87 protein-coding genes, 2 tRNA genes and 11 pseudogenes are annotated in these 108,615 nt (G+C 72.1%); 42 read left to right on the plus strand and 58 right to left on the minus strand.

The genetic code is table 11. The features are described 5' to 3' along the window. Window positions 1-253: 253 nt before the first annotated feature. The 19 genes and pseudogenes from FF36_RS14500 to FF36_RS37940 all read right to left on the minus strand — a co-directional run. Window positions 254-1,336 (minus strand): 2-oxoacid:ferredoxin oxidoreductase subunit beta, encoded by a 1,083-nt coding sequence (locus tag FF36_RS14500; RefSeq protein ID WP_044885599.1) that lies wholly within the window; start codon window positions 1,334-1,336, stop codon window positions 254-256. Continuing rightward, window positions 1,333-3,384 (minus strand): 2-oxoacid:acceptor oxidoreductase subunit alpha, encoded by a 2,052-nt coding sequence (locus tag FF36_RS14505; protein ID WP_044885600.1) that lies wholly within the window; start codon window positions 3,382-3,384, stop codon window positions 1,333-1,335. Before FF36_RS14505 ends, FF36_RS14500 begins: the two co-directional genes overlap by 4 nt. A gap of 84 nt (window positions 3,385-3,468) precedes the next feature. Continuing rightward, window positions 3,469-4,914, minus strand: coding sequence for a cysteine desulfurase family protein (locus FF36_RS14510; RefSeq protein WP_044885667.1), 1,446 nt, complete (start codon window positions 4,912-4,914; stop codon window positions 3,469-3,471). After that, window positions 4,911-5,744 (minus strand): HesA/MoeB/ThiF family protein, encoded by an 834-nt coding sequence (locus FF36_RS14515; RefSeq protein WP_044885601.1) that lies wholly within the window; start codon window positions 5,742-5,744, stop codon window positions 4,911-4,913. The genes FF36_RS14510 and FF36_RS14515 overlap by 4 nt, the downstream gene beginning before the upstream one ends. A gap of 260 nt (window positions 5,745-6,004) precedes the next feature. Next, on the minus strand, window positions 6,005-6,327 hold a 323-nt coding region (locus FF36_RS39985; RefSeq protein ID WP_277912935.1), incomplete at its 5' end, for a NifU family protein. A gap of 1 nt (window position 6,328) precedes the next feature. Beyond that, window positions 6,329-6,625, minus strand: a pseudogene (locus tag FF36_RS37935) (iron-sulfur cluster assembly accessory protein); the annotation flags it as partial. After that, on the minus strand, window positions 6,622-8,154 hold the full coding sequence (gene nifB, locus FF36_RS14525) for a nitrogenase cofactor biosynthesis protein NifB (RefSeq protein ID WP_044885603.1): 1,533 nt from the start codon (window positions 8,152-8,154) through the stop codon (window positions 6,622-6,624). The pseudogene FF36_RS37935 and the gene nifB, both read right to left, overlap by 4 nt. After that, on the minus strand, window positions 8,151-8,729 hold the full coding sequence (locus tag FF36_RS14530) for a nitrogen fixation protein NifZ (RefSeq protein WP_044885604.1): 579 nt from the start codon (window positions 8,727-8,729) through the stop codon (window positions 8,151-8,153). Before FF36_RS14530 ends, nifB begins: the two co-directional genes overlap by 4 nt. After that, a complete protein-coding gene (gene nifW / locus FF36_RS14535) occupies window positions 8,726-9,124 on the minus strand; it encodes a nitrogenase-stabilizing/protective protein NifW (RefSeq protein WP_044885605.1) in 399 nt (132 codons plus the stop codon). Before nifW ends, FF36_RS14530 begins: the two co-directional genes overlap by 4 nt. Next, window positions 9,121-9,369, minus strand: a complete 249-nt coding sequence (locus FF36_RS14540) for a CCE_0567 family metalloprotein (protein ID WP_044885606.1) — start codon at window positions 9,367-9,369, stop codon at window positions 9,121-9,123. The genes nifW and FF36_RS14540 overlap by 4 nt, the downstream gene beginning before the upstream one ends. Beyond that, window positions 9,359-9,802 (minus strand): NifX-associated nitrogen fixation protein, encoded by a 444-nt coding sequence (locus tag FF36_RS14545; protein WP_044885607.1) that lies wholly within the window; start codon window positions 9,800-9,802, stop codon window positions 9,359-9,361. The genes FF36_RS14540 and FF36_RS14545 overlap by 11 nt, the downstream gene beginning before the upstream one ends. After that, window positions 9,799-10,230, minus strand: coding sequence for a nitrogen fixation protein NifX (gene nifX, locus FF36_RS14550; protein ID WP_044885608.1), 432 nt, complete (start codon window positions 10,228-10,230; stop codon window positions 9,799-9,801). The genes FF36_RS14545 and nifX overlap by 4 nt, the downstream gene beginning before the upstream one ends. Next, a complete protein-coding gene (locus FF36_RS14555; protein ID WP_044885609.1) occupies window positions 10,224-11,888 on the minus strand; it encodes a nitrogenase component 1 in 1,665 nt (554 codons plus the stop codon). The genes nifX and FF36_RS14555 overlap by 7 nt, the downstream gene beginning before the upstream one ends. Continuing rightward, window positions 11,888-13,258 (minus strand): nitrogenase iron-molybdenum cofactor biosynthesis protein NifE, encoded by a 1,371-nt coding sequence (gene nifE, locus FF36_RS14560; protein WP_044885610.1) that lies wholly within the window; start codon window positions 13,256-13,258, stop codon window positions 11,888-11,890. The genes FF36_RS14555 and nifE overlap by 1 nt, the downstream gene beginning before the upstream one ends. 211 nt (window positions 13,259-13,469) lie before the next feature. Then, entirely contained in the window at window positions 13,470-15,032 is a 1,563-nt protein-coding gene (nifK, locus tag FF36_RS14565; protein WP_044885611.1) for a nitrogenase molybdenum-iron protein subunit beta, read from the minus strand. A gap of 269 nt (window positions 15,033-15,301) precedes the next feature. Further along, window positions 15,302-16,762 carry a nitrogenase molybdenum-iron protein alpha chain gene (nifD, locus tag FF36_RS14570; protein WP_044885612.1) on the minus strand — a complete coding sequence of 487 codons (1,461 nt, stop codon included), beginning with the start codon at window positions 16,760-16,762 and terminating at the stop codon, window positions 15,302-15,304. A 49-nt stretch (window positions 16,763-16,811) separates the two neighbouring features. Further along, the gene (gene nifH / locus FF36_RS14575) at window positions 16,812-17,675 is read right to left on the minus strand and encodes a nitrogenase iron protein (protein WP_044885613.1); all 864 of its coding nucleotides are present in this window, start codon (window positions 17,673-17,675) and stop codon (window positions 16,812-16,814) included. A gap of 179 nt (window positions 17,676-17,854) precedes the next feature. Beyond that, window positions 17,855-18,928, minus strand: a 1,074-nt coding sequence (nifV, locus tag FF36_RS14580) for a homocitrate synthase (protein ID WP_242422507.1), incomplete at its 5' end; no start/stop codon positions are given. 1 nt (window position 18,929) lies between these two features. Next, window positions 18,930-19,069 (minus strand): annotated as a pseudogene (locus FF36_RS37940) (homocitrate synthase); the annotation flags it as partial. Between the two features lie 758 nt (window positions 19,070-19,827). Between FF36_RS37940 and FF36_RS14585 the strand changes: the two are divergent. From FF36_RS14585 to FF36_RS14600, 4 genes are all read left to right on the plus strand, one after another. Continuing rightward, on the plus strand, window positions 19,828-20,265 hold the full coding sequence (locus tag FF36_RS14585) for a hypothetical protein (protein ID WP_044885615.1): 438 nt from the start codon (window positions 19,828-19,830) through the stop codon (window positions 20,263-20,265). Window positions 20,266-20,779: 514 nt separating this feature from the next. Further along, on the plus strand, window positions 20,780-21,547 hold the full coding sequence (locus FF36_RS14590; RefSeq protein WP_242422508.1) for an alpha/beta fold hydrolase: 768 nt from the start codon (window positions 20,780-20,782) through the stop codon (window positions 21,545-21,547). A 59-nt stretch (window positions 21,548-21,606) separates the two neighbouring features. Then, window positions 21,607-22,158 (plus strand): TetR/AcrR family transcriptional regulator, encoded by a 552-nt coding sequence (locus FF36_RS14595; protein WP_236705310.1) that lies wholly within the window; start codon window positions 21,607-21,609, stop codon window positions 22,156-22,158. Between the two features lie 138 nt (window positions 22,159-22,296). Then, window positions 22,297-22,884: a class I SAM-dependent methyltransferase gene (locus FF36_RS14600; RefSeq protein WP_044885617.1), complete on the plus strand. Its 588-nt coding sequence runs from the start codon at window positions 22,297-22,299 to the stop codon at window positions 22,882-22,884. 96 nt (window positions 22,885-22,980) lie between these two features. On the opposite strand, the gene FF36_RS14605 is transcribed toward FF36_RS14600, so the two are convergent. Then, window positions 22,981-23,637 (minus strand): nucleoside/nucleotide kinase family protein, encoded by a 657-nt coding sequence (locus FF36_RS14605; protein ID WP_044885669.1) that lies wholly within the window; start codon window positions 23,635-23,637, stop codon window positions 22,981-22,983. A gap of 487 nt (window positions 23,638-24,124) precedes the next feature. On the opposite strand from FF36_RS14605, the gene FF36_RS14610 reads away from it, so the two are divergent. Further along, window positions 24,125-25,093, plus strand: a complete 969-nt coding sequence (locus FF36_RS14610) for an MFS transporter (RefSeq protein WP_236705311.1) — start codon at window positions 24,125-24,127, stop codon at window positions 25,091-25,093. On the opposite strand, the gene FF36_RS14615 is transcribed toward FF36_RS14610, so the two are convergent. The 3 genes from FF36_RS14615 to FF36_RS14625 all read right to left on the minus strand — a co-directional run bounded on the left by FF36_RS14615 (window position 25,055) and on the right by FF36_RS14625 (window position 26,552). After that, the gene (locus FF36_RS14615) at window positions 25,055-25,459 is read right to left on the minus strand and encodes a MerR family transcriptional regulator (protein ID WP_044885618.1); all 405 of its coding nucleotides are present in this window, start codon (window positions 25,457-25,459) and stop codon (window positions 25,055-25,057) included. The two genes, FF36_RS14610 and FF36_RS14615, sit on opposite strands and share 39 nt — an antisense overlap. A 449-nt stretch (window positions 25,460-25,908) precedes the next feature. After that, window positions 25,909-26,322, minus strand: coding sequence for a PIN domain-containing protein (locus tag FF36_RS14620; protein ID WP_044885619.1), 414 nt, complete (start codon window positions 26,320-26,322; stop codon window positions 25,909-25,911). After that, a complete protein-coding gene (locus FF36_RS14625; protein ID WP_044885620.1) occupies window positions 26,319-26,552 on the minus strand; it encodes a hypothetical protein in 234 nt (77 codons plus the stop codon). The genes FF36_RS14620 and FF36_RS14625 overlap by 4 nt, the downstream gene beginning before the upstream one ends. An 837-nt stretch (window positions 26,553-27,389) precedes the next feature. Here FF36_RS14625 and FF36_RS14630 point away from each other — a divergent pair. Then, window positions 27,390-28,733 carry a Dyp-type peroxidase gene (locus tag FF36_RS14630; protein WP_044885670.1) on the plus strand — a complete coding sequence of 448 codons (1,344 nt, stop codon included), beginning with the start codon at window positions 27,390-27,392 and terminating at the stop codon, window positions 28,731-28,733. 57 nt (window positions 28,734-28,790) lie between these two features. Here the strand turns inward: FF36_RS14630 and FF36_RS40835 are convergent, their stop codons facing one another. Next, entirely contained in the window at window positions 28,791-29,273 is a 483-nt protein-coding gene (locus tag FF36_RS40835) for an HIT family protein (RefSeq protein WP_422615090.1), read from the minus strand. Window positions 29,274-29,317: 44 nt separating this feature from the next. Here FF36_RS40835 and FF36_RS14635 point away from each other — a divergent pair, with 44 nt between their 5' ends. The 3 genes from FF36_RS14635 to acpP form a co-directional block, all read left to right on the plus strand. Next, window positions 29,318-29,557, plus strand: coding sequence for a DUF433 domain-containing protein (locus tag FF36_RS14635; RefSeq protein WP_044885621.1), 240 nt, complete (start codon window positions 29,318-29,320; stop codon window positions 29,555-29,557). Continuing rightward, on the plus strand, window positions 29,554-29,964 hold the full coding sequence (locus tag FF36_RS32795) for a DUF5615 family PIN-like protein (RefSeq protein WP_082121917.1): 411 nt from the start codon (window positions 29,554-29,556) through the stop codon (window positions 29,962-29,964). Before FF36_RS14635 ends, FF36_RS32795 begins: the two co-directional genes overlap by 4 nt. A gap of 685 nt (window positions 29,965-30,649) precedes the next feature. Continuing rightward, on the plus strand, window positions 30,650-30,877 hold a 228-nt coding region (gene acpP, locus FF36_RS14645; RefSeq protein WP_242422509.1), incomplete at its 3' end, for an acyl carrier protein. Window positions 30,878-31,225: 348 nt separating this feature from the next. On the opposite strand, the gene FF36_RS14650 is transcribed toward acpP, so the two are convergent. The 3 genes and pseudogenes from FF36_RS14650 to FF36_RS14660 all read right to left on the minus strand — a co-directional run bounded on the left by FF36_RS14650 (window position 31,226) and on the right by FF36_RS14660 (window position 33,868). Continuing rightward, a tRNA-Ala gene (locus FF36_RS14650) sits at window positions 31,226-31,298 on the minus strand. Window positions 31,299-31,754: 456 nt separating this feature from the next. Next, window positions 31,755-32,798 (minus strand): annotated as a pseudogene (locus tag FF36_RS14655) (ParA family protein); the annotation flags it as partial. Window positions 32,799-32,965: 167 nt separating this feature from the next. After that, entirely contained in the window at window positions 32,966-33,868 is a 903-nt protein-coding gene (locus FF36_RS14660) for a maleylpyruvate isomerase family mycothiol-dependent enzyme (RefSeq protein ID WP_052681129.1), read from the minus strand. A 277-nt stretch (window positions 33,869-34,145) separates the two neighbouring features. Here FF36_RS14660 and FF36_RS14665 point away from each other — a divergent pair, with 277 nt between their 5' ends. The 5 genes from FF36_RS14665 (at window position 34,146) to FF36_RS14685 (ending at window position 39,048) form a co-directional block, all read left to right on the plus strand. Then, complete coding sequence (locus FF36_RS14665; RefSeq protein WP_044885625.1) at window positions 34,146-35,492, plus strand: ABC transporter ATP-binding protein; 1,347 nt, start codon at window positions 34,146-34,148, stop codon at window positions 35,490-35,492. A 71-nt stretch (window positions 35,493-35,563) separates the two neighbouring features. After that, complete coding sequence (locus FF36_RS14670) at window positions 35,564-36,835, plus strand: ABC transporter substrate-binding protein (protein WP_044885626.1); 1,272 nt, start codon at window positions 35,564-35,566, stop codon at window positions 36,833-36,835. Window positions 36,836-36,860: 25 nt separating this feature from the next. Then, entirely contained in the window at window positions 36,861-37,724 is an 864-nt protein-coding gene (locus tag FF36_RS14675) for an ABC transporter permease (protein ID WP_044885627.1), read from the plus strand. Further along, on the plus strand, window positions 37,721-38,575 hold the full coding sequence (locus tag FF36_RS14680) for an ABC transporter permease (protein ID WP_082121918.1): 855 nt from the start codon (window positions 37,721-37,723) through the stop codon (window positions 38,573-38,575). The genes FF36_RS14675 and FF36_RS14680 overlap by 4 nt, the downstream gene beginning before the upstream one ends. Before the next feature lie 125 nt (window positions 38,576-38,700). After that, complete coding sequence (locus tag FF36_RS14685; RefSeq protein WP_044885628.1) at window positions 38,701-39,048, plus strand: hypothetical protein; 348 nt, start codon at window positions 38,701-38,703, stop codon at window positions 39,046-39,048. A gap of 19 nt (window positions 39,049-39,067) precedes the next feature. Here FF36_RS14685 and arfB read toward each other — a convergent pair whose 3' ends face one another. The 3 genes from arfB to FF36_RS14700 form a co-directional block, all read right to left on the minus strand. Further along, the gene (gene arfB / locus FF36_RS14690; RefSeq protein ID WP_044885673.1) at window positions 39,068-39,502 is read right to left on the minus strand and encodes an alternative ribosome rescue aminoacyl-tRNA hydrolase ArfB; all 435 of its coding nucleotides are present in this window, start codon (window positions 39,500-39,502) and stop codon (window positions 39,068-39,070) included. Between the two features lie 88 nt (window positions 39,503-39,590). Further along, window positions 39,591-39,737, minus strand: a complete 147-nt coding sequence (locus tag FF36_RS14695) for a DLW-39 family protein (protein WP_009741505.1) — start codon at window positions 39,735-39,737, stop codon at window positions 39,591-39,593. Window positions 39,738-39,822: 85 nt separating this feature from the next. Beyond that, a complete protein-coding gene (locus FF36_RS14700) occupies window positions 39,823-40,614 on the minus strand; it encodes a nuclease-related domain-containing protein (RefSeq protein WP_044885629.1) in 792 nt (263 codons plus the stop codon). Between the two features lie 670 nt (window positions 40,615-41,284). On the opposite strand from FF36_RS14700, the gene egtA reads away from it, so the two are divergent. From egtA to egtD, 5 genes and pseudogenes are all read left to right on the plus strand, one after another. Next, entirely contained in the window at window positions 41,285-42,538 is a 1,254-nt protein-coding gene (gene egtA, locus FF36_RS14705) for an ergothioneine biosynthesis glutamate--cysteine ligase EgtA (protein ID WP_242418983.1), read from the plus strand. Next, window positions 42,520-43,956 carry an ergothioneine biosynthesis protein EgtB gene (gene egtB, locus FF36_RS14710; RefSeq protein ID WP_044885631.1) on the plus strand — a complete coding sequence of 479 codons (1,437 nt, stop codon included), beginning with the start codon at window positions 42,520-42,522 and terminating at the stop codon, window positions 43,954-43,956. Before egtA ends, egtB begins: the two co-directional genes overlap by 19 nt. 4 nt (window positions 43,957-43,960) lie before the next feature. Then, window positions 43,961-44,502 (plus strand): ergothioneine biosynthesis protein EgtC (gene egtC, locus FF36_RS37945; RefSeq protein WP_242422510.1); only part of this gene is annotated, 542 nt, incomplete at its 3' end. A gap of 1 nt (window position 44,503) precedes the next feature. Further along, window positions 44,504-44,794: pseudogene (locus tag FF36_RS37950) on the plus strand (ergothioneine biosynthesis protein EgtC); the annotation flags it as partial. A 43-nt stretch (window positions 44,795-44,837) separates the two neighbouring features. Then, window positions 44,838-45,935: an L-histidine N(alpha)-methyltransferase gene (gene egtD, locus FF36_RS14720; protein ID WP_063870433.1), complete on the plus strand. Its 1,098-nt coding sequence runs from the start codon at window positions 44,838-44,840 to the stop codon at window positions 45,933-45,935. A 45-nt stretch (window positions 45,936-45,980) separates the two neighbouring features. Here the strand turns inward: egtD and ilvD are convergent, their stop codons facing one another. The 15 genes and pseudogenes from ilvD to FF36_RS14785 form a co-directional block, all read right to left on the minus strand. Beyond that, window positions 45,981-47,834 carry a dihydroxy-acid dehydratase gene (gene ilvD, locus FF36_RS14725; RefSeq protein WP_044885674.1) on the minus strand — a complete coding sequence of 618 codons (1,854 nt, stop codon included), beginning with the start codon at window positions 47,832-47,834 and terminating at the stop codon, window positions 45,981-45,983. A gap of 111 nt (window positions 47,835-47,945) precedes the next feature. Next, window positions 47,946-49,121: a collagen-like triple helix repeat-containing protein gene (locus tag FF36_RS14730; RefSeq protein ID WP_044885634.1), complete on the minus strand. Its 1,176-nt coding sequence runs from the start codon at window positions 49,119-49,121 to the stop codon at window positions 47,946-47,948. 30 nt (window positions 49,122-49,151) lie between these two features. Next, window positions 49,152-49,496, minus strand: coding sequence for an antibiotic biosynthesis monooxygenase family protein (locus tag FF36_RS14735; RefSeq protein WP_044885635.1), 345 nt, complete (start codon window positions 49,494-49,496; stop codon window positions 49,152-49,154). 143 nt (window positions 49,497-49,639) lie between these two features. Beyond that, the coding region (locus FF36_RS14740) for a DnaB-like helicase C-terminal domain-containing protein (protein ID WP_242422511.1) at window positions 49,640-51,634 on the minus strand (1,995 nt) is incomplete at its 5' end. Window position 51,635: 1 nt separating this feature from the next. After that, a pseudogene (locus tag FF36_RS37955) lies at window positions 51,636-52,234 on the minus strand (DnaB-like helicase N-terminal domain-containing protein); the annotation flags it as partial. Window positions 52,235-52,959: 725 nt separating this feature from the next. Continuing rightward, a complete protein-coding gene (gene rplI / locus FF36_RS14745; RefSeq protein ID WP_044885636.1) occupies window positions 52,960-53,406 on the minus strand; it encodes a 50S ribosomal protein L9 in 447 nt (148 codons plus the stop codon). Between the two features lie 11 nt (window positions 53,407-53,417). Continuing rightward, on the minus strand, window positions 53,418-53,654 hold the full coding sequence (gene rpsR, locus FF36_RS14750; protein WP_009741495.1) for a 30S ribosomal protein S18: 237 nt from the start codon (window positions 53,652-53,654) through the stop codon (window positions 53,418-53,420). 50 nt (window positions 53,655-53,704) lie between these two features. Continuing rightward, window positions 53,705-54,238, minus strand: coding sequence for a single-stranded DNA-binding protein (locus FF36_RS14755; protein WP_044885637.1), 534 nt, complete (start codon window positions 54,236-54,238; stop codon window positions 53,705-53,707). Between the two features lie 63 nt (window positions 54,239-54,301). Beyond that, entirely contained in the window at window positions 54,302-54,628 is a 327-nt protein-coding gene (rpsF, locus tag FF36_RS14760) for a 30S ribosomal protein S6 (RefSeq protein WP_255354222.1), read from the minus strand. 243 nt (window positions 54,629-54,871) lie between these two features. Further along, entirely contained in the window at window positions 54,872-55,177 is a 306-nt protein-coding gene (locus tag FF36_RS14765) for a hypothetical protein (RefSeq protein ID WP_236705315.1), read from the minus strand. Window positions 55,178-55,350: 173 nt separating this feature from the next. After that, window positions 55,351-56,520 (minus strand): hypothetical protein, encoded by a 1,170-nt coding sequence (locus FF36_RS14770; RefSeq protein ID WP_044885640.1) that lies wholly within the window; start codon window positions 56,518-56,520, stop codon window positions 55,351-55,353. Window positions 56,521-56,653: 133 nt separating this feature from the next. Further along, window positions 56,654-58,663 (minus strand): glycosyltransferase 87 family protein, encoded by a 2,010-nt coding sequence (locus tag FF36_RS14775; protein WP_044885641.1) that lies wholly within the window; start codon window positions 58,661-58,663, stop codon window positions 56,654-56,656. A gap of 171 nt (window positions 58,664-58,834) precedes the next feature. Next, the gene (locus tag FF36_RS37960) at window positions 58,835-59,944 is read right to left on the minus strand and encodes a transglycosylase domain-containing protein (RefSeq protein ID WP_422615091.1); all 1,110 of its coding nucleotides are present in this window, start codon (window positions 59,942-59,944) and stop codon (window positions 58,835-58,837) included. Between the two features lie 17 nt (window positions 59,945-59,961). Then, window positions 59,962-62,542 (minus strand): annotated as a pseudogene (locus FF36_RS14780) (transglycosylase domain-containing protein); the annotation flags it as partial. 380 nt (window positions 62,543-62,922) lie between these two features. Continuing rightward, window positions 62,923-63,327 carry a DUF5318 family protein gene (locus FF36_RS14785; RefSeq protein WP_011607893.1) on the minus strand — a complete coding sequence of 135 codons (405 nt, stop codon included), beginning with the start codon at window positions 63,325-63,327 and terminating at the stop codon, window positions 62,923-62,925. Window positions 63,328-63,911: 584 nt separating this feature from the next. On the opposite strand from FF36_RS14785, the gene FF36_RS14790 reads away from it, so the two are divergent. The 3 genes from FF36_RS14790 (at window position 63,912) to FF36_RS14800 (ending at window position 67,567) form a co-directional block, all read left to right on the plus strand. Next, window positions 63,912-64,742: a PadR family transcriptional regulator gene (locus FF36_RS14790; RefSeq protein ID WP_044885643.1), complete on the plus strand. Its 831-nt coding sequence runs from the start codon at window positions 63,912-63,914 to the stop codon at window positions 64,740-64,742. A gap of 116 nt (window positions 64,743-64,858) precedes the next feature. After that, window positions 64,859-65,932, plus strand: coding sequence for an inositol-3-phosphate synthase (locus FF36_RS14795; protein WP_044885644.1), 1,074 nt, complete (start codon window positions 64,859-64,861; stop codon window positions 65,930-65,932). Window positions 65,933-66,148: 216 nt separating this feature from the next. Continuing rightward, entirely contained in the window at window positions 66,149-67,567 is a 1,419-nt protein-coding gene (locus FF36_RS14800) for an MFS transporter (protein WP_044885645.1), read from the plus strand. Window positions 67,568-67,612: 45 nt separating this feature from the next. Here the strand turns inward: FF36_RS14800 and FF36_RS14805 are convergent, their stop codons facing one another. After that, window positions 67,613-69,082 carry a CCA tRNA nucleotidyltransferase gene (locus FF36_RS14805; protein ID WP_044885646.1) on the minus strand — a complete coding sequence of 490 codons (1,470 nt, stop codon included), beginning with the start codon at window positions 69,080-69,082 and terminating at the stop codon, window positions 67,613-67,615. Between the two features lie 174 nt (window positions 69,083-69,256). On the opposite strand from FF36_RS14805, the gene FF36_RS14810 reads away from it, so the two are divergent. The 11 genes and pseudogenes from FF36_RS14810 to FF36_RS37970 all read left to right on the plus strand — a co-directional run. After that, window positions 69,257-69,727: an NUDIX hydrolase gene (locus FF36_RS14810; RefSeq protein ID WP_044885647.1), complete on the plus strand. Its 471-nt coding sequence runs from the start codon at window positions 69,257-69,259 to the stop codon at window positions 69,725-69,727. Further along, complete coding sequence (locus FF36_RS14815; protein ID WP_044885648.1) at window positions 69,724-72,552, plus strand: DUF6049 family protein; 2,829 nt, start codon at window positions 69,724-69,726, stop codon at window positions 72,550-72,552. Before FF36_RS14810 ends, FF36_RS14815 begins: the two co-directional genes overlap by 4 nt. Window positions 72,553-73,625: 1,073 nt before the next feature. Further along, window positions 73,626-76,016 (plus strand): murein biosynthesis integral membrane protein MurJ, encoded by a 2,391-nt coding sequence (gene murJ, locus FF36_RS14820; protein ID WP_044885676.1) that lies wholly within the window; start codon window positions 73,626-73,628, stop codon window positions 76,014-76,016. Window positions 76,017-76,711: 695 nt separating this feature from the next. Then, entirely contained in the window at window positions 76,712-78,715 is a 2,004-nt protein-coding gene (locus FF36_RS14825) for a protein kinase family protein (RefSeq protein ID WP_044885649.1), read from the plus strand. 167 nt (window positions 78,716-78,882) lie between these two features. Beyond that, window positions 78,883-79,470, plus strand: coding sequence for a sigma factor-like helix-turn-helix DNA-binding protein (locus tag FF36_RS32800; RefSeq protein ID WP_082121919.1), 588 nt, complete (start codon window positions 78,883-78,885; stop codon window positions 79,468-79,470). Beyond that, window positions 79,458-80,441, plus strand: coding sequence for a hypothetical protein (locus tag FF36_RS14830; protein ID WP_236705358.1), 984 nt, complete (start codon window positions 79,458-79,460; stop codon window positions 80,439-80,441). Before FF36_RS32800 ends, FF36_RS14830 begins: the two co-directional genes overlap by 13 nt. A gap of 209 nt (window positions 80,442-80,650) precedes the next feature. Continuing rightward, window positions 80,651-81,691 carry a thioredoxin-disulfide reductase gene (gene trxB / locus FF36_RS14835; RefSeq protein WP_044885651.1) on the plus strand — a complete coding sequence of 347 codons (1,041 nt, stop codon included), beginning with the start codon at window positions 80,651-80,653 and terminating at the stop codon, window positions 81,689-81,691. A 92-nt stretch (window positions 81,692-81,783) separates the two neighbouring features. Next, window positions 81,784-82,107 carry a thioredoxin gene (gene trxA / locus FF36_RS14840; RefSeq protein ID WP_044885652.1) on the plus strand — a complete coding sequence of 108 codons (324 nt, stop codon included), beginning with the start codon at window positions 81,784-81,786 and terminating at the stop codon, window positions 82,105-82,107. A gap of 375 nt (window positions 82,108-82,482) precedes the next feature. After that, complete coding sequence (locus FF36_RS14845) at window positions 82,483-83,763, plus strand: N-acetylmuramoyl-L-alanine amidase (protein ID WP_044885653.1); 1,281 nt, start codon at window positions 82,483-82,485, stop codon at window positions 83,761-83,763. A gap of 221 nt (window positions 83,764-83,984) precedes the next feature. Then, window positions 83,985-84,374, plus strand: a pseudogene (locus FF36_RS37965) (GNAT family N-acetyltransferase); the annotation flags it as partial. Window position 84,375: 1 nt separating this feature from the next. Next, window positions 84,376-84,623: pseudogene (locus FF36_RS37970) on the plus strand (GNAT family N-acetyltransferase); the annotation flags it as partial. Window positions 84,624-84,941: 318 nt separating this feature from the next. Here the strand turns inward: FF36_RS37970 and FF36_RS14855 are convergent. The 10 genes and pseudogenes from FF36_RS14855 to FF36_RS37980 form a co-directional block, all read right to left on the minus strand. Next, window positions 84,942-85,943, minus strand: coding sequence for a ParB/RepB/Spo0J family partition protein (locus tag FF36_RS14855; protein ID WP_044885654.1), 1,002 nt, complete (start codon window positions 85,941-85,943; stop codon window positions 84,942-84,944). Beyond that, window positions 85,940-86,710: a ParA family protein gene (locus tag FF36_RS14860; protein ID WP_082121920.1), complete on the minus strand. Its 771-nt coding sequence runs from the start codon at window positions 86,708-86,710 to the stop codon at window positions 85,940-85,942. Before FF36_RS14860 ends, FF36_RS14855 begins: the two co-directional genes overlap by 4 nt. Before the next feature lie 187 nt (window positions 86,711-86,897). Next, entirely contained in the window at window positions 86,898-87,722 is an 825-nt protein-coding gene (gene rsmG / locus FF36_RS14865) for a 16S rRNA (guanine(527)-N(7))-methyltransferase RsmG (protein ID WP_044885655.1), read from the minus strand. 350 nt (window positions 87,723-88,072) lie between these two features. After that, window positions 88,073-90,280: a hypothetical protein gene (locus FF36_RS14870; RefSeq protein ID WP_044885656.1), complete on the minus strand. Its 2,208-nt coding sequence runs from the start codon at window positions 90,278-90,280 to the stop codon at window positions 88,073-88,075. Window positions 90,281-90,459: 179 nt separating this feature from the next. Then, window positions 90,460-91,017, minus strand: a complete 558-nt coding sequence (locus FF36_RS14875; RefSeq protein WP_044885657.1) for a Jag family protein — start codon at window positions 91,015-91,017, stop codon at window positions 90,460-90,462. A 118-nt stretch (window positions 91,018-91,135) separates the two neighbouring features. After that, window positions 91,136-92,572, minus strand: a complete 1,437-nt coding sequence (yidC, locus tag FF36_RS14880; RefSeq protein ID WP_044885658.1) for a membrane protein insertase YidC — start codon at window positions 92,570-92,572, stop codon at window positions 91,136-91,138. Beyond that, complete coding sequence (yidD, locus tag FF36_RS14885; protein ID WP_082121921.1) at window positions 92,566-93,189, minus strand: membrane protein insertion efficiency factor YidD; 624 nt, start codon at window positions 93,187-93,189, stop codon at window positions 92,566-92,568. The genes yidC and yidD overlap by 7 nt, the downstream gene beginning before the upstream one ends. After that, window positions 93,186-93,605 carry a ribonuclease P protein component gene (rnpA, locus tag FF36_RS14890; RefSeq protein ID WP_044885659.1) on the minus strand — a complete coding sequence of 140 codons (420 nt, stop codon included), beginning with the start codon at window positions 93,603-93,605 and terminating at the stop codon, window positions 93,186-93,188. Before rnpA ends, yidD begins: the two co-directional genes overlap by 4 nt. 29 nt (window positions 93,606-93,634) lie before the next feature. Next, window positions 93,635-93,704: 50S ribosomal protein L34 (locus tag FF36_RS37975; protein WP_242422516.1), on the minus strand; the 70-nt coding region annotated here is incomplete at its 5' end. 1 nt (window position 93,705) lies between these two features. After that, window positions 93,706-93,772, minus strand: a pseudogene (locus FF36_RS37980) (50S ribosomal protein L34); the annotation flags it as partial. Between the two features lie 791 nt (window positions 93,773-94,563). On the opposite strand from FF36_RS37980, the gene dnaA reads away from it, so the two are divergent. From dnaA to gyrA, 6 genes are all read left to right on the plus strand, one after another. Next, window positions 94,564-96,171: a chromosomal replication initiator protein DnaA gene (gene dnaA, locus FF36_RS14895; protein ID WP_044885660.1), complete on the plus strand. Its 1,608-nt coding sequence runs from the start codon at window positions 94,564-94,566 to the stop codon at window positions 96,169-96,171. A gap of 952 nt (window positions 96,172-97,123) precedes the next feature. Then, complete coding sequence (gene dnaN / locus FF36_RS14900) at window positions 97,124-98,302, plus strand: DNA polymerase III subunit beta (RefSeq protein WP_044885661.1); 1,179 nt, start codon at window positions 97,124-97,126, stop codon at window positions 98,300-98,302. A gap of 1 nt (window position 98,303) precedes the next feature. After that, a complete protein-coding gene (gene recF, locus FF36_RS14905; protein ID WP_044885662.1) occupies window positions 98,304-99,440 on the plus strand; it encodes a DNA replication/repair protein RecF in 1,137 nt (378 codons plus the stop codon). Further along, window positions 99,430-100,110, plus strand: coding sequence for a DciA family protein (locus FF36_RS14910; RefSeq protein WP_044885663.1), 681 nt, complete (start codon window positions 99,430-99,432; stop codon window positions 100,108-100,110). The genes recF and FF36_RS14910 overlap by 11 nt, the downstream gene beginning before the upstream one ends. 415 nt (window positions 100,111-100,525) lie before the next feature. Next, window positions 100,526-102,460, plus strand: a complete 1,935-nt coding sequence (gene gyrB, locus FF36_RS14915) for a DNA topoisomerase (ATP-hydrolyzing) subunit B (protein ID WP_044885664.1) — start codon at window positions 100,526-100,528, stop codon at window positions 102,458-102,460. A gap of 169 nt (window positions 102,461-102,629) precedes the next feature. Beyond that, window positions 102,630-105,134, plus strand: coding sequence for a DNA gyrase subunit A (gene gyrA, locus FF36_RS14920; RefSeq protein ID WP_044885665.1), 2,505 nt, complete (start codon window positions 102,630-102,632; stop codon window positions 105,132-105,134). Window positions 105,135-105,289: 155 nt separating this feature from the next. Here gyrA and FF36_RS14925 read toward each other — a convergent pair whose 3' ends face one another. Beyond that, window positions 105,290-106,138: a hypothetical protein gene (locus FF36_RS14925; protein WP_128423317.1), complete on the minus strand. Its 849-nt coding sequence runs from the start codon at window positions 106,136-106,138 to the stop codon at window positions 105,290-105,292. Between the two features lie 157 nt (window positions 106,139-106,295). On the opposite strand from FF36_RS14925, the gene FF36_RS14930 reads away from it, so the two are divergent. The 3 genes and pseudogenes from FF36_RS14930 to FF36_RS14935 form a co-directional block, all read left to right on the plus strand. Further along, window positions 106,296-106,800: DUF3566 domain-containing protein (locus FF36_RS14930; protein WP_242422512.1), on the plus strand; the 505-nt coding region annotated here is incomplete at its 3' end. Between the two features lies 1 nt (window position 106,801). Next, window positions 106,802-106,967, plus strand: a pseudogene (locus FF36_RS37985) (DUF3566 domain-containing protein); the annotation flags it as partial. Between the two features lie 64 nt (window positions 106,968-107,031). Next, window positions 107,032-107,105, plus strand: a tRNA-Ile gene (locus FF36_RS14935). 700 nt (window positions 107,106-107,805) lie between these two features. Here the strand turns inward: FF36_RS14935 and FF36_RS40840 are convergent. Further along, window positions 107,806-108,603, minus strand: a pseudogene (locus FF36_RS40840) (recombinase family protein); the annotation flags it as partial. Window positions 108,604-108,615 lie beyond the last annotated feature (12 nt).

Genomic DNA, 108,615 nt, shown 5'->3' on the forward strand with positions numbered 1-108,615 from the left:
GGCATGACTTGTCCTGACCGGCAGAGGGGACGAGGAAGATCTGCCAACACCAGCCTGCCACACCCCAGAACTAAACAGCGACGGTCTACTAGGGCACACCTGGAGCCAGCGCACACCAGAGGGCGGGCACGCACACGAGGGGACCAGGCCGACCGGAGTCGGCCTGGTCCCCTCACATCGCGGGACGGGCGGTCCGCCCGGCCGCCCGTCCGCCCCGACCGGGGGCGCAGCTCCCCGGCCGGCGATCTGGGTGCTAGCCGGCGTGCGTCCAGGAGTCGGTGCCCTTGAGCAGCGTCCGCAGATCACCACGGCCGCCGGGGCGAGCCGTCGCCAGCCGCTCCTGGTAGAGCTGGTCGAAGCTCGGCTGGGAGACCGACCGGTACACCCCGATCGGCGGCTCGGCGAGCGACGTCTCCGCCAGGCGGGCCAACGCGTAGGCGTAGGTCGAGTTCTGGGTGCCCGGGTCGTGGACGACGACGCGGGAGTCGCCGCCGTGACCGATGCCCAGCTCACCGGTGCTCGGGTCGCGGATCACGCCCCACTGCTCGTTGGTGCCGAAGACGATCGGCAGGCCGGGCGAGAGCCGGATCGGGCCGTGCTCGGGCGCACCCGGGTTGTCCGGCTCCGCGGGGGCCGCCTGGGCGGCGCCCCGGCCGCCCTGGCGGGGAATCGCGCTGAACGTCGGGCAGCCCTGGCGGATCTCCACCAGCGCCGCGCCCTTGTGCGCCGCGGCGGCGGTCAGCGTCGCCGTGAGGTGGCGACGGTCGGAGTCGAGCGTGCGGGCCACGAACGTCGCCCCGGCGCCGAGCGCGAGCGCGACCGGGTTGAACGGGTTGTCGAGCGAGCCGAACGGGCTCGACGGGCCGATCGTGCCGACCTTGGACGTCGGCGAGGCCTGCCCCTTGGTGAGGCCGTAGATCTCGTTGTTGAGCAACAGGATCTTGAGGTTCACGTTGCGCCGCAGCGCGTGGATCAGGTGGTTGCCGCCGATGGCCAGCGCGTCGCCGTCACCGGTGACGACCCAGACCGACAGGTCCGGGCGGTTGATCGAGATGCCGGTTGCGAACGACGGCGCCCGACCGTGGATGGAGTGGATGCCGTAGGTGTCGAGGTAGTACGGCAGCCGCGAGGAGCAGCCGATGCCCGACACCACCACGGTGTTCTCGGGCGGGACGCCGAGGGCCGGCAGCAGCCCGCGCATCGTCGACAGGATCGCGTGGTCCCCGCAGCCGGGGCACCAACGGACCTCCTGGCCGGTGGTGAAGTCCGCCACCGTGGGCGCCCGCCGGCCGCTCGCGCCGGCCGGCTCCTCGGCCTTTCCGTTGACCGTGCTCATCGTCCCGCCTCCCGGGTTGCGTCGTGCTGGGTACCAGTGGGGGTGCCGGTGTGGGCCGCGGACTTCGTCGACGCCGCCTCCGACCGGGCCGCGAGGCGCGCGCCGACGTCGCCGACCGGCTTCGTGGCCGCGTCCGGCGCGGTGTCGGAGTCGGCGTCGATTCCCTGGATGACCCGGGTGATGACGGAGGCGAGCTCCGCCGTCCGGAACGGCATCCCGCGGGTCTGGTTGTAACCGACGGTGTCGATCAGGGTTTCGCGGCGCAGGTGGCCGGCGAGCTGCCCGAGGTTCATCTCGGGCACGAGCACGGTGTGGTACTCGGAGAGCACCGAGGCGACGTTCGCCGGCAGCGGCGCGATGTGGCGCAGGTGCGCCTGGGCGACCTTCATGCCCTGCGCCCGCACCTCCCGGCAGGCCTCCCCGATCGGGCCCCACGTGGAACCCCAGCCGATCACGAGCACGTCCGCACCGGATCCGGGCGGACCGCTCGGGTCGTCGACCTCCAGCGGCGGCACGTCGATGTTGTCGATCTTCGACTGCCGAGTCCGGATCATGAGGTCGTGGTTGTCCGGGTCGTAGGACACCGCGCCGGTGAGGTCGGCCTTCTCCAGGCCGCCGATCCGGTGGGTCAGCCCCGGGGTGCCCGGGATCGCCAGCGGCCGGGCGAGGGTGATCGGGTCACGCGCGTAGGGCAGGAAGACCGGGTTGCCCTCCGCGTCGACCGCGTTCGGCTCGGTCGCCAGGTCGATCCCGATGAACGGCAGCTCCTCGACCTCGGGGACCCGCCAGGGCTCGCTGCCGTTGGCGATGTAGGCGTCGGAGAGCAGGATGACCGGCGTGCGGTAGGCCAGCGCGATCCGCGCGGCTTCCATCGCGGCGTCGAAGCCGTCCGCCGCCGAGCGCACGGCGATCACCGGCATCGGCGCCTCGCCGTGCCGGCCGTAGAGCGCCTGCAGCAGGTCGGACTGCTCGGTCTTGGTCGGCAGGCCGGTGGACGGCCCACCGCGCTGCACGTTGACGATGACGAGCGGGAGCTCCATGATCACCGCGAGGCCGAGCGCCTCGGCCTTGAGCGCCATCCCGGGCCCGGAGGTGACGGTCACGCCGAGCATGCCGGCGAAGGACGCGCCGATCGCCGCGCCGATGGCCGCGATCTCGTCCTCGGCCTGGAAGGACCGCACGTCGAACGAGGCCAGCGCGGACAGCTCGTGCAGGATCTCCGACGCCGGGGTGATCGGGTAGGCGCCGAGGAACAGCGGCATCGCGGCCTGATGCGCCGCAGCCACCAGGCCGTACGCGACGGCCTTGTTGCCCTTCATGTGCCGGTAGGTGCCAGCCGGGAGCGGGGCCGGCTTCACCTCGTAGACGTTCGCGAAGGCCTCGGTCGACTCGCCGTAGATCCAGCCGGCGCGCAGCGCGGAGACGTTCGCGGCCTGCACATCGGGCTTCGAGGCGAAGCGCTTGTGCAGGTAGGCGATCGTGTCCTCGATCGGCTGGCTGAACATCCAGGACACCAGGCCGAGGGCGAACATATTCTTCGTCCGCGCGGCGTCCTTGCGCTTGAGGTTGTGATCGGCGACGGCGGCCGCGGCGAACCCGGTCAGGTTGACGGCGTGCACCTGGAAGGCGTCCAGCGAGCCGTCGGTCAGCGGGTCGACGTCGTAGCCGGCCTTTTCGAGGCCCAGCACCGTGAACGCGTCGGTGTCCAGGATGATGACGCCGCCGGGGCGCAGCTCGGCGACGTTGGCCTTGAGCGCCGCGGGGTTCATGGCGACGAGGACGTCAGGCTGGTCACCGGGGGTCCGGATGTCGTGGTCGGCGATGTGGAGCTGGTAGCTCGACACGCCGGCCACGGTGCCCGCTGGGGCGCGGATCTCCGCCGGGTAGTTCGGCAGCGTCGCCACGTCGTTACCGATCGCGGCCGCCTGGGCGCCGAACCGGTCACCGGTGAGCTGCATCCCGTCGCCGGAGTCGCCGGCGAAGCGGATCACCACGTTCTCCAGCCGTCTGGCCCCTTCGGGCCGTTCGGACAACTGCTCGGTGGGCATGAGGGACCTCATCTCAACGTCGCGATCCCGCGCCGGGAGTGCCAGGACCACGACGTGGCGAGACTGGCAGCGCGGGCCGGTCATTCAGGGCAGGGCAGATCGGGGAACGGGTAGTTCCGGGGTCCGCCCCGGGGGCGGGGTGACCGGGTCGGACCAGCCGGCGGGGGGCCGGCCGCTCGCACCCGGCCGCTCGGACCCGGCGGGCTCGGCGGGCTGGGGGACCTCGCCGGACCCGACCGCCCGCAGGGACTGCACGCGCAGCACGGCGCGGGCCACCGTCGCGGCGGCGGCGTGGATCTGGTCGACGGTGGTGAACCGGCCCACGCTGAACCGCAGGCTCTCCCGCGCGGCGGTCGCCGAGCGGCCCATCGCCAGCAGCACCGGGGACGGTTCGTTCCCGCCGCCGTGGCAGGCGGAGCCCGCGGACACCGCCACGTCCGGCAGGCAGGACTGGACGGCGTCGGCATCGGCGTCGACGAAGCGCAGGTTCAGCGTGTTCGGCAGCCGGATCGGGCCAGGCCGGCCGGTGCCGTCCTCGACCGGCCCGTTGACCTCCAGGGCACTCAGGCCGAGCCAGCCGACGAGCAGGTCGAACAGCAACTCCGTCTGGGCCCGGTGCCGGGTGGCCTCGTCGTCCATCATCGCCGCGGCGATGCGGGCCGCGGCGCCGAAGCCGACAATGCCGGGAGTGTTGAGGGTGCCCGCGCGCAGGCCGCGTTCCTGCCCGCCGCCGTGGATCAGCGGCACGAGGCGTGCCCGCGCCGACCGGCCGGCGATCAGCGCGCCGGTGCCCTTGGGACCGTAGATCTTGTGCGCGGACGCGGTGGCGAAGTCGATCCCCGTCTCTGTCACCGAGACCGGGATGCGGCCGAACGCCTGGGTGACGTCGCACAGGAACAGGGCTCCGGCCTCGTGGGCGAGGGCGGCGACCGGTCGGGGATCGTTGAGCGTCCCCGTCTCGTTGTTGGCCGCCATGACCGCGACCAGCGCGACCTCGTCGGCCTCGCCGGCCTCGCCGCGGCCCCGGGAGCCCCCTGAGCCCTCGGGATCCGCGGCCGGCCCGGCAGTGGGCGGCGGCACGGCAGTGGGCGGCGGCCCGGCAGTGGGCGGCGGCACGGGGTGCAGCAGCGCGCGCAGATGGGCCAGGTCGATGGCGCCGCTCGGATGCACCCGGACGGTCTGCACGCTGCCCCCGTGCAGGTCGGCGGCGGCGTGCGCCGCGGCGAGGACGGCCGGGTGCTCGGTGGCCCCGACCAGGACGCGCCGCCGGTTCGCCGGCGCCGTGGCGAGCACCCCGGCGATCGCCAGGTTGGCCGCCTCGGTCGCACCGCTGGTGAACACCACGTCGCGCGGGCGCGCGCCGGCCAGGATGGCGACGTCGCGACGGGCCCGTTCGACGAGCCGGGCGACGGCCTGACCGGCCGAGTGCGGGCTCGCCGGGTTGGCGAAATGCTCCCGCAGCAGCGGCAGCATGGCGTTGAGGACCTCGGGGTCGACCGGCGTCGTCGCGTTGTGGTCGAGGTAGATCACGGCGTGCCCCCCGGGCCGCAGTCCGGGCAGGCCGGGTCGCGCCGGGTCCGCGGGGTGCGCAGGTCGACGTCCCACAGGTCGAGATGGACGAGGCGGCCGACCGCCGGCTCGGCGAATCCGCCGGCGACCTTGAGCGCCTCCGTCGCGGCCAGGCAGCCCACCGTGCCCGCGACGGCGCCGAGCACCGGGAAGCCGAGCGGTTCCCAGGCCGGGTCGCCCTCGCCGAACACGCAGCGCAGGCACGGCTCCCCCGGCCGGACCACCATCAGGTACGCCTCGGTGGCGTTCATCGCGGCGACGACCAGCGGCACCTCCGCCCGCACGCACAGCCGGTTGATCAGATACCGCTCGGGGAAGTTGTGCCGGGCGTCGACGACGACGTCCGCCTCGGCGATCAGGCCGGGCACGGCCGGGTCCGCGAGGTCGCGGTCCACCGCCACGATCTCGACGCCCGGGTGGTGGGCGCGCAGGGTGTCCGCCGCGCAGAAGACCCGAGGCTCGCCGACCCGCTCCGGCCGCATGAGCGTCTGCCGGTTCAGGTCGGGCTCCTCCAGGTCGCCCGGGTGGATCAGGATGAGGCGTCCGACCCCCGCGGCGGCCAGGTAGGTCGCGGCCGCCCCGCCGACGCCGCCGACGCCGGCCACCAGCACCGTCGCCCGACTCAACCGCCGCTGGGCCGCCACCCCGAAGCCGGGGATGGTCAACTGCCGGTCGAAGCGCCGGGACGTCTCGGCCGCGGGCGGGGCCGCCTGGACGGGCAGGATCCGCGCAGGCGGGCCGGGGCACATCGACCGCAGGCGCGGGTGAGAGTGAGACCGAGCAGTGACCATCGAGCTCTCCGCGGATTCGGCAGGACGGGTGGAAAGGCGCACTGGTCAGGCGGGTCAGGGCCAGGGGCGGAACAGGGTCAGAGGTGGAACAGGACCATCGGCGGGGTCAGGGCCGTGGTCAGGGCCAGAGCCAGGGGCGGGATCAGGGCCAGGGCGGCCCGGTCGGGCGGGGTGTCCGCCGGGGGGGGCGGCTCCGGATGGCCGGCAGGTCCGCGGACCCGCGGCCATCCGATGCCGTCACCCCCGTCCGGGCGGGGCGGTCAGGCGACCAGCGCGACCCGGCCGATCTCCGGCAGCTGCTGCCTGAGTCGGGCCTCGATCACGCCGGTCAGCGTCGCGTTCGCGCTGGAGCAGCCGCCGCAGGCGCCGGTCAGGCGCAGGTGCACCTCGGCGGAGCCGGGCTGACCGCCCCCGGCGAGGACGGCGACGACCTCGGCGTCCCCGCCGTCCCCGCGCAGCATCGGGCGGATCTCCTCCATGATCTCCTCGACCTGTTCGCGCAGCTTCGCGTCGGCCGCGGTGCGCTCGGGATCGTCGGACGAGCCGAACGACGACCCACAGCCGCAGGAGCTCTTCGCGTTCGNGTTGGCGAAGGTGAAGCCGGAGGAGGTCAGCGTCTCGGTGTAGTCGACCCGCATCCCGCGCAGCAGGTCGACGCTCGTCGTGTGCACGACGACGTCGAAGCCGTCCTGCGGCAGCACGACGTCGCCGGTCTCGGCGCCGGGCACGAGCGCCAGCTTGTAGGTGTAGCCGGAGCAGCCGCCCGGGTCGACGCCGATGCGCAGGGCGAAGCCCTCGGTGCCCGGGGTCGAGCCGAGCAGGTGACGCACCTGCGCCACGGCCTTGTCGGTCAGTTCGATGACGGTGGCGGTCGCGGTCATGGGGTGCCTACCTCCGCTGGGGCGCGGTCCGTGACGAGGCGGGCGCCGATTTCGGCCACCGCCTTGTCGATCAGGTCATAGATCTCGACCGGTTCGATGCCGGCCTCCTCGAGCGCCTCGCGCGGCCCGAGGCCGATCTTGCTGCACAGCACAGCGGCGCAGTCGGACAACATCTCGATGGTGCGGTCGAGCTTGGAGGCGTCCTCGTCGCAGTCCGACGGGCCGTTGCAGTAGCGGTCGACGTCGCGGGTCTGCACGAGACGGGCCCAGCCGGGGCCGGCCTCGTAGATCCAGAACTCGCCGGCGTGGCCGAAGTGCTGGTTGACGACGCCGCTGCCCTTGGTGGCGACCGCGACGAGGACGACCTCGGCCGGCCGCACGGGCTCGGCCGCCGGCACGTCGGGGGTGCGCGCGCCGGTGGCGATGTTGAGGGTCTGCCGGGTCGCGGCGACCTCGGTGCGCCAGCGCTCGATCTCCTCGTGCGCCTGCTGGCGGCCGGCGAGGTCGTAGACGATCTCGCGGCCCTGGAACGTCTCGGGCAGGAACTCGTCGCCGCGGTCCTCGCCGAGCAGGCCGACCGCGTCGGCGCGGCACTGCCGGCAGTGGCGCATCATGTTCATCTCGGCGCCGTCGTCCTGCTCGCACCGGTCCTGCAGGGCCTTGAGCTCCTGCGGGGTCGGGCCGCGCTGGCCGGTCAGGCCGAAGACGGTGCCGTGTTCGGGCGCCGAGACCAGCGGCATCACGTTGTGCAGGAAGGCCCCGAGCCCCTTGACGGTCCGGGAGACCTCGACGAGATGCTCGTCGTTGATCCCGGGGATCATCACCGAGTTGACCTTGCAGAGGATCTTCCGCTCGGTCAGCGCCGCGAGCCCCGCGAGCTGCTGCTCGGAGAGGATCTTCGAGGCCTCCCGGCCGGTGTACCGCTTGCCCCGCCAGGCGACCCACGGGTAGATCCGCTCGCCGACCTCAGGGTCGATCATGTTGATCGTGATCGTCACGTGGTCGACGTTGAGGTCGGCGATCCGGTCGACGAACTCCGGCAGGCGCAGGCCGTTGGTCGACAGGCACAGCTTGATGTCCGGGCAGTCCCGGGCCACCAGCTCCATCGTGCGGAACGTCGGCTTCGGGTTCGCCAGCGGGTCACCGGGCCCGGCGATCCCCAGCACGCTCATCTGCTTGATCTCGCTGGCGACCAGCTTGACCTTGGCGAGCGCGTCCTCGGGAGTCAGCAGGGTGCTCGTGACGCCCGGCCGGCTCTCGTTGGCGCAGTCGAACTTCCGGTTGCAGAAGTTGCACTGGATGTTGCAGCCGGGCGCGACCGCGACGTGCATGCGGGCGTAGTACTGGTGCGCCTCGGCGCTGTAGCACGGGTGGTTGGCGATCTTCTCGGCGATCTCCGGGTCCTGCACGGGAGCGCTGGTGCCGCAGCTCGTCGTGGTCTTGCAGCCGCCGGCGGAGGCGGGCGCCTGCGCACTGCGCCGGGGGAGCCCGCCGGCGGGGGCGGCGGCGAACGCCGGCTCCCCCGTCACCGTCGACCGTCCTTCGCGCCGGGCGTGCCGGCGCCGACGGTCTTGCCCGCGGGCTTGGCCGGCGGCGCGGGCTTGGCCGGGGTGGCGGGCTTGGCCGGGGTGGCGGCCTTGGCGGGCTCGGCGGGCGTGCTCGGTACCGCGGGCTCGGCGTCCGCTGCGGCGGACTTGCAGTTCGCGGACCCGTGCTTGCAGGTCTTCGCCGCGTGCCCGCCGGCACCGTGCGCCGCGGGCTCGGCCGGCACCTTCTCGGCCACCAGGACGGCGGCCGGGGCCGAGCCCTCCGCCGCCGCGGCGGCGGTGGGCGTGGCCGCGGGCTCCGCCTGCGTCGCGTCCTCGGCGTCCTCGGCGGCCTCAAGCTCGCGCTCCAGCGCGCCGACGATGCGGCCGTTTTCGAACGCGATCGCGTAGACGATGTGCTCCTGCAGGTACAGGCCGACGTTGATGACCTGACCGCGGGTGCCGGCCTCGACCAGGATCTCGCCGATGGAGATCGCCGGGTCCGGGTAGGTGCCGTCGTTGCGCAGCGCCTTGGCGGCCATGACGACGTCGCCGACGTCGTAGGTGTTGGTGGTCATCGGGCCTCCTCCGTCCGCTCGGACGTTTCCGATGGCTGGGTCGAGCCCGGCCGCTGCACAGTGATCTCGGATGTCGGCACGAAGTCCGCCGCCTGCGGCGCGCGATCCTTCAGCACCTTGAACAGGCGGTGGTCCAGCGCGCCGGCGTTGGTGAACGCCTCGTAGGAGCGGACGAGCGCGTCGCGGTAGTCACGCAGGAGATGCCGCGGGTTCTCCGTGTCGGCGCCGGCGTCCTGCAGCTTGGCCAGTTCGCCGGCGAAGTGCTTGAGGATGTGCAGCCGGTTGACCGCCACGACCCGCGGGTCGTAGTCGACCTCCAGCAGGTCGAAGTACTGCTCCGCGGTGGAGCAGCGGTTGAACTCGGCCAGTTGGCCGGCGTCGGTGGTCGCGCTCATCGCGACGTCTCCTTCTCGGCCAGGCCCTCCAACAGGGCGATCTCGGCATAGGCGTCATAGGTCCGGCGGGCGACGTCGAGCAGGCCCTCCCAGCCGATCGGGAGGTCCTCGGCGAGGTCGTGAAGATCAAGCTTGAGTCGGGTGGCCTTGCTGTGGAGCTTGCGCAGCCGCTGCTGGGCGGCGGCGGCGTCGAGGTTCTCGGCGTCGCGGCTCGCGGTGTCCGGGGCTGGCGGCTCAGGAGTCATCGCGGGCGACCTCGCTCCAGCGCTCGATCAGCTTGCTCGCGCCGAGCACCAGGGCCTCGCCACGGGCGGCGAGCTCCTCGGACGAGTTGAAGCCGAACCGCTGCACGTCGCGCAGCGCGTTGTCGAGCACGACGAGTCGACCCGCAAAAATGATCACCCGACCGAAGCCCTCGCTGTTGAGGTCGAGAATCGTCGTGGTGAACGCGCCGGTCGCCTTCTCGGTGGCGGCGGCGACGGCCTGGTAGAACGACCGCAGCCGGGCCGCGGTGGCGATATCGAGGTCGCAGTTGGTCGCGATCGTGCGGCGCTGCTCCTTGGTCACCACGAACGGGGCGAGCAGCTGGGAGTCGGAGAACCGATCGAGCTGGCCGTAGGAGTCGCCGGCCCGGACCTGATCGAGCAGGTCACGCAGGAAGTCCTTCGCCTCGCTCATGCCGCGTCTCCCTTCAGCACCGCGGCGACGCTGCGGGTCCAGCTCTGCGCGGCCGGCTGCGGCTCGCGGGCCTTGAGGACCTTGCGCAGCCAGGGCGGCGGGGTCCCGGCCAGCGTCGCGACGTAGCGGGTGAGCAGGTCCTCCACGCTGGTGCCCTTGGCCACCTTCACCGGGTGGATCTTGGCCTTGACAACCTTCGCCGCGGCGGTCCCGCCGATGTCGGCGATGTTGAGGATCACGCAGTCCGTGACCGCGGCGAGCCTGGATTCGATCTTGTCCTGCTCGTCGTCCGACGCCGCCTCGAGCAGCCGGGTCTCGAACAGGTGTGACCCCTCGGGGCCGACCTCGTACACGTCGAACCGTCGGCACCAGCCGAAGTGCTGGTCCACGGCGGTGCCGTCGCCGGTCGCGAAGGCGATCTTCAACACGGGGACTCCTGGAACAGGTTGTCGAGTTCGTCGGGTTCTGCCGTCGCGCGCCCCTGCTGGGGAATCTCGGTGGCGGCCCGGTGGCCGGCCGCGGCGGATCCCGGCGAGGCGGGCAGCGGCGGCCGACCCGGCCGGGCGTGTGCGTGCCCGTGGTCGAGGACCCGGTTCGCCGCGTCGAGCAGCAGCCGCAGGCTGCCGGCGTAGCCGGCGGTGCCGGCCAACGCCGTCCCAAGCCGGTCGAAGATCGGAAATCCGATCGGCAGGAAAGCGGCGCCGATCCGCTCCGCGATTCCCCGGGCGTGGCTGGAACCGAGGACGAGCTCGGCACCGGCCGCCTGCGCCCGTTCGGCGAATTCGGTCAGGTCGCCGATGACGACCTCGGCCCACGGCGCGTCGGCCAGGGCCGGCGCCGGAGTCGGCGACACCGCGGTCACGATCTCGGCGCCAACGTCGCGCAGCAGCGAACCGGCGGCCAGCAGGGTCTCGGGCTCGCCGGCGATCGCCACCCGGACGCCGCCGAGGACGAAGTGCGCGTCGAGCAGGCCGTCGGCAAGGCGCGCGCGGGCCCGGCGGACCTGCTCCGGGGCCGTCCGGCCGGTGTGCGCCATCAGCTCCGCGACCAGGGCGTCCGTCTCGGTCAGGCCGGACAGGTGCCGGTGGTGCAGCAGTCGGGCGCCGGTGCGGGCGGCGAGCAGCTCGCCCGCGGGGGCGGCGGTGGCGCCCGCGACAAGCACGGCGCCGGCGCGGCGCAGCGAGCGCAGCTCGGCGAGGCCCGCGCCGCCGGTCGTCGTCGGCTGCCAGGCCGGGGCGAGGTGGCCGTCGACCGAGGCCGACAGGTCCGGCACCAGCACGGGGTCGAGCCCGAACGCCCGGACCAGCCCGGCGACCTCGTCGAGGTCGGCCGCGGTGAGGGCGGGACCGGCGAGGACGGCGACCAGATTCCGGTCGGCGACGTCCTCGTCGGTCGTACCGGCCCGCCGGGACAGGGGCGAGGCCGGGACGGTGGTGGTGACCGGCGCCGCGGCGGGGATCGCGCGGGCGGCGCCGGCCAGCATGGTGGCGGCCGACGAGGCGGCGGCCGGCGGGGCGGCGGGGAGGGTGGCGGCCGGCGGGGCGGAGGCCGCGATGAGCGCGGTCGGCGCGTCCGAGCCGGCCTCGGCCGTCATCGGCGCGGGCACCACCGCCCGGATCAGCGCCTCCAGCGCGGCCGACCAGCCGTCGGACAGCCCGCCGAGGAAGTCCGGGGTGGACACCCCAATGATCAGCGGCGCGGTGTCGGCGTCGGCGTCGGCCCAGGTGGCCAGGTAGGTGCGCAACTGGCCGCCGATGTCCTCCCCGGAGACCTCGGTGACGCCCGTGGTGAGCAGGCCGATGATCGCCGGACGCTGCTTCTTGCGGATGGCGTCGAGGGTGGCCACCATGGCCTCCCCGCTGCCCATGACCGCGGTCACCTCGCTGATCGCCGTGGTCTGCAGCGGGATCGGCTCGTTGAAGTGCCGCGTCAACAGGGCCTTGGCGAACGACGCGCAGCCCTGCGACCCATGCATGATCGGCAGCGAGTCGGCGAGGCCGAGGAAGACGAGTGCGGCACCGAGCGGCTGGCTGAACTTGAGCGGGTCGATCGCGGCGCGCCGCTCCCCGGTGATGATCTCGGCCATCAGTGGGCCCCGACCAGGTCCCAGGGGGCGGGCCGGCGGACCTGCTCCCAGACCGGGCTCGCGATCGCCATGTCCAGGCGGCGGGCGAACTCGACCATGCCGGTGTAGCCCGCGTAGGGGATGTGCCGCTCCTGGTTGATGTCGAGGAACGGCAACCGGCCCTTGAGCGCGGTGTACTGGTTGCGGCCGCCGGCGACGAGGATGTCGGCGCCGGTCTCCTCGGCCACCCGCAGCAGTTCCCGCGGGCTCCCCTCGGAGATCATCTTGGCGTCGCCGAGCAGCTCGCGGATCTTGTCGACGTCGCCGTCGGAGCTTTTGGTGATGCCGCTGCCGACGACCTCGATGCCGAGGTCCTGCAACGCGGAGACGATCGACCAGCTCTTGACGCCGCCGGTGTAGAGCACGGCCTTGCGGCCGGTCAGTCGGGCGCGGTACGGCGCGATCGCGGCCTCGACGGCCGCCTCCTCGACGGCGATGAGTTCCTCCGTGCGGCGGGAGAGCTCGTCGTCATCGAGCAGACGGGCGAAGCCCCGCAAGGTGTCGCCCATCGCGCTGACGCCGTAGAAGCTGCCCTCGAACCACGGGATGCCGTAGCGCTCCTCCAGGCCGCGGGCGAGGCCCAGCAGCGCCCGGGAGCAGACGACCATGGTCGCCTTCGCCCGGTGGGCGGCGGCGATGTCGCGGTAGCGGGCGTCCCCGCTGATGCAGGACCGGACCCGGATCCCCAGCCGGGTCAGCAGCGGCACGACGTCCCACAGCTCGCCGGCGATGTTGTACTCGCCGATGAGGTTGACGTCGAGGTCGGTGACGTCACCCGGCTCGACGGTGCCGATCACGTGGTCCAGCAGGGTCTGACCGGCGATCTTGTTGCCGAGGTTCTTGTTCCCGACGAAGCCCGGGGCCTCGACCGGGATCACCGGCACCCCGGTCTGCTCCGCGGCGGCCGCGCAGACCGCGCCGAGATCGTCGCCGATCATCGCGGTGACGCAGGTCGAGTAGACGAAGACCGCGGGCGGCGCGTACCGCTCGACGACCTCACAGATCGAGTCGAACAGGCGCTGCTCGCCCCCGAGCACCACGTCGTTCTCGGACATGTCGGTGGTGAAACCGTGGCGGAACAGCGTCGGCCCGGACGACAGGCTGCCCCGGCCGTCCCAGGAGTTGCCGGCGCAGGAGATCGGGCCGTGCACGAGGTGGGCGCTGTCGGTGATCGGGACGAGGGTGATCATCGCCCCGTCGAAGGTGCAGCCGCCGGAGGTACCACCCGGCTTGGGCTTGGGGCAGCCCGCCTTGCGAGCCTTGGCGCTCTTGGCGTTGTTGTGGTCGCAGGCCGTCTCGGTGAACAATGCGGCACGTTCAGTAGCAGCCATGGGCCATCCTCGGGAGGGGGCGGTCCTCGGGAGAGGCTGGACAGGGGGTCGATCGGCCCGGGAGGGAGCCGATCGACCCGGCGCGGGGAAGATGTCGCCATCGGTCGACCCGCGAGAGGTGGTCGACCGGCCGCAGGGAGCGCGGTGGGCGCGGCCGGCCGACCACGTTCGGACCCGGCTGGGGGCCGGACCGGCTACAGCGCGGCGCCGATCAGCGAACGGCGTCGAAGCTGTGGTCGGGGGCGTTGCGGTCCATCTCGTCGAGGATCGTGTTGACGAGCTGGGTGAGCAGGTGCAGACCACCCGTGTACCCGATGATCGGGAACCGGTGCAGGTGGTGCCGGTCGAAGATCGGGAATCCGACCCGGACCAGCGGCACGTTCGCCTCGCGGGAGATGTACTTGAGCTGCATGCTGCCGATGAGCAGGTCGACCGGCTCGGTGAAGACCAGCGACCGCAGGTGCCAGAGGTCCTTCTCCGGCCACACGGTCGCCTCTTCACCGAACTTGCTGGCGGAGAGCACCTTCTCCATGCGGGCCTTGAAGGTGGTGTCGGCGTTCGTGCTCACGATGTGCACCGGGATCATCCCGAGCTCGAGCACGAAGCGGGTCAGCGCGATGACGAGGTCGGGGTCGCCGGCGATGGCCACCCGCTTGCCGTGCACGTAGGCGTGCGAGTCGGTGATCGCGTCGACCAGGCGGCCACGCTCGGCGGTCAGCTCCGCCGGGACCTCGACCTCCGCGACCTTGGCGACCGCGGTCAGGAAGGCGTCCGTGCCCTTGACCCCGAGCGGGGTCTCGAGCAGGACCGTCTCCTGCTTCCAGTCCTTCTCGATGTACTCGGCCGTCCTGCGCAGCGTGGATTCCTGCAGCACCAGGCTCGCGCGGCTGAACTTCGCCAGCGCCCCCTCCGCGAGCGGGGTGCCGCCCGGGTAGAGGTCGTACTCGCCGTCCGCCGGGGAGTCCAGCGAGCTGGAGTGGTCGCCCAGGATCAGCGGGTCGACGCCCATCAGCTCGAGGATGCGCTTGTACTCGCGGTGGTTGCCGATGTACGTGTCGAACCCGGGGATGACGTTCAGCCGGACCTTGTCGGACTTCGCCACCTTCGACGCGTCCGCGTCGGGCGACTTCGCCAGCATCTCGAGGATGCCCTTGAGCATCACGTCGTAGCCGGTGATGTGCGAGCCCACGAAGGACGGGGTGTGGGCGTACGACACCGGGAAGTCCTGGGTGATCGCTTCCTGCTCGCGCGCCGCGCCGATGTAGGCGAACAGGTCCTCACCGATGACCTCGGCCATGCACGTGGTGCTGACCGCGATGTGCTTCGGCTTGTAGAGGGCGGTGATGTTCTCCATCGCCTCGACGAGGTTGTTGATCCCGCCGAACACGGCGGCGTCCTCGGTCATCGAGGTGGAGGCGGCGGGCACCGGCTCCTTGAAGTGCCGGGCGAAGTGGCTGCGGAAGTACGCCACGCAGCCCTGCGACCCGTGCACCAGCGGCATGGTGCCCTCGAACCCGAGCGCGGCGAGCACCGCGCCGAGCGGCTGGCAGGCCTTGGCCGGGTTGACGGTCAGGGCCTCCCGGGCGAAGTTCTTCTCCCGGTACTCCCACCCGCGGGTCCAGTCGAGGACCCGCTGGACCTCTTCCTTCGGGGCCGCGTTCTCGAACTCGCGCTTGCCCTCGAACTGCTTCTGGTAGACCTCGTCGCGGAAGATGTCGTTGTGGTCAAGGACCCGCAGCGGGACCGCGCTGGTGTGCTCGGGGGTCGTCGTCACCGGACGTCCCTCCTCTCCCCTGTGGGGCTTGTCCCCAGGTGGGGCTTGAGGCCTGCCGCGGCAGCCGCCAGCGACCGTTTCTCCGGTCACGGGGTCGCTGGCGGCTGCGTTCGGCCAGGCCTGGATGAACTACTGGTCAGCTACTGCAAGTGGCCGTCTACTGCGAGTGGCCGTCTACGGCGAGTGGCCGTCTACTGCGAGTGGCCGTCTACGGCAAGTGGCCGTCTACTGCTGGGCGCCTCGCGCCCGGGTGCCCGGAGGGCGGTGGATCAGGCGACCTCGCCGGCCTTCGACCAGGGGGCCTCGAGGAGGTCCCAGGCCGGGCTGTTGATGGCGATGTCCATGTCCCGGGCGAAGACCGCGAAGCCGTCGACGCCGTGGTAGGGCCCGGAGTAGTCCCAGGAGTGCATCTGCCGGAAGGGGATGCCCATCTTGTGGAAGACGTACTTCTCCTTGACGCCCGCACCCATCAGGTCCGGCTTGAGGAACTTGGCGAACTCCTCGAGCTCGAACGCGGTCGGGTCGTCGTAGAGGACGGTGCCTTCCTTGAGCATGCTGTAGGTCCGGGTGTAGTCGTCCTTGTGGGCGAACTCGTAGCCGGTGCCGACGACCTCCATGCCGAGGTCCTCGTACGCGCCGATGGTGTGCCGGGGGCGCAGGCCACCGACGGCGAGCATGACGCGCTTGCCCTCGAGCCGCGGCCGGAACGCCTTGGTGATCTCGTCGAAGCGCACCTGGTACCGGGCGATCGCCGCCTCGGTCTTCGCCTTGATCTCATCGTCGAAGAACTCGGCGATCTTGCGCATGGAGGAGATGATCTTCGTGGGGCCGAAGAAGTTGAACTCGGTCCACGGGGTGCCGAAGCGCTCCTCCATGGTGGTGCAGATGTAGTTCATCGAGCGGTAGCAGTGGATCAGGTTGAGCTTCGACAGGTGCGTCGAGGCCATCTCGTTGATCGTGCCGTCGCCGGACCACTGGGCGATGACCCGCAGGCCCATCTCCTCGAGGATGCGCCGGGAGGCCCAGGCGTCACCGCCGATGTTGTAGTCACCGATCAGCGCGACGTCGTAGTCGGTCTGCTCGAAGGAGTCGCCACCGGTGCCAAGCACGTGGTCGCGAACAGCGTCGTTCGCGATGTGGTGACCCAGCGACTGACTGACGCCACGGAAGCCCTCGCAGCGGACCGGGATGACCGGGATGTCGAGCTTCTTGGAGGACTTCTTGGCCACGGCCTCGATGTCGTCACCGATCAGACCGATCGGGCACTCGGACTGCACGGAGATGCCCTTGGCCAGCGGGAACAGCTCGACGATCTCGTCGCAGACCTGCTCCAGCTTGGGGTCACCGCCGAAGACGATGTCCTTCTCCTGGAAGTCCGTCGTGATCTGCATTGCCGTGAAGTTGTCGACGCCAAGGTGACCGTGGGCGTAGTTGCGCCGGGTCGCCCAGGAGTACTGACCGCAGCCGACCGGGCCGTGGCTGATGGTGACCATGTCCTTCACCGGGCCCCACACCACGCCCTTGGAACCGGCGTAGGCGCAGCCGCGGATCGTCATGACCCCGGGCCGGGACTTGATGTTGGACTTGACCTCGCACTCCTTCGACCCCTCGGGGTCGTTGGCCTTGAGGTGCTTGGCCCGGAACTTGGCTGCCTTCTTGGGGTACTGAGACAGAACCTCGGCGATCATCGCCTCGGTCTCGGCCCGCTCGGGTGCCGGTGTCGTCGTCATGGTCGGGACCTCATCCTCGACGGTGTCGGTGCAGGTGGGCGTGGGATCGTCAGGCGACCGCGGCGGCCTTGCCGATCACGCTCTCGTCCTCCTGCGCCATGATCCCGAAGTCGATGAGGAGCTCCTCGAGCTCGTCCATCGTGATCGGGGTCGGGATCGTCTTCATGTCGTTGTTGACGATCTTGTTGGCGAGCTGGCGGTACTCGTCGGCCTGGCTGTTCTTCGGGTCGTACTCGATGACCGTCATCCGGCGCAGCTCGGCGTGCTGCACGACGTTGTTACGCGGGATGAAGTGGATCATCTGGGTGTTGAGGCGGCGGGCGAGCTCCATGATCAGCTCGTCCTCGCGGTCGGTCTTGCGGCTGTTGCAGATGAGCCCGCCGAGCCGGACGCCGCCGGAGTGCGCGTACTTCAGGATGCCTCGGGCGATGTTGTTCGCCGCGTACATCGCCATCATCTCGCCGGAGGTGACGATGTAGATCTCCTGCGCCTTGCCCTGGCGGATCGGCATCGCGAAGCCACCACACACAACGTCACCGAGGACGTCGTAGGTCACGAAGTCGAGGTTCTCGTACGCGCCGGCCTCCTCCAGGTAGGTGATGGAGGTGATGACGCCACGGCCGGCGCAGCCGACGCCCGGCTCCGGGCCACCGGACTCGACGCACTTGATGCCCCACTGGCCCTCGACGAGCACCTCGTCGAGCTCCAGGTCCTCGACCGAACCCTTCTCGGCCGCGAGCTGGATGACGGAGGTCTGCGCCTTCGAGTGCAGGATCAGGCGGGTCGAGTCAGCCTTCGGGTCACACCCGACGATCATGACCCGCTGGCCCATCTCGGCCATGGCCGCCATGGTGTTCTGCTGGGTGGTGGACTTGCCAATACCACCCTTGCCGTAGAAGGCGATCTGGCGCATGCGGTGCTCCTCCTTGGGACGGTTGCCCGGCGCGCGGTCACCGGGGCTCGGCCATGCCGATCGGGCTGGCCGGGCCGGTCGGCCCGCGAGCTGCCGGACGTGCCGCCGGTCGGATTGGACCGGGACGTCGGCACTACCGTGGTGCTGGTCGTACGAGCCCGCTGGCGCGGGCAGGTCGGTCAGACCTGCTCTTCGCGCCGGGGGGCCTCCGCTCGGGGGGTCGGCATCTCTACCCGCCCGAGAAGCTCTTGGAAGTCGCGGCCGTGAAGGCCGCGCTTGTGCTGGGTGGCGGCGGCACGGACCCGCTCCAGCAGGGGTTCGATCTCGTCGTCCTCGGCGGTCAGCCCGTACTGCTCGAGCGCGTAGCGCACCGAGGCCCGCCCGCTGTGCTTGCCGATCGCCAGCCGCCGGCGCCCGCCGACCTCGGCGGGGTCGAACGGCTCGTACGTCGCCGGGTGGCGCAGGATGCCGTGCACATGGATGCCCGACTCATGCGCGAACACCGACTCGCCGACCACCGCCTTGCCCGCCGGCAGGGGCCGGCGTGCGGCCCGCGACACCAGCCGGGCGAGGCTGCGAAACGACGTCGTGTCCAGGTCGACGGGCAGCTTCAGCAGGTGCCGAAGCGCCATCGCGACCTCTTCGATCGGGGCGTTCCCGGCGCGTTCGCCCAGGCCGAGCACGGTGGTGCTGACCCAGGTGAACCCCGCCTGGACGGCGGCGATGGTGTTGGCCGTCGCCAGGCCGAAGTCGTCGTGGGCGTGGATCTCCCACGGCCCCGGGACCGCCCTGACCAGTCGCCCCAGCCGATCGTGCGCGCTCACCGGGTCGAGCAGGCCGACGGTGTCGGCCCAGCGCAGCCTGGTGACGCCCAGTTCCCGCAGTTCGCCCGCCAGGTCCGTGACGAACGCGTCGTCGGCGCGGGAGGCGTCCTCGAAACCGACGCTCACCCGCATCCCGCGGTCCGTCGCATCCGCGACACAGTCGCGGACCCGCAGCCGCGCCCAGGCCCGATCCCGCCCCAACTTGCTCTTCAGGTGCAAGTCGGAGACCGGGATGGTCAGGTGCGCGGTGACGAGGCCGCAGCTTGCCGCGGCCTCGACGTCGCGGTGGTCGGCCCGGCACCAGCCCACGATCTCCGCGTGCGGATCGGTTGCGAGGATCTCCCGCAGCACGTCCCGCTCGGTGACACCCATCGCCGGGATTCCGGCCTCGATCTGGTGTACCCCGATGGCGTCCAGGGCAGCGGCGATNGCGAGTTTCTCGGCCGCGGTGAATGCGACGCCAGGCGCCTGCTCGCCGTCGCGGAGCGTGGTGTCGCAGAATTTGATCGCCGCGTCCGACTGTATCGCCGTGGTAGATGAGCTGGGAAAACGGGGGTCTCGCACTGTCATCACCAGCCGTTGCTCCGGGACTGAAGACCATGGGCTGCGCCGCGAACTGTGGTTCTGTGTTTGTCCGGCGGCGACATGAATCAGACTAGGAGGCGATTATTTCGAGGCTGCAAGCGCCGGTAACTTCCGGGTTAACAGGTATTCTCGGCGGATGAGTGCAAGCTTTTCCGCCGGGATATCTCGAAGGATATCTGCCAGGAAAAACTTATCCTTGGATTTTTCTTTGGGGGACTTCGTGCGGGCCGGAGGTGGCCCAGCTCACCCGGCGAGGGTGGGCCGCCCAGGGCGGCCGGGGGCCCTCCTGGTCACGCACCTCACCGAGGGCGCGGGCCCGTCCTGGACGAAAAGGAGCACCGGCCGATGCGTCCGACCGTGCATACGCCAGGTTATCCGACCGGACCGCCCGGTCGATTCCTTTCCGTAGCGCAAATGTCACGGACGGGAATCCAGGGCGGTCGCGAGGGGGTCGCGAGGGAGGCACGGCGGCGGTGCGGAGTACGCACTAATCGGCACGTCCCGATGGCATCACCATCGGCCTGTGCAGCAAGGGTTAACGTTATCGAAACCCTTGAACTTCTTCCCGGGTTGGACCTCGCCGAGCGGGTCGGATATCTTATGGATAACAAAAAGACGCCGGGCGAAGCCGGGCGAGGCCGGCCCGGCAGCACGCAGTGCTTTCCCCCGGGGAAGCGGAAGGAGCTGGGCGTGTCGGTACACGTATACGCGGGGTACTTCGGTTGCCAGCCGGGATGGTAGAGATGTCGGAGGCGCAGATGATCGGTGTGCCGACCGACGCCCCCGGGAGCTGGGAGGACCTGCGGTCAGCCGTGGTGGGGAACAACGGAGTCTTCAGGACCACCATGGGCATGCTGCGGGAGATCGGTGGCTACGGCCGGCTCGGGACGAACGTGCGGCAGATCCTCAGCCGCAACCTCGCGGGCATCGGCCTCGGTCACCTACCCATGGAGCTGCCGGCATACCAGGACAAGGAGATCCTGCTCTTCCAGTACGGCACCCCCGCGGCCGAGATCGTGGAAGCCGTCCGCGAAGGCGCCTCGGACGGGGCCGAGACCGCCCTGATCCGGCTGAACTCGTCGCAGGACATCGCCAAGGTGCGTGACGCCTCGCTGAAGGCGGTCGAGCTCCTGTCGATCCTGAACGACCGATGCCGGGACTGCATGCGTCCACTGCCGTAAACGACCGGTAGGCGGCACCCTCAGCGATTCTCGCCGATCGCCGAGGCACCGCCTGCCCGTCGACTCGGCCCGGAGATCGCAGCCACCGGCGCGGGCCTGGGGACGGCGGCTACCACGGGCTTTCTCTCGGAGTGGCGACCTCGTGCGCCGCTGCGAGAGAAAGCCTGGGTCACCGTCCGACCACGAGCCCTACCCGCCCGCGGGATCCGGGCCGAACACCGCCCATAGATCACCGATCGTGTCGATCCGACGCCTCGCCCGGCACGGATCCGACGGTCGGTTGACCCCTGCCCTGCGTCGGCCGCCGCCACAGGCGTCATTCCTGCGCGCCTCCCTCCCGACCCGGTCCCCGGCCTGCCCGGTGCAGCCCTGCCCGCTGCTGTCCCGTCCCGCCCTGCCCTGCGCCGCCGTGCCCGGCGGTGCGTGGCTTGCGATCCGCTCGGTCGTAGGAGTAGACCCTTCCTCAGGCTCCTGGCGGGAGGCAATGATGACGGGTACCGGCCGAGCAGGCGCCGTGGCCGCGGCGCGTGTGACCTGGGTGCTCATCCCCGGTGCGGGGGGCGCGTCCTGGTACTGGCACCTCGTGGCGCGCGGGCTGTGCGAGACGGGCGGGACCGTCGTCGCCGTCGACCTCCCCGCCGCGGACGAGAGTGCCGGCCTGCCCGAGTACGCTGACGCGACGGTCGCCGCGGTGACCGCGGCCGCGGTCCGGCCGGGCGTCGACGGGGCCGGCCACGCCCCGTCCGGCAGCGGCGAGGTGGTGGTGGTCGCGGCCTCCCTGGGCGCCTTCGTCGCGCCGCTGGTGTGCGAGCGGCTGCCGGTGTCGCTGATCGCCCTGGTCAACGGCATGATCCCGCTGCCCGGCGAGACACCAGGCGAATGGTGGGAGGCGACCGGCCAGCCGGCGGCCCGGCGCGCGTCGGACACCCGTGCCGGCCGGCCGCCGGACGCGGACTTCGACGCCAGGACGTACTTCTTCCACGACCTGCCGGCCCCGCTGGCCGCGGAGGCGATGGCGGGCGAGCCCGCCCAGTCGGAGGCGGTCTTCGGGTCGCGCCTGCCGATCGACGCCTGGCCCGCGGTGCCGACCCGGGTTCTCGTCGGCCGGGACGACCGCTTCTTCCCGGCGGCCTTCCAGCGCCGCGTCGCCCGCGAACGCCTGGGCCTCGAGGCCGACGAGATCACTGGCGGCCACATCGTCGCGCTGGCCAACCCGGCCGACGTCACCGCCCGGCTGCTTTCCTACGCCGACACGGTCCTTGGCCCGTCCGGGCCCCACTGATCAGCGGTTTCCCTTCGTTCCACCCGCTTACTGATCAATAGGCAAGTAGCCTGGGGGCCGTGAGCCAGACCAGGGACCGGATTCTCGCGATCGCCCGCGAGCTGTTCGCCCGTCATGGCTACACCGGCACGACCAACGCCGACATCGCCCGCGAGCTGGGCACCACGACAGCCGCGCTGTACTACCACTTCCCGTCCAAGGCGGCGATCCTCTACGGCCTGCTCACCGAACCGCTGGCGGCCTACCAGCGGATCATCGAGTACCTCGACACCGGGCCGCCCGCCCCGGCGGAGCTGCTCTGCGCGTTCATCGACCTCGCCGCGGACTCCCGCGAGCTGGCCGCGCTCATCGACCGGGATCCGAGCGTGCTGGCGGTCGTCGACAAGCGGCTGCCCCGCACCATCGAGCGGATGACCAAGCAGGTGATCGCCGCGCTGGCCGGCCCCGACGCCGACCGCGGCGCCGTCCTGCGCGCGCACGCCGCCTTCGCCGCGGTCAAGCACGCCACCATGGCCGCGCTCGCCCTCAACGACGGCGTCCTCGATCCCGCGGACCGCGCCGAGATCCTCCACACCGCCCTGCGCATCCTTCAGCCTCCCGCCGCGGGCTGAGGCGCCCGCGGCCGTCCGCCGCCGGCTTCGGCCTGGTTCTCGGCCTCGTTCTCGGCCTCGGCCTCGCCGTCGCCATCGTCTCGTCGCGGGGTGGGCAATCCGGCTGTCTCGTCGCGCCCGACGGCGTACAAGGGAGGGATGTCGCAGTATCACTTCGACCCCGGGACCTACCGAGCCATGGTGGTCGCCGAGGTGCCGCACTACGAACGGCTCCAGGACGAGGTGGCGGCGGCGACGGCGGGCCGGCGGGTGACGCGCCTGCTCGATCTCGGGGTGGGCACGGGCGAGACCAGCGGGCGCGTGCTCGGCGTCCATCCGGACGCCGCTCTCGTCGCGCTCGACGAGAGCCCGGCGATGCTCGACGCCGCCCGCCCCCGTCTGCCACCCGCGGACCTACGCGTCGGCCGGCTCGAGGAGCCGCTCCCCGCCGGCCCGTTCGACCTGGTGATCTCGGCGCTGGCCGTCCATCATCTCGACGGGCCCGGAAAGGCCGACCTGTTCCGCCGGATCGCCGCGATCCTGCCGCCGAGCGGCCGCTTCGTGCTCGCGGATGTGGTCGTACCGGACGACCCCGGGGACGTCGTCACTCCCATCGACGGCGTCCACGACAAACCGAGCCCGTTGCCCGACCAGCTCGACTGGCTTCACCAGGCCGGTTTCGACACCGCGGTCACCTGGCAGCACCGCGACCTGGTGGTCATTACCGCCGATCGCCCCGCTCGCTGAGCAGCAATCCCCTTCGGTCGCGGGCGAGGCGCGTCCTGATGGCAGGAGCGTCCGGTAGACAGATGTCGCGCCCGGTCGCGGTGAGCTGTTCGGGATTCAGGCCGGCGAGCGCAGGATGCGCGGGTTGGCGGGGTCGGTGTTGTCGAGCAGAAAGTGCGCGCGCTCGTGCGGGGCGGCATTCCGGCGGTACATCTCCTGAGCCGGCAGATAGCGGGCCTCGTAACGCTCCCGGACCGCGGCCGGGGAGCCGAAGAGGTCGACGTCGCGCAGCAGCGCCCGGCGCAGCGATTCGCCGGGGCTGATGCCGAAAAAGATGCTCACGTCCCAGTGCTCGCGCAGCTCCCGGCGCAGCAGGAAGACCCCGTCGACGAGCAGCACCGCATCGGCCGGTGCCAGGTCGGCGGGCGTGTCGACCGCCGACTCCGCCCGCAGGTCAAACGCTGCGGTCCGATACCACCGGTCGCCGCCCGGGCCGAGCGGATCGAGTAGCAGGCGCCGCAGCGCGCCGTAGTCGAAGGCATCCAGAAAATACCCGTGGGGTGAAAGTTCACCGCGCCGACGACGTTCCGCCCGCGGCCGGTGAAACGCATCCACGCCGGCGCGGATGACGGGCCGCCCTCGGCCGCCGATCCGCTCGGCCAGCTCGTCGGCCAGAGTCGTCTTGCCGGCCGCGTCCGGACCGTCGACGGCGACCCGCACGACCCACTCTCGGCACCGGGCGACAATCCACTCGGCAAGGGTGTGTACAACCATGACCCGGGCCGCCGCGATCTCGGCATCCCGGCCGACGGAAAAACCATTGCCGCCCATACCCGCAGGCTACTCAGGCCGCCCCGACCGGAACGTTTCGACGGACTTTGACGGCGGCTATCGGGGAGGTGCCGCTCGTCACTCTTCGTCGGAATTCCGAGACAATGATCGATCCGTACCCGGACCATGGCCCTGGTGACCATCACACCGCCGACCAGTCCGACCGTGGAGCCGGCCGAGGATGGCGACGTCGCTCGGGCGGGATGGCTCTCGCCCGGGGTGCGGGGCATCGGCGCGGCCAGCTTCCTCGCCGATGTCGGCCACGAGATCCCGACCGCGCTGCTGCCCTCGCTGCTCACCGGGACCCTCGGCGCACCCGCGGCGGCACTCGGGGCGATCGAAGGGGTCGCCGATGCGCTGGCGGGGGCGGGACGATTCACCGGCGGCGCGCTCGCGGACGATCCGGCCCGGCGGCGCCGGGTGGCCGTGGGTGGTTACACCACCACCGCCGTTGCTCGGCGCGGCCACCGCGGGAGCGACGGCCGTGTGGCAGGTGGGGATCCTGCGCGCCGCCGCCTGGACCGCCCGCGGCCTGCGGGTGCCGGCCCGCAACGCCCTGCTCGCCGACCTCGTCCCGGCGACGGCCTACGGACGGGCCTACGGGTTCGAACGGATGATGGACAACCTCGGCGCGATCGTCGGCCCGCTGCTCGCCCTCGGTCTCGTCGCCTGGCTCGGCACCACGTGGGCGATCGGCCTGTCGGTGATCCCCGGCCTGCTGGCCGCGGCCGCGATCGTCTACGCCATCCGCCGCACCGCCCGCCCGGCCGCGCGGGACCGGGCGCCACTGCGTGTCGTCGTGCGCCCGCTGGTACACGGTGACCTCGGCCGGCTGCTGGGCGCCGTGGCCGCCTTCGAGATCGGCAATGTCGCCGCGACCCTGCTGATCCTGCGGGCCACCGAGGAGCTGACCCCCGCCCACGGCCACGACACCGCGACCACCCTGGCCCTCGGGCTGTACGTCGGCTACAACGTCGCCGCGACGCTGGCCTCGGTTCCCGCCGGGCATCTCGCCGACCGGCTCGGCGAGCGCGGCCCGGTCCGCGTGTTCGCCGTCGGCGTCGCCGCGTTCGCCGGCGCCTACGGCCTGCTCGCCACCGACATCACCGGGGTCGCGCTGCTGGCGGCGCCGTTCCTGCTCGCCGGCCTCGGGATCGGGGCCGTCGAGACCGCCCAGCACGCCGCCGTCGCCGCCCTCGCCCCCACCGATCTGCGTGGCTCGGCGTTCGGCCTGCTCGCCACCGTCCAGTCGCTGGGCAACCTCGCCGCCAGCACCGTCGCCGGCGTCCTGTGGACCGTGGTCTCCCCCACCGCCGCCTTCGGCTATCTCACGGACTGGATGCTGCTCGCCCTCGCTGGCCTACTCACCACCGCCCGACACCGACGAGGCCGGGGGTGACGAGACCGCAGGTGATGAGGCCGAGGGTTCGATGGCTGGCGGTCCGGTGGCCTGGTGGCGTAGCTGCTCGTTGAGCTGCCGGGCTTCGGCGAGTTGGTCTTCGAGCAGGACGATGCGACAGGCGGCATCGATCGCGGTGCCCCCGTCGACGAGTTCGCGGACGCGCCCGGCGAGGCGGAGTTGGTGGCGGGAGTAGCGGCGGTGGCCGCCGTCCGAACGCAGGGGAGTGATCAGGCCGGCTTCGCCGAGGGCCCGCAGGAACGCGGGGGTGGTGCCGAGCATGTCGGCCGCGCGGCCCATGGTGTAGGCGGGGTAGTCGTCGTCGTCGAGGCTGTCAGTCGGTTTGCGGGTGGTTCCAGGGGTCATCGCGCCTCTTGAGCACACATCGAGGGACCCCGGTGCCGCATGGCACCAGGGTCCCGAGGGTCAACACCATCTACCGGCGAGGTACGCCGGATCTCTGTATCCGCGAGGCCGCCCGGGACGGGCGGGGACGCGGGGATCGCATATGCGTGACCGGGGACCACCTTCCAATCTGGGGCCTGCGGTAGCCGAGCGACCTAGAGCGCCGCTCCGGCGATCCTGATGGCGTCTGCTCCTCTCTCTCCTCGTTCGTTCTATGGCCGGGTGTTTCTGATCGTGCGTGATCGTGCTCGACAGCCCACCTTGGCTGCCGTCCCGCTCGCGCCAGTTCCTGTCTGGCGCGACCATGGACTCTCTTGGCTACGAGAAGAACTCTACCCGGGGCAGCGCCCGATGTCTACTGCCGCGGGTACAGATTTTTCAGCTCCGAGGAGACAGGTAGTCGTCGACCATCAGATCTTGATGACGGTGACCCGCCCGCCGCACAACACCATGAGATCGTCGGGATCCGACGTGAGCACCGCGACCGGGCCGGGGGCGGCCAGCGCGGTCGCGCAGACCATCGCCTCGATCGCGTGCCGGTGGCCGTGCAGACCGGCCTCGCCCAGCAGGGCGGACGCGTGCCGGGCCAACGGTTCGGTGACGGGCTCGACGACGAGCCGAGACAGCGTCCACTCCAGCGCGGGACGCCTGATCCGCGGATGGACCACCTCGACGAGGGTCGCCGCGCTGGTGACCACCCGCATGTCGTCGGCGCGGGCGAGCGCCAGCCATCCGGTGACGTCGCGGTCCCGCTGGACGGCCTTGGCGAGCCCCTCGCTGTCCAGGACCAGGGTGCCGCCCGGCACCGCGGCCGGACGGGTCACGCCGCGTGCGGATCGGACGGACGCTGCTGCTGGCGGCGGGCCTGCAGCAGGATGTCCCGCCTGGCCTGGATCTCCTCCTCACCGATCGGCCCATGGTCGGCCTCGGCGACCGAGATGAGCTCGTTGAGGTTGTCCCGTTCGATCTGGCGGGCGACAGCCGCGGCGACGTAGGCGGACAGCCCCGAGGGGCCGCTGCGGGCACGGGCGGCCTCCGCGACGTCCCGAGGCATCGTGATCGAGTACCAAGGAAGCCGAGAGTTCCGATCAGGTAGGGCGGAGCAACCAGGACTATCGCGCGTAAGGTGACCTGCCGGCGTCGAGCGTCACGCGAGACCAGTTCCGCGACGGGAAGCGGGTGACCAGGCCCGTCGAGGTGATCGACCACCGCCGCGACCCGGTCCGCCGCTTTCTTCGCGGCCCAGTGGCGAGCCTTCTTCGGTCGACTGCTGACCGCCGTCACCAGGGTGCGGGAGTCACCGAACAGAACAAACGCCAGTCCGAAGAGGCTGGCACCCGGCGGGAGGAGAAAGCTACCCACCAGGCACCTCTTCCGTCACGCATTCCCGGCTCGTCCGCTCCTCCGCGCGGGATCGCGCCCGGGTCGGCGTAGTACGACTCGTCATCGGGATCTCTTCATCGAACCGATTCCGGTCGGAGCCGCCTCCTCCTGAGGGCCGGCCGGCACCTGGCGGGGCAATGCCTGCCCGAGGTCCTTCGACGTGGCCTGGGCCGCCGATCCCTTGTTACTCCCGAGAATGGCCGGTGGGGGCGGTTGCCGTGGGACTGGTACGCCGACCTTGGGCGTGCCGGCGGCGTAGGAGAAGATCGCGCGTTCCACGGCGCGAAGGCTGACTCGTGCTCACTGGCGCGCGATGCCCGTCCTCGACCGTGGCGCGGCGCGGCGCGTCCATGAGGTCCGTCCCTGAGCCGGATGTCCGGCGACACGAGCGATGCAGACCGTCGGTTACGTGTCATCGCTTTCTGTTACTGGTCACATGATGCCCATGCATCCGGCGGACGCGGCGCAAGGCCACGATGACGCAGTTCGACTATCCGATGACGTGCTGGTGGAGGGCCGGGCTCCGGCCGCCTTCCGGCGGCCGGCGGATCGGCCCCCCGAGCGGGTCGCCGGGCAGTCCCCCGAGTCGCGGGATCCGCACCGGCGCGGCGTGCTCGGCACCGCCGGGTTGCTCGGCGCTGCGCGGCTGTTCAGCACCGCGCGGCTGATCGGCAACGCGGGACTGCTCGGCGGCGCCGGCATCATCGGCGGCGCTCTCGCCCCGAGGGGACTGCCCGGCCGCGGGGTCGGCACCGCCCTGGCCGCCGACGACGCCCGCCACCAGCCCGGGATCGCCGACCCTCCCCCGGATTGGCTGGTCTTCACCGCCTACGACCTGACCGCTGCCGATCCCGACACGGCGCGCTCGTCGCTCGCGGCGGTGCTGCGCGCGTGGACATCCGGCGCGGCGGCGTTGACGACCGTGCCGGCGCCGGACGGCGGCGACCCGGAGGCGAGGGGCGACGGCAGGGCGGGGCTGACCGTCACCGTCGGGCTCGGCGCGTCGGCGCTGCGCCGCGCAGGCCTCGACGGGCGGGTTCCCGGGGAGCTCACCGACATTCCGGCGATGCCCGGCGATCAGCTCGACCCGGCCCGCAGCGGCGGGGACCTCGGGGTGCAGGTGTGCGCCACCGATCCGGCGGCGGCCGTGGCGGCCGCAGCCCGGATGGGTGCGCTCGCCGCGCCGTTCGCGACCGCCCGCTGGGAGCAGTGGGGATTCCTGCCCACCGATCCCGACTCGGCGGACCCCCCGGGCACACACCGCAACCTGATGGGGCAGCTCGACGGGATGGGCAACCCACAGCCGGGCACACCCCAGTTCGATCAGGCCGTCTGGGCCTCGGGGGAGCCCGCGTGGATGCGCGGCGGCAGCTACCTGGTCTGCCGGCGCATCCGGATGCTGTTCGACGCCTGGGAACGACTCGACGAGTCGGACCGGGACGAGGTGATCGGCCGGCGGGAGTCCGACGGCGTCCCGCTGTCGGCCGGCCCCGGCGGCACGGCGTTCACCGTGCCGGACATCAATGTCCGCCGTGCCGACGGCCAATTCGCCATCGCCGCCGACGCCCACGTCCGGGTGTCGAGCCCGCCGGTGAACGGAGGTGCCGTCCTGTACCGGCGCAGCTACTCCTACGACGACGGGTTGGATCCGACGGGCGCCCGGGACGCGGGCCTGTTCTTCGCGGCCTACCAGGCCGATCCGCGGACGGCCTTCGTCCCGATCCAGCGGACGATGGCCGCGTCCGACGCGCTGAACGCCTTCACCCGCCACACCTCCAGCGCCCTGTTCGCGGTCCCACCCATACCCAGCCCGGGCGGCTACCTCGCCCAAGCCCTGCTCGAGGACGCCTGAACCGGTCCCGTCCCGAGGGGGTGCGCCGCTGGCAGATCGTCGTGGCGAGCGTGGCGGTCAGCCATGATCCGGTTGCCGGTCGTCCTGGTCGTGCTGGCCGTGTTGGTCGTGCTGGCCGTGGCCTGACGGACGCAGTGACTCCCAGGTCCTGGCCAGGTCCGCCGGGCTCGCCCGGTCCGCAGGCCACCGTTGGACAAGCTGGTCACCTGTGTAGCGGGGTACAAGGTGGACATGCAGGTGAAAGACCTCCTGCCCGCCGGCGTGATGTCGAGGAACGACATTGTCCAGCGGTCCTCGTCGACAATCCACGCCGGCGCCGCCCCCCGCACGATTGCGCAGAAAATGCACGGCTCCGCCTTCGCGTCTACCCGCCGAACTTCCCACACCATCGCCGCCTTGGCCGACGGATCGGGCACAGTCACGGGTCTCGGCAGACTCGGCGCTCGGGACGGCCCGGGACAGCCATGCAGTGATCTTGGTGAAGGCCGCTGGCGGTTGGCGTGCGCCTCGAGCCGTCAACCATGCCACGTTCTGGATCACGTGACGGGCGGCCAGCGCTGGAATCAGGGCCCATACTGGGAGGCATGGCGGACGAACTCCTGGCGCTCGTCGTGGTCGACCCCTCGGTCGGCCATGGGCAGGCTTACATCCGGGGGACCCGGGTGCCCGTGAGCGTCGTGCTCGACTGCCTCGCCGACGGCATGTCGGGTGAGGAGATTGTCACGGAGTACCCGTCACTGACCGTGGCAGGGATCCGGGCCGCCGCTGCGTACGGCGCGCGCCTGGCCCGGGAGGATCTCGTGCCGCTTCATACTGTCCCGTGAGTGTCAAGCTCGACAAGGGCCTACCTGTCTCACTCGCTGAAAGGCTTGCCAAGCACGGGATCGACGCCGACACCGTGTGCGCCGAGGGCCTGGCAGGCCGCTCCGATCCTGAGGTACTCGCGGCTGCGGTCGACGAGAACCGCATGGTGTTCACCCTCGACCGTGGCTTCGGGAACATCCGTGCTTATCCGCCTGGGTCGCACAGCGGAATCGCGGTCTTCCGGCTTGACGATCAGTCCGCACGTGCCGCGATCGCGGCCGCCGAAGATCTCGTCACAAATCACGACCTAAACGATCTTATTGGAGCCGTGTCCGTGGCGCATAACGGCCTGCTCCGGATCCGCCGACAGACTGCCCGGCACTCCTTTGCAGCCGGAACCCGGCAGAGTCGCAGAAGGGTCCGGTGAGATTGGTTCAGGGGGCCTTCCTCGCCTCGAAGGACGAAGTAGACGCGGTTCGCACCGAGATCGAAGCTCAAGCTGACCTGTCTGGCCACGCACTCGGCCACATCACGATCTTAAGAAGCCGTCACGCCACATCGGGGGTCTGAGGGGGTCGTCCCCCGGGCAGACAGCACGGTCAACCGGAAGCTGCCCGAAGGGCAGCGAACAGCCGAATCCGGCGCGTGGAGACGCGGGGACTTGAACCCCGAACCCCTGCCTTGCAAAGTCGGTCCGCTCCGTTCGCTGGCGTCCATGGCGGTTCACTGCACCCGCTTCTCCTTGGCCGTCTCCACCGCCATCGACCACCGCCGTCCGTAGACGTCCGCCGGCTTGGCTACACAGTTGGCTACACGAGTCCGCGTCCTGCCCCGGGTTCGGCCCGGTGCCTGGAAGGCGAGCTCCGCTCCTTGCTGCGTCGGCTTGTTCGCAGGTCGCGGTGTACGTCGGCATACATGGTCGTCCGCCGACGACGCGCCCGTTGTTACAGGCGCTGCTACCCGCGGCCGGGCGGGCATGGCGCCAGACGGGACAGAGCCCACGTGGCGAGCATCACTCATCAGGGGTGGGCGACGGAGCTCGCTGCGTGGACCGATCAGAGAACATGCGGGTCGTGTCCGTTCCCATGCACGTCGGAGCAGGAGGCCGCGGAGTGTCCACCGTCGAGGAGCGCGTCAAGAACGTGGTCGTGGAGCAGCTGAACGTCAAACCGGAAGAGGTGACGAACAACGCGTCATTCGTCGAGGACCTGGGAGCGGACTCCCTGGACCTTGTCGAGTTGGGCGTGGCCCTGGAAGAGGAGTTCTCCATCGGTATCTCCGACGAGGACGCCGAGGAGATCAACACCGTGCAGGATGCCATCGACTGGATCAACGCGCGCNGGCGGTAGGCACGCTGCCGGGCTGTCCACGCGATCTGCGCGCCGTGGGACGACGGCTACTCGGACCTGATGGAGGAGATCCTGCTGCCGCCTGCGGCAGGAACGAATCATCCGGGTCATCGTCTGGATCGTGATCCTGGTGTTCGTCCTGTCCCGCCCAGCCGTGCGGTAGCAATGGAGGCCCCGTACTCGTACGGGGCCTTCGCCGTTTGGCTACAGAACTGGCTACATAACGATCTTAGGTAGCTGCCACGCCACATCCGGGGGGTTCGGGGGGCCGTCCCCCCGGCCAGCATCACGGCTGGTGGGAAGCTGCCCGAAGGGCAGCGAACACGAGGAATCAGCGCGTGGAGACGCGGGGACTTGAACCCCGAACCCCTGCCTTGCAAAGGCAGTGCTCTGCCAATTGAGCTACGCCCCCTGGACCTGCCTCGGCCGGGCCGCGCCGCCCGGAGGCGGGCGCCGCTCGGTGAAGCGCCCCCTAGCTTACGGCATCGAGACCATCTCGGACCTTCACCAGGGTGGGAGGCCGGCGCGTCAGCACCTGCTCCCGGGGCGTTGTCCGACCGATTCGGTGCCTGCCCGGGAGCAGGGTGGCGCGGCTCCCGCCGCTGTGGATAACTCCGACGCTGCCCTCCGAGAGTCGCGGCACGGGTCCTGTGGATAACTTTCACGCTGCCCTTCGCGGGGCTGTGACGCCTGTCCTGCGGACAACTCCCGCGCTAACCGCTGGAGGTCACCGAGGAGACCTGTGGATAACTCCTCGCTGACCCTCGGGGGGCTGTGGTCGGAGCGACTCCACGTCGCGGTAACCCAGCCGGGTCACCGCAGTGCGGGCCGGGTCGCGGTGGCCGGCGGGTCAGGAGCGGCGGAGGGNGGGGTCGATGAAGGCGAGGCGTTCGCGGACCTTGACGGCGAGGTCGCGGAAGTCGGAGTAGCAGCGGCGGACGGCGGTCTGGGTGCCGCCGAGGGCGCCGTCGCCGGCGCGCAGCTCGAACATGGGCTTGCGGGCGTCGTGGGCCAGCGGGATCAGGTTGGCGTAGTGGCGCAGGGTCGCGATCTCGAAGGAACGGTCGTGCGGGCCGGGGTTGCCGCTGGTGAGCACCGAGGTCGCGAAGACCTCGGGGATGCGGTCGAGCCAGCGGTCATGGGCCTTGGCCGGGCGGTCGGCGCGGGCGGGCGGCTGCATGACGATGTACCCGATCGGCATCATCAGGCCGCGGGGCGCCGGGATCCGCTCCGGCACCTTCGGCAGCACGGTGCCCTGCCAGGTCGAACGCCATTCCCGCAGCGTGGGACCGAGGTTGCGCAGTCCGCGCAGCGAGAACAGGTCGGCGGCCAGCGGCATGAGCACCGTATCGGCGGACAGCAGCGACGCGCGGTTGATGGCGCCGAGGTTCGGACCGACGTCGATGAGCACGATCTCCGCGCCGACGCTCCGGGCGCCGTTGTCGATGACCCGGTGCAGCGCCGTCGTCGTCCGCAGCGCGGCGATGTCCTTGCCGAGGAAGCTGTTCGGCCAGGCGGCGGACAGCCGGTCCTCGAAGACACTCAGCTCGACGTCCCCGGGCAGCAGCCACAGTCCGTCCTCGATCATCACCGGGTCGGGCAGCTCGATGTCCCCGATGCCCTCCATGATCGGCGCGATGGCGGTGGCCATCGTCCCCGTGCCGGGGAAGACCCGCGCGGGACGCACGTCGAACTCGACGGGCTTCGGCGCCGACGACGCGGTGTCCTCCGGTTCCGCCCAGAGCCGGGTCAGCTCGTCCTCGTCGAGAAACTGCGCGGTCAGGTTCGCCTGCGGGTCGAGGTCGACGGCGAGCACGCGGTGGCCCATCCGCTGAAGCATGTGCGCCAGGTGGTAGGCCAGGGTCGTCTTACCGACGCCACCCTTGTTGTTGAACAGCGCCATCGTGATCATGCGCGGATCCGATCGCGCCCGTGGTCCCGCCGCCCGCCCTGTGTGGCCTCACCCCGGTTGTCCCTGTTGTCCGACACGCCGGGCATTCTCTCGCCTGCCCGATTCACGGGCGTGAGCGGGAGACTCCTNCCCCGGGCGGTCGCCTCTCGGCGGCGGGCTCCCGCCGGTCACCACCAGGGGCCGAGCGCGGGCCACTCGGGACGGCCCGGGTCGCGGCCGGTCAGCCAGGCCAGCGCGGGGATGGTCGGGACGTCGACGACGACCAGCTCATCCCCCCGCCCGACCGCGGTCGACGGCCGGTCGCCCGGTGCGAGCAGGACGGTCACCTCCGCCGGCAGCCGCGCCGGCAGGCCCCGCACGGCCCAGGCCCATTCGACCTCGACGTAGGCGGGGCTCAGATCCGCCCAGCGGGGGCCACCGAGGTCGGTGAGAGCAAGATCGACGAGGTGGATCTCGGTCTCCCGCCACCGCAGGAAGACCAGATCGGCGAGGGTCGTCACGCCGTACGTGCTGACCCGGCCGAAGCCGGTGCGCCAGACGTCGACGTGGACGGCGTCCCAGGCCCGCTCCAACCGCACGACGGCGGCGGCGACCTCGGCCCGCACGGTGGCGGCGGGCAGGTCGCGGCCGGCGGCGATGTCACCGTCGCGCTGCTCCTGACCGCCCGGGTACTGGTCGCGAACGTCGCCCCCGGTCGCGGCCTCGACCATCCCGCTGTGGCCCTCGGCGTTACGAGCCAGGTGGGTGAGCAGGTGGGCGACAGTCCACCCGGGCAGCCCCGACGGGCGGCGCAGCGCGTCGTCGTCCACCCGCTCCACCAGGTCCAGCAGCCGACGGTGGGCGGCGGCGCAGCCGGCCAGGCGGTCGTGCGGCACCACGGAGGGCAGGTAGTCGGGGCCGGCGGACCAGGCCGCGGACGACGCCGACGACTCGATGCCGGACTCCTGCGCCGGCCCCGGGTCGGGGCCCACGCCGCCGAGAACCGGGCCGAACTCACGGTCGGCAGCCGCGTCGGCGTCGGCCTCGGGCACACCGAGGACGGATGGTCGGGGAGATGACGGGGCAGCCATGCTCCCACCGTGCCCCCTGCGGGCGGCGATACGCCAGGCGAAACGCCATTCCCGTGACGATGGTCCGAACATCGCAGGAAAGCCCGGCTTCATATCAAGATCACAATTGAATCAGTCGCGACACAGACTCTTTACCGCCCGATCCCTTGCTGTCCCGCGAGGCTGCTGGGAGGGTCGAACCCGACTGGACAGCGCCGTCAGGTCATTGCGGTGTCGGGATGGGCGACAGACGGAGGCCGAGGGCGGATGCGAGCTGAGCGATGCCCGTGGTGACGACGTGACGGCGACCGGCGACACCGTGACCGGCGACGCCGACATCCGCGACGCCGCGACCGGGGTGCCGGCGGCGATCGAGCTGGTCGGGGTGGCCAAGGACTACCAGTCCCGCGGCCGGGCGGTGCCGGCGGTCAGCCGCGTCGATCTTGAGATCAGGTCGGGCGAGTTCTTCTCGCTGCTCGGGCCGTCGGGGTGCGGCAAATCGACGACCCTGCGGATGATCGCCGGCTTCGAGGAACCGACCCGCGGTCGCATCCTGCTGCAGGGCCGCGACGTCACCGCGGTGCCACCGAACCGCCGGGACGTCAACCTCGTCTTCCAGAGCTACGCCCTGTTCCCGCACCTGGACGTGGCCGGCAATGTGGCGTTCGGCCTGCGCCGGCGCGGGGTGAAGGGCCGTGAGCTGCGCGAGCGGGTCGGGTCGATGCTCGACCTCGTCGAGCTGTCGGAGTTGGCCGACCGGCGGCCGCGGGAGCTCTCCGGCGGCCAGCAGCAGCGGGTGGCACTGGCCCGCGCGCTGGTCAACCGGCCGGCGGCGCTGCTGCTCGACGAGCCGCTGGGCGCCCTCGACCTCAAACTGCGCCAGACCATGCAGATCCAGCTCAAGGCCATCCAGCGCGAGGTGGGCATCACCTTCGTCTACGTCACGCACGACCAGGGCGAGGCGTTGACGATGTCCGACCGGATCGCGGTGATGAACGGCGGCCGGGTCGAGCAGCTCGCCTCGCCGCGCGACATCTACGAGCGGCCCCGGACCCGCTTCGTCGCCGGGTTCATCGGCACGTCGAACCTGCTGCGCCGCACCGTGCGCGCGGTCGACGCGGCTGGCCCGGACGGGCGCCCCACGGTCGTCCTCGACGCCGGCGTCGAGGAGCGGCTCAGCGCCCCGCTGCACCCGCAGACGGGCCCGCTGCGCGCCGGGGACCAGGTCGAGCTGACCGTCCGCCCGGAGAAGATCGAGATGTCGGCGACCCGTCCGGACGGGCCAGGCTGCGCGCTGCGCGGCCGGATCGTCGAGGTCGTCTACCTCGGCACCTACACGACGTACACGGTCGCCACCCACGGCGGCAACGAGATCACCGTGTTCTGGCAGAACTCGACCGGCGCCAGCAACATCGCCGAACGCGGGGACGAGATCTGGCTGTCCTGGCTGCCGGAACACTCCTACGTCCTGCCTGAGTCGGTTGACCTGCCCGAGGCCGATGACCAGCCCGAGGCGATTGCCCTGCCTGCGGCGGTTGCCCTGCCCGAGGCGGTTGCCCTGCCCGCCTCGGTCGACCCGGCCGAGGCGGTCGACCCGGCGGCAGGGACCTCGACGGACCCGGTGGCCTACCGGGTCTCCCACTGACAGCGCAGACCAGCACGCGGGCCCGGCAGGCATACCGGCCGGGCCTGCCCCGATGCGGAGGAACGCGCACCGTGACGCAGCCCGACACCCCCGGCGACACCGGCCGCTCCGGCAACCACCGAAGCGGCGGTGATCTGCACGCCGCGGCGCTTGCGGACCCCGCGATGCTGCGCGGCCTGACGCAGGCCCGGTTCGGCCGCCGCGGTCTGCTGCGGTTCGCAGGGCTGGCCGGTGGGGCGGCGTTTCTCGCCGCCTGCGGCGTCAGCGGCGAGAAGAAGGACTCCGCAGGCGCGGATGCCGCGTCGTTCTGGAAGGACCGGACGAAGGCCGGCACCCTCGACTTCGCGAACTGGCCGCTGTACATGGACGTCGGCTCCACCGACGCCGACCATCCGTCGCTGGACATCTTCACGAAGGAGACCGGCATCAAGGTCACCTACCGGGAGGTGATCCAGGACAACGAGTCGTTCTTCGCGCAGATCCGACCGACGCTGGCCGCCGGCAGGTCGATCGGCTACGACCTGATGGTGCTCACCAACGGCATCACGCTGAGCCGGGTGATGCAGCTCGGCTACCTCGCGCCGCTCGATCACGCCAGGCTGCCGACGTTCGCCGCGAACGCCTCGCCGAGCGTGAAGAACCCGACGTACGACCCGGGCAACGCCTTCACGATCCCCTGGCAGTCCGGGCTCACCGGAATCGCCTACAACCCGGCGAAGACCGGCCGCGAGATCACCAGCTACAACGACCTGTTCGACCCGAAGTTCGCCGGCAAGGTCGGCATGTTCGGTGACAACCAGGATCTGCCGAACCTCGCTCTGCTCGGCATCGGCGTCGATCCGGCGAAATCCACCCCGGACGACTGGAAGAAGGCCGCCGCGAAGCTCACCGCGCAGCGCCGGGACGGAATTGTCCGCAAGTACTACGACCAGTCCTACATCGACGCCCTGGCCGGCGGGGACCTGTGGATCTCGATGGCCTGGTCCGGCGACGTCTACCAGCAGATCGCCACCGGCACGAACCTGAAGTTCGTGGTGCCGGCCGAGGGTGGTCTGCTGTGGACGGACAACATGTGCATCCCGAAGACCGCGCCGCACCCGGTGGATGCCATCTCCTACATGGACTTCGTCTACCGGCCCGAGATCGCCGGAATGCTCACCGAGTACATCAACTACATCACGCCGGTGCCGAAGGCCGCCGAGCACGTCCCGGCGGATCTGGCGAAATCCACCCTGCTGTTCCCGACCGCGGACGAGCTCTCCCGGGTCAGCCGGTTCCGGGTGCTGACCACCGCCGAGGAGACCGTGTGGAACCGCATCTTCCAGCCGGTCTACCAGTCGTGACGGCCACCGTCGGCACGGGCGCGCGGTGAGGCGGCGGGCCGGGGCCCTCGCCCCCTACTTCCTCGTCCTGCCCGGTGGGCTGTGGCTGGCCATCTTCTTCGTCGTGCCGATGGCGGTCATGCTGTCGGTCTCCCTGCAGACCGGAAACGTCGTCGACGGCTTCACCCAGACCTTCGACGTCGGCGTCTACGCCGACGCGATCACCACCTACGACACCCAGTTCATCCGCTCACTGATCTTTGGCCTGATCGCCACGGTGGCGACGATTCTTCTGGCCTATCCGATGGCCTACTGGATCGCCTTCCACGCGGGCCGGAACAAGTCGAACTACTTGTTTCTCGTGCTCCTGCCGTTCTTCGTCTCCTTCGTCATCCGCACGGTCTCCTGGAAGTTCCTGCTCGCCGACGACGGCATCGTGCTCGGCAACCTGAAGGATGCCGGGCTGCTGCCGGCCGACTTCCACGTCCTGGCCACCTCGTTCGCGGTCGTCGCGGGCCTGACGTACAACTTCTTCCCGTTCATGCTGCTGCCGATCTACGTGGCGCTGGAGCGGGTCGACCCGCGGCTGCTGGAGGCCGCCGACGATCTGTACGCGAACCGCCGGGGGGTGTTCGGCCGGGTCGTCCTGCCGCTGTCGATGCCCGGGGTGTTCGCCGGATTCCTGCTCACGTTCGTCCCGGCGACGTCGGACTTCGTCAACGCCTACGTCCTCGGCGGCACGAACACCACCATGATCGGGAATATCATCCAGACGACCTACCTGACGAACGCGGACTACCCCCTCGCCTCGGCGGTGTCGTTCATCCTGATGGCCGTGCTGCTTGTCGGGATCTTCGTCTACGCCCGCCTGCTCGGCACCAGGGACGTCCTGGAGCTGAGCGCACGGTGACCATCCTGGAGGCCACACCGGCCCGCCTCGACCCGGCGGGCGACGGCCGCTCTCGGTCCGGCCGGCGCGGCGGGCGGCTGGGTGAGCGGCTCCTGCACGCCTACACCTGGCTGATCCTGCTCTGGCTGGTGCTACCGATCATCGTGATGATCGTGTTCGGTTTCAACGACCGGGTGGGCAAGCGCAACAACACCTGGAACGGCTTCACCCTGCGCTGGTGGGGCGAGCTGTTCGCCATCCCCGACCTCACCACCGCGCTGGTCAACTCGCTGACGATCGCGTTGCTGTCCACCGCCGTGGCCACCGTGCTCGGCACCCTGATGGGCCTCGCGCTCGGCCGGCACGGCTTCCGCGGTCGTGGCGGCGTGGAGCTGCTGATGTTCGCCAACATCGCCGCGCCCGAGGTGGTGCTCGGCGCGTCGCTGCTGTCGCTGTTCATCACGATGGGCGTGCCGCGGGGCTACCTGACCATCCTCATCGCGCACATCATGTTCAACATCTCCTACGTGGCGGTGGTCGTGCGGGCCCGGCTCGCCGGTTTCGACAGCTCCGTCGAGGAGGCCGCACGCGACCTCGGCGCCGGCCCGTTCACCACGTTCCGCCTGGTCACGCTGCCGCTCATCCTGCCGGGAGTGGCCTCGGGGGCGTTGCTCGCCTTCGCGATGTCGATCGACGAGTACGTCATCACGACGTTCAACGCCGGCAGCACCCTGACGTTCCCGCTGTGGGTCTTCGGCGCCACCCGGGTCGGTGTGCCGCCCCAGGTCAACGTGATGGCCACGATCATCTTCGTGGTCGGCGTGCTGCTCGCGCTCGGCAATGCGCTCCTGCTGCGCCGCCGTCGGATCTGACCCTGAGCCAGCCGTAACATGACGGAAACACGCTCGCGCGAAAATCCCCGGGACAGCGGCGTACCGACGGCCTGCGTGCGCAGGCCCCGAGGGAAGCGCGCAGGCCTCGAGGGGAGGAGGTGGGGATGTTCACCACGCCCCGCTTCCTGCAGGGGATCGTCCCGTTCGAGGGCAGGGGGCTGGACGCGCCGTTCCCGCTTGGGCCGGCGTTCAGCTACGTGGTCCCGGCCGGCGTCACCGCCCAGCCGCTGTACTTTCGCGGCGGCAACTCGACCGACGAGCTGATCTGTCTGATCCTGCAGCGTGACGGTGCGCCGATGCGCTTCTTCCCGATCGGCGCCCGCGGCTCGGTCCACGTCCCGCTGCGCGTGGTCGAGGATCTGGCCCCCGCGACCCGCATCGAGCTGCACCTCGCCGCGCCTACGGGCCTGCTCGGCATGCTCGTCGCCGACGTCGGCATCGTCGAACTCTGACCACGCGGCAGCGTCGGGCTCAGTCGTCGGGGGGCCGGCTGCGGCGGTCCCGTTTCGTCGCGGACCGCTGCTTCTTCGCCTGCAGGCGCCGCTCGACGGCCCCGCGCGAGGGCCGCGTCGGCCGCCGCGGCCGCGGTGGTGGAGCGGTCGCCACCCGCAGGGCGTCGACCAGCCGGTCGAGCGCGGCCTCCCGGTTGCGCAGTTGCGAGCGCTGCTCGCTGGCGACGACGGTGAACACGCCGTCGGTGAGCCGGTCGCCCAGGCGCGCGAGTGCGCGCTGCCGCAGCGTCGGTGACAGCGCCGGCGAGCCGGCGACGTCGAAGGAGAGCTCCACCCGCGAGTCGGAGGTGTTCACCGACTGGCCACCCGGCCCCGACGAGCGCGAATACCGCCAGCGCAGCTCGGCCGAGGGCAGTACGAGACCCGGGCGAACCGGGATCTCACGGGGCAGCATGGCTCCCATGGTGCCCGACGACGGACGCGACGTCAGGCGAGTTCCGCGCCGCCGAGCCGCTGCGGGCGCGCCGCCGCCGCGCTGCCGGTCAGCGGCCGCCGGCCGGAGACCCGGTGGTGGACGTCGCCTCCCGCCAGAGGTCGATCTCCTCCTTGCCCCGGGATCGCCGCCGGGCGGCGGAGAAGGCGGCCCCCGCACCAGCCAGCAGCGCCAGCACGGTCATCTTGCGCGCCATGTCGACTCCTTCGTCGGCGTCCTCGGCCGGGGGTGGCTCAGTCGTTCCACGGTATCCCGACCATCGCCGGCCTGTCCGCGACGGGTCAGCGACGCAGCAGTCCGCGCAGCCGAGAGCGGGCGGGCCAGGACGGCGGCGGCCCCGACACCTCGTAGGCGGGGAACGCCCGCTCGGCCACGTCGACCAGCATCGCCACGTCGATGGGCCGCAGCACCACCCCGGCGGACAGGACGTACTCGGCCACCCCGGTGGCGGGCAGCAGGAGCACGCCCTCGACGAGGGCGAGGCCGGCCGGAACTTCGGCGCGGGCGAAGGCGACGACCGGTTGGACCTCGAGCTGCCAGCCGTCCGGCAGCTCGCCGAGCAGTTGGGCGGTGGCCTCCTCGCCCATCCACGCCACCAGGCCGAGCATCGCCCGCAGCGGCACCTTGCCGGCCCAGACACCGGCCGCGTTCTGCCGGACGGGCCCCTGGTGGGCGTCGGTCTCGATCACCCAGGCCCCGGACGGCCCGATGACGAGGTGGTCGATGTTGCCGGCCGAGTCCGCCAGGCAACGATCGTGCAGGACGGTGTAGCCGGCGCGGACCAGTCGGTCGAGCGCGCGGGCGGTGCTGCGTTCGGCCTCCGCGTCCTCGCGCCAGGCCTCGATCTCCGGCGGGGTACGCAGGAAGCGCACGGCGCCGACGACACCGACCGCGAGCGCGGCAAGCACCGCAAGCTGGGCGGTTCCGACGCCGGGCAACCCGGCGAGGGCGCACAGCACGGCGATGACCAGGGCCGCACCCACCGCGAGGGCCCCGCCGGTGGCCAGCGCCCGACCTTTGTGATCTCCGCGTTCGGCGGAATACAACTGCTTGCGCCGCAGGTACTCGGCCATGGCCGAACGTCCCGCTGACTGTCGATCGGACACGGCCGCGGTCACCACCTCCCGGCGCCGTCATGACGCCGTCGCGCTCGGCGTTGTCTCCGGGTCCGGGACCGGGTCGGGCGCCAGTTCGTCACGGCGCGCTACCGGCTTTCTGGTCCATCCCGGTCACCATTCCATCGAATACACAACAGCGACAGGGTCAGGGGCGTGGAATATGCGAGCGAGAACCACGTTGAACCCACATCTATACCACCCGTCGGCGAACCGGCCGAGGCGACACCACACGCGACCGCCGGGTAGGGGGCGGGCCGTGCAGGGGAGAATCCCCCGGGAAGGCCGCCACCGGGCGCCGTGCCGGCCGGTGGTAGCACCGAGAAGGAGCCGCAGAATGCCACGTCACGTGACACTCCGGGGATCCGGGGACGATGAGCCTCTGTCGTCCCACCGGTCGCCCGCAGCGCCGTCGCCAAGCCGACAGTCGCCTACCGGACAGCCATCCGCCCCGGCTCGCCCGGAGTCGGCTCACCCGGAGCGGCCGGTCGACCTCGACGCGGTATGGGCCTTCGCCGCCGGCTGCGTCNCCCCGACCGAGATCCCCGCGGGTGGGTCGCTCTCGGTACCCGCCGGCGATGTCGCGCGCCTCGGAACGTCGGTGGGGATCGAGACGGAGTGGTTCGTCGTGGACAGCCGGGCGGTCCACCGGCCGGTCCCGCCCGTGCGAACCCGCCGGGCGCTCGACCGGATCGCCGGCCTGACCACCGGCGCCGCCGGGCCGGTCCTGCCGGGGGGCAGCCGGCTCACCTTCGAGCCCGGCGGCCAGTTGGAGCTGTCGGGTCCGCCGGCCGGGCTCGCCGCCGCCGTCCAGTCCACCGCCGCGGATCTGCACCTGGTGCGGGCGGCGCTGGCCGAGGACGGCCTCGCGATCGTCGGGATGGGGGTCGACCCGCTGCGCGCCGGGGTACGCCAGACCACCGCGTCCCGGTACGCCGCCATGGAGGAGCACTTCCGTACCGGTGGGGGGACCTCCGGCAAGGTGATGATGTTCTCGACCGCGTCCGTCCAGGTGAATCTGGATCTCGGTGCCACGCCCGCGCAGGCGGCCGACCGGTTTCGGCTGGCTCATGCGGTCGGGCCGGTGCTGACCGCGATGTTCGCCGCCTCTCCGGCGTTGACCGGCCGGCGTACCGGCTGGCGCTCGACCCGCCAGGCGGTCTGGTCGGGTATCGACGCGAGCCGCACCGGCTCCGTGCTGGACCTGCCCGCGCTGCCGGCGGCGGGCGGCGACGCGGGGCCCGGCGCGGCGGCGGCACGCCCCGGCGATCTCGCCGGCCGCTGGGCGCGGTACCTGCTGGAGGCGAAACTGATGATGATCGGCGACCCCACGGGCGACAGCGGGCCCGGCGAGGACCGCCGCTTCGTCGCGGCCACCGGCGGGCACACGTTGGGGGACTGGATCGCCGGGCGGGGCCCGGTCGAGCGGGCGCCCACACTCGACGATCTGGCATACCACGCGACGACGCTGTTCCCGCCCGTCCGCCCGCGGGGCTGGTGGGAGCTGCGCTACCTCGACGCTCAGCCGGGGGAGGGCTGGCGGGTGGCGGTGGCGGTGGCCACCGCCCTGCTCGACGATCCGGTCGCCGCCGAGGGGGCGGCACAGGCCTGCGCGCCGGTGGCGCGGCGCTGGCCGGCGGCGGCGATGCTCGGCATGGCCGACGAGCCCCTGAGGCTGGCGGCGGTGCGCTGCCTGGAGCTGGCCGCCGCCGCGCTGCGCCGCGCCGGCTGCGCCGATCTCGCGGACGCGGTCGAGATGTTCGCCGAGCGTTATCCACAGCGGGGCCGATGTCCGGCCGACGAGCTGTCCGAGCGGTTCATTCTGATCGGCCCGACCGGTCTGCTGCGCGAGGAGGCACAACTGTGCGTATCGGTCGCCTGACTCAGGACCCGGCACCCTCGGCGGCGCCGGTCACCGCCCAGTCCGTGGCCGGCGCGCTCGACCTCGCGCGGGCGCGCTCGCTGACCTACACCGACATCGACGCCGAGGAGCTCGTCCGCCAGCACTCGCCGCTGATGTCGCCGCTGGTCTGGGACCTCGCCCACATCGGCAACTACGAGGACCTGTGGCTGGTGCGCGCGCTCGGCGACGCCGCCGCGACCCGGCCGGGCCTGGACGACGTCTACGATGCCTTCCGGCACAGCCGGGCCAGCCGGATCCGCCTCGCCCTGCTCGACCCGGCCGAGGCCCGCGCCTATCTGCACGAGGTCCGCGGCCGAACCCTCGACGCCCTCGACCGGCTCGCGCCGCTGCCCACCGGCCCCGGGGAGGCCGACGCGCCGCCGCTTCCCGGCACCGGCGGACCCGGCGAGCCGGCCAGACCCGGCGACCCGGCCGCGGACCGGCGCCGGCTGCTCGCCGGTGGCTTCGTCTACGGCATGGTCATCCAGCACGAGCACCAGCACGACGAGACGATGCTCGCCACCCATCAGCTCCGCGCCGGACCGCCCCTGCTCGCCCCCGGACAGGCGCCGCCGCCCGGACGAACCGTCCCGCGCGCCGAGGTGCTGGTGCCGGCCGGGCCGTGCACGCTCGGCACGAGCACCGAGCCCTGGGCCTACGACAACGAGCGGCCCGCGCACCGGGTGGACCTGCCGGCGTTCTGGATCGACACCCTGCCGGTGTCCAACCGGGCGCACATCGCCTTCATCGACGCCGGCGGCTACGACGACGAGCGGCTGTGGTCGCCCGCGGGCTGGCAGTGGCGCCGGCAGGAGAACCTGACGGCGCCGGCGTTCTGGTGGCGCGACGGTGAGGTGTGGCTGCGCCGGCGCTTCGGCCGGGTCGAGCCGGTGCCGCTCGACGAGCCGGTCCAGCACGTCTGCTGGTACGAGGCCGAGGCGCACGCCCGCTGGGCCGGCCGCCGGCTGCCCACGGAGGCGGAGTGGGAGAAGGCCGCCGCCCACGACCCGGCCACCGGACGTTCACGGCGCTATCCGTGGGGGGACACCGATCCGACGCCAGAGCATGCCAACCTGGGGCATCGCACGAGTGGCCCGGCCCCGCTGGGGGCCTTTCCCGCGGGCGCGAGTCCCTGCGGAGCCGAGCAGATGATCGGGGACGTGTGGGAATGGACCGCGAGCGGTTTCACCCCGTACCCGGGTTTCCGGTCCCATCCTTACCGCGAGTACAGCGAGGTCTTCTTCCCGAAGCCGGGGGCGGATTCGGCGTTCCGGGTCCTGCGCGGGGGAAGCTGGGCGACGGATCCCGCGGCCGTGCGCACCACCTTCCGCAACTGGGACTACCCGATTCGTCGCCAGATCTTCGCGGGCTTCCGCCTGGCCCGCGACGCCGGCTGAACCGATGTGCCGTCACCTCGCCTGGCTCGGAGCGCCGCGCACCCTGGCGCGGCTGACCATGGACGCACCCCACAGCCTGCTGCGCCAGTCCTGGGCGCCGCGCCGGATGCGGCACGGCACGATCAACGCCGACGGCTTCGGGGTCGGCTGGTACGCCCCGGGGCTGCGCGCGCAGCCGGCCCGGGTGCGCCGCGCGGTGCCGATGTGGACCGACGCCTCCTACGCGTCGATGGCGGGTGCGATCGCGTCCGGCTGTGTGCTGGCCGCGGTGCGCAGCGCCAGCGTGGGCATGCCGGTGGAGGAGTCCTCGACGGCTCCGTTCACCGATGGGACCCGGCTGCTCAGCCACAACGGGCGCGTCGACCCCGCGGCCGTGCGGGCGCTGCTGCGCGAGCGGCCCGATGCGCCGACGCCCGACTCCGCGTGCGACTCGGCGCTGCTGGCCGCGCTGGTCTGGGAGCGGGCCGCGAAGCGCCCCCTGGCCGACGCCGTGGCCGACGTCGTGCTGTCCCTGAGCGGCGCCGGGCTCGCGGACCGGCGGGCGGGNGGCATCGTGCCGTGGGCCGGCGACTGGGCGTCCGGGACGGGACCGGAACCCGCACCGCAGCCGGCGGCGGTGGCCGGCGACGACGTGGCCCGGCTGAACCTGCTGGTGACGGACGGCACCCAGCTCGTGGCGACCGCCTGGCTGGACAGCCTGTCCTACCGGGTGGAACCCGACGGCGTCCTGATCACAAGCGAGCCGGATGACGACGAACCCGGCTGGGTCGACGTTCCGGACCATCATCTCCTCATGGCCGACACACGCAAAGTCACTCTTCGTAGTTTGATCCCTTAGATCGGTTACTGTGGGTTGCACCACGTCGATGGAGGGCGCCACGATGACAGCGAGGACTCCGACGACCACCCCCGCGGGTGGCGCCGGCACTACCGGCATGGACGGCGCCGCCGGCAGGGACGGCACGGTCGCCGGGACGGCACCGCCTGCGGGGCTGACCCTGGACAGGCACGTGAATGCGGCGGATCGCGCCGTCAACCTGGCCCGCGACGTGCTCACCGGGCTCACCGCGAACCCGCGGGAACTGCCACCCAAGTGGTTCTACGACGCCGCCGGCGGCATGCTGTTCGACGAGATCACCAGGCTGCCGGAGTACTACCCCACCCGGCGTGAGCGGGCGGTCCTCGACGGCCACGCGGGCGCCATCGCGGCCGCCTGCGCCGCGGACACGCTCGTCGAACTGGGCTCGGGTACGTCCGAGAAGACGCGGCTGCTGCTCGACGCCCTGCGGGCTGGCGGCGACCTGCGCCGGTTCGTCGCGTTCGACGTCGACGAGTCCACGTTGACGCAGGCCGGTCGCAGCCTCATCGCCGCCTACCCGGACCTTGCCGTGCACGCCGTCGTCGGCGACTTCGAGCGGCATCTGTCGCACCTGCCCGGCGGCGGTCGGCGCCTCATCGCCTTCCTCGGCGGCACGATCGGCAACATGCGGCCCGTCCAGCGCGGTGCCTTCCTGCGCGCGCTGCGCGAGCAGTGCGGCTCCACCGACGCCCTGCTGCTCGGCACGGACCTGGTCAAGGATCCGGACCGGCTCGTCGCCGCCTACGACGACGGGGCCGGGGTGACCGCCGCGTTCAACCGCAACGTGCTCACCGTGATCAACCGGGAGCTGGGTGCGGACTTCGACATCCGCGGCTTCGCGCACGTCGCCCGCTGGAACGCGGCGGACTCCTGGATCGAGATGCGGCTGCGCGCGGTCCGCGACCAGCGGGTGACCATCGACTCCCTCGCGCTGGCCATCGACTTCCAGCGCGGGGAGGACCTGCTGACCGAGATCAGCGCGAAGTTCACCCGGGACGGCATCACCGCGGAGCTGGCGGACGCCGGCTGGGCGGTGGCCCAGCAGTGGACCGACCCCGAGGGCGACTTCGCCGTGACCCTCGCGACGCCTTCGACCGCGCCCTCGGCAGCCCCGGTCTGAACCCCGGCAGCCCGCCCGAGGGCAGGCCGCCAGCCGCCCCCGCCGTCAGCCGCCGAGGAGGCTGACGTCGCGGGCGGCACCGGTCGACGCCGAGGTCGCCATCGCGGCGTAGGCGCGCAGGGCCGCCGAGACGGTGCGCTCCCGGTCCGCCGGCCGATAGCCGCCGGCCGCTTCCAGCTCGGCACGGCGCCGCGTCAGCTCCTCGTCCGAGACGAGCAGCTCCAGCCTGCGCGTCGGAATGTCGATGTCGATGATGTCGCCGTCACGGACGAGGGCGATCGTGCCGCCGTGCGCCGCCTCCGGCGAGACGTGGCCGATCGACAGGCCCGAGCTCCCGCCGGAGAACCGGCCGTCGGTGATCAGCGCGCACTTGGGCCCGAGCCCCCGCCCCTTGAGAAAGGCGGTCGGGTAGAGCATCTCCTGCATGCCGGGACCGCCGCGGGGGCCCTCATACCGGACGATGATCACATCGCCGGCCTGGACCCGCTTGTTCAGGATGGCGTCGACCGCATCCTCCTGGCTTTCGACGACGAGCGCCGGGCCACGGAAGGACCACTGACTCTCGTCCACCCCGGCGGTCTTGACGACCGCGCCGTCGGTGGCGAGGTTGCCGAACAGAACGGCGAGGCCGCCCTCGGCGGAGTAGGCGTGCTCGACGGAGCGGATGCAGCCGTTCGCCGCGTCGGTGTCGAGGGAATCCCAGCGGTTGGTCGAGCTGAACGGCTCGATGGTGCGCACCCCGCCCGGCGCCGCGTGGAACAGCTCGACGGCGTCCGGCGCCGGGTCCGCGCCGCGGATGTCCCAACGGTCGAGGAACTCCCGCAGGCTGGCCGCGTGCACCGAGTGGGTGTCCTGGTCGAGCAGGCCGGCCCGGTCCAGCTCGCCGAGGATCGCCGGGATCCCGCCGGCCCGGTGCACGTCCTCCATGTAGTACCGGGTGGAACTCGGCGCGACCTTGCACAGACAGGGCACGGTGCGGGAGATCTGATCGATGTCGGCGAGCGTCACGTCGACGCCGGCCTCGACGGCGGCAGCGAGCAGGTGCAGCACGGTGTTCGTCGAGCCGCCCATCGCCACGTCCACGGCGAACGCGTTGCGGAACGCCGCCGCCGTCGCGATCGAGCGGGGCAGGACGGCCTCGTCGTCCTTCTCGTAGTAACGCCGGGCCAGGTCGACGACGAGCCGGCCGGCCTCGACGAACAGCTCACGGCGGGCGGCGGCGGTGGCCAGCGTCGAGCCGTTGCCGGGCAGGGAAAGCCCCATCGCCTCGGTCAGGCAGTTCATCGAGTTCGCGGTGAACATGCCGGAGCAGGAGCCACAGGTGGGGCACGCCGACCGCTCGATCGTCGACAGGTCGCCGTCGGAGACCTCCGGGTTCACCGCCGCGGACATCGCCGTGATGAGGTCGAGCTTGGATTGGGCAGTGCCCCCGGAGATCACCGCGTTGCCGGACTCCATCGCCCCGCCGGAGACGAACACGGTCGGGATGTTGAGCCGCAGTGCCGCGAGCAGCATGCCGGGGGTGATCTTGTCGCAGTTGGAGATGCAGACCAGCGCGTCGGCGCAGTGCGCGTTGACCATGTACTCGACGCTGTCGGCGATGATCTCCCGCGACGGCAGCGAGTATAGCATCCCGCCGTGCCCCATCGCGATGCCGTCGTCGACCGCGATCGTGTTGAACTCCCGGCCCACCCCGCCGGACTCCGCAACCGCCTCCGCGACCAGGGCGCCGAGGTCACGCAGATGCACGTGACCCGGCACGAACTGGGTGAAGCTGTTCGCAATGGCGATGATCGGCTTGCCGAAGTCGTCATCGGTCATGCCGGTCGCGCGCCACAGGGCGCGGGCCCCGGCCATGTTCCGGCCATGCGTGGTGGTACGGGAGCGGAGAGCGGGCATCTCGACCTCGGACGTCACGACGGCTACGCCCCGACGAGGGCCGCCGGCAGCGGACTGGCGATGTCACGACGGTACGCCACATCCCGGACGCCACCCTGCGCAACTGCCCGGTCAGCCGTCGGAGTCGGGTTCGTCGGGTGCCGACCGCGGCTGTCGCGGGGACGCGCCACCCGGACGCTGCCCGGGCGGCGGGGCGGCCCAGGGGTAGCCGGCAATCCGGCGACCGGCATTGCGACCCCCCGCCGGACCGGGCGGCGAGCCAGCGCCGGTTGCCGGCCCACCATCCGGCCCACCGGCCGGATCGGCCGGATCGGCCGGGCGGTCGGAATCATCCCCGCCGCCGCGGCCGGCCTTGGGGTCCGTGAGCGCGTCGAAGGTCGGCGGGTAGTCGGGGATCGGCGGGATCGGCGGGATCGGCGGGTAGTCGGGGATCGGCGGAAAGCCGGGGATGGGGGGGAGGTCGAGGTCCGATGGTTGCTCGGCCATCGGCGGGTAGTCCGGGATCGCCGGGAAGTCCGTGCCGGGTGGACCGTCCTCGGTCCCGGGTGGGCGGGCGTCCGGCTTCCCCGGAGGTGTCCCGCCGCGACCGCCGGCCGCCGGGCCGCCCGTCGGCGCGCCAGGCCAGCCTGGCGGTGGGGCGGGCACCCCGCCACCCGGTTGACCGGTCGGGTAGGCGGCCGGCGCCGGACCCTGATAACCGGGCTGACCTGGCCCGCCGGGCCGACCCGGCGGGCCCGGCCAACCTGGATGCCCGAGCTGACCCGGATAGCCCGGTTGACCCACCTGGCCCGGATAGCCTGGTTGCCCGACCTGGCCCGGATAGCCGGACTGACCGGGAAAGCCGGCCTGACCCGGGTGGCCGGGCTGACCCGGATAGCCAGGCTGAGCCGGAAAACCGGGCTGACCCGGGTGGCCGATCGGCTGGCCGGGGTACCCGACCGGCTGCTGACCGCCGGGTCCCGGCTGGCCGGGCTGCGGCGGGCCGCCCCGGCGAGTCCCCTGTCGGCTGGCCAGGGGCCGGCGCCGCCGCCACTGATCCCGGATCACCCAGACGAGTCCCAGCGAGGCAGCGGTGCCGGCGATCGGCCCTACCCAGGATCGAGCGATGAGCAGGTAGAGGGTCAGGACGCCGGTGAAGGCGTAGCCGGTCACGAAGAACGCGAACGGGCGGATCTGGAACCTGGTGATCTGCTCGCGGAGCAGGATCGCCGGGATCAGCCAGATGAGGAAGCCGAAGAAACCGGCCGTCAACGGCGCGACGAACAGATACCCGAAGAACGCTGCCATGGTCAGGGGTCCAGGCGGTCGCGGGGCAGGTCAGGCCGGGTCGGGACCGGCCGGGACGTCCACGCCGTGCGCCACGGACGGCGGACCGGCGAAGTACGGTCCGAGCGCCGCGCGCCAGCGGACGAAACGGTCGGACTCCCGGAAGTTCTTCAGGTGGCTGTCCAGTCCGTCCCACTCGACCAGCAGCACGAAGCTCGACGGCGACTCGATGCCCCGCGTCAGCCGCGCGGACCGGCAGCCGGGCGTGCCGACCACCTCCGTGCGCACCTCCTGATAGGCGGCCACGAACTTCTCCTCGGTGCCGGGCTGCACGTCGAAGTGGGCGATCTCCAGGACGCCCGACGCCTCGGGCCCGCTGTTCCCGCCGTCACTCACCGGACGTCTCCTCAATGTGCTGCATGTTCCCGGTCGTCCCCACGTTCCCGGTCGTCATAGCGCCCAGTGTGTCACCGTCCGGGGATCGTGGTCCGCCGACCGGCGCAGGTGGGCGCCGGGCTGGGCACGGGGCCGGGCAGCAGTCAGTTCGCCATGTCGACGAAGCGCGAGTAGTGCCCCTGGAAGGCGACGGTGACGGTGCCGGTCGGCCCGTTGCGGTGCTTGGCGATGATGAGGTCCGCCTCCCCGGCGCGCGCCGACTCCTTCTCGACCGTGTCCTCCCGGTAGAGCAGGATGACCGCGTCGGCGTCCTGCTCGAGGCTGCCGGACTCGCGCAGGTCGGAGACCTGGGGGCGCTTGTCGGCCCGCTGCTCGGAGGCGCGGTTGAGCTGGGAGATCGCGACGACCGGCACGTCGAGCTCCTTGGCCAGCAGCTTCAGCGACCGGGAGATCTCGCTGACCTCCTGCTGGCGGCTCTCGACCTTCTTCGGCGACGACATGAGCTGCAGGTAGTCGAGGATGACCAGACGCAGCTCGTTGCGCTGCTTGAGCCGGCGGGCCTTGGCCCGGATCTCCATCATCGTCAGGTGCGGGCTGTCGTCGATGAACAGCGGCGCCTCGGCCACCTCGCCCATCCGGCGGGCCAGCCTCGCCCAGTCGTCGTCGGTGAGCCGGCCGGTGCGGATGTTCTGCAGCGACACCCGCGCCTCGGCCGACAGCAGCCGCATGGTGATCTCCATCCGGCTCATCTCCAGCGAGAAGATGACCGAGGTCAGCCCGTTCTTGATCGACGCCGCCCGGGCAAAATCCAAACCGAGGGTCGAATTATGGGTCGGGATACAGGTCTCGCCCGCGAGGTAGAGGTGATCGGGACTGTCGACCTCGACGCAGCGGACCGGCACAGATGCGATCGGTCGGACGTCCGTGATGTACCGCACCGCCACCGTCGGGTGTCCGGTCGGCCGCAGTCGGGCGGCCTTGCGCGCAAGCCGGAAGACCTGATCCTGGGGAGCGAAGTTCACCGTGAAACAGGTGGACGTCTCCTCCGACCTGCCCCGCACCCGCTTCGTCGTGACGGTCGCCCGATAGCCCAGCGAGAGAACGAGCTCACGCACCTCTCGGGCCAGCCTCGGGTTGGTGGAGGCGAACTGGACGGTCGACCCGTTGCTCGCCACGGTGCCGTCGGTGTCCAGCAGGCCTGCCAGCAGGTCACGGCGTTGCTGCTCGCTCGCCCGCAGATAGCCGGCCGGGATGTGCTTGTCGCCCAGCACACCGAGGGTGCGCAGCCGGGCCTGCAACGTCCCGGCCCGGGCGTGGCAGGAACGGCAGCGCGGCCCGAAACTGGTTATCCGGCCCCCGCAGTCCACGCAGCATCGAGCCGGGAGCGGCTCCGCGAGGAAACGCAGCTTGCCCCCGCAGGACTGGCCACAGGTGCGGACGCCGGGCATCGCGTTGGTGAACGGCCGCCCGCACACCATGCAGGCCCTCTCGGTCACCGCGGACCGCCGCAGCCCCAGTCGATAGCGATACCTCGCACTGGTGCTGCCCACGACCTCGTATCCCCGGCGCCGGATCTCCTCGGGAATCTCCGGATCAGCCGAGGTCAGGCTCGCGCAGGCCGACGTTCCGTCACCGAGCCAGGCTCCCAGCACATAGGGGTCGACCGCCAGGTCGACCGCCGGCAACTGGAATGGGCCGGCGATACGCACCGCATGGTTGCACCGGCGATCGGCAGTCCGACAACGCAGAGTGCGAGCGATCTCCTCCGTGGTGACCGGTCTGGTGAGCGTCGCGGCGCGGGAGCCCGAACGAACCGTGCCGTCACGGCGACGCTCCGCCCAGGTCTGCGTGATCCACTGATGCTGTCCGTCCGCCACGATCACGGACCCGTCGGAGAACTCGACCTCGTAGCACGGCCGGCCGTGCATCACGTCGGTGGCGGCGACCACACGCGTCGGCCGCCCGTCGGCACCGATCAGCATGTCGCCGACGGCGACGCGGCCCATCGTGGTCCAGCCGGTCGGGGTAGGGAGCGCAGTGCCGAGGGCCAGCGCCTTACCGACGGCCGGGCGGGCCGCGACGATCCAGAGCTGGCCGCCGTGCAGGCCGTTGGTGAGCTCGTCGAGGTCGACGAAGCCNGTCGGCACGCCGGTCAGCGCGCCCTCCCCGCGGCCCTGGATCGACTCGATCTCCTCCAGGGCCGGGTTGAGCAGCTCTCCCAGCGGCAGGTAGTCGTCGTTCGACCGCCGCTCGGTGACCTCGTACACGGCGGCCTGAGCACGGTCCACGACGTCGCTGACGTCGGGGGCGGCGCCGTAGGCGAGCTGGACGATGCGGGTGCCGGCCTCGGCGAGGCGGCGCAGGATCGCCTTCTCGGCGACGATGCGCGCGTAGTAGCCGGCGTTCGCCGCGGTGGGCACGCTCGAGATCAGGGTGTGCATGTACCCCGGGCCGCCGACCCGCTCCAGCAGGTCGCGGCGGCTGAGCTCGGCCGCGACACTGATGACGTCGGCGGGCTCGCCCCGGCCGTACAGGTCGCCGATGACCTCGTAGACGAGTCCGTGGGCCGGGCGGTAGAAGTCCGCCATCCGCAGGACCTCGACGACGTCGGCGATGGCGTCCTTCGACAGCAGCATGCCGCCGAGCACGCTCTGCTCGGCCGGAAGGTCGTGGGGCGGGGTCCGCTCGAACTCCGCGCCGCCGCCTGCGCCTCCGCGCGAGATCTCGGTGACGCTCACGACGCACCCTCCCCGCTCTCCCGCAGATCCAGATTCGAACACATGTTCGTACACATCAGAGCTGCGGTCAACGGGCCACGCCGCCACGTCCAGCAGATCTCGGCCATCCGTCGACCCCCGTCACGCCGCGTCCGGTCCGGCGGCCGTCCGACCGCCGGACCCTCGACCGACCCACCCTCGACTGCTCGCCCCACCGGCGTTTCTGCCTCGGCGTTTCTGCCTCGGCGTCCCTGCCTCGGCGATCCGGTTCGGCAGTCCGTTCCGACCGAGGCGCCACGCGGCGACCGGTCGCACCGCTACGCGACCCGTGTACCTGGTGAGCGGCCGCCGAGCTGGCCAGGCGAGTCCGGCGGACCCAGTCTGGAGGGTCCGACCATACGGATCGACGAGCACCCCCACCAAAAAGTTATCCACAGGCCCATGTGGAAAAGCTGTGGGTAACCTGCCGGAACCTGGGGAGGAGCTCGGGACAGCGGCTCACACCCTGTGGAAAACAAGGACCACGAGGCCGAGGGTCCGCAGGTGCAGCAAGCACAGCCGACCCGCATCCTGTGGATAAACCGGGGCGGAAGAAAGTTCGTCGCGGACCGGTCCCGCAACGACGAACTCCCCCGGACCGAGGACCACCGCTGGGGTGGTTCGGCCGGGGGAGTTCGTCAGTCCGGGGCATCCGCGCCTCGCCGGCGAGGCGGCAATGCCGCCTCCCGAGGGCGGTGCCGCCGGTCCTATGCCTTCTTGACCTGAAGCTTCACCGACGCGGTCACCTCGGGGTGGAGGTGCACGGCGACCGTGTACGCCCCGAGGGACTTGATCGGCGTGGTCAGTTCGACGCGCCGACGGTCCAGCTCGGGACCGCCCGCCGCGGTGACAGCGTCGACCACGTCGGCCGCCGTCACCGAGCCGAACAGCCGGCCTTCCTTGCCGGCCCGGCCGATCAGCTCGACCTTGAGTCCGCCGAGCTGGCCGGCGATCTCCTGGGCATGGCCGAGGTCACGGACCGCCCGAGCCGAGCGGGCCCGCTTGATCTGCTCGACCTGGCGCTCCGCGCCCTTCGTCGCGAGGATCGCGTACTTGCGCGGCACCAGGTAGTTGCGCCCGTAGCCGTTGGCGACCTCGACGATGTCACCCGGGCTGCCGAGGCCGGGGACCTCCTGGGTCAGGATGAGCTTCATCCCGCCACCCCCTAGCGGGCCGAGGCGGTGTAGGGCAGCAGCGCCATCTCGCGGCTGTTCTTCACCGCCGTCGCCACGTCGCGCTGGTGCTGGCTGCAGTTGCCGCTCACCCTCCGGGCGCGAATCTTGCCCCGGTCCGAGATGTACTTGCGCAGCAGCGAGGTGTCCTTGAAGTCGATGTACTCGACCTTGTCCTTACAGAAGACGCAAACCTTCTTCTTGGGCTTGCGCACGGCCGCCTTGGCCACGGAAGTGCTCCTACCTCGTTGTGTCGACCGCGAGGACGACGAGCGCCCGCTCAAAACGGAGGCTCGTCTGAGTAGCCACCGGCCGGCTGCTGCGACCAGGGATCATCATTGGGGACTCCGCCGGCCGGCGCGCCGGAGGGGACGCTGGCGGGCGCGCCGTAGCCGCCACCGCCACCGCCACCGCCGCTGTAGCCACCGCCACCGCCACTGCCGCCACCGCGGGCGGCGCGGACGACCTTGGCGGTCGCGTAACGCAGACTGGGGCCGACTTCGTCGACCTCGAGTTCAATCACAGTGCGCTTCTCACCCTCGCGAGTCTCGAACGAGCGCTGCTTGAGCCGGCCCGTGACAATGACCCGGGCGCCCTTCTGCAGCGACTCGGCGACGTGCTCGGCGGCCTGACGCCAGATGGAACAGCGCAGGAACAGCGCCTCGCCGTCTTTCCACTCGTTGGTCTGGCGGTCCAGCGTGCGCGGCGTGGAGGCGATGGTGAAGCTCGCCACCGCGGCGCCGTTCGACGTGAACCGCAGCTCGGGGTCGCTGGTCAGGTTGCCAACGACGGTGATGATCGTCTCACCGGCCACGGGCGCCCTCCCGGATGTCGGCGGTCCGCGAAGGCGAGGAGATCGCCGTCGCCGCGGACCGGGTCATGCCGCCACCCGGCGGCTCTGGCGAGGCTTCTTCGGCTCGGGAAGCCGGATGACCTTCGTGCGGATGACCGACTCGTTCAGGACGAGCTGACGGTTGAGCTCGGCGACCACGTCCGGCTCCGCGTGCAGGTCGATCACCGCGTAGATACCTTCGTTGCTCTTCGCGATCTCGTAGGAGAGCCGGCGCCGACCCCAGATGTCGACCTTCTCGACCACACCGCCGCCCTGCCGGACGACGCCGAGGTACTGGTCGAGAGACGGCGCAACGGTGCGTTCCTCGAGATCCGATACGAGGATCACCATGAGTTCGTAGTGACGTGCCAAGGTTGAACCCACCTCCTGTGGACTCAGCGGCCACGGATTCTCCGTGGCAGGAGGAGCCGTGGAACGGATCTGCGTCGCCGCGGACGCGCGCGGCGGCGCGAATCCAGGAAGGATCGCCCACCGGCACATCCGGACGACCAGCAGTGCACTACGGCCGCTCACGGCAGGCTGATGATCCCGACGAGATCACCGGCTGACCAGCGAACAGACGCGTGCGCCGACGCACGGCGTGTCCCGACGAGCTTACTCGATCCTTTTCGGCATCCCGGGCGCCCCGACGACCAGGACTACACGCAGCCAGGCGGCCGCCACCCCGGCCAGGCAGACGAGATCAACCGAGACGAGCAACCCGCGCAGGTGCCGCGACGGAGCGGGATCCGCGATCGCCAGCCCGAGCACCGCGAGCGCGGCCAGGCCCGCGAGCCCGGCCGCCAGTCGGGCGTAGGAGCGCGGACCCATGCCCGCGGCGCCGTCCGAGCGACCGTCATCCGAGCTGCCGTCATCCGAGCTGCCGCCGTCCGGGCGGCCCTCACCGGAAGAAGCGTCCACGCCGGCCCCGAATCCGACGTCAGGCCGACCCGGCCGGGGATCCCCGGTATCCACCGCATCGCCCCTTTCGTCGCTTGGCCCCGACGCGGCGACACACGCGTCAACGACATCGTCGCGCATCCCCCGTCCGGAGGGTCGTACCGCCACACCGACATCCAACGCGTCGGGCGGGGTCAGTCGACCCACTGACCCTGGGTGAAGGCGATGACCAGCGCCGCCATCACGGGGACGCACAGAAACAGATACACCGGCGCGACCCGGGGGCTGCGCGCGGCGGCCCGCGCGAGCAGTAGGTAGAGCGGGAAGGCGACCAGAATTCCGCGGATCCCCGAGGCGTAGTAGTTCGTGCAGGCCATGATCGTGGTCATCACGCCGACGAAGGTTGCCTCCCCCCACCTCCGGCCGACCAGCAGGACGACCGTCAGCAGCACGCCGACGACCACCGCGAGCAGCTCCCCCCGCCAGAACCACACGAAGGTCGACGCCCCGTTGCCGTCGGTCGCCGACGCCCAGGTGGCCGCCCATCCGGACCAGGGCCAGTCGGTGCCGCGGTGCCAGCCGTCGCGCATGGCGTCGGTATAGGCACTCCAGCCGCCGGTGTGCGCGCGCAGGTAGCCCAGGTAGGCGAGGACCGGGATCGGCGGAAGGGCCAACGACAGCGCCGGCCAGGCGAACACCGGCCGTCCCGCGGCACGCCGGCCGACGACGTACTGCACGGCGAGTGCCACGCCGAAGGCGATGCCGCTGATCCGCGTGCCCGCCGCCCCCGCGCCGAGCAGGCCGGCCAGCCACCAGCGCTGTCGGCGGGCGGCCAGCCAGGACGCCGTCGCGAACGCCAGGAACAGCCCCTCCGAATAGGCGGCGAACAGGAACACCGCGTACGGGAAGGAGATCAGGCTGACGACGGCGAACCTCGCGGCCGGGGCACCCACCTCGTCCGCGGCCAGTCGCCAGAGCGCGGCCGCGGTGACGGCGCCGGCGAGCAGGGAGACGACGAGACCGGCGGCGATCCAGTCCGGCACGACGAGATGGACGAGGCGGATAGCCAGCGGCAGGCCGGGAAAGTCGACCTCGGTGCGGTCCGAGTAGGCGGGGGAGAGATAGCCATACCGGGCGACCTTGGTGAACAGGCCGACGTCCCAGTGGTCCCAGAGGGTGCGCAGCCCGGGAGCGTCGCGAGCCGGACGCGAGGTCAGCGTCCTCGCCGCGGCGAGGGAGAGGAGCGCTACGGCGATCCGGCTGCCGAGCCAGAGCGGCAGCGTGGCCCGAACGGACTCCGGCAGACGGGACCAGCCCGAACGGGCGGTGCCGATGAGGCCGCGAGGGCCGGCGAGTTCGTCCACGCCGCCCCGGCTTCCCGATCCGTCCCGCTCCCTCTCATGGTCCCGCGTCCCCTGACCGGGCCGCTCCCCCTGACCGATCGGGTCCCCCTGACCGATCGGGTTCCCCTGACCGATCGGGTTCCCCTGAGCGGCCTCAGCCACCAGCGGATCCGCTGCCGTCGGGTTCCGCTCCGCCGACGGTGTCCGACCGGTTCTGCCGCGGCCGGAACAGCGCCCCCGGCTCCATCGGCGCGAGCTCCGGCCGCGGGGCGGACCCGGCTGGCGGCTCCGCTGCTGGTGACGCGGCGATGGCTGCCGGCTCCGGCTCCGGGGCGCCACGTGCCGGCCTCGTCGGCCGGCCGCGCCAGCCACCGCGTACGTCGGGCGCGTGATCCAGGACCCCTCCGGCCGGGTCGTCCACCGCGTCCGGGTCCAGCCCCGCCGCCGGCCGATCCACGGCGATTCGGTCGGCCGGGTCCAGCGACCCCCCGGTCCGCACCACATCCGTCCGCGGATGCAGGATCTCCCGCACCACGAACGCCGCCATGACGACCAGCACCAGGTCGCGCAGCGCCACCGCGCCCACGAACCAGCCCCGGTCGATCCCGTGCCGGCCCTGGGTGTCGTTGTAGATGAAATGCATGAAGCGGGTGAACAGGACCCACGCCTCGCATGCCTGCCAGAGCAGGAACAGCCGCCACCGCGGCCGGGCCAGCGCGACCAGGGGGAGCAGCCAGATCGTGTACTGAGGAGAGAAGACCTTGTTGCTCAACAGGAACGCGACGACCAGCAGGAACAGCACCTGGGGCAGCCGCGGCCGGCGCGGCGCGAACCAGGTGAGCAGCCCGATCGCGACGACCGCGACCACCAGGGTCGCGGCAGTGATGATGTTCAGTGTCCCGATGGGCAGGCCGTGCTCACGGATGCCCTGCAGGACCAGCGGAACGCCGATCGCGACGGTCCCCCACGCCGCTACCGACGAGGCGGCGACGAGGCGGCGGGTATCCGGGCGGTGCACGATGAGCGCCGCCGCCACCGCGAGGACGACGACCGCCATCACCACGCAGACCACCAGGTGCAGCGGGCCGAACCAGGCGGGGTCGTGACGGTCTGCGAGCCAGGTCGCGCCGAAGGCCACCGAGTCCCAGTCGGCGCCCCGGTCGGAGTTCAGGTCGATGAACCGGGCGAGACCGTTGCGTGCCCCGTCCGGGCCCCCGCCGAGCAGGCGCAGCCAGTCCCCGCCGCGCCAGAAGGTCGTCCAGATGCTGTCGCCGACCTTGTTGCTCTGCTCGTCGAAGTAGCCGGCGGACAGCCACAGCGGCACGATGACGACGATCACCGTCACGATCGCCGTGGTGACGGTCTTCGCCAGCTCCCGCAGCTTCCCGGCACGCAGGCAGAGGAAGCCCAGCCCGATCAGAAACAGCACCGGGTACAGCTTGGTGAGGATGCCCAGGCCGAGGAGCAGGCCGGCCAGCCGCGGTGCCCGTCTGGACCAGGCGAGCAGGCCACCGGCCGCGAACGCCACCGCGAGGATGTCCCAGTTCGTCAGCAGATGCAGGACGAGCGCGGGCGCCAGCGCGAACAGCGCCGCGTCCCAGACCCGCCGGGATCCGGCCGTCAACGCGGTGCAGGCCACCGCCACGCACACGGCGACCATGAACAGCAGCGCCGTGAGGTCGTAGAAGACAGCCGAGCGCCGGTCCATCGTGTAGTGGTCGAACACCCGACGGCCGCCCTCGTCCCGGTAGACCGCCTTAGGGCCGGAGGCGTGGCCCGCGGGCCAGGAGATGAGGGCCATCGCCGCGCCGATCAGCGGCGGGTACTCCGTCGGGTAGTCCAGATAGGGGATCTTCCCGTCGACCAGGCCCTCCTGGCTGTAGAGGGCGACGACGTCGGAGTAGCACAGCGCGCTGTACTGGTGCTCGTGCGTCCAGGTTCGGGTGTCCCGACAGCCGATCTTCTGCGTGTAGCCGAGCACGCTGGCCACGATGGCCAGGGCCATCAGCACGCGCAGCGGGGTCAGCCAGGTCCGCCGGTCCGCAAGGACCGCGTGTTCGCCCGGCGGCCCGCCGATGAGCTGGCTCGCGCCCGCCACGACCGGGTCCTCCCGGGCCGGGCTGACGCGGGCGGGAGACGCCGGTGTCGTGGCCATGCGGGCCATTGTGGTACACGGCCCGCTCGGGCCGGGGACCGCAGTTCCGGCAGGGGAGCAGTCACCCGGGGGTGGGGCCGGTGGACGGACCGCCGCCCGCCGCGGCGGACTCGGGATTGCGGGTTCGCATCTCGACGATGCCCCGATGTCCCGAACCCGCCGGCGCGGTCGGCCCACCGGTCACCCCAAAGGGTCTGTGAAGAGCCCCGGCGGTTTGGACGAACGGTTCGGGCGGTTCGCTCCGGGCTGCTGCTGTTGCTCCTGTTGCTGCGGCTGCTGCTGACCGCCGCCGTTTCCGCTGAACAGGCCGCCCAGCAGATCAGTGAGGCCCGACGTCGGCGCGGTGCTCGGGGTGTCCGTCGGCGTGGGCGTGGGTGCCGGCTCGTTGTCCTGGACCAGTCCACCGAACGCCGGCGGGTCGAACTTCGACTTGGGCACGCCCTGCAGGGCCGCGTCCATGAAGGCCTTCCAGATCCGGGCCGGATAGGTGCCGCCGTAGACACCCTTCTCCGCCCCGGGAATGCCCTTGAGTAGTTCCTTGTCGGTGCCGCCGCCGCGGAACATGTCGACGCAGGACGACACCTCCTTGGTGTAGCCGCAGAACCACGCGGAGCGGAAGTCCGTCGATGTGCCGGTCTTGCCGGCCGCCTCGCGCCCGCCGGCCAGTCTCGCCTTGGTGCCGGTGCCGGTGGGATCGGTGATGACGCTCTGCAGGGCGTAGGTGGCGTCGCGCGCCACGGTGGTCGGGATGACCTGCTTCGCCTCCGGGTTACCCGAGTAGATGACCTGCCCGGTGCCGTCCACCACCTTGTCGACCATGTGCGGCTTGGCCCGGACGCCGCCCGCGGCGAGGGTGGCGTACACCGAGGTCATGTCGATGGCGTGGACGGGGTCCTTGCCCAGCGTGATGCCGGCCTCGATCGGCAGCGCGGTGTTGTCCGGGATGCCGAGCAGGTGCGCCGTGCTGACGACGTTCTGCACGCCGATGTTCTGGCCGAGCGGCACGTAGACCGTGTTGATCGAGGCGGCGGTGGCCTCGATGAGGTCCTTGTAGCCGAGGTCGCCCGCCTCGCCCTCGTCGTTGCCGACCACGTAGTCGCCCGGAAGAGTGATCTTCGCGGGCGCGGCGAAGGTCGACTTCAGGTTGATGTTCTTCTGTAGCGCCGCGACCAGGGTGATCGTCTTGAAGGTGGAGGCGGACTGCACCTCCGCCTGGGAGACGTTGTCCTGGTACTGCTCGTGTCCCTGGGCGTCCTTGCCGTACAGCGACCCGCCGTACCAGGCGAGGATCCGCCCGGTGCCGGGTNCCACCGCGGACAGGCCGGTGCGCAGGTCCGGCACGGCGGCGTACGCCTGGCTGAGCACCCCGCTGACGGCCTGGAAAGCGGCGATCTGGCGGCCCTTGTCGATGGTCGTGGTGATCCGCAGACCGCCGCGGTTGATCTGGTCCTCGGTGATGCCGTGGGCCATCAGCTCGCGTTTGACCTGCTCACGAATGTAGGCAACCTGGTCGGAGGAGGCGGCCGCGTCCTCCGCCTTGGCCAGCGGCGGCGGCGGGGTCTCCTGCGCGAGGCCTGCCGGTGCCCAGCCCTTGGCGACCATAGTCGCCACGACGTCGTGCCAGCGGTTGGCGGCGGGGACCGGGTTCTTCGCCGGATCGAGATAGTTCGGCGAGCGGATCAACCCGGCGATCACCGCGCCCTGGCTCGCGGTCAGATTGGCCGCGCTCGTGTTGTAGTACGCCTTTGCCGCGGCCTCGATACCGTAGGCACCGCGGCCGAAGTAGATCGTGTTCAGGTAGAACTCCAGGATCTGGTCCTTGGAGTACTTACGGTCCAGCTTCACCGCGAGCACGATCTCCCGCATCTTGCGGCTGAACGTGCGCTCCTGGCTCAGATAGGCGTTCTTCGCGTACTGCTGGGTGATGGTCGAACCACCCTGCAGGTCGCCGCCGGTGACATTGACGTAGAGCGCCCGCGCGATACCCTTCGGCGAGATGCCGGGCTCGCTGTAGAAGTTCTTGTCCTCGGCCGCGAGCACCGCGTGCTGCATCTCCTTGGACACCTGGGCCAACGGCACGTCGGTGCGGTTCACCGTCCCGATGCGCGCAAGCTCGTCGCCGGTTCCCTGGTTCGTTCCGGCCGGCGGACCGTAGAAGATGATCGAGGTCTGGTCGGTCTTCACCTCGCCGGGCAGCGGCACCCGGGTCGCCGCGTAGACGACGGCGACGCCGGCGACGAACAGCAGGATCGACGAGAAGACCCCGGCGAGCACGAGCCGACGCAGCCAGCGTGGCCGCCGTCGCCACCACTTCGGGCCACGACGGCCCTCGCCCGGCCTGGGGGAACGACCCCCACCGCCCGGCCCCTCGGGTCCACCTGGTCCGTCCGGGCCTCCCATCGCCGCCCGCGACGAGCGCGCGGGAGCGCCCCGCCCCGGCCCGGTGCGCGCGGGCGTGGGACGGCGGGCGCCGGGCCGGGGCGGGCCGGTGCGGCCCTCGGCCGCCTCCAGCTCGCCGACCCGAAGCGCCATTCGCTCGGTCGCCTGGGTGGGCCGGTCACGGCGCCGCCCGGCGACCCGGCGCACCGGCGTCACCTCCGTCATGCCGGCACCGGCCGCCGCGTCTCGCCCGGCCTGCTCCGCCGTCACCTTGCGGTAGACGGTCGCGTCGGCGGTGCGTTCGCTGACGTCGACCCGGCGCAGGGCCGCCTGGTCGACGGTGTCGTAGATCGTGTTCACCTCCGCCGAGGTCCGCGGGGCGCCAGCGGCCCGATCGCGTCCGGTCGGCAGCGGTGGGCCGGACGGGCGGTCCAGGTCGGGCCCGCTCCGATCGCCCACTCCGGCCATACCGCCCGAGCGCCGGTCCGGCACGCCTCGTCCGCCGGTGCGCTCCCGCCCCCGCCCGCCGCGGACGGCGGGCTCGTCGCCGGCCAGCCGGTCGGCGCGGCGACGCGGATCGGTTCCGTTCCCGCCCACGGGCGGCTGATCGGGGCCGGTGCCACCCCTCGGGTCCACCACCGGGATGAACGGTCCGCCCGCGACCGCGCGGGTGGGACCCGCATCTCGGGTGGGACCCGCATCTCGGGGCCTCCCGGCATCCCGGAACGTCGCCGGATCACGGGGGGCTGCCGGAACGCGGCCGGGTGCGTCGGACGTTGTCTGCCGGCCCGCCGCGCGGGTCACGGGCCATTCGGATGCGCCGCCAGGCAGCGACCGCTCGGCAGCCGCCCGGTCGGGCGTTGCACGCTCCGGTCCCCGCCCGGGGGAGGCGACCCGCTCGGGGGAGACACTACGGGCGGCGGCGGCGCGGCCGGCCCGCTCGTCGGCGACCGGATCGGGGCCGGAGGGCACCCCACGACCCGCGGCCCGGGCGGCCGAGCCGTGGTCGGGTACCCAGCCGGCGGTGGGGATCGCCGCGGCGCCGGCACCCGGGCGCCGGTCGGGCTGCGCGGCCTCGGCGGGAGCCACCGCGCGAGGCGGCGGTCCCCCGGCACGCCCGCCGGGACCAGCCGACCCAGCCGACCCGGCCGACCCGGCAACTCCCGGCGGCCCGGCAACTCCCACTGGCCCGGAGGGTCCGGCAACTCCCGCTGGCCCGACGGGTCCGGCGGGCGGCACCAGGGCGGCGCGTCCGGCGGCGGACCGACCGGCCGCCGGCACCAGGGCGGTGCGCTCGCCGCGGGGGCGGTCGACCGGCGGCGGGCCGTCGTGGCCGGCCCGGGCAGGCGAGTCCGGCCGGCCAGGCTGGCCGGCTCGGGCGATCCGGTCGCGCCTAGCCCGATCGGGGGACGCGTCCTGAGGCTGGCCGGGTTCGGACCGCGTCGGGTCCGAATCCGGGCCGCCCCGGTAGGCGCCCCGGTCGTAGGGAGAGCTCACCAACCGCTCCATCCGTCGCTCTGGGACTCCCCGGTCGCCGATCCGCCACAGGGGACGGGCCGGCACCCCCGACCGCTACCGAAGGTCCGGCCCCCACCGGTCCGATCCCGCTGGAACCCGGCCGTGGTGTACGCCGGGGGCCACAGGCCCTGGGCGGGACTCGGCCGACCACGCAGGGCCGGGCCACTCGCCGGGCTCACACCGGCAAGGTCACGGAACGGGACCACTCGTGGTCGGCACCACGCCTGGACCCGCCGCGACACCCACATGGCAGACCAGGATCTCACGCCAGATTCCGCCCGCTCGCGCAGGGCGCCCGGACCGCGGTCGCGCCGGACGGCGCAGCGGTGCGGCGCGGCCGGGAAGGCAGAGAGGGCGGCAGGCGTGCACCGTCAGGTATCGGCGGCACGGCGGTGCTGACGCTTCGCCTTCGGCTCGCCGGTGCCGATCACGTAGGACGTGATCAGGTGGTTCCACCCGCACGGGCGGCATACCTCGACGACGTAGACCCGCAGCTCGCTGTACCTCGCCGCGAGCGCCGGGAGGTCCTTCGTCGCCCGCACGCGGCCGGAGCTCTCACCGAGCTCGTCGCCGTAGGTGTAGGTGACGTGGATGAGCGGATCGGCGCCGCGGCAGACCGGACAACGCTTGCTGGTCGGCTCGCCGTGGTACTTGGCCGCGCGCAGCAGATAGGGGTGCGCGTCACAGACGTCGAGCGAGGACACCCGACCCGCGAACAGATCCGCGAGCGTCGCCCGGCGGGCGAGCGCGTAGTCGATGACCGACCGCGACCGCATGTCTCAACGGTACGCCGCGGACGTGTTCCAGGCAGATGGTCCGGACAGATGGTCACCGAACGGACTGCCGTCCGCCGCCCGTGCAACGGCCAGGCCCGCACGCCCCAGCGCGGGCCCCACGGCCACTGTGAGCCGGATGACACTGTGACGCCGGCCCCACCCACAGCAAGGTCGCTCGGTGGGCTCCGCCAGCCCCGGCGCGGTCACGCGGGTGAGCGGGCCACGACTGGATCGGACGCCGATCACCCCTGCGAACAAGCAGTTCTCGGGTCAACCACCGGCTGCGGCGAGATCACCGGGGGACCGAGCGGCACCGGCCCCTGGTGGCAGCCGGCAGGGGCCGCGCCGCGACCGCGCCCAGAGGTGGAGGTGTCGTTCTGTCATCTCCTGGTCGCCGGATGGTCATTCCTGGTTGCGGCGCTCGTCCCGAGACGTCTATCCTCGATGTATCGCTTCGATATGTCGGAGCGACAGTATCGGGGGAACAGCACGAGCGAGGCACAGCAGGAAGCGCCGCGCAACGAGGCGGCAGGCCGGGCGGCGATCAGGCCCGCGGCCGGGGCACGGTCGAGGGAGGGCGGGTCATGCTGGAACTGGCGGTTCTCGCCCTGCTCTCCGAGAGCCCGATGCACGGCTACGAGCTGCGCAAGCGGCTGGCCGCGGTCCTCGGCGCGTTCCACCGGTTCAGCTACGGCTCGCTCTACCCCTGCCTGCGCCGCCTCGCGGACGCCGGGTACGTCACCGCGGACGACGTCAGCGCGACGACCCGGCTCGGCGGGCGCAGTCGGGTCGTCTACACGTTGACCGGCGAGGGCAAGGAGAAGCTCGCCGAGCTGCTCGGTGAGGGTGGCCCGTCCTCCTGGGAGGACGAGATGTTCGGCGTGCGGTTCGCCTTCTTCGCGAAGACGGACGCCGCCGTCCGCCTGCGCATCCTGGAGGGGCGCCGCGGCCGGCTCGAGGAGCGCCGGGAGAAGGTACGTTCGGCCCTGACCCGGACCGTCGAGCGGTTCGACACCTACACCCTCGAGCTGCAGCGTCATGGGCTCGAGTCGGTGGAACGCGAGGTCCGGTGGCTCAACGAGCTGATCGAGACGGAGCGGGCCAGCGCCCCGACCGGCTTCACGGAACCACAGTTGTCCACAGCGTCCACAGGGTTGTCCACAGCTCCATCCACAGGATCGGAGCCATCCACCGGACCGGAGCCGGGCACGCTCCCCCCTCCCGCTCGTGGCGGCGGGACGGGGCGCCGGCCGGGCCGGCCGGCTCGAGCGGGCCGGCCGGCCCGGCGGGACGGACGCGGCACCTATCTCGACGGCACGCACGGCGGCAACGACGGCGACGCGCGCACCCGGAACAGGCACGCCCCGGCCGAGGCCGGCCCGGACCCCGACGGTGAGGTTCCGGCCGGCCGGTGAGTGGCACCGCGTAGCGGCGCCCGCACCCTGCCTTCGGCTGGCGGGCGGCGTCGTGGCGGAGCTGGATGCCCGATATTTCCACTTCCATAGAAATCGCAGCTAAGGAGTAGACCGTCATGGGTTCGGTACGTGTCGCCATTGTCGGCGTGGGCAACTGCGCCGCCTCTCTGGTCCAGGGGGTCGAGTACTACCGCGGCGCCGACCCGTCGGCGCAGGTCCCCGGGCTGATGCACGTGACGCTTGGCGACTACCACGTCTCCGACCTGACGTTCGTCGCCGCGTTCGACGTGGACGCCAAGAAGGTCGGCCGCGATCTCTCCGAGGCCATCGTCGCCAGCGAGAACAACACCATCAAGATCGCTGACGTGCCGCCGCTCGGCATCACCGTCTCCCGGGGTCACACCCTCGACGGCCTCGGCCGCTACTACCGCGAGACCATCGAGGAGTCGGACGAGGCGCCGGTCGACGTCGTGGCCGCCCTGCGGGAGGCCCGGGCCGACGTGCTCGTCTGCTACCTGCCCGTGGGTTCCGAGGACGCCGCGAAGTTCTACGCCCAGTGCGCGATCGACGCCGGGGTCGCCTTCATCAACTGCCTGCCGGTGTTCATCGCCGGGGTGCCCGAGTGGGCGGAGAAGTTCCGCGCCGCCGGCGTGCCGATCGTCGGCGACGACATCAAGTCGCAGGTGGGCGCCACCATCACCCACCGGGTGATGGCGAAGCTCTTCGAGGACCGCGGCGTCGTCCTCGACCGCACGATGCAGCTCAACGTCGGCGGCAACATGGACTTCAAGAACATGCTCGAGCGTGACCGGCTGGAGTCGAAGAAGATCTCCAAGACCCAGGCCGTGACCTCCCAGGTCTCCCACGACCTCGGCAAGGACAACGTGCACATCGGGCCGTCGGACTACGTGGCCTGGCTCGACGACCGCAAGTGGGCCTACGTCCGGCTGGAGGGTCGTGCGTTCGGCGACGTCCCGCTGAACCTGGAGTACAAGCTCGAGGTCTGGGACTCCCCCAACAGCGCCGGCGTGGTCATCGACGCGGTGCGCTGCGCCAAGATCGCCCTGGACCGGGGCGTCGGCGGGCCGATCCTGTCCGCCTCGTCGTACTTCATGAAGTCCCCGCCGGAGCAGTACCGCGACAACGAGGCCCGCGACAAGGTCGAGGCGTTCATCCGCAACGAGGGCTGAGCGAGGCCCGTCGGGGCCCCGGCGGGCCCGTCCACCCGGCCTGCACGCCCGCTTCCCCGGCCGGGGAGGCGGGCGCCGGGTTCGGTCGTCCGGAGGGGGCGGCCGAACCCGGTGACACCCCCCGGCCACGCCGCAAGCGGCCCGAGCGGGCCCGAGTGGGCCTGCGCAGGCCCACCGGTGACCTGAGGCGGGCCGGGTGGCCCTACGCTGACAGGCGTGGCATGGTCGGCGAACCTCCGCGAGCTGCTTGGCGGCCGCCGGTTCCGGATGCTGTACGCGGCCCGGCTCACCTCCCAGGCCGCCGACGGCGTCTTCCAGGCGACCCTCGTCAGCTACGTGCTGTTCTCCCCCGAGCGGGCGACGTCCGCGGGGGCGCTGGCCTCGTCGCTGGCGATCGTCGTGCTGCCCTTCAGCGTGATCGGCCCGTTCGCGGGCATCGTGCTGGACCGGACGTCCCGCCAGCGGGTGCTCGTGGTCAGCTCGCTCGTGCGGATGGTGCTCATGGCCATCCTGGTGGTCCTCATCGCCGCCGGGCGCACCGGCGTCGACTTCTACGCGGTGGCGCTCGCGTCGGTGAGCGTGAACCGCTTCGTCCTCGCGGCGCTGTCCGCCGGGCTGCCCGTCGTCGTCGACGTCGACCGCCTCGTCACCGCCAACGCCCTGTCGGTCACCTCCGGCACCGTCGCGACCCTGCTCGGCGCCGGTCTCGGCAGCGGGGTACGGGGCCTCGTCGGCGGCGACGACCGGACGGTGGCCCTCGTCGCGGGCCTGGCGGCGCTCGCCTACCTGCTGGCGATGATGACGGCGTCGCGCTCCGGCCGGGGCGACTTCGGTCCCGTGGTCGCCGTGCCCTGGCAGGGAGCCTGGCGGCAGGCCACCGAGGTCGTCGCCGACATGGTCGACGGTGCCCGCTACCTCGCCGGCCACGGCCCGGCCCGCCGGGCGCTCGCCGCGCTGACCAGCTCGCGGGCGGCCTACGGGCTGGTCCTCGTGATGACGGTGCTGCTGTACCGCAACTACTTCACCGGCAACGAGGGCGGGCTGACGGGTCTCGCCGCCGTCGTGACCGCCAGCGGGATCGGCACCGTCACCGCCGCCGTCGTGACCCCGCGGGTCACCCGGCGGATGCCGAAATCGAGCTGGATCACGCTGGTCCTGGTGTTCGGGGGCGTCGTCGAGGTGGTGCTCGGCCTGCCCTTCCAGGCTCCCCTGTTCATCGTCGCCGGCGCGCTGCTCGGGTTCTCCGCCCAGGCCAGCAAGATCTGTGTGGACACCATCGTCCAGGAGGAGACCGACGACGCCTACCGCGGCCGCGCCTTCTCGCTCTACGACCTGTTGTTCAACGTCGCCTTCGTGGCCGCGGCGGCGATCGCGGCCGTCGTCCTGCCCGACGACGGCCGCTCGGGCGCGGTGGTCATCGTCGCCGGGCTGGGCTACGCGCTGGCCGGGCTGGTGTACTACCGGGCCGCCCGCCGCCACCCCGAGGACCGGGTGATCCGCGGCGTGGGCGACGGGCCGCCACCGCACCCGGCCGTTCCCCCGCCCAGCGGTCCCGCCGAGCCGGTTGATCCGACCGATCCCGCCGGCCGGATCAACCCGATCATCTCCGCGGGGCCGGCCGAGAGTCGCGGCTGACCCGCCCCGATCGCCCCGATCGCCCCGGCTGCTCCGGCCGCCCGGTCACGCGTCCGGGATCGGCACCTCGTGCTCGCGGGCCCACCGGAACAGCTCGGCCTCGGCCGCCTCGCGCCCGACGAGGCCGCACTCGAAGCGGAACTCCAGCATGTGCGCGCGGGCCTGGCCCACCAGGCGGGATGGGGCGAGCCCGAGCAGCGCCATGATGTCGTCACCGGACAGCTCCGGCCGGATCGCCGCGATCTCCTCCCGCGCGGCGAGGTCGGCGATCCGTTCCTCCAGCGAGTCGTAGGTGCGCGACAGCGCCGCCGCCTTGCGCCGGTTGCGGGTGGTGCAGTCGGAGCGGACGAGCTTGTGCAGCCGGGTGAGCTGGGGACCGGCGTCGTGGACGTAGCGACGCACCGCCGCGTCCGTCCACTCGCCCTCGCCGTAGCCGTGGAACCGCAGGTGCAGGTAGACGAGCCGGCAGATGGCGTCCGTGACGTCCTTGGGGAAGTGCAGCGCGGCCAGCCGGCGCCGCGTCATGTCCCGGCCGACGACCTCGTGGTGGTGGAACGACACCCGGCCGCCCGGGATGTGCCGCCGGGTGCGCGGCTTGCCGATGTCATGCAGCAGCGCCGCCCAGCGCAGCACCTCGTCGGGTTCGCCCGGCTCCTCCAGGGCGATCGCCTGGCGCAGCACGGTCAGGGTGTGCGCGTACACATCCTTGTGCTGGTGGTGCTCGTCGATCTCCATGCGCATCGCCGCGACCTCGGGCAGCACGATGTCGGCGACGCCGATCTCGACGAGCCGCTCCAGGCCCGCCACCGGATCGGCGGCGAGGATGAGCTTGCGCAGTTCGTCCCGGATCCGTTCGGGGGAGACGATCGCGAGCCGCTCGGTCCGCGCGCGCATCGCCTCGACCAGCTCGGGCACCGGGGTCAGCCCGAGGGCCGCCTCGAACCGGGCGGCGCGCAGGATGCGCAGCGGGTCGTCGTCGAACGACGCCTCCGGGCTCGCCGGGGTGCGCAGCACGCCGCGAGCGAGGTCGGCCATCCCGCCGAACAGGTCGACGAAGTCGTGGCCCGGGACCGACACCGCCATCGCGTTCACGGTGAAGTCCCGGCGGGACAGGTCCGCCTCCAGGCTGTCGCCGTAGGTGACCGCCGGGTTGCGGGACTGCCGGTCGTACGCCTCGCTGCGGTAGGTGGTGATCTCGAAGCGCAGCCCGCGCCGGGCCAGCCCGACCGTGCCGAAGGCGATCCCCGCCTCCCAGGTGGCCTCCGCCCAGCCCCGGGTGATCTCCAGCACCCGCTCGGGCCGGGCGTCCGTGGCGAAGTCGAGGTCGGCCGGGGCGCCGGTGGCGCCGGTGGCGGGCCGGCCGAGCAGGGCGTCGCGGACCGAGCCGCCGACGAGGTGGAGCAGGTGGCCGTGGGCGGCGAAGACACGACCGAGCTCGTCCGCGGCCGGCGGCACCCTGAGCAGCTCACTCACCACCCGTTCGGCCGAGTCGCGCGGGTTGTCCAGACTGATCACTGACACACCTTCAGGTTACGGGGTTGGACGCGGTGAACCGGCACCCGGACGAGCCGGGGACGATCACACCGCGGCCACGGCGACGCGGTTCCGACCACCGGGATCAACGGGCACAACCGGGGCGTTGCGGGCACACGGGCCGGCCGGGGGACCCGCGCCTCGTACGATCAATCCATGCCGCCGTCGACCTCCTCCGCCGGTCGCACTCCGCTGCCCCGGGTGGAGGAGACCTCGGCGGGCGGCCTCATTCTCGACCAGTGCTCCACGGACGCCTCCGCCGCGCTCATCGCCCGCCGGGATCGCCATGGGCGGCTGTTGTGGCTGCTACCCAAGGGTCACGTCGAGGCCGGCGAGACCACCGAACAGGCCGCCGTCCGGGAGGTCCGCGAGGAGACCGGGCTGACCGGGTCCGTCCTCGGCCGGTTGGGCACCATCGACTTCTGGTTCGTCGCCGGGGGGGCACGCATCCACAAGACGGTGCACCACTTCCTGCTGCTGCGCAGCGTCGGCTCGCTGTCGGACGCCGACATCGAGGTCGACGCCGTGGCCTGGGTTCCACTGGCCGAGGTCGCCGAGCGCCTCGCCTACGCCGACGAGCGGCGCCTGCTCGACGAGGTGCCCGTCGTGCTGGCCGCGACCGCATGACGGCGCCGCGCCGGCCCGCGCGACGGGCGCGGCCCCGCGGGGCGTCCGGCGCCCGGCGCTGGCCGGCCCGGCTCGCCGCCGTGGTGCTGCTCGCCCTCGTCATCCCGGTGGCCGGCGGCTCCGCGGCGGGCGCGGCGATCCGCGGCGGGCTCGTGGAACGGATCGCCCGACCCGATTCATCCACAGGATCACCACGGTCTTCCACAGCTTCATCCACAGACGAATCGGGCGGTTCGCTACCTTCTTCACCGGGATCGGCGTCGTCGTCCACCGGTCCGGGGAACCGGGTGACCGTGACCGTCGACGAGGTGCAGGCGCCGGCCGCGGGGTCCTCCGTGGTGTCGGTGCAGGGCACGCTGTCCACCTCGGGGCCGCAGCCCCTGACCGACCTGCGGATGAGCCTGTCGATCGGCTCCCCGGCGGTGACCTCCCGCGGGCGGCTCGAGACCCTGGCCGAGAACGGCGAGGCCCGCCCCCAGCCCAGCTACCGCCAGCTACCCCTCTCCGGCGGACAGAGCACGCAGCCGCTGTCCGATCCGCCCGTCCAGGGCGCCGACCCGGTCAGGTTCATGATCACAAGTGATCTCGGTGCATCCGCGCTGCCGGTGCGGGTCGGCGTCTACCCCCTGCGGGTGAAGGTCACGGGTTCCGTCGGCGGGCAGCCGGTGGCGCCGCTCGGCGTGGCGTACACCTTCCTGGTGCGTTCGTCCGGCCAGCAGCAGCGGACCCCGGTGGCGGTGGTCCTGCCGCTCGCCGACCAGCCCCGCCTGCGCTCGGACGGCCTGCTGACCGACAACGAGCTCGCCGACGAGGTGAAGCCGACCGGGCGGCTGTACCGCCTGCTCGACGCGGCCCGGTCGACCGTCACCGCCGAGGGCCGGCCCGCGGTCACCCTCGCCGTCGACCCGACGCTGGTGCAGGCGCTGCAGATCATGACGAACCCGGACGGCTACCACTACGCCAGCCCCGGCGGCGGCGCGGACGGCGTGAAGGAACCGCAGAGCTCCGACGCCGCCCAGTTCCTCAACGACATCAAGAACTTCGCCGACGCCGGCGGCGGTGTCTTCGCCCTGCCCTACGGCGACGCCGACCTGGCCGCCCTGGTCCACGCCCAGAAGCTGGACACGGTGAGCTACGCCGTCAACACTGGCCAGGTCGTGCTCGCCGCTCTGCTGAAACGAGAACCCGCGCAGATGGCGTCCGTCGCCTACCCCGTCGACGGGCTCGCCGACACCGCCACCGTGGACGTGCTGCGCCAGTTGAAGGTCGGGACCGTGTTGCTCGACGACCGCATCCTGCGTCCCGGGTCCGCCGTCCCCTACACGCCGTCGGCCACCTACGAACTCCCGACGTCGGCCGGCCCGATCCGGGCGCTCGCCACCGACCACCGCCTCGCCGAGATCGCCACCTCCTTCGACGGCCGAGCCGACGGTCCCAGCGCCGGGGTCGTCCTGACACACTTCCGAGCCGACCTCGCCATGATCACCGCGGAGCAGTCCGAGCCCCGGTTCCAGGTCCTCGCCCTGCCGCGGGGCTGGAACCCGCCCACGGACGACTGGGCCAAGCAGGTGCTGGGGGCGATCGACAGCGACTACTCCGTCCCGGTCCCGCTCGACGGCGGCGCCGGCCAGAACCAGTCGCCGGCCCGCCGCGGCGTGCTGGTCTACCCGGCCGACGCGCAGGCCCGGGAGCTGCCCGTCACCTACCTCGACGCGGTGGCGAGCGTCCGCGACGAGGCGCTGGCGCTGGGCCCGGTGCTCTGCCCGCCGCCGAAGGCCACCCGCACCTGCCGGATCGACCGGGTCGACCCGATGAGCAACGCACTTGTCACAGCGACCTCCGTCGCCTGGCGCGGGGGGCGCATGGTCGACGGTGTGTCGTTGAGCCAGCAGGTGGACGGGAACGTGTCCGCGATCCGCAACGGCATCCAGGTGGTGGCCTCCCGCAGCGTCAACCTGACGAGCAAGCACGGGCTGGTACCGATCACGCTCGAGAACAACACGAAGTTCGAGGTCACCGTCGTGCTCGCCTTCTCCTCGACCCACTCCCGGCTCCGCTCGCCGGCCCGTGAGACCCGCAACCTCCCCTCGGGGCAGAAGGCCCAGATCGAGATAGAGGTGGACGCCGAGGGCGCGGGGACGTTCCCGCTGGAGATCCGCCGCCTCAACCTCGACGGCCAGGCCCTCTCGACCGATCCCCCGACCCGGGTACTCGTGCGCTCCACCGTCTACGGCGCGATCGCCACGGCCATCACCATCGGCGCGGTCAGCGTGCTGCTGCTGGCCGTCGTGGTGCGCCTCGCCCGCCGGCTGCGGCCGGGCGCGCGCCGGACCGCCGACTCCGCCGGCGGCGCCCCCGAACCGATCGCCGGCGGCCCGGCGGCCTCGGACGGCCCGGCGGCCCCGGACGGCACGGCGATCCCGGGCGGACTGACGGACCCGGGTGCCGCCACGGCGGGGGTGGCGGCGCTGCCGGGTCGCCCCGGGAGCGAGTCCGATGCCGCCCGGCCACCCTTCCGGCGGGCGCCCGCCGCGGTCGCCTCCGGGTGGTCGACGGGCGCCCCCACCGCCGATCTCTCCTACGCCACGCGTCGCGAGCCGAGCGTCGCGCCCGCCGCCCGCGGCCTGGAGCCCGGGACCGACCAGGACCGAGACCAGGACCGAGACCAGGACCGGGACCAAGACCTGGATCACGACCGGGGCTGGGACCGGGGCCCGGAGCATCAGCCCGATTCCGGCCACGGCGCCGCGGCGGAACACGCCGGCCCCGGGTGGGACGTGGCCACCGGTGAGGTTCCGGCCCGTCGGCGACGGAGCGGCCCGTGACCCCCGTCGAGGGGGAGGGCGGCTCGGGTCCCCGGCACCGCCGGGGCGGCACCGGCCCCCGCGCTGGCCGCGGCGATCGTGGTCGCGATCCGTGGCGCGACACCCCCGGCGGCCCGGACCACCGGGCTGAGGAGTGGGCCGACGGCGCCGGCCGGCCGGGGGCGACTCTCGATCCGCCCCACGTCCCCGNCCCGCTGCCCCAGGCGGACTGGTCCTNCCCCGCCCAGGACCCGCCGCAGTACCGGGATTCCGGCCGGCCTTACCCGGAGCCTCACCGCTCCTACCCAAATGGTGATCAGCCGTACCCGGGAGGCGACCGGTCCTACCCGGGAGACGGCCGATCCTTTTCCAACCCGAGTGGGCGGCGCCCGGACCTCGACGAGCGATATCCGGACCTCGACCAGCGGTATCTCGATCCAGCCGATCAATACCCCGGCCCCGACGGCCGGCCCGGGAACCCGGACGACGGGTACGGGGATCGCGACGACGGCTACCGCCGCCGGGACGGCGCGTACGCGGATGAGCCGTACGCCGAAGGGCACTATCCACGGCGGGCACGGCGAGCGGCCTACCCCGAACACCAGTTCGATGATCACGACCCGGCCGGGCGGAACGACGCGTCCCACAGCGGCCACGACCGATGGGCCGACCCACGGGACGGCGCCGCGCCGCGCCCGGTCCCACCCCCCGGCGCGCCGCGGGCCGCGGTTCCGGAGGCGACCCGGAAGCTGCCGGCCGCGCCGCGGACACCACCGCCGCCCCCCGGCGTGCCGCCCCCGTCCGAGAGAGGTCCCGGCTCCGCCGCACGCGGACGGGTCCAGCCCGCTGCGCCGGTCGACGGGACACGGACCACCAGACTGCCCACCCCGCCCGGCCCGCCGCGGCCGGCGGACCCGGTACCCGGACGGCGGCCGCAGACGGAATCCGGCTCGCCCCCCGGCCAGGTCGGTCGGCCCACTGGTCCGGGTTCCGCCGGGCGCGGGTCGCAGGAGCAGCAGCCGGATGCCGCCGACCGCCCCCGACGCTTCGCCGGCGAACGGCGCCGGCCGTCTCTTGGCGAGTCCCGGCCGACGGTGGCGCTTCCGCGCAGCAACGTCCGGCGCATCCCCCCGGAGTCACACCAGCACGGCCGCAGCCGGGACGATGGCCGCGGCCGGGACACCGCCCTGCCCCCCGAGGCCCGGGACGGCCGAAACGCCCGCACCCGTGACCGTCGCGGCGACGCCCGCTACGGCGCGGACCGCGACGGCGCCCCCGGCGGTTGGCGCGACGATCCGGCCGCCGACCCGCGGGCAGACCGCCACGCCGGCGAGGTCGGGGACGGCGGGAACGGGGGGAACGGCGGCGGCTTCAGGGAGGGCGACCTCAGGGACGTTCGCGCCGCCCGCCCCCGGACCCCGGCCGCCCGCGAGACGGCCGGGCGGAACGCCCGGCGTGACCCGTCACGTCGACGGACCCCGCGCCCCACCGATGCCGCGGCCACCACCGCGCTCGCGAAGCCGTCAACCGCGAAGGCAGCAACCGCGCAACCCGCGAGCACCCCATCCACGAGCGCCCAACCCGCGCGGACGCCGTCGACGAGGGCACAGTCGACGACCGCGAAGTCGACGACCGCCCGCCGGGGGAAGTCCGGCGCAAGGAAGTCCGGGCCGAGCCTCGGCCAGGCCAGCGGGATCATGGCGATCGGCACGATCGTCTCCCGGGCGTCCGGCTTCCTGCGCACGGTCGCGATCGCCGCCGCGCTCGGCACCAGCGGAGTCAGCCAGGCCTACAACGTTGCCAACACCACGCCGAACGTCCTCTACGACCTGCTCCTCGGCGGGATCCTGACCAGCGTCATCGTCCCGGTGATGGTGCGCGCGGCCAAGGAGGACCCGGACGGCGGGGACAGTTTCGCCTCCTCCCTGCTGACCATCATGATCCTCGGGCTGGGCGCGGCGGTGGCGGTCGGCATGCTGGTCGCGCCCTGGATCACCGACGCCTACCTGCACTCGGGGCCGGCGGAGCGGGCGCTGGGCACCGAGATGCTGCGCTGGTTCCTGCCGCAGATCGTCTTCTACGGGGTGGGCGCGACGATCGGCGCGATCCTCAACGTCAGGCAGTCCTTCGCCGCGCCCATGTTCGCGCCGATCCTGAACAACCTGATCGTCATCGCGACGTGCGTGGCCTTCGTCTACATCGTGTCGGGACCGCACCCCCCCGGGGTGGACGGGCCGAAGGCCATCAGCAACGCGCAGATCACGGTGCTCGCCGGCGGGACGACGCTGGGTGTCGTGGCCATGACGCTCGCTCTGCTGCCATCTCTGCGCAAGGTTGGTTTCCGGTACCGCCCGCGGCTGGACCTGCGCCATCCGGAACTGCGCTCGGCGGCCCGGCTGGCCGGCTGGACGCTGCTGTTCGTCATCGTCAGCCAGGCCGGCTACCTGGTGATCGTCAACCTGTCGACGGCGACGACCGCCTACACGATCTACACCTACGGCTACCAGATCTTCCAGCTTCCCTACGCGATCATCGGTGTCTCGGTGATCACGGCGCTGCTGCCGAGGATGAGCGGGCACGCCGCCCAGGGCCGCCGGGATCTCGTCCGGGCCGACATCTCGACCGCGACCCGGGTCGCGGTCACGGCCATCGTGCCGGCGGCCCTGTTCATCCTCGCCCTGGGGCGGCCGATCGCCGTCGCGGTGTTCTACCACGGCGCGGTCCGGTACCACGCCGCGGTGGACATCGGCGACACGCTCAGCGCCTTCGCGCTGGCCCTGGTGCCGTTCTCGCTGTTCCAGGTGCAGTTGCGGGCGTTCTACGCCTACCAGGACAGCCGGACGCCGGCGCTGGTCAACATGGGCGTCGTCGCGGTGAACGTGCTGGGCGCGGTGGTGCTCACCGTGCTGGTGCCCGAGCAGCATCGCGCGCCGGCGCTGGCGCTCGCCTTCGCCTTCGCCTACCTGGTCGGGCTCGCGGCCACGACGATCCTGCTGCGCCGGCGGCTGGGTGGCGTCGACGGCAACCGCACCGCTCGGGTGATCACTCAGGTCGCGGTCGCCGCGGGCCTCGGCGCCGTCATCGCGTCCCTGCTGGCCCGCGGAATCCGGTCGGTGATCGGGACGGGCTGGCTCAGCTCCGGGGTCGCGGTAGTGATCGCGGCCGTGGTGGGCGGCGCGCTGTTCATCGCGGTCGCCAGACGGATGAACGTGCACGAGGTCAACGCGCTGGCCGAGGTTGTCAACGGCCGTCTGCGCCGCGGGCGCGGGCGGGGCAGGCCCGGCGGGCCGACCGCATCGCCGGCGGCGGCCGACCGGACCGGGCGGGCGGAGCGCACGGGCAGGACCGAGCGGACGGCCCGCCGGGAGCCGTCGTCGCGGACCGGGGCACGCGCCCCGACACCACCGCGGCGGGAAGGCCCGGACGACCGGTCGGGATCCGCGACCGGCACGCGTCGGGCGGGGCGAGCGCCGCGGCGGCGCTGACCGGTCGGCGCCCGCGACGGCCCAGGCCGGGCCCGGCGGAGGTTGCCGAGCGACGCTCGCGGCGGGCACCAAAGGGCCAGCTCGGACGTCACCCCGACCCGGCGAAATCCTCATGACCATGGTCTGGTGATGGAGGTGTACGCGGGGCCGACAGCGGCCGCCGATCCTTCCATCACCATAACGCGGTGTAGTTGGGAAACGCCGCGAGGATTACTCTACTAATGCGTAGGAATACGGCGGATATTCGCCATAGCCCGGTTGGCTGGACGGGAGCTTAACGACCCCGGCGGACAGCTCCGTCTTGGCTGGGGGAAACGTCCTTCCGGGCCCTGCGGCGGCGCACCCGGGCGCGGCCGGGCGCGGCCGGGCCGGCGGCCACGGAGGCCGACGGGAGGCGATCAGGCGGCTATCGTCACAGCCGGTACACAAGGGCGGGTTGTCCCAAGACATTCGCGAGATCCTCCGGCCATCCTCGTACACTGGACACGCTGTGCGCGGGCCCCGCCCAACGTCGCCGGTGAACCAGGCGCAGCCTCCGCTCGTCACGTCGTTCACCGTGGCGACAAGTTCCGGGCGACGAAGGATTCCGGGGTCTCCGCCCACGGTCACGGCACACTGGGCGGACCCCTGCCCGGGTGAGGTAGGGAAGCCCGACGGCGGATCGTCCCCGTCAGGCCGTGGACGACGGAGGCGCTGTGGTCGACGGAAGCAACCGACCGCAGGCTGAGGACGTCGACAACGACGTAACACTGACCGCCCCCGACCCCCGGAGCTCGTCGACCCCCGCCGGCACCGCGGTGCTCGCCGAAACCGTCCTAGACCGCCGTTACCGCCTGCTTTCCGCGCTCACCAGCCGCGGGCCGGTCACCCTCTGGCGCGGCGACGACAACGTGCTCGCCCGGCCGGTCGCGGTGCGCATCGTCGAGCACGGCCCGGTGAACCCGGGCGACAACGGCGCCGCCGCCGCGGACCCGAACCGGGAGCAGGCCGCCCGGCGTCTGCTCGCCGCGGCCATCAACTCCGGCCGGCTCGTGCATCCGGGTGCCGCCTCCACCTACGACGCCACGACGACGACCACCGGATCGCGGCGCATCTCCTACGTCGTCTCCGAATGGGTCGACGGCAAGACCCTGCGCCAGCTCACCGCCCAGGGGGCGCTGCGCCCCGAGCAGGCCGGCGCCGTGGTGCTCGCCGCGGCCCGGGTCATCGCCGCAGCCCACGAGCGGGGCATCCATCACGGCGATCTCAGCCCCGGCGACGTCATCGTCTCCAGCCACGGCACCGTGAAGATCATCGATCTGGAGATCGGTGGCGTGCTCGCGGAGCTGGAGCGCTCGGGGACGCCCGGGGAGCTTGACGGCCCCGACGCCGCCGGGAACGGCGATGACGCCGAGGCCACCAGGGTGGTGGGCGCGGGCGACGCCGCCGCCGCCGATCTGCGAGCGCTCGGCGGCCTGCTGTACGCGGGGCTCACCGGCCACTGGCCCCTCGGCGGGGACCGCGGCCTGCCCACCGCGCCGACCTCGGGCGGGCGGCTGCGCAGCCCCCGGCAGGTCACCTCGTCGGTGCCTCGCGACCTGGACGCCATCACCATGGCGACCCTCGGCGACGAGCGGGCGGGCGCGCCCATCACCACCGTCGCCGAGCTCGTCGAAGAGCTGGAGTCGATCAACCCGGTCGACGCGGTGCTCGACACCGGCCTGATGAGCCTCGGCGAGGAACCCCCCAGCACCGAGGCGATGGACGTGGACGGTTTCGCCTCCTCCGACTACCTCGCCGCGTCCGACTACCCCGCGCAGGGCCGCTACACCGACACCGCTGGCTACCCGGGCCCTGACCAGGCCCGTGACGGCCGCTACGAGACCCGTGTCGACGGCCCGAGCGGGCCGCGTGGCGGCGACACGGGGTACGGCCGTGGCGGCTACGACACCCGCGGCGGGTACGACACCCGCGGCCACGACCATCGCGGGCGGCCCGACCGGGGCAGGGATGACCGGGCCAGGGACGACCGGGGCTACGCCGCCGGGGCCGGCGGTTATCCGCCGGCGGACCGCTATCGGGACGCCCCGGGACGCGGGCGCGGCGGGTCCGGCCCCCGGCTCGGCCGGATGCTGCCGTGGATCGCCCTCGTCGTGGTCGTCATCATCGTCGCGGTCGTGGCCGTGTTCGCGCTGCGCAGCGGCGGCGATGGTGGCGGCGCCAGTCCGACTGCCTCGCCCACCAGCCAGGCCACCCCGCTCGGGACTGTGCTGAAGCCGCAGAGCATCGACACCATAGATCCTCCCGCCTCGGGCGGCGACGGCACCGAGCGGCCGAAGGAGGCCGCCAACGCGGTCGACGGCAACCCGTCGACCGTCTGGCACACCGAGGGCTATGTCACCGCGAATCTCGGCGGCCTCAAGCCCGGCGTCGGCCTGCGGCTGACCTTCGGCCAGGCGATCAGCCCCACCTCGGTCACAGTCCAGGTCGGCAGCGGCCCGGTGTCGTTCGAGCTTCGTAGCGCCGCCACCCCCGGGGACACGATCGACAGCTACCGGGTCGTCGTCCCGAAGACCGACGCCCCCAGCGGCCCGGTGAACCTTCCCATGCCCTCCGACCTCACCCCGGCGCAGTACTGGGTCCTGTGGCTGACCTCCCTACCGAAGGACAGTGACGGGCAGTATCGCGGTTCGATCGCGGAGATCACCTTCCGGTCCTGACCGAGAGCCGGTCCCGAAGGGGGAGGAGGTGGGAATCCCGCCGTCTTCGGCGAGCTGTTCCGCCGACACGCGGATCGGCTCCGGTCGGTCGCCCACGGCCCCCGACCGATCCGCCTCCGACCGATCCGCCTCCGACCGATCCGCGGGGCACCATCACCGAGCGTGACATGCGTCTCGGTGTCGGCGGCGTCCCCGGCCGGCCCCCGGCGCTGCGCACGGCCGTGGTGCTGGTCGACGTCCAGAGACTGCCCCTCGCGGACGCTGCGCGGCTGCTCGACATCTCTGCCGGCACGGTGAAAAGTCACTGTTCGCGGGGGCGGGCGCACCTCGCCCTGCTCCTCGGATACCTCCCGCCCGGGAACCCAGGAGCCCCGCCCACCGTCTCAGAAGAAGGACACCATGATGCGGCGGCCTGCGCGCAGCGGCCGCCCGACGCCCGCAGTCGGTCCGCCGGCCGCAGTCCTCACCATGCGGCCCCATGGGTGCCCGGACCTGCCGGAGGAGGTGATCAGCAATGGCGAATGACCCGATGGACGACCGTCACCGATCAGCGGAGACGCGCCCCGCATTTCCCCTCGGCCGCCGGTCCCGCGGGCACGACCAGCATCCCGACGTGGAGCAGCTCGACGCCGTCGCCGGGGGCGAGACGGTCACCCGCTCGACCCGGGACCACGTCGAGGTCTGCCTGGAGTGCCGGGAGTCGATCGCCGCGCTGCGCAAGGTCCGCGCCGACCTGTCCCGGCTGGCCGCGATGACGATGCCGGGCGACGTCGCCGAGCGCATCCAGGCGGCGCTGGCCGCACAGTTGCCCCCCCGCCCGCTGCACGATCCCCCGGCCCGGCCCGGTGCCGACGTGACCACCACCGACGTGACCACCACCGACGCGCCCGCGCCACGCCCAGCCCCTGACGCGGGCCGCTCCCCCGCCGGTCCGATGGCCTCGGCACCGACCGGCGCTCCCCAGACCGGCACCCCCGGGACCGGCCCCGGCCGGCGGCCGACGGCCCGCCCCGAGCGGCGACCGGCGCCGGGTGCGGCGGCGGCCCCGCGGCGGGACTGGGTGTCGCTCGCGGCGGTCTGCGCGGCGTTCGTCACCTTCGGTGCTGCCGTCCTCGCCTTCTACAGTCTTCGGGTGGTGGACGCCCACCACCCGGTCGCGGCGTCGAGCGTCGCGCAGGGCCGGGAGTCGGCCGGCGCCGCGGCCGCCGGAGCCGGACCGGGCCGGCTGACCATGATGGCGGACTCGCGGACAACCGTCGCCCCGGCCGAGGTCGGCCAGCACGGCAGGGAGCTGCTCACGGGCCGGATCGCGGGTTCGGTGGCGCTGTCGCTGCCGCTGACCGGACCGACGGGGGACGCCACCGATGCGGGAGCCGTGGCGACGGCACGGTCAACGGGCGCCGTGCCGTTCCAGGCGGTCGCCCCGGCCGCCGCGCGCCATCCCGCCTCCGTCGTGGCGGCCCCGCCGGCCGCGGCCGGCACCCGGCTGCGCGCCCTGCTGGACACCCCGGATCTGCGCTCCTGCTACCAGAGCCTCATCGCCCAGTCGGGCGGCGAGATCCTCGCGGTCGACCGCATCCGGTACGACGGCCAGTCGGCGCTGCTGATCGTGCTGTCCATCCCCATGCAACCCGCGGCGGCGCGGGTGCTCGTCGTCGACACGCACTGCGGCGTCGTCAGCGTCTCCGCGGCATTGTGGTACAGCGCGACCACGCTGCGCAGGTAGCGTGAGCATCGACACTGGTGATCACCGGTTGCTCGGCACCGGCGGGTACAGGATGGAATCAGACGCCCTCGAGGACCGTTGTCGCTCTCGGACACCGTCTTCACGGATCAGACCTACGACCAGGGATCCCGACGCACCACCGAGGCCGATGGGCACCGGCGGGGTCCACCCCGGCTGACGGGGAATCGCGCAGCGTGAAAGGAGCGGGTGTGACAGCCCAGCAGCAGGTCCAGGACGTCACCGGCCACGGTGATCGACCGGCAGACGACGTGCGCGATGTCATCATCGTCGGCTCGGGGCCGGCGGGCTACACGGCCGCCATCTACACCGCCCGGGCCAACCTGCGGCCCCTCGTCTTCGAGGGCGCGGTCGCCGCCGGCGGCGCGCTCATGAACACCACCGAGGTCGAGAACTTCCCCGGCTTCCCCGAGGGCGTGCAGGGCCCGGAGCTGATGGAGAAGCTGCGCCAGCAGGCGGAGCGGTTCGGCGCCGAGCTGGTCGCCGACGACGTGACCGAGCTCGACCTCACCGCCGACCCGAAGATCGTCAGGGTCGAGGACCAGACGTTCCGCGCCCGCACGGTCATCGTCGCCACCGGCTCGGCCTACCGCAAGCTCGGCGTCGAGCACGAGGATCGACTGCTCGGGCGCGGGGTGTCGGCGTGCGCGACCTGTGACGGCTTCTTCTTCCGCGACCACGACATCGCCGTCGTCGGCGGCGGCGACTCGGCGATGGAGGAGGCGACGTTCCTGACCCGGTTCGCCCGGTCGGTCACGGTGATCCACCGGCGGGACAAGCTGCGAGCCAGCGCGATCATGCAGGAGCGGGCCTTCTCCAACGAGAAGATCCGGTTCCGGTGGAACGCCGACGTCGCCGAGCTCCTCGGCGAGGACAAGCTCAGCGGCATCCGGCTGCGCGACACGATCACCGGTGAGACGGAGGATCTCGACGTCACCGGCCTGTTCGTCGCGATCGGCCACGATCCGCGGACCGAGCTGGTCCGCGGCCAGCTCGAGCTGGACGACGCCGGTTACGTCAAGGTCGCGCATCCCACCACCAAGACGAACCTCGACGGCGTGTTCGCCTGCGGCGACGTGGTCGACCACACCTATCGGCAGGCCATCACCGCCGCCGGCACCGGGTGCGCCGCCGCCCTCGACGCGGAGCGCTTCATCGCCGCCGGAGAGGGTCCCGGCGAGACGACCACCGAGGCCCCGCGGGTCTCCACCCTGGCGCCGCAGCCGGCCTGACGCCGCCCCCGCGCATCGACCACCCATCCCACCACCGCCTTCCAGCCACCACCGCCTTCCAGCCACCACCACATCCAGCAGGGAGAACAGCTATGGCAGGCACCACCCCCGTGACCGACAGCACCTTCACCGCCGAGGTCCTCCAGAGCGACGTACCGGTCCTCGTGGACTTCTGGGCCGAGTGGTGCGGCCCGTGCAAGATGGTCGGACCGGTCCTCGAGGAGATCGCCAAGGAGCACGGCGAGAAGCTGCGGATCGTCAAGCTGAACATCGACGAGAACCCGGAGACGGCGCGGAACTACCAGATCATGTCGATCCCGACCATGGCGGTCTTCGTCAAGGGCGAGGTGGACAAGAGCATCGTCGGCGCGAAGCCGAAGGCCGCTCTGCTGCGCGACCTCTCGCCGTACATCTGATCGTTTCCTGCCAACTGACCTCCTCGACGGCCACGCGGCGCGCCTATCCCTGACGGGTGGGTGCGCGGCGGGCCGCCACCGACGGCCCGCCGCGCGTTCCTGCCGGCGGGCCGTCGGCGTATCCGGGGGACCGACCTGCCCGCACCCCCGGGCCAGCGGCGGGAATCGGATGCCACAGCACAGCGTGGACAGGTTGGTCACGCTGGGTCAATGACGGAGGATCCCGTTCGCGGCCGGTCGGGACCACGTGGGCATGCCCTAGGCTTGAGATTCAGCAATCGGCAGTCGGGAAACAGTTCGTCGACGCGGCGGCCCCGACCACCGGGTTCCGCCGGGGAACACGTTGGGGGCAGGCAAGCTGAAAGGTACACGTTCGTGAAGCTGTTGCGGCTGGGAGACCAAGGTTCCGCCGTCGCCGAGGTTCGGGCGGCCCTGACCTATCTCGGTTTTCTTCCCGCGACCCCCCGGCAGAGCGGAGAACGGGGCGAAGCGGCACCGCCCGCGGCACCGCCCGGGGAGTCGAAAGGCGCCGAGCCGCCTCCGCCGGCCGCCGAGCCGGCCGCCGCGGAGGGCGCCCGCAGCCCGGCTGTGGGGCCGGCCGGCGGCGCGGGCGGTGCTGCGGCCGCTCCCCCCGACCGGTTCGATCGCGACCTCGACAATGCGCTGCGGGCCTTCCAGCAGAGTCGTGGTCTGTCCGTCGACGGGATACTCGGTCCGGATACGGCGCGGGCGCTCGAGGAGGCCCGACACAATCTCGGCGACAGGTTGCTCTATTTCAGCGCCGCGCACCCCTTCGTCGGAGATGACGTGGCCGCGTTGCAGGAGCGCCTGTTCAACATGGGCTTCGACATCGGCAGGACCGATGGCATCTTCGGTCCGCGGACCGAGAGCGCGGTGCGCGACTTCCAGCGCAACCGCGGCCTGGATCCCGACGGTCGCTGCGGCCCGCGGACGCTGCGCGAGCTCAAGCGACTGCGCCGCACCGTGACCGGTGGTCGTCCCGACGTGCTGCGCGAATCCGTCCGTCTCCTCGCCCGCGGTACCTCCCTGCTCGGGGTGGTTGTCGCCCTCGATCCCGGGCACGGCGGCGACGACCTCGGCATCGTCAGCGGCGGCCTGTGCGAGCGGGACCTCATGGCCGATCTCGCCGCCCGGCTCACCACCCGCCTGCTCGACTCGGGCCTGGAATCCCACCTCATCCATGGCCCGGACGAGTCACCGAGCGAGGAGGATCGCGCCGCCCGCGCGAACGAGCTGGAGGCCGACCTCCTGATCTCGCTGCACGCGGAAGGCAGCACCTCCCGCCACGCGCAGGGAGTATCGGCCTACTACTACGGCAACGCCCGCGGCTCCTCGGCCGTCGGCGAACGTTTCGCCCAGCTTGTCCAGCGCGAGATCGTCTCCCGCACCGACATGCTGGACTGCCGCACCCATCCGAAGGTCTGGGACCTGCTCCGCCGCACCCGGATGCCGACGGTCCGGCTCGACCTCGGCTACCTGACCAATGATCACGACGCGCGTGCGCTCGGCTCGACCGACTTCCGCGCCGCGGTCGCCGAGGCGGTCCTCGCGGCAACACAACGGCTGTTCCTCCCGCCGGAGATGGACGCCCCGACGGGACAGCTTCACGTCCCGCGGCTCGCCGGTCGCGCCTGACAGGTCCGCCGGTCCCCGTCGACTGGACGGAGGAGCTGGCCTGCTGGCCCGCCGACCTGCAGCCGTCCAGCTCGGGGCACGAGAGAGGTTTCACGTGAAACAGGCGCGGTGCGTCGAGGGTCGATCCGCGCCGGTCGGCCTAGGCTGATGCCAAAACCGCCGCCGTCCACGCAACCGCTGTGGACGGCGGCCCGGTGGCCGACCGCGGGAGTGCCCTTTCGATGAGCCGTCGCATCGCGAACATCACCCTGGACAACATCGACGACATGCCGCTGCCCTGCCGCCGCTGCGTGTTCTGGGAGCTCGATCCGGTCGCGCGCAGCCGCGCGGAGGAGACCGGAGCCACCGATCTGGAGAAGGAGGCCTGGGTCTCCGCGGCGCTACTCGAATGGGGAAGCTGCGGGAAGATCGTCTACGTCGACGACGTCCCGGCCGGTTTCGTCATGTTCGCGCCGCCCGCGTACGTGCCCCGCTCGGTCGCCTTCCCCACCAGCCCGGTGTCGCCGGACGCGATCCTGCTGATGACGGCGCTCATCGTGGAGGAGTTCGCGGGCCAGGGCCTCGGCCGGATCCTCATCCAGTCCGTCACCAAGGAGATCCTGCGGCGGGGGNTCAAGGCGGTGGAGGCGTTCGGTGACCTGCAGAACTCGGGCGCCCGGTGCGTGGTACCCGCCGACTACCTGCTGGCCGTCGGTTTCAAGACGGTGCGACCCCATCACCGGTGGCCCCGGTTGCGCCTCGAGGTGAAGAACACGGTGAGCTGGCGCGAGGACGTCGAGGTCGCGCTGGAACGACTGCTCGGCTCGATGACGCCGGAAGGCGTGCTCCGCAAGGTCGGTCAGGCCGGCAACCCCGCCTGACCGCCGCCTGGCCGCCGCCTGGCCGCCGCCGGGACGCCGCGCCCCCGCGTCCCTTACGGCAGCCACTCCTCCCGTCGGGAACCATCTCTCGATCTGGCGGCTCCACCGCCGCTGCCGACCCTGCAACGCCGCCGGCCCAACCATGTCGGCCCAGCCATGCCGGCCCAGCCATACCGGCCCAGCCATGGCTGACCTCACCCACGACGGACAGCCCGATCCCCTCGGACCCGGCGGCACCGACCGGCTCGCGAGCCGGCGCGGACACCGCTGGCCAGTCGTCGCGCCGAAGACGCGACGACGGCGATGCGGCCGGGAAGGCTAACGCGGCGAAGCGGCGTCCGGCGCGGTCGCGGGGGACATCACCGCGACGATCCGCTCCAGGTCCTCCATCGAGCCGAACTCAACCGTGATCTTTCCCTTGGTGCGGCCCATATCGACCTTCACCCGCGTCTCGAAACGGTCCGAAAGCTGGTCGGCGAGTCGCGACAGGGTGGGCGGGGTCGAGCGAGGGCCACGCGGGGCGCGCTTGCGCGGCGTGTCCTCGTCCAGGGCCACGATCTCCTCGACAGCCCGAACGGACAGCCCCTCCGCGACGATGCGGGTGGCGAGCCGGTCCTGGGCCTCGGGATCCCGCAGCGAGAGCAGCGCCCGCGCATGCCCCGCCGAGAGCACGCCGGCCGCCACCCGCCGCTGCACCGCCGGCGACAGCCCGAGCAGGCGAATGGTGTTGGTGACGTGCGAGCGGGACCGGCCGAGCCGGCCGGCGAGCTCCTCGTGGGTTGCCCCGAAGTCCTTGAGGAGCTGCTCGTACGCCGCCGCCTCCTCCAGCGGGTTGAGCTGCTGGCGGTGCAGGTTCTCCAGCAGGGCGTCGCGCAGCATGGCATCGTCGGCGGTCTCCCGCACGATCGCGGGGATGCGGGTCAGCTCCGCGAGCTGGGACGCCCGCCAGCGCCGCTCGCCCATCACGAGTTCGTACTGCTCCGGCCCCACCGATCGGACCACGACCGGCTGGAGCAGGCCGACCTCACGCAGGCTCGCCGCCAGTTCCTCCAGCGCGTCCTCGTCGAAGTGCGTCCGAGGCTGGCGCGGATTCGGGACGATCGACCCGATCTCCAGCTCGCGGAAGGTGGCGCCCTGGACGGGCAACGGACCGATGTTCTCGCCGCTGCGTAGGCCGAAGGCGCCGAGATGCCCGCCGCCGTCGGGGCGGCCGCCGGCGTCGGCTGCGGGGCGATCGGCGCCGTACGCCTCCGCGGGCGGGGGGGCGACGGGGATGAGCGCCCCGAGCCCGCGTCCCAGACCGCTGCGGCGCGCGCTCACCTGACCGCACCGTTCGGCTCGAAGCCCCGCTCGGCGAGCTCACGGGCCGCGGCCAGGTAGGACAGGGAGCCGCGGGAGGTCGGGTCGTAGGTCAACGCCGACTGCCCGTAGCTCGGGGCCTCCGCGAGCCGGACGTTACGGGGGATCGTCGTGCCCAGCACACGGTCCCCGAAGTGCTCCTTGACCTCGTGCACGACCTGATCGGCCAGCCTGGTGCGCGAGTCGTACATGGTGAGCAGAATCGTCGACAGGCGCAGGTCCTGGTTGAGGTGGGCCTGGACGAGCTCGACGTTGCGCAACAGCATGCCGAGTCCCTCCAGCGCGTAGTACTCGCACTGGATCGGGATGAGCAGCTCCCGCGCCGCCACCAGCGCATTGACGGTCAGCAGGCCAAGCGACGGGGGGCAGTCGATGAGGACGTAGTCGACCTCCCGCTGCATGCTCTGGATGGCCCGATGCAGGCGGTTCTCCCGAGCCACGAGCGAGACGAGCTCGATCTCGGCGCCGGCCAGGTCGATTGTCGCCGGGGCGCAGAACAGTGCGGGCGCCTCGGCCGAGGCGACGATGACCTCGTCGAGCGGGCGGTCACCGAGCAGCACTTCGTAGATGGAGGGGACACCGGAGTGGTGGTCGATGCCGAGCGCCGTCGACGCGTTTCCCTGCGGATCGAGATCGATCACCAGGACGCGGATGCCGTGCGACGCCAGCGCCGCGGCCAGGTTGACCGTCGTCGTCGTCTTGCCCACGCCACCCTTCTGGTTGGCCACCGAGATGATGCGCCGCCGAGTGGGACGGGGGAATGGTTGTCGTCGTTCTGTCGCCAAGGCTTCCACTGCTGCTGCCGCCGCCGCTCCGATCGGGGTCGACCGGTCGAGCGGGTCCAGCGGGGGAATGACGGAGTCGTAACCCCGGTATCCCCCACCCACGGATCCACCTCGGCCCGTCGACGCTGTTTCACGTGGAACGAGACTGCCCACGCGTCGGCTGGTCACGATCGACCTCCCGTGATCGTCGTGAGTCCCGCGCCGTTCGTCTGACCTGTCTGCCATCGTGCCGCTCACCGTCGCCGCGCCCTTTCCTGCCTTCGGCCCGGGAGAGCTGGGATGACCGCACGGCTCGGAGGACCCGGGTGGGTTCGTCCACCCGTCCCTCTCCGCACACCACGACATCCACGGGATGCCACCCCTGGTTTCCGAGACTGCCGCGCGCGTCCTGCAACTCCTCCAGGATCCGCGAACCGCGCATCGCCAGCATGACACCACCCGGTTGCAGCATCGGAAGGAGGATTGCACCCAGCCGCTCGAGCGGGGCGACCGCGCGTGCGACGGCTACCCCGAATCTACGACCCTCCGGGCCGATTCCGGCATCCGGCGCGCGGCCACGCAGGACGGAGACCTGCTCCTCCAGCCCCACGGCAGCCACGACCTCCTGGAGAAAGCGGCAGCGTCGTTCCATCGGTTCGAGCAACACGACCCGCACGTCCGGGCGGGCCAGGGCGAGGGGGATTCCCGGCAGGCCGGCGCCGCTGCCCACGTCAACGGCGTCGGCACCCTCGGGAACGACCTCGGCGAGGACCCCGCAGTTGAGCACGTGCCGCTCCCACAGCCGGCCGGTCTCCCGCGGACCGATCAGCCCGCGTTCCACTCCCGCGGTTGCCAGCAGCGCGGTGAAGCGCTCCGCCGCCGCGAGCCGCGAGCCGAACAGCTCGGCGGCGGCCGCCGGCGTCGGCGGCGGGGGACCCGCCGGACGCGCCGGACGCGAGGGATCGGAGTCGGTCATCGCACACCCGCCCGGGCCAGTCCAGTAGTGCCATCCCGTGCGGCCCGGCCATCCCTGCCGTCTCCGACGGCAGCGCCGGCGGCGACGGGTGGGCGGGGCCGGCCGGCTCCCCTCCGGAACAGCGGGTCGGGTGGGCCGCCGCCAGGCACCGCGAGCCGGGGGAGACAGGACGAGAGGGGTAGAGGATCGCGCACCCGACAAGCATCCCCGCTGCGCCCGGCGGGGCATGCGCCGCGTGCCGTCAGGTCCCCTCTGCCCGGATCAGCCGCCGCTCCGGGGCGGGGCCCCGCTGGGAGCCGAGGCCACCGGAGGTCGAGGGCCACCGGAGGTCGAGGCCGCTGAGGGGCGGGTCAGTGGTAGGCGACGATGACCCGCCGGGGCGGCGGGGAGCTCGGGGCGCAGCGGTCATAGCGGGTCAGCACGCCGGTCAGCCGGAAGTTCCAGTCCTGGGTCGCGCACCAGCCGGCCCGGTGCAGCGGCGCGAGCTGACCGGCCAGGCTCGTTCGCTCGACGTCGAAGACGAAGACGAGCAGATGCCCGGGCGGGACGGGGCGGCGCGCAAGCTGGCGCAGCAGAGCGGGCTTGGCGCCACCGAAGAAGACGGTGTCCCGTCGGGCGATCCGGGCGGGCGCACCGACCCCGCCGGTCGCGGGCGCCTGGGCGTCCGCCGCCGGTCCCGCGGGCCGGTGATCGCCGACGGCGCTCCCCCCGTCAACCGCAGAACCGCCGGCGGCGACGCGGCTCGGCGCGGGCACCGCCCCCACCGAGCCGACGGTGGACGCCTCACTCGCGGACGTCTCGCCGACGGATCTCTCGGCGGCGGCGGAGGCGACCGTGCCACCGACGGCGCCCCGCCGCGGGCGACCGTCCCCGGCGGGGCCGGGCTGGAGATCGGTGGGCTCGCGCGGCCCGTCGTCGCTGGCCTCCATTGCATAGAGCCAGCCCGGCCGGGCGAGGCGGCCGCCGACCGCGACGACGTCACCCGGCCGGGCCACCCGTCGGGTGACGATGGCCGCGTCGACCATCAGGTCCAGGCCGCGCAGGCGATCCCGGTGCTCCCACAGCGGCCGACTGCCCGACAGGGACGTCTGCAGGAGCAGCACGCCGCAGCCGGTGATCGCGACGACCGCCGCGAGGGGAAGCACCACCGCGGCGCGGGCCAGGCCGACCCGCGAGCCTGCGAGCCCGGGCACCCGTGCCGGGCCGGCCGGCGCCGGCGGCGGGGAGTCCGCGACGGCCGAGTCCAGCGCCCCGGGAAGGGCGCAGGAACCGTCGCTTTCCGTCACCAATTCCGGCGAAGAATCCGATAGTGATCGAGCAATCACGGATCCCGGCAGGGCGAGGGTAGGGAGTGCATCCTTGGAGCGCCCAGCAGCCTGCTGGGGCCCACCGCGGGGCAGGCGGCCGCGCACCGCCGACAGGAGGGAGCGAATCGCCCGCTCGACACCCACCACCACCACAACAACGAGCAGCGGCACCACGTACAGGTTGGTCCGGGTCGGTCCGAACGGCCAGTACCGGGCGGCGCTCGCGCCGAGCATCATCAGCTCCGCGCCGCCGAGCGCGGCAAGCAGAGCCCGGCCCTGCCGGTGGCGGGCAAGCGCCGCGACGCCGGTCGCCCCGGCCGCGGCGACCGCGATCGCGATCAGGGCGGCCGGTGCGGAGCCCAACGGCCCCGTGGGCACCGTGCCGTGGATGAGGCTCGGGTCGAAGCGGTCGATCCCCGGCGGCGAGCCGGTGACGGTGGCGCGGACCTGATCGGCGACGAACCGCAGTGCCGCCCACGGCCCGCGGCCCGCGAGGAACTGGCGATCCCAGTAGTCGCCGTTGCGCTGGCTGGACTGGTGGGCGACGAAACCGACGGTGTGCACGGCGCTGAAGGCGAGCGCGGGCAGGCACTCGACCAGCCGCCACCGCCGCGCCGGACCCCGCCACACGTCGACCGCCGCCAGCGGGAGCACCACGAAGATCCCGGGCACGGCGACGAGCGCCAGCACACCCGCCACCGTCCGCCGGACCAGGCGGCCACGGTCAGGCCCTCGCGGGGCCCCCGCGGCCGGGACCTCGTCGGGCGGCCCGAGCGGGTCCGCGGTCCAGATGACGACGATGCACACCGTGACGAGCGCCTCGACCGTGTACGGCTTGAGCTGGGTGGCCAGATCCAGAAATGTCGTGTTGAGGCACAGCCAGCAGGCGGCGAACACCGCCGACGCCGTCCCGGCGAACCGGCGGGTGAGCACGACAATCGCGGCCCCGAGCAGGGGCACCGCGACGAAGCCGGGCAGACGCAGCGACCATGAGTGCCAGCCGAACGCCTCGCCCGCGAGCCGGGTGATCCCGAGCCAGCCGAGCGCGGACGGGGTGTTGGCGACCGTCAGCTCCGACCAGAACGACGTCAGCGGCTCGCTGACGAAGTGCGCCCGCCAGATTTCGTCGTACCAGAAGGGTCTGGTCAGGTAGGCATGCAGCAGGCACAGAACGCCGGACAGGCCGAGCGCGACCGCGCCGGCCGCCACCACCGTGGACCGCCCAGGCCGGCGACGGCCCGCAGGCGGCACGGCATCCCCCGATCACCAGCGACGCTTACCGCCGCACCTCCAGCCTGAATCTAGCGCTCGGCACCGGCCCCCAGCGCGGGGGAGGTCGTTGTGCCCGCCCGGCGAGGTCCGCGCGCAACGCGCCGAATCAGAACGCCCGAGTGTCAGTCGCGCGGGGCCCGGGTCAGCCGGGGGCCGGGTCAGCCGAGCAGGATGACGACTCGCCGGCTCGGCTCCTCGCCCTCGGACTCGCTGTGGACGCCGTCGATCTCGGCGATGGCGTCGTGGACGACCTTGCGCTCGAAGGGGGTCATCGGGGCGAGCGTCTCGGGCTTGCCGCGTTCGATCGCGCGCTCCGCCGCCGCCGTCGCGATCTTGCGGAGCTCGACCCGACGCCGCGCCCGGTGACCGCCGACGTCGAGCATGAGGCGGCTACGAGTCCCGGTCTTCTGCAGGACGGCGAGCCTGGTCAGCTCCTGCAACGCCTCGAGGGTCTCGCCACCGGTCCCGATCAGCTTGTCGAGCTTCTCGCCGACCACCGCGACGACGGCCCGGCCGCCCTCGACATCGAGATCGAGGTCGCCGTCCATGTCGACGATGTCCAGCAGGCCCTCGATGTAGTCGGCGGCGATCTCCCCCTCCTGTTCGAGGTCGACGAGTCGCCGCTCCTGCGGGCTGAGCCCGGTCTCCTCCGGGGAGCCTTGCTCGTCGGAGACTCCAGCTCCATCCACAGCCAGGTCAGGTGCCGAACCGGTCATCAGCGCTTCTCCAGGGGAACAGGGGGCGGCGGAGCAGAGATTACGGGATGCCCCCGCATGGTGACGAAATCAGGGGGACCGGCGAGTTCGCCCGCCGGTCGGGGAGGGGTTCCCCGGGTCAACGCCGCCCGCCGGGCCGCTTGCCCTTGCCTCGTCGCTTGGCGGGACGGGAACCACCGACCTGGCGACGGACACCGGCGGGAACCGGGGCGGGGCGGGTCGCCGCAGCGTCGCCCGTCGCGGGCACAGCCGCCGGCTCGGCGCCGCCACCGGCGGCCTCAGCGGCACCCTTGCCCGGCGAACTCTTCCGGCCGCCGGACGGGGCCTTCCCTCCCGCAGTCTTCCCTCCCGCGGCCGTGGAACGCGCCGCTGCGGGGGCTTCTTCGGCTCCCCCGGCCGCACCCGCGACCGGCAGAGCCGGCGGCGGCTGCGAGGTCTTCGCCGTCCCGGCGGTGCGGGCCGCCGACGCGCCGCTGCGGGACCGGGTCCCGGGCGGGGCCGATGACGAGCCTCGCCCGGCCTTCGCCGCCCCACCCTTGGCCCCGGCACCCTTCGCCGCGGTCACACCGCCGCCCGCCGTAGCCACCGTCCCCGCGCCGGAGTCGCCGCTCCTGGTCAGGCTCGGCCCGCCCGCAGCCGCCGGCCGCGCGCGGTTCTTGGACTTGGCACCGGCCCGCACGCCGGGCGCCGGGCGGGCCGGGGTGGGCGCTGCGTCGACGCCGGCACCGGCGCGGGCACCGGGGAGCCGGCCACCGGCGGCGAGCGGGCGGACCGGCGGCATCCGCTTGATCACGAAGAACTGCTGGCCCATGCTCCACAGGTTGGTCGTCAGCCAGTAGAGCAGCACGGCGATCGGGAACCGGAAACCGAAGATCGCGAGCATCAGCGGGGAGCCATAGAGCAGAACCTTCTGGACGATCGCCTGCTGCGGATCCACCGGCCCGGTGCGGGCCATGATCTGCCGCTGGGTCATGAAGGTGGTCAGACCCATCAGCACGATCAGCACGACCGCGAGGATCTTGACGTGGGTGCTGTTCACCCCGAGGAAGTGCACGAAGTCGCTGTCGGAACCGAACTCGCTGGCGAGCGAGATTCCGAAGACCTTCGCCGAGGCGATCTGCTCGACCTGATCCGCGGACAGCCCCACCCGGGGCCGCCAGACGAGAGCGCCGTTCGGGCCCTCGTTCATCGGGGCCAGGTGGGTGAACACGTGGAACAGCGAGATGAACAACGGGATCTGGAGCAGAATCGGCAGGCAGCCGAAAAGCGGGTTGCCGTGCTCCTTCTGCAGCGCCATGATCTCTTGCTGCATGCGGGGCTTGTCGTGCCCGTACTTCTCCCGGATCTCCTTGATCCGGGGCTGCATCATCTGCATCGTCCGCTGCGACTTCACCTGCTTGACGAACAGCGGGAAGATCAGAACACGCACGGCGATGACGAGCAGGACGACCGAGAAGGCCCAGGCGAAGAAGCTGTCGGCGCCGAAGATCGGCGCGAACCCCTTATGGAAGAAGACGATCGCGTTCGCCGCGAGATGGTAAAGGGGATTCAACAACGTTCAGACTCCTCACGCCCACGGTCCGCGACCGGAACCGACGATCTCGGCCCGCGTCCCCTCGACCGGAGACGGAAAGCCATGCCTGTGGGCCGGCGCGACGGCACCGGTGGTCCGGGCGCGACCGTGCGGCTACCACGCCCGGAGGCGGTCGACATCCCTCTGGGCTTGCGAACGACTCTCGGCCCCGTGCTGGTTCCCGGATCCGCGCTCGTTCGCGGCCGCGCCCCGGTTTCCGGCGGCCCGCCGGACGGCGGGGGCCGGTCGGTGGGCTCCCCGGGGACCGGGTCGTACCCGCCGGCCGACAGCGGCTGGCAGCGCAGCAGCCGGCCGACGGCCAGCGCCCCACCGCGCATGCCGCCATGGCGGCGAACCGCCGTCAGCGCGTAGGCGCTGCACGACGGCTCGAACCGACACATGCCTGCGTTACGGCCTGACCAGCCGGCCCGGTAGAGCCGCACGAGCCCGGCGAGTGCCCAGGACAGCGGGCCACGGACCGCGCCGTCGGCCGTGCGGGCCACGGTCGGCAGGCGCCTGCGGGCCAGTTCGGAGGCCAGGGTGAGATCGATGACGACGGCCACCGCCAGCGCCACGAGCAGGAACATCCCGACGGTCATCGGCCGCTTCCCGCCACGAGCCGCGGGGATCGGGCCGGCTGCGCACGCGCGTCATCGCCCCGCCCGTCCGAGGCTGCGCGGGCACGCAGCGCCCGCGCGAGCGCGTCGTCAAGGGCCTGTCCGAGCCCCTCGGAGCTGGCCGAGGCCGCCTCCGGCAGGGCTCGGACCACGAGCATCGTCCCCGGGGGCAGCCGGTCCAACCGGGCCCGCACCTGCTCTCGCAGGCGGCGGCGCACCCGGTTACGCACCACGGCCTTGCCGACCCGGCGGCCGACGACGAAACCCGCGCGCGGCGACTCCCCACTGGTTGTCCACAAGCTGTGGACAACCAGTGGGCCGGACCGGGTCCGCCGGCCCGCGGTCCCCACGCGGGCATGCTCGCCCCGAGTCCGCACGCGGGAAACCTCGGGAAGCATGTCAGCCGGGGTACAGCAGGAACCCGCCGTCAGGCGGAGAGCTCGCTGCGGCCCTTGCGACGGCGGGCAGAGACGATGGAACGACCAGCGCGGGTCCGCNTACGCAGCCGGAACCCGTGCGTGCGGGCCCGCCGGCGGTTGTTCGGCTGGAAGGTGCGCTTACTCACGTGAAGACTCCGTCTGCAAGATGGACGCGGGCGGTGATCTCCGCCGCCGAGGGGTGGGCCCCACACGGCCCGCGCAAGCGCATCCCACGACAAACGAAGCGGTCTAACACCGCGGTTCGACCTAGCGTACACATGCCGGTGCCGCGGACGACCCGGCGACCGCACCCGTCCGCCGTCATCTCAAGTCCGGCCCGCCCGACCCGGACCCCGCAGCCGTGACCCGGGGCGCGACCGTGGCCCACCCCGGTCGCTCCGAAGTCATCGCAGGCCCGACCACGGCCCACCGCGGGCCGGGGCCGACCGTCGACGTGACTGCTTGTAAGCAAATGCCACACGACCGGGTCCGCCGACTCCGGTGACCTGCCCGCCGTGCCGGAGCCGGACATTCCCGTCCGGCCCCGGCACGGCCGTGCGGGCGGCGCCTTACGATCCTTGGACGACATCCCGCGCATGCGGGTGCCGGACGGTGCCGGGCAGACCCGCGTTCGGGGGGCACCGCCGGCCGGGTGCACTCTGGCCTGTGGAAAACGCCTGTGGAGAGGGCGATCGGCGGGGGCGGGGCAGATCCGGATGACGGCCCGGAGTAGGGCGTCGTACCGGGAGTGAGCCGGTTCCGCCACGCCGGAGGCCCTGCCGTGTCCATGCACAGGTTGTGGACGACGATGTGGAGAACCATCGGGACGAGAAGTCCCGGTCGCGGCCGGACCGGGACCACATCAGCATCCGCGACGTACCCCACTCATGGGGCCAGCACCGCCCGCAAACCGTACCGAACTGCCCGAGGAGCCCCCGTGTCCAACCCCCGCGCCGACTCCGTCGCCGGTCTACCTTTCGGGGAGGAACCCGCGGGCGACCCGGACCTGGCCGCGGTCTGGAGCCAGGCCGTCGCCGGGGTCGCCGACGGCACGCTGTCCGCGCAGCAGCGTGCATGGCTGCGGCTGACCCGCCCGCTCGGCCTTGTGCAGGACACGGCCCTGCTCGCCGCCCCCAACGAGTTCACCAAGGAGCTTCTCGACTCCCGGCTACGGCCGTTCCTGTCCACAGCGTTGTCCACAGCTTATGGACGGGAGATCCGGGTCGCGGTCACCGTCGAGCACCTGCCCGACCCGGAGCCGATGAGCGGTCCGATCAGGATCGTCCGGCCGGGGGAGGGCGACGGCGGCGCGCAGCGGGACGCGGGCGGCTCCCGGGGGCGCGGGCCGGGCGGCACGGCAGCCTCGGATACCGCCCGGCGGGCGGGGGATGCCGGCGCGCCGGTGAACGGCGAGCTGCCCTTCCCCGACTCCGCCGAGGGCACTCCGCCGGTGCGGGTGGGCGCGGGGCTCGGCCGCGACGCCGCGCCGCTGGAGACCGAGCCGGCGCAGGCCCGCCTGAACCCGCGCTACGTCTTCGAGACCTTCGTCATCGGGGACAGCAACCGGTTTCCCCACGCGGCCGCGGTAGCGGTCGCCGAGGCGCCGGCGAAGGCGTACAACCCGTTGTTCATCTACGGGGACTCCGGGCTCGGCAAGACCCACCTGCTGCACGCGATCGGCCACTACGCACTGAAGCTGTACCCGAACACCCGGGTCAAGTACGTGAGCTCGGAGGAGTTCACCAACGACTTCATCAACTCGATCCGGGACGACCGCCAGCAGGCCTTCCAGCGCCGCTACCGGGACATCGACGTCCTGCTCGTGGACGACATCCAGTTCCTGGAGAACAAGGAGCGGACGCAGGAGGAGTTCTTCCACACGTTCAACGTCCTGCACGACGGCGAGAAGCAGATCGTCATCAGCTCCGACCGGTCGCCCAAGCAGCTCTCGGCGCTGGAGGACCGGCTACGCAGCCGGTTCGAGTGGGGCCTGATGACCGACATCACCCCGCCGGACCTCGAGACCCGCATCGCGATCCTGTCGAAGAAGGCCGCCACCGAGCGCCTGCCGGTGCCGCCCGACGTGCTCGAGTACATCGCCACGCACATCGAGCGCAACATCCGCGAGCTGGAGGGGGCGCTGATCCGGGTCGCGGCGTTCGCGAGCCTGAACAAGTCACACGTCGACCGCACGCTCGCCGAGATCGTGCTGCGGGACCTGATCCCGGACGCCGGCAACCCGGACATCACCGCCGCCGCCATCATGAACGCGACTGCGGCGTACTTCGGCGTCTCCATGGACGACCTGTGCGGCACCTCCCGCAGCCGGGTGCTGGTGACGGCCCGGCAGATCGCCATGTACCTGTGCCGCGAACTGACCGACCTGTCGCTGCCCAAGATCGGCCAGCACTTCGGCGGCCGCGACCACACGACGGTCATGCACGCCGACCGCAAGATCCGCGGTCTGATGGCCGAACGGCGCGCGATCTACAACCAGGTCACCGAACTGACCAACCGCATCCGGGTCCAGGCCCGCCAACCCTGACTCGGGCAGGGCGGCTCCGATTGCAGCAGGCAGGCGGACACCGGTCCCTGATCCCGGGGACCGCGCAGGAGTGCCCCGCCCCCGGGGCCCTGGGGGCGGGGCGACAGGGGCCTCGCCCGCTCTGACCGCCCGCCGTCTGCCACCGGCAGGGCTGTGCCGGCCCACGCGTCCGGTCTGCGGTGCGCCGGACGGACCGCAGACCGGACGCGCCCCGCAGACCGGACGGACCGCGGGGCGCTCTGCCCGGTCTGCGGGCTCGAACCGTCCGGAACGCACCCGCAACGGGCATCGGTCTGGGCGGCGGCCGAGCCGATTGGCTCTCGGCACTCACGCGTCGAGGTGGGCGGGATGCGCGTTGCCCGGTCAGGGGATCCCCGGGGACGGCTGTCGCAGCGTGTGGGTGACCGTCGCGGGGGTGGACACCGCGAAGCGTCCCGTAGCACACCCGGCCGGCGGCCTCGAGCCCACTGGGTGGTTCCGCCCACAGCTTGTGGAAAACCTTGTGGACATCGTGGGGGCGGATCGGTGGAAGAAGGCGTGGACAGCCTGTGGATAACTCGGGGACGGCCTGTGGAGGGACAGAGTGGTCCCTGGGGACGACCGCTCGGCATGTGGATATCCACTGCGTAAACCCACAGCTCCACCCACAGGTTTTGCACCGGCTCTTCAGGCCTCTGACCTGCGAAAACGCAGGTTATCCCCAGCATCCACAGCCCCTACTACCACCACGAACTTCAATTTTTTCTAGAAAGATCAAAAGCTTGAAGTACTAGGGGGTGTGGACAACTTTTCGCGATCTTGAAAGAGCGCGATCCGTGTCACTTCGTGGGCTCCGGGTGAGCGTTCGTGGTGGGGCCGACCGCCCGCTGCGGCCGCCTGGCACTCTGGGATGCTGATCGGTGTTCCCGACGGGCTGACTCCGAACACCGGAGGGGACGAAGGAGGGCTAACCATGAAGTTCCGGGTGGAACGGGACGAATTCACCGAAGCGGTCGCCTGGACCGCCCGTACGCTGCCGAGCCGGCCGACCACGCAGTTGCAGGTGCTGTCGGGCCTCCTTCTCGACGCCACCGGGCCGATGCTCAAGGTCGCCGCCTACGACTACGAGGTGGCCGCGCAGGGCACGGTGCACGCGACGGTGTCGGAGGAGGGCCGCGCCCTCGTCAACGGCAAGTTGCTCGCGGAGATCACCCGGGCGCTGCCGGCCGCACCGGTCGACCTCGGCATCGACGGCACCCGGCTCGTGATCACCTGTGGAAACGCCCGGTTCGCGCTGCCGATGCTGCCGGTGGACGACTACCCGGCGCTACCGGCCATGCCCCCCGTCACCGGTCACATCGAGGGATCGGCCTTCGCGGCTGCGGTCGCGCAGGTGGCGATCGCAGCCGGGCGCGACGACACCCTCCCGGTACTCACCGGCGTCCGTATCGAGATCGAAGGCGACACCCTCACCCTCGCCGCGACCGACCGCTACCGGCTCGCCGTGCGCTCGTTGAAGTGGCGTCCGGACGACTCCGCCGGCGAAGCGGACGCGGCGGGCCCCGCCACCGTGGCCCTCGTCCCCGCCCGGACGCTGTTGGACACGGCCAAGTCGCTGTCCGGGTCGGGAGTGGAGGTCTCGATCGCGTTGGGGACGGGCCCGTCCGGCGAGACGCTCGCCGGCTTCGCGGGTTCCACCCGGCAGACGACCACCCGGCTGCTCGAGGGCCAGTTCCCGCCCTTCCGCAAGCTGCTTCCGGACAGTTCCCCGCTGATCGCCCAGCTCGAGATCGCGCCGTTGCAGGAAGCGGTCAAGCGCGTGGCCCTGGTGGCGGCGAAGACCGCCCCGGTGCAGTTGTCGTTCTCTCCGGACCATCTCGTTTTGGAGGCCGGTACCGGCGGCGAGGCGCAGGCGACGGAGACGCTGCCGGTGACCTACGACGGCCCGGAGCTCTCGGTGGCGTTCAACCCGTCCTACCTGCTCGACGCGCTCGGTGCGTTGGAGTCCGACATCGTGCGGATCGGCTTCGCCAGTGCCGAGGACCCGGCCGTCGCCGCGAACAAGCCGGCGATCCTCACCGGCAAGGCCGACGACGACGGCGAGGTGCCCGACTATCGGTACCTGTTGATGCCGATCCGGCTGCACGGGTGACGTGCACCTCACCCACCTGTCCCTCGTCGACTTTCGGTCCTACCGGTCCCTGGATCTCACTCTTGGTCCGGGAGTGGTCACGCTGGTCGGCCGCAACGGTCAGGGGAAGACGAACCTGATCGAGGCGATCGGGTACGTCGCGACGCTGGCCAGCCACCGGGTCTCCGCGGACGCCCCCCTGGTCCGCCAGGGCGCGTCGCACGCCGTGGTGCGGGCAAGGATCGTGCGCGGCGACCGCGCGGCCCTGGTGGAGCTCGAGATCGTGCCGGGGCGGGCGAACCGGGCCCGGCTGAACCGGGCACCAGTCCCCCGGCCCCGCGACGTCCTCGGGCTGCTGTGCACGGTCCTGTTCGCTCCGGAGGACCTCGCCCTGGTGAAGGGGGACCCGGCGGGGCGCCGGCAGTTCCTCGACGAGCTGCTCGTCGCCCGCACCCCGCGGATGGCCGCGGTGCTCGCCGACTACGACCGGGTGCTCAAGCAGCGCTCGACCCTGCTGCGCACGGCCGGGGCGGCCCGACGGGCCGGCGGCAAGGGTGACCTGCGCACCCTGGACGTCTGGGACGGCTACCTGGCCAGCTACGGCGCCGAGCTGCTCACCGCCCGCCTCGCCCTTGTCGAGGCGCTGCGTCCGGGGGTGGCCGGGGCCTACGCCGCGGTGGCCGGCGCGCAGGCCGCGGTCGGGTTCGAGTACCGGGCCAGCGTGCCGCAGCCGGCGCCGGATCCGGTCCGCCCCGACCGCGAGCAGTGGGAGGAAGCGATCCGGGCCGAGCTGGTGGCCGCCCGCCCGCGGGAGATCGAACGCGGGCAGACCCTGGTCGGACCGCACCGCGACGACCTGCTGCTGACCGTCGACGGGCTGCCGGCGCGCGGCTACGCCAGCCACGGCGAGTCCTGGTCGCTCGCCCTGGCCCTGCGGCTCGCCTCGTTCGAGCTGTTGCGGGCCGACGACCGCGAGCCCGTCCTGCTCCTCGACGACGTCTTCGCCGAGCTGGACGTCCAGCGGCGGTCCCGACTCGCCGAACTCGTCGCCCCCGCGGAGCAGGTGCTGGTCACAGCCGCCGTCGAGGCCGATGTGCCGGCCGAGCTGACCGGCACCCGCTACGTCGTCGCCGCGGGAGAGGTGCTCCGTGCCTGCTGAACCCGACGACCATCAGCCCGCCCCGGCCTCGGCGCCGGGTGGTGGGCGCGGCGCCGACCTGGCCCGGGAGATCCTCGCCCAGGCAAAGCGGGACGCCCGCGAGCGGGCCAGGGGACGTCGCGGCGGGTCACCCCGCGCCGACGGTTCCTGGCCCGGCTCCTCCGCCGGCGGCCCCGGTCCGGACGGGGCAGCCGGCGTCGGCGGCGACCCCGCGGCCGCGGACCGCGCCGGTCGGCGGCCCCGGTCCGGCGAGGACGACGGCCAGGTGCCCCAGCGCCCGCGGTTGCCGGGCATTGCCGCCCCGGGCCGGGAATGGCGCGACCCGGTCCCCTTCGGCACCGCGATCAGTCGGCTGCTCGCCACGCGCGGCTGGAAGGCGCAGGCCGACGACGCCGGCGTGCTCGCCCGGTGGGACGCCATCGTCGGCCCGGACATCGCCGACCACTGCACGCCGGTCTCGCTGCGCGACGGCGACCTCGAGCTCGTCGCCGAGTCGACGGCCTGGGCGACCCAGCTTCGGATGCTGTCCCGCCAGATCCTCGCCATCCTGCACCGGGAGCTCGGCCCGCAGGTCGTCCGGCGGATCACGGTGCGCGGCCCGACGGCCCCGTCGTGGCGGCACGGGCCGATCCGCACCGCCGGCCGCGGCCCGCGCGACACCTACGGCTGAGCTCGGCGGCCGGTCACGCCAGGCCGGTCACGACACAGGCCGGTCACGGGGGCGCGCCCGGGACGGCCCTGCTCGGCCGCCGCGGGCGCGCCGGCTGTCCCGCCGGAAGAGACAGACAGACCGGAGGAGCGATCCGGTGCTCACTGTTCGCGACGGTCCGCTCGGGCGGTCGGGATGGTCCGGACGTCGCCGGGGCGTGCAACGCGAGGCGATCATGTGGGCGAAGGTTGATCGTCGCGTCGGGTGACCGTCGTGAAGGCGCGCCAAGGCCCCGGGAGGCGGCGGTCCCGTAGGGGGGTTCACCGTCCCGCCGTACGGGGCGCTGCGCAGACGTCAGGGGTCACCCTGCGTCCGCTATAACGGGTCGGCGGGTAGACTGGTGGATACTTCCGCCCAGAACGAGGGGACCCGCCGCGTGGCCTACGATGCAAGTTCGATCAAGGTTCTCGAAGGTCTTGACGCGGTCCGCAAGCGTCCGGGCATGTACATCGGCTCCACCGGGGAGCGCGGCCTGCACCATCTCGTCTACGAGGTGGTCGACAACGCGGTGGACGAGGCGCTGGCCGGCTACTGCGACACGATCGTCGTGAGCCTGCTCGCCGACGGCGCCGTCCGCGTCGTCGACAACGGTCGCGGCATCCCCGTGGGCATGCATCCCACCGAGAAGCGGCCCGCGGTCGAGGTCGTGCTGACGACGCTGCATGCGGGCGGGAAGTTCGACGGCAAATCCTACGCGGTCTCGGGCGGTCTGCACGGCGTCGGCGTCAGCGTCGTGAACGCGCTGTCCACCAAGCTGGACGTGGAGATCCAGGTCGATGGGCACGTCTGGTTCCAGCCGTACGTGGCGACCCGTCCGGCGGCGCCGCTGGTGAAGACCGGCACAACGAAGAAGACCGGCACGTCGGTCACCTTCTGGGCGGACCCGACGATCTTCGAGACGACCGAGTACAAGTTCGAGACCCTCTCCCGGCGCCTGCAGGAGATGGCCTTCCTCAACAAGGGCCTGTCGATCACGCTGATCGACGAGCGCCCCGAGGAACGCCTCGAGGTCACCTACAAGTACAGCAACGGTCTGGTCGACTTCGTCGCCCACCTCAACGCCACCAAGGACGCGATCCACCGCAGCGTGATCTCGCTGGAGTCCAAGGGCGTCGGCATCGAGGCCGAGCTCGCGATGCAGTGGAACGCCGGCTACAGCGAGTCGGTCTACACCTTCGCGAACACGATCAACACGCACGAGGGCGGCACCCACGAGGAGGGCTTCCGCGCCGCGCTGACCAGCGCCGTCAACGCCTACGCCAAGGACCAGAACCTGCTCAAGCCGGTGAAGGCGGGCGCCAAGAGCGGCGACGAGCGGCTGTCGGGCGACGACATCCGCGAGGGCCTGACCGCGATCATCTCGGTGAAGCTCGCGCAGCCCCAGTTCGAGGGCCAGACGAAGACGAAGCTCGGCAACACCGAGGCGAAGAAGTTCGTCCAGGAGATGTGCTACTCGGCGCTGAAGGACTGGTTCGAGGTCAACCGGACCGAGGCGCGCGCCATCGTCAGCAAGTCGCTCGACGCCCAGCGCGCCCGGATCGCGGCCCGCCAGGCCCGGGACCTGACCCGGCGCAAGGGCCTGCTCGGCGGCACCGGCCTGCCCGGCAAGCTCGCCGACTGCCAGTACACCGACCCCGAGCGCTGCGAGCTGTACATCGTCGAGGGCGACTCCGCCGGCGGGTCGGCCAAGGGCGGGCGGGACTCGAAGTTCCAGGCGATCCTGCCGCTGCGCGGGAAGATCCTCAACGTCGAGAAGGCCCGGATCGACCGCGTCCTGAAGAACACCGAGGTCCAGGCGCTCATCCAGGCGCTGGGCACCGGCATCCACGACGACTTCGACATCGCCAAGCTGCGCTATCACAAGATCGTGCTGATGGCGGACGCCGACGTCGACGGCCAGCACATCCGGACCCTGCTGCTGACCCTGCTGTTCCGGTTCATGCGGCCCCTGGTCGAGGCCGGCCACGTGTTCCTCGCCCAGCCGCCGCTGTATAAGATCAAATGGGGTCGGGAGGACTGGGAGTACGCCTATTCCGACCGCGAGCGCGACGGGCTCGTCCAGCGCGGGGTGGAGGCCGGCCGCAAGCTGCCCAAGGACGCCATCCAGCGGTTCAAGGGCCTCGGCGAGATGAACGCCACCGAGCTGTGGGACACCACCATGGACCCGGACAAGCGCATCCTGCTCCAGGTCACCCTCGATGACGCGGCCGTCGCCGACGAGCTGTTCTCCGTGCTTATGGGCGAGGACGTCGACGCGCGCCGCAGCTTCATCCAGCGCAACGCCAAGGACGTGCGCTTCCTGGACATCTGACGCGGTGTGAGCGGTGCCGCGGCGGTCCGGCCCGCGCGGCGCCGCCTCGCGCCGCCCGGCCGGGACGACCCCGGGGCGAATCGTGGCTGGCGCCCCGCCGGACCGCCCGGCCACCCGCCGGGACGCCCGTCCCACCTGACGACTGATCCCACTGCCCTGGAAGGACCCCGTGGTCGACGTCCTACCGCCGCCCCCCGGCGACCGCATAGAACCCATCGGCATCGAAGTCGAGATGCAGCGGTCATATCTCGACTACGCCATGTCGGTCATCGTCGGCCGCGCGCTGCCGGAGGTCCGGGACGGGCTCAAGCCCGTCCACCGACGGGTCCTCTACGCCATGTACGACGGTGGTTACCGTCCCGACCGCGGGTACTTCAAGTGCTCGCGCGTGGTCGGCGATGTCATGGGTAACTACCACCCCCACGGCGACTCGGCCATCTACGACACCCTCGTCCGGCTCGCGCAGCCCTGGTCCCTGCGTTACCCGCTGGTCGACGGCAACGGCAACTTCGGTTCGCCCGGCAACGACCCGCCCGCCGCCATGCGGTACACCGAGGCGCGGATGGCGTCGCTGGCGATGGAGATGCTGCGCGACATCGACCAGGAGACCGTCGACTTCGCGCCGAACTACGACGGCCGTTCGCAGGAGCCGCTGGTCCTGCCGAGCCGGTTCCCGAACCTGCTCGTCAACGGCGCCGGTGGCATCGCGGTCGGCATGGCGACGAACATCCCGCCGCACAACCTGCGCGAGGTCGCCACCGGCGTCCAGTGGGCGCTCGACCACGCCGAGGCGACCGACGAGGAGATGCTCGAGGCGCTGATCGGCATCATCAAGGGGCCGGACTTCCCGACCTCGGGTCTGATCGTCGGGCGCAGCGGCATCGAGGACGCCTACCGGACCGGCCGGGGCAGCATCCGGATGCGCGCCGTGGTCAACGTCGAGGAGAACAAGGGGCGCACCCAGCTCGTCGTCACCGAGCTGCCCTACCAGGTCAACCCGGACAACCTCGCCGAGAAGATCGCCGAGCTCGTCCGCGACAACAAGGTCACCGGGATCGCGGACGTCCGCGACGAGACCTCGGCCCGCATCGGCCAGCGGCTCGTCATCGACCTCAAGCGCGACGCCGTCGCCAAGGTCGTGCTCAACAACCTGTACAAGCACACCCAGCTCCAGGACACCTTCGGCGTCAACATGCTGGCGATCGTCGACGGGGTGCCGCGCACGCTGCGCCTGGACCAGATGGTCCGCTACTACGTCGAGCACCAGGTCGACGTCATCGTCCGGCGCACCCGCTACCAGTTGCGCAAGGCCCGCGAGCGGCTGCACGTCCTCGACGGTCTGCTCATCGCGCTCGACCACCTCGACGAGGTCATCACCCTCATCCGCAACGCGGAGTCCGCCGACGCCGCCCGCGGCCAGCTCATGGAACGCTTCACGCTGTCGGAGATCCAGGCGACCGCCATCCTCGACATGCAGCTGCGTCGCCTCGCCGCCCTGGAACGCCAGCGGATCATCGACGAGGCCGCCGAGCTGCGGGCGCGGATCTCCGAGCTGGAGGCCATCCTCGCCTCGCCGGTCCGCCAGCGGCAGATCATCGGCGAGGAGCTCGCCGAGGTCGTCGAGAAGTTCGGCGACGAGCGGCGGACCCGCCTCGTTCCCTTCGAGGGCGACATGTCCATCGAGGACCTCATCGCCCAGGAGGACGTGGTCGTCACCGTCACGCGCGGCGGCTACGCCAAGCGGACCAAGACCGACCTCTACCGCTCGCAGCGGCGGGGCGGCAAGGGTGTGCAGGGCGCGGCGCTGCGCGAGGACGACATCGTCGAGCACTTCTTCGTCACGACGACGCACCACTGGCTGCTGTTCTTCACCAACAAGGGCCGGGTGTACCGGGCGAAGGCGCACGAGCTGCCCGAGCAGGCCCGGTCGGCGAAGGGCCAGCACGTCGCGAACATCCTCGCGTTCTCCCAGGACGAGCGGATCGCCGAGGTCATCGCGCTGAAGGACTACGAGGTCGCGCCGTACCTCGTCCTCGCCACCAAGCGTGGGTTGTGCAAGAAGACCGCCCTGAGCGACTTCGACTCCAACCGCGCCGGCGGCCTCGTCGCGATCAACCTGCGCGACGACGACGAGCTGATCGCCGCCCGCCTCGTCGCGCCCGGCGACGACCTGCTGCTGGTCAGCCGCAACGCCCAGTCGATCCGCTTCCACGCCGACGACGAGCAGCTGCGGCCGATGGGCCGGGCCACCTCCGGCGTGATCGGCATGCGCTTCGACGCCGAGGACGAGCTGCTGTCCATGGACGTCGTCGTGCCGGGCACCACCGCCGACCTGCTGGTGGCCACCTCCGGCGGCTACGCCAAGCGGACCCCGCTGGCCGAGTACCCGGTGCAGGGCCGCGGCGGCAAGGGCGTGCTGACGGCTAAGATCGTCTCCACCCGGGGTGGCCTGGTCGGCGCGCTCGTCGTCGACCCGGACGACCAGCTCTACGCGATCGCCTCCAACGGGGGCGTGCTGCGCACGATCGCCAAGGACGTCCGCCGGGCCCAGCGGCAGACGATGGGGGTCCGCCTCATCGATCTGGAGACCGGTGTGCAGGTGGTCGGGGTGGCGCGCAATGCTGATGTGGAGGACGCCGACGCCCGCACCGACCCCGGGGCCGAGGAGAGCTGAGCCCAGGGCCGGCAACGGTCCAGGTCCGGGGCGATGGCGGTCCTCGACGTCGGCGCCGTCCCCCGGTGCCGCGGTGACGCCGAAGCGGGGATCCGGCGTGCGCATGGCCCGCGTACGCCGCCAGGAGCGAACCGGGAGTAGACCGTGAGCGACAGTCAGGAAGACCGGCCCGCCCGGTCGGCGGTCCACCGCGGCTCCTCCCCGGCCGCCGGGCCGGGGGGAGCGCGTGACGGCGACCGTTCCCGCCCCCCCGGCGACGGCGGCGACGGGGAGCCGGGCGGCGAAACGCTGAAGATGCCCGCCGCCGGCGCTTCCGGCGGCGGAGCTCCCCCCGCCGGGGCGGCCGCCGGCGGCGCTGGCACCCCGGCCGCCGGCGACCGCCCGGCGGCCTCGGGCGGGGCCCGTTCCGGCGGCGCCGGCTCGCTGGACCCGTCGGCAGGCAACCCCTTCTTCCAGCGTTCCGGCCGGGGGCAGTCCCCACACGCCGACGACGGCCGTGAGGGCACCCCGGGGGCCGGCGCGGCCGGGTCCTCCCCGTCCGCCTCGTCGTCCGCCTCCCCGCCCATCTCGTCGAAGCCGGGATCGTCCGCCTCGTCGTCCTCGACCGTCCTGGGGGGTAAGGCGTCCGGCAGCGCGGGCGGCGACCGGGCGGCGGCCGCGGAGCCGGCGCGGTCGTCCGCGGCGCCGGCCAGGTCCGCGCCACCGAAGTCCGCGCCACCGAAGTCCGCGTCACCGAAGTCCGCGTCACCGTCCAAGTCGGGATCGGCCCCGTCAGCGTCGTCCTCGGTGCCGCCGTCGTCCTCGCTTCCCGCCGGCTCTGCGGCGGCGTCCCGGCCCGCGGCATCGGCGGACGAACGGTCCGGCCGGTCGCGGGTGGCGCCGACCCGCAACGGAGCGGGCGGGGCCCCGGCCGGTATCACGGGGTCGGCGGTGCCCCCATCCGGGTCGGCTCGTCCCGAGAACGCCGGGACCCACGGCGGCGATGCGGGCTCGGCTACCCGCAAACTCGGCTCCCCCGCCGTATCGTCGCCCGCGAAGTCCCTCGGTACGACGCCGCCCGGCGCCCGCCGAAGCACGACGGGCCTGCCCAGTGCCCGCCCCGAACACCCGGTCGAGCGGCCCGGTGAGACCGACACGATCTCCCTGGTCCGTCCGCCCAGCATGACGAGGAGCGGTACCACGAAGCCCGACAGCAACCGTGCCGCGCCGGAGCGGGTGCCCGCTCCCGACGCGGTGCGGCCGGCCGCGCCCGCCGCGGGCCGCGGTGCCAACGCGACCGCGGCCTACGAGCGGCCGATCGCCGCGTCGGCGTCCGCGGGCACCGCCACCGCCGCCGCGTCCCCGCACGCGGCGACCACGACCTCTCCTGGCGCCCTCGACGACCAGCTCGAGGCCGTACCGGCCGACCGGGCCAGTGCCCCTCGCGGCCCCGGTCGCTCCGGTCCGGGCGTGGGTCCCATCCGCCCGCCCGGCGCCGGCCGGCGCGCCAAGCTGCGGCTGTCCAAGGTCAACCCGCTGACCGTGACCCGGCTCAGCTTCGCGTTCTCCCTGTGCGTCTTCGTCGTGTTGCTCGTCGCGGTCGCCGTGCTGTGGTTCGTGCTCAACTCGATCGGGGTGTTCAACAGCGTCACGGACGCTGCGGACACCCTGACCGACAGCAGCGCCANCAACGTCAAGGGCTGGCTGTCGTTCGGCCGCGCGATGGAGATCAGCCTGCTCATCGGCGCGATCAACGTCATCCTGATGACCGCGCTGACCACTCTCGGCGCCCTGCTCTACAACCTCTGCGCCGAGATGATCGGCGGCATCGAACTCACCCTCAGCGACCAGTAGCGCCAACGGACGGCGGCGGCCGCCACCCCGGCCCCGCCGTCCTGTATGGTTGCAGTCGTTGCCGGGACCTATAGCTCAGTCGGTTAGAGCGCTTCCCTGATAAGGAAGAGGCCGGTGGTTCAAGTCCACCTAGGTCCACAAGAGTGGCGATGTTTGAAACTTGATCTTCGCTCCTCTTGAGCTGGTAGGGCGTAGCGCCGTTCGGGTAGATGCCGGACGGCGCTTTCGTTTGCCCGTGAAGGGGTCTGCCGTCCTCGTGGGCGGTCGGGGGTCCCTCGCTGGTGGAGACGTGTAGGTCCGGGGGTCCGGGTTCGTCTGTGGCGCTCTGGGCCTTGATCAGATTCCTGGTCTCCTGGCTCAGCAGGTCGGCAAGATCGTCGCCGAGGAGTTGGGCGAGCGGGGGGAACAGGTCCGCTCCGTGAATCCCCTTGTCGATGATCCAGAACCGCTTGAACACTGCCTGGTTGAGTTGGCGTTGCACGAGTGCCGGGGCGGTGGTGTAGAGGGTGTGGCTGTCCTCGCAGAGGCTCAGCAACCGGTCGAGAATCGCGCCGATCGACTGCCATTCGCCTTCGCTGGCGTGGAGCAGGGCACGCGCCTTACCAAGGTCGCGGTCGATCCGCTGCTGTTCTTCCTTGAGGAATTCCTGGCTGATCGCGCCGTTGTAGTAGGCGCGCATGCAGGCGCGCCGTTCGTCTTCCAGGGCGTTGATGCGGCGCTTCTGCTGGTCGGCCTGTTCGGTGCCGTTGGTCACGAGGGTCTGCGCGCTGTCGAGGACGATGTCGCGTATCCGGGATTTCTGCCGCGGGGTGATCTCCACGCGGCGCCACCAGTCCGCCACGAGCTGTTCGACCACCTCGATCATCACGTACGGCTGTCCGCAATTCCCGCGTTGCCGGCCGAGGCAGTAGAAGTAGGGGTATTTCCCGCCGCCCCGTCCGGTCGCGTTCATGATGCCGAATCCTGATCCGCACTGACCGCAGAACAGGCTTCCTTTCAGGGGGTGGAAATGCTTGCTCGGCTTGTCCCCGGCGGTGGCGCGCGACCGCAGGATTCCCTGAACCCTGGTGAGAGTCTTTTCCGTGACGAAGGTGGGATGCCGGCCGCCCGGGTATTCGACGCCGTCGAAGGTGACAACGCCGATGTAGTAGCGGTTCGTCAGCATCTTGTGGACATGGGAGGGCTGTAGGGGCCGTTCCGGGCGTTTCCCTGCGGCGCGGTTGGTCAGGCCGCGGTGGTTGAGTTCGTCGGTGAGGCTGTCCACCGTCCACGCGCCCGTGGCGAACTGCTCGAAGGCCCATTGCACGAGTCGCCACCGGTCCTCGTCCAGGATCACATCGGCGATGTTCCGTCCCTCGCTGCGTATCCGGACGTTGAGGTAGCCGATCGGGGCGAGTCCGGGGGTTCCCCCGTTCGCGGCTTTCTGCCGCATCTTGTAGCTGATGTCCTTCCCGCTGGCGGCAGACTGATACTGATTAATTACGGCGAGCATGCCGTGGAGGAGTTCACCGGCCGGCGTCTCGTCGATGTTCTCCGTCGCGGAGACGAGAACAACCCCGAGATTCCGCAGCCGCAGCGTGAAAGCGGCATCCTCGTACCGGTCCCGCGCAAACCGGCTGAGCTGGTAGACGATCACGATATCGACGTC

This window comes from Frankia torreyi (genome assembly GCF_000948395.1).
Taxonomy (GTDB): Bacteria; Actinomycetota; Actinomycetes; order Frankiales; family Frankiaceae; genus Frankia; species Frankia torreyi.

Excerpts from the sequence above, each read along its gene's own strand:
- arfB (WP_044885673.1), bottom strand. The coding sequence starts at position 39,502 with ATGCTGCCCCGTGAGATCCCGGTTCGCCCGGGTCTCGTACTGCCCTCG.
- FF36_RS14600 (WP_044885617.1), top strand. The coding sequence starts at position 22,297 with ATGTCGCAGTATCACTTCGACCCCGGGACCTACCGAGCCATGGTGGTC.
- FF36_RS14875 (WP_044885657.1), bottom strand. The coding sequence starts at position 91,017 with ATGACCGGTTCGGCACCTGACCTGGCTGTGGATGGAGCTGGAGTCTCC.
- nifE (WP_044885610.1), bottom strand. The coding sequence starts at position 13,258 with ATGGCTGCTACTGAACGTGCCGCATTGTTCACCGAGACGGCCTGCGAC.
- FF36_RS14685 (WP_044885628.1), top strand. The coding sequence starts at position 38,701 with ATGTTCACCACGCCCCGCTTCCTGCAGGGGATCGTCCCGTTCGAGGGC.
- FF36_RS14810 (WP_044885647.1), top strand. The coding sequence starts at position 69,257 with ATGCCGCCGTCGACCTCCTCCGCCGGTCGCACTCCGCTGCCCCGGGTG.
- FF36_RS14585 (WP_044885615.1), top strand. The coding sequence starts at position 19,828 with ATGTCGGAGGCGCAGATGATCGGTGTGCCGACCGACGCCCCCGGGAGC.
- FF36_RS14505 (WP_044885600.1), bottom strand. The coding sequence starts at position 3,384 with ATGCCCACCGAGCAGTTGTCCGAACGGCCCGAAGGGGCCAGACGGCTG.
- nifD (WP_044885612.1), bottom strand. The coding sequence starts at position 16,762 with ATGACGACGACACCGGCACCCGAGCGGGCCGAGACCGAGGCGATGATC.
- FF36_RS14695 (WP_009741505.1), bottom strand. The coding sequence starts at position 39,737 with ATGGCGCGCAAGATGACCGTGCTGGCGCTGCTGGCTGGTGCGGGGGCC.
- FF36_RS14625 (WP_044885620.1), bottom strand. The coding sequence starts at position 26,552 with ATGCCTCGGGACGTCGCGGAGGCCGCCCGTGCCCGCAGCGGCCCCTCG.
- rplI (WP_044885636.1), bottom strand. The coding sequence starts at position 53,406 with ATGAAGCTCATCCTGACCCAGGAGGTCCCCGGCCTCGGCAGCCCGGGT.
- FF36_RS14635 (WP_044885621.1), top strand. The coding sequence starts at position 29,318 with ATGGCGGACGAACTCCTGGCGCTCGTCGTGGTCGACCCCTCGGTCGGC.
- dnaN (WP_044885661.1), top strand. The coding sequence starts at position 97,124 with ATGAAGTTCCGGGTGGAACGGGACGAATTCACCGAAGCGGTCGCCTGG.
- FF36_RS14605 (WP_044885669.1), bottom strand. The coding sequence starts at position 23,637 with ATGGTTGTACACACCCTTGCCGAGTGGATTGTCGCCCGGTGCCGAGAG.
- FF36_RS14540 (WP_044885606.1), bottom strand. The coding sequence starts at position 9,369 with ATGACTCCTGAGCCGCCAGCCCCGGACACCGCGAGCCGCGACGCCGAG.
- FF36_RS14790 (WP_044885643.1), top strand. The coding sequence starts at position 63,912 with ATGCTGGAACTGGCGGTTCTCGCCCTGCTCTCCGAGAGCCCGATGCAC.
- FF36_RS14530 (WP_044885604.1), bottom strand. The coding sequence starts at position 8,729 with ATGACCACCAACACCTACGACGTCGGCGACGTCGTCATGGCCGCCAAG.
- FF36_RS14515 (WP_044885601.1), bottom strand. The coding sequence starts at position 5,744 with ATGGTCACTGCTCGGTCTCACTCTCACCCGCGCCTGCGGTCGATGTGC.
- FF36_RS14700 (WP_044885629.1), bottom strand. The coding sequence starts at position 40,614 with ATGGCCGAGTACCTGCGGCGCAAGCAGTTGTATTCCGCCGAACGCGGA.
- FF36_RS32800 (WP_082121919.1), top strand. The coding sequence starts at position 78,883 with ATGCGTCTCGGTGTCGGCGGCGTCCCCGGCCGGCCCCCGGCGCTGCGC.
- yidD (WP_082121921.1), bottom strand. The coding sequence starts at position 93,189 with ATGACCGTCGGGATGTTCCTGCTCGTGGCGCTGGCGGTGGCCGTCGTC.
- FF36_RS14545 (WP_044885607.1), bottom strand. The coding sequence starts at position 9,802 with ATGAGCGAGGCGAAGGACTTCCTGCGTGACCTGCTCGATCAGGTCCGG.
- FF36_RS14785 (WP_011607893.1), bottom strand. The coding sequence starts at position 63,327 with ATGCGGTCGCGGTCGGTCATCGACTACGCGCTCGCCCGCCGGGCGACG.
- FF36_RS14815 (WP_044885648.1), top strand. The coding sequence starts at position 69,724 with ATGACGGCGCCGCGCCGGCCCGCGCGACGGGCGCGGCCCCGCGGGGCG.
- egtD (WP_063870433.1), top strand. The coding sequence starts at position 44,838 with ATGACAGCGAGGACTCCGACGACCACCCCCGCGGGTGGCGCCGGCACT.
- FF36_RS14730 (WP_044885634.1), bottom strand. The coding sequence starts at position 49,121 with ATGGCAGCGTTCTTCGGGTATCTGTTCGTCGCGCCGTTGACGGCCGGT.
- rsmG (WP_044885655.1), bottom strand. The coding sequence starts at position 87,722 with ATGACCGACTCCGATCCCTCGCGTCCGGCGCGTCCGGCGGGTCCCCCG.
- ilvD (WP_044885674.1), bottom strand. The coding sequence starts at position 47,834 with ATGCCCGCTCTCCGCTCCCGTACCACCACGCATGGCCGGAACATGGCC.
- FF36_RS14615 (WP_044885618.1), bottom strand. The coding sequence starts at position 25,459 with ATGACCCCTGGAACCACCCGCAAACCGACTGACAGCCTCGACGACGAC.
- rnpA (WP_044885659.1), bottom strand. The coding sequence starts at position 93,605 with ATGCTTCCCGAGGTTTCCCGCGTGCGGACTCGGGGCGAGCATGCCCGC.
- FF36_RS14500 (WP_044885599.1), bottom strand. The coding sequence starts at position 1,336 with ATGAGCACGGTCAACGGAAAGGCCGAGGAGCCGGCCGGCGCGAGCGGC.
- trxA (WP_044885652.1), top strand. The coding sequence starts at position 81,784 with ATGGCAGGCACCACCCCCGTGACCGACAGCACCTTCACCGCCGAGGTC.
- FF36_RS14660 (WP_052681129.1), bottom strand. The coding sequence starts at position 33,868 with ATGGCTGCCCCGTCATCTCCCCGACCATCCGTCCTCGGTGTGCCCGAG.
- nifW (WP_044885605.1), bottom strand. The coding sequence starts at position 9,124 with ATGAGCGCGACCACCGACGCCGGCCAACTGGCCGAGTTCAACCGCTGC.
- nifH (WP_044885613.1), bottom strand. The coding sequence starts at position 17,675 with ATGCGCCAGATCGCCTTCTACGGCAAGGGTGGTATTGGCAAGTCCACC.
- FF36_RS14795 (WP_044885644.1), top strand. The coding sequence starts at position 64,859 with ATGGGTTCGGTACGTGTCGCCATTGTCGGCGTGGGCAACTGCGCCGCC.
- FF36_RS14775 (WP_044885641.1), bottom strand. The coding sequence starts at position 58,663 with ATGGCCCGCATGGCCACGACACCGGCGTCTCCCGCCCGCGTCAGCCCG.
- FF36_RS14555 (WP_044885609.1), bottom strand. The coding sequence starts at position 11,888 with ATGGCCGAGATCATCACCGGGGAGCGGCGCGCCGCGATCGACCCGCTC.